This is a genomic window from Fulvimarina uroteuthidis, assembly GCF_034321785.1.
In the GTDB taxonomy this organism is placed as follows: domain Bacteria; phylum Pseudomonadota; class Alphaproteobacteria; order Rhizobiales; family Rhizobiaceae; genus Fulvimarina; species Fulvimarina uroteuthidis.
Genome location: NZ_JAXLPB010000003.1, coordinates 55,530 through 169,479, shown reverse-complemented (window position 1 = coordinate 169,479; position 113,950 = coordinate 55,530). Strand labels below are relative to the sequence as shown.

The following is a 113,950-nucleotide window of genomic DNA, read 5'->3' as shown; positions in this document are numbered from 1 at the left end:
TTGGCGAAGAAGCCGCGCGTATCGTTGACCACGATCGGCGTCTTGCGGATCGCACGCACATAGTCGAGGGCGACGGCGAGCGCCTTGTCGCCGGTCTCCTTGCCGAGGATCACCTCCGTCAGCATCATCTTGTCGACCGGCGAGAAGAAATGGATGCCGATGAAGCGGGCCTTGTCGGGCGCGTTTTCGGCCAGGATCGAGATCGGGATCGTCGAGGTGTTGGACGCGTAGATCGCATCCTGCCCGATGACCGCCGCCACCTTCTTCGAAACCTCGGCCTTCACGTCGCGATCCTCGAACACCGCCTCGATGACCAGTTCGGCCGACCGAAGCGCCTCGTAGTCGGACGTCGCGGTGATCCGTGCGAGCAGTGCCTCCGCCTTGTCCCCGGAGAGCCGCTTCTTCTCGACGAGGCCCTCCACGAGCGTGCGCGAATGCGCCTTGCCCTTGTCGGCGGTGGCCTGATCGCGGTCGACGAGGACGACATCCAGCCCCGCCTGCGCCGAAACGAAGGCGACCCCTGCCCCCATGAAGCCGGCGCCGACGATGCCGATCGTCTTCAGGTCGCTCGCCGGCACGTCCTTCGGACGGCGCGCGCCCTTGTTCAGCGCCTGCATGGAGACGAAGAGCGAACGGATCATCATCGCTGCTTCGGTGGTCCGGATCACCTCGGTGAAATAGCGTTGCTCGATGGTGAGCGCCGTATCGAAGGGGACCAGCAGCCCCTCATAGACGCATTTGACGATGGCGCGGGCGCCCGGATAATTGTCCTGGGTCTCCTTGCGGTAGAGCGAGGAGACCGCCGGCCAGACCTGCGCGCCCTGCGGCGAGTAGACCGGGCCGGACGGAAGCTTGAAGCCCTTCTGGTCCCACGGCTTGGTGGCCGACAGGCCGGCCTCGATCATCTGCCTTGCCGACGCGATCAGATCGCCGTCGCTGGCGACCGCATCGACGAGGCCCATGGCCTTGGCCTTTTCGGGGCTCAGGGTCGAGCCCTTCAGCAGCATCTGCAGCGCGGACTGGGTGTCGGTCATCCGGGCGACGCGCTGGGTGCCGCCCGCGCCGGGGAAGATGCCGACCTTGACCTCGGGCAGGCCCATCTTCGCCCGCGGCGAGACGACGCGGCCGTGGCAGGCGAGCGCCAGCTCGAACCCGCCGCCCATGCACACGCCGTTGATCGCGGCGACCACAGGCTTGCCGCAGGTCTCGATCTTGCGCCACAGCCACGTCATCCGGCCGGCCCGATCGAACAGCGCCTTCATGGCCGCCGCTTCGTCCTGCCTGCGCTCGTCCGCGTAGGCCTCGTTCATGGCCTGCAGCATGTTGAGGTCGGCACCGCCCGTGAACGAGCCCGCCTTGCCGGAGGTGAAGACGATTCCCTTGACGCCGGCATCGCCGGCAAGCGCGTCGAACGCCTGTTCGATCTCGTCCATCACCTCGCGCGTGAAGACGTTCATGGACCGGTCCGGCATATCCCAGGTGAGGATCGCAATGCCGTCGGAGCCGGTGTCGAGGGTGAAATTCTTCAGTTCCATCGGTTCAACTCCTCCTCAAACCCGTTCGATGATCGTCGCCGTGCCCATGCCGGCGCCGATGCACAGCGTGACCAGGGCCACCGTCTTGTCCTGGCGTTCCAGCTCGTCGAGCACGGTGCCGAGGATCATCGCGCCGGTCGCACCCAGCGGATGGCCCATGGCGATCGCACCGCCATTGACGTTGAGCCTGTCGCCATCGATGTCGAACGCCTGCTGAAACCGCAGCACGACGGCGGCGAAGGCTTCGTTGAGTTCGAACAGATCGATATCGCCGAGCGTCATGCCCGAGCGCTTCAGGAGCTTTTCGGTGACGTCCACCGGCCCGGTCAGCATCAGTGCCGGATCGGACCCGATATTGGCGAAGCTCCTGATGCGCGCGCGCGGCGTGACGCCGAGCATCGCCTCGGCCGCCTTCGAACCGATGAGGACGCCGGCCGCGCCATCGACGATGCCGGACGAATTGCCGGCATGATGGACGTGGTTCACGGCTTCGATCTCGGGGTGGGCCTGCAGCGCGACGGCGTCGAAGCCGCCCATCTCGCCAGGCGCGGCGAACGAGGCGTTCAGGCTGCCGAGGGACTGCATGTCCGTCGCGGGGCGCATGTGTTCGTCGCGATCGAGGATCGTCAGGCCGTTCTGGTCCCTGACGGGGATCACGGACCTGGCAAACCGCCCCTCCTCCCACGCCCTGCCGGCGCGGCTCTGGCTTTCCACCGCATAGGCATCGCAATCGTCGCGGGAAAATCCGTATTTGGTGGCGATCAGATCGGCCGATACGCCCTGGGGCATGAAATAGGCCGGGATTCCGACCGACGGGTCCATGAACCAGGCGCCGCCGGACATGCCCATGCCGACGCGCGACATGGATTCGACGCCGCCCGCGATCACCAGATCGTCCGCGCCCTGCGCGACCTTGGCGGCCGCGATGTTCACGGCATCGAGCCCGGACGCACAGAAGCGCGAGAGCTGCATGCCGGGCGCGGCGAAAGCGTAGCCGGCCTCGAAGGCGGACGCCTTGGGAATGACCGCGCCGGCTTCGCCGACCGGGTCGACGCAGCCGAAGATGATGTCGTCGACTTTCGCCGTGTCGATCCCGTTTCGCTCGCGCAACGCTTCCAGCACTTTGGCGCCGAGGCGAACGGCCGGGACCTCGTGCAGGGCACCATCCTTCTTGCCGCGCCCGCGCGGCGTTCGAACATGGTCGAAAATGTAGGCTTCGGTCATGGGTCCGTCCTCTTCATCGCGTTACATTGTCGGGCCGCAGAAACACCAAAGCGGCTTCGCGCAATGCGACGCCGCTTTCATGTTCAGCGATCTTTGACTTACGTTAACGTCAATGAGAGAGGCCGGCAAGGCCGAATGATCCGCAAGGCCGAATCCGGCGTGCGGTCAGGCCTCGCCGGAGCCGCCCATCGCTTTCAGCTGATCTCGTGCGACCTTCATGGTCAGGTCCATCGCCGCGATCGAATCGTCGATCTCCCGGCGCTGCTCCTGAAGGATGACCTGCTGCTCCTCGAAACGTTCGAGGGCGAGCTCGAGCTGTTTCCGCTTGCCGTCCGGCTGGTGGTAGAGGTCGATGAGCTGGCGGGCTTCGGTGAGCGAGAAGCCGAGCACCTTGGCCAGAAGAACCAGACGCAGCCGCGCGCGGTCCTGCTTGTCGTAGAAGCGGGTCGTGCCGCGGCGCTTCGGGCTCAGCAAGCCGCGATCCTCGTAGAAGCGCAGGGTCCGCAATGTCACGCCGAACTCGCGTGCGAGATCGCCGATGCGATAAGTCTCCTGTTCGGCCGAACCATTGTCTTTCAAGCCAAGGAGGAAATCGATGTCGACGACGCCCTCTTCGTCCTGGGGCTGCCGGGTGTGTTGAACTGGTGCCATCATTCTTGTTCCGTAAGACGCATTGCCATTCTCGAAGCGATAATATTCGCCCGTGAATCTCTTCGCCCATATCGTCGCGACATGTGTGAAAACAAGCCTTCGCTCAACAAGTTGTTCCATAACGTCAAGAGATTTTTCCGGGCGCGCCCGCGAGGCAAGGCTCGGACCAAGCTTCTGTCGTAGACCTTACCGAAGCGGCGGCGAGTTTACGTCTCATTAACCATGATGGTGGATGGTCGACCTTACGAATCGAACGCTGCATAGCGGGCACGTGCTTCCTGCGCCTGCACCGACGGACCGGGATATCGATATGGCCGAACTCATGGGATACAATTCGAGCTCAGCCCAGCGCGGCAAGGGACACGCGGCGCTTGCCGACCTCACCCGCACGCTGGAAGCGCTCGAAGATCGCCTCGATCGCGTATCCCGCACGAGAAGCGCGGCGTCGAGGCCCCCGTCCCAGCCAGCAGCCGACCTTCTCGGCCGGGGCCCTGCGCGTGGCGCGGCCCAGCCGCGCGGCGTCGGCCGCCGGCCCGAGCTGGCCGACGCGGTCTCCCAGATCGTGATGCGCCAGAAGGTGCTCGACCAGCGCCCCCTGCGCGGTGAGGCACCGCGCGAGCGCGCGCCGCAGCCGCGCGCCGGATCGTCCGCACGCGGATCGTCCGCGAGCTCCTCGAAGAGCGCGTCCCGTTTCGACCGCGGGACCACGACCGCCCGGGCAGCGTCCGTCACCGACCTGAAGGCCGAACTCGATCGCCTTCGCATCGAACTGACCCGCAACCTGTCGACCGACGTCAGCCAGCAGGTCGGCGACATGCGCGACGCGCTGATCGACCTCCAGAGCGCGGTTTCGCAGAACGCGCGCCCCTCCATCATTCGCAACGAGATCGTTCGGCTGCACGAGCGCCTCGACGAGATGACCCGCAGCGGCGTCGATGCCGCGCTCGTCGCCGACATGCGCGCCCAGCTCGACGATATCGACCTCTATCTCGATCGCCGCGGCGCGGCGTCGCCCGGCCACGAGCGCCATGCGGGCTTGCACGGCTCGGCCCGCGGCATCGACCGGACGGCGAGCGAGCGCTCGGAGCTGAAGGCGGAAATCGAACGAATGCGCGAATCGCTGTCCAGCCTGGCGAGCGAGGATCATCTGCGCGCCGTGGAACAGCGCTGGTCGGACTTCGAGGAGCGCTTCGTGAGCGAGGTCGGCGCCCGGGACCGGACCGCCGAACTCACCGACAAGTTGATGGCCGAGATGGCCAACCTGAAGGAGCAGATGCGCGAATTCGCGTCCGATCATTCGGTTCGCGTATCCGAGGCGCTCTGGAAGGGCGTCGAAGCCAGGTTCACCCCGCGCGAGGAATCGGATGAGACGTTCGGGCGGATCGCGGACCGCTTCGCCCATCTGGAGGAGACGCTCGCGGCGCTTCCCGAAGCGCTTCCCTTCGAGGGGATCGACCGGCGCATCGAAGCTTTGTCCGGCGCGATCGAGGCCATGTCGGTCCAGATGATGTCGGACGATCGGGGCGAGGCACGCTTCACCAACATCGACGCCCGCCTCGACGACATCACCCAGGCGATCAGCACGCTCGCCAACAATCCGCCCGAGTTCGATCTGGCGCCGGTCGAGCGCATCGAACAGCGGATGCAGTCGCTCGCCGAACGGGTGGACGAGATCGCCTCGGACGATTCGGTCTCGATGCTCTTCGAGAAGCTGTCGCAGCTCAACGAACGCTTCGACACGTTCGAGGCCTACGACCCGAACGAACAGCTGGCCGGTCACATCGCCACCCTCAACACGCGTCTCGACGAGCTTTCCGAAAGCAACGGGGTCTCGCGCGACGACATGACGGCGATCGAAACGCGCCTGACCTCGCTCGCCGAGCGGATCGAAACGCAGCTCGCAATGCCGTTCGAGGACGGCGAAGCCATCGTCAAGCTCGAGAGCCAGGTCGGACGGCTGACGGAATTTCTCAACTCGGACAATTTCACCATGTCCGCGGACATGGAGCGCCGACTGGGCGCTCTGGAAAAGCGGATCGACGAGAATGCCGAGCACATCTTCATCACCGCGAGGACGGCGGCGGACGAAGCGGTGCGCCGGATGCTCGAACAGGGCGACTTCAGCCAGGGCGAGCACGTCACCAAGCTGACCGAGGAACTCGAACGCCTGCAGAAGCTATCAACCGATTCGAGCGTGCGTTCGACCGATTTCTACGAGGCCGTCAACGCGGCCCTGAGCCGTCTGGTCGAGCGGATCGATGCGATCGAACGGGACTACCGCCCGAACGTTGCCGGCGCAAAGGACACCCAGGCCCCGGCGTTCGACGTCGCTTCGGTCGCGCCGGCAGGTCCGCTGGCGCAGACCACCGGGCAGGAGCCGTGGGTCGAGCCCCAGGCCCCGCAGGCCGAGACCACGAACCAGCCGGCAAGCCCGAGCGGCCTTCGCGCGCTGTTGTCACGCAATTTCGCAAGGCATGACGCGAAGCCGGCCAAGGCCGCAACGCTCGATTCGCGCTGGACCGAAGACCAGAAAGCCGCCGACGTCGACGAATCGAACGCCGATGGTGGGCACGGGGACGATGCGTCGCATTTCGAAGCGGCCGACGCGCTCGAGAGCGAAGAGGCCAACCGGCCGCTTGCGATCGGCTCGGGCGCACCCGACATCGCCAAACTCCTCGAGCGCGTCCGCAATCAGAAGGCCGAAGCCAAAGAGCCGGCGGACGACAATGCGAAGGCCGATTTCATCGCGGCTGCCCGCCGGGCCGCCATGGCGGCGGCGGAAGAGGCCGAAGGCTTCAACGAGGGCGATCAGGCCGAGCGTCGCGGCGGCAGCCTGTCCGAAGCGATCGCCCGTCGCCGCAAGCCGATCATGCTGGCCGCGAGCGCCGTGCTTCTCGCCCTTCTCGCCCTGCCCGTCGGCAAGATCATCGTCGAGGAGACCAATCTTTTCTCCAGCCCGCCGGTGCTGGCGGGCGCATCGGACACGGCGAAATCGGCCACCGCCGCCCCGCAGAGCCCGGCAGCGCCGGCAGCCGCGGGAAACCTGGCAGACAAGGCCGATGCGGCCAAGCCCGCCGCCGCCGAGCCCGCGATCGGCGTTTCGGAAAAGCCCAGACGGCAGGTCGCCGCCGCGAACCTGACGATGGCGACCCCGCAGGCCGGCGCCAGCGCCTCCACCCCGCCGCTGAACAATGCCGCATTCTCGCCGACGAGCGAGGCCCCGACGGCGGGGCCGGTCATCGCACCCGTCGCGGAGCGGTTCGACGAGGCGGTGGCGGCCCTTCCCGAAGGTCTCGGTTCGCAGGCGCTTCTGGACGCGGCCAAGGACGCCGATCCCAAGGCCCTCTTCGAGATCGGCCTGCGCCTGATGGAAGGCCGCACGGTCAGCTCGGATCCGGCCAAGGCCGCCGAATGGTTCGAGCGTTCGGCCAGACTTGATTTCGCCCCCGCCCAGTACAGCCTGGGAACGCTCTACGAGAAGGGCAACGGCGTCACCCGCGACACGATCGCAGCCCGCGACTGGTACCTCAAGGCGGCGGAAGCCGGGAACGTGCGCGCCATGCACAATCTCGCGGTCCTCTTTGCGACCGGCGTCGACGGCAAATCCGAGCCGGAACTGGCCGCGGACTGGTTCATCCAGGCGGCCGAGCACGGCATGACGGACAGCCAGTACAATCTCGGCATTCTTTACGCCCGAGGCGCCGGCGTCGACCAGGATCTCACCCAGTCCTACAAATGGTTCGCCATCGTCGGCCAGAGCGGCGACAAGGACGCCGAGAACAAGCGCGACGAGATCGCCCAGTCCCTGTCGCCCGAGCAGCTCGAGAAGGCCAAGGAGGAGGTTTCGAACTTCAAGGTCACCGAGCGTTCGGCGAGCGCCAACACCGTCGACATTCCGGAACAGTGGGCGAGCGCGCCTGCCGACGCGCCGACGACGACCGCCTCGGTCGACATGACGCGTGCGGTTCGCAACATACAGGCGATCCTCGGCAAGCTCGGCTATGATGCGGGTGTGCCCGACGGGCTCGTCGGCGCGCAGACCATCGGCGCCATCAAGGACTTCCAGCAGGATGCCGGTCTTGCGGCGACCGGCGAGATCGACGAAGCGCTGATCCGGGCTCTGCTGGACCGCAAGAACGGCTGAAGAACGGCCAATTCCAGCTTTCCCATTTGACAATTCCAAGGGCTTCGCGCGATGACGTACGAGGCCCTTTGGTTTGAGGGCCACCCCAAAAAGCCCTTGATTTGGGACCAGGACGCACCGTGTTCCTTCACCTGCCGATCGCGGAACTTTCCGTCAACGTGTTCATCATCGTTGGCATGGGCATGGCCGTCGGTTTTCTGTCCGGTCTCTTCGGCGTGGGTGGCGGCTTTCTCATCACGCCGCTTCTCATCTTCTACAACATTCCTCCGGCCATCGCTGTGGCCACCGGCGCCAATCAGGTGATCGCCTCGTCCTTCTCGGGTGCGCTGGCGCATTACAAGCGGCGGACGATCGACCTCAAACTGGGCACGATGCTGCTGATCGGAGGTGCGCTCGGATCCCTTGCTGGCGTCTGGATCTTCGGCCTCCTGCGCTCGCTCGGCCAGCTCGATCTTGCCGTGTCGCTGCTCTACGTCCTCTTGCTCAGCACGACCGGCGGGCTGATGCTGAACGAGAGCGTTCGATCGCTCCTGCGAAGCCGCAAGGGCGGAACCGGCACCAATCTCCGGCGCCCCGGGGCGCACAACTGGGTGCACGGGCTGCCGCTGAAGATGCGGTTTCCCGATTCGCGCCTTTATGTCTCCATCATTCCGGTTCTGCTTCTCGGCTTCCTGATCGGGGTTCTGGCCGCCATCATGGGTGTCGGCGGCGGCTTCATCATGGTGCCGGCGATGATCTATCTGTTGCGGGTGCCGACCAATGTCGTGATCGGGACATCGCTGTTCCAGATCATGTTCACCGCGGCGGTCACCACCGTCCTGCAGGCCTGGACGAACGAGACCATCGATATCGTGCTGGCGTTTCTCCTGATGATCGGCGGGGTCGTCGGAGCCCAGTTCGGGGTGGAAGCGGGACGGAAACTGCGCGGCGACCAGTTGCGCGCCCTGCTTGCGATCCTCGTTTTGTCCGTCGGCGTGCGTCTCGGCCTCGAGCTCGTCCGCACCCCCGCCTCGGTGTTCTCGCTCGCGTCGCCGACCGGAGAGGTGGAATGAACGGGCGGCTCCCGCGCTCCCGGCACACGATCTCAAAGGCGCTGTCGATCGCGCTGCTTGCGATGATCGGGTTCATGGGGTCTCGCGGCCATGCCCAACTATCCGAAGTGGGACAGCGGGAAAGCTTCGAGATCGGCCTGTCGCAGACGCAGATCGGCATCACCTCCGACTTCAACGGCGAGACGATCACCGTCTTCGGGGCGATCGGAGACGCGGACATGCGGATCCTGCGCGAACAACGCTACGACGTCGTCATCGCGCTGTTCGGGCCATTGCGCCCGGTCGTCGTGCGCGAAAAGCAGCGCTTCTTCGGGGTCTGGGTCAACCGGGTATCGAAGACCATCCCCGCCGCTCCCGTCACCTATTCGGTCGCGTCCACCCGCGAGCTGCGCGATATCGCGCCAGCCGAAACGCTGCGGCGCCTCTCTCTCGGCATCGACACGTTGCGGCTCGACGGCAGGACGCCGCGCCTCGGGCAGCCCCGCCCGGTCTCCAGCCAGCAGGCACGATTCGAGAACGCGCTGCGGGATCTGAAGAGCAGTCGCGGGCTCTACACCGTGGATATCAGCGGCGTCGACTACACCGCCGCCGAATCGACCCTGTTTCGCGCCGACCTGTTCCTGCCCGCCGATCTTTCGACGGGCGAGCATGTCGTGCGGGCCTATCTCTTCAAGCAGGGCAAGATCATCGGTCAGAAGCGTGCGGACCTCATCGTCAGGAAAGTCGGCTTCGAAGCGGAGATCGACCGGTTCGCCTCCGAACACGGTTTTCTCTACGGCCTGTTCGCCGTTGCCCTGGCGATCGTGACGGGCTGGCTCGGCCGCGTGATGTTCAAGCGGGATTGATCGCGGCATCGTCAAAAACGCGCCTTGAAAATCGGCCATCGCCGCCGAATTAGCGATCCATGAGCCAGACGCACGACACCTTGGACCATGAAGCCGACGGGGTGACAGCCGACGCCAGCCAACCTTCGCGGATGGGCTGGGTCCTCGGGCTCGGCGGTCTCGTCCCGTTCGTCCTGATCTCGGGACTGCTCGTCTATGGCGGCACGGAAACGATCGCCTATGGCACCGTCGTTCTCGCGCTGACCGCCTATTCCGCTTCCATCCTCGCCTTCCTCGGCGGCATTCGCTGGGGTCTCGGCCTTCGGCCTCGGCCTCATCAGGCGCACGAACTGCTGCTTTCGGTGCTGCCCTCGCTGGCCGGCTGGGTTCTGGTTCTCGTCCCCGCCCCTTACGTCTTCGCAGGCTTCGCAGCCTGCTTCGCCCTGCAAGGGGGATGGGATCTCAACTCTGCCCGCCGGGGCAAGCTGCCGCCGTGGTTCGCAAGGCTTCGCCTCGTCCTGACGATCGTCGTGGTCCTTTGCCATACTGCGGTTTTCGTCCGGACGTTCTAGCCGCCTTCCGACAGGGACGGTCGTTCGATGCGGCGGACGTCCTCCGCATCGGAATCGGTGCGAAGTTCGAAAAAATTCCCGCGATCTTCGTCAATTGGTAAGGGCCGGCGTCGCATCAGGGCGATCGACCTTGTGTGTTGCTTGCGGATCACGAATTCGCGGCGGGTCCGAGGAACGAGGCTCGATCTATATATATCAACGGGTTGCGGCTCATTGCGTTAACAGTTGGTTTCCAAATTCGTGTCCTGGACGCAACAGGGGTCCGGCCGCACGGCCTGTTTGGACCGTGTGTGGCATTTCTGTAATTGCGCCCCGCGTCTCAGCGGATATGTTCGTCATCAGAAAGACCGCGGGGACAAATCGCGCTGGCTTTCGTAAGGGACGGGCAATGAGGGGGAACCTCGGCAGACTGCCCCAACCCACAATAATTGACTGGAGGTCAGGACATGAACATTAAGAGCCTTCTTCTCGGCTCCGCTGCGGCACTCGTCGCAGTCACCGGTGCCCGCGCTGCGGACATGATCGTTCCAATGGAAGAGCCTGCTGAATACGTTCGCGTTTGCGACGTCTACGGCACCGGCTTCCATTACATCCCGGGCACCGAGACGTGCCTCAGCATCAACGGCTACGTTCGCTTCAAGTACGCAGTCGCAGGCCCGATCGAAGGCGATTTCGGCGACAACTTCCTGCGCAACGCCGAGGGTGACGACTACCAGGCCGGCTCGCAGGTCCGTGTTCGCCTGAACTTCGACGCTCGCGAAGAGACCGAGCTCGGCACACTCCGCGCTGCCGCTCGTATCCAGGCGAACAACACGTTCGGCGCATACTCGAACGACGCCGACTACCGCATGGACTACGGCTTCATCCAGCTGGGTGGCCTGACCATGGGTTACCTCGACTCGCTCTTCACTGAAGACGACGGCCTCCTCACCGACTCGGATCTTCCGATCGGCGACATCCAGACCAACCGCGTGTCCTACACGTTCGCAGCGGCCGGCCTGAATGCAACGATCGGCCTCGAAGACGACGGCAGCGGCGACTTCGCTCCGAACGTCGTTGCAAAGCTCGGCTACACGGGCGGATTCGGCGGCTTCAACCTCTACGGCGTGTACGAAGAGTCCGTTGGCCAGGGCGGCGGTGTTTTCGGTTCGCCGGCTTTCACACGCGGCACTGCAGCCTCCTCGAGCCGCACCGGCTTCATCGACGTGAACGGCAACGGCGTGTTCAACCCTGGCATCGATACGCCAGTGCTGACCTCGACCAGCGCAACCGCAGCATCGTCGACGTTCGGCGTCCTCACGGACAGCGACGCGGACGCGTTCGTTCTTAAGGGCAATGCTTCGCTCAAGGACATCATTGCGGCCGACTCCGAGCTGAAGTTCGAAGGTTCGTACGCTTTCGATCCGTCGAACTATTCGACAATCGGTCTCTTCAACAATGCCTCGACCGTCGGCAACAACACCGATCCGTTCTTCGGCGACGTTCCTGTCGAGTGGATGGTTGGTGCAGGCTACGCTCAGGCGTTCGGCAAGCTCGGCGTCGCCGTCGCAGGTGTCTACGGCGAGACCTTCGACAACTTCACGTTCAACACGGTCGCTCCGTTCAGCCTCGTGAACACCGGCAATGCCGACTTCTACAAGCTGGTCGGTAACGTCGGCTACGAGATCACGAGCAACTTCGACATGCTCGCCGAAGTCTCGTACACGAGCCTCGACAACGACGGCCAGAACGGCTTCCGTGACAACGAGTTCGATCAGACCGCTGGTTTCGTCCAGTTCGTCCGTTCTTTCTAATCATCGGATTAGCCAGACCTTCAGGAAAGGGCTCGACTTCGGTCGGGCCCTTTTTTCGTGCCGAACCATGCTTCCTCGTCCTGCGGACGATCGAGATCCCGTCTGGCCGGTCAGGTGCAGGCCGCCCGGGCGATCGACATTTGCCGGTGCCGCATGTCGGCGGTATAATCCGACAGACATGATTGCGGTCCACGCATTCAACACATGCGGATCAAAGCCCGTCCCCTGACGTTCGAGAGCGAAGGCATTTTATGACGAATTCACCGACCGAGACCGAGACCGAGACCGAGACCGCCAAAGCCAAGCCGAAATCGAAGCGGATCGGCGCGTCGCCCGCGTCCAACGATTGGGATCCGGGCCCGGTGGCCGATCAGAAGCTGATCAACGCTCTCAAGTCGAAAGTCGTCGCAAGCACGATCGTCGAGGACGATCCGCTGGAGGAGAAACACAAGGGCCAGGCCTATCGCCGCGACTTTAGAACGGTCGACTACAAGCGCCTTTCGAAAACCGAGGACGAAAAGGCGGCCGAGCGCCAGCGCATCAAGGCGATGCACTCGACCTGGGTTCCGCTGTCGAAATCCGGCAAGAGCGCCCGGCCCTCGACCCTCGCCAAATTCGCGAGCTTCGGCGGCAGCACGATCAGCGTCGACGTGATCCGGCTGAAGAAGGGAGAGCGCTCGCGCTCCGGCAGCACCGACCATTCGGCCGACGGACAACCGCGCTCGGCGCTTGCGATGCCGATACCGGACGCATCGGACGAGACGGCCCCCAAGGCGCAGACCGACGATGCCCGCTTCGGCGGCGGCATGGCGGTCGGCGAGGAGCCCATCCTGCTCGAACATCCGCGCGAAGGCAGCGCGATCGATCCGCTGACGGACATTGACGGCATCGGCCCGTCGATCGAACGGCTCCTGCACGAACTCGGCGTGTTTCATTTCGATCAGATCGCCGGCTGGACGGGCCCGCAGGTCGCATGGATCGAGAATGCCCTGGCCTGCGAGTCCGGACGCATCGAGAAAGAAGGCTGGGTCGGCTCCGCGATCAGGCTGCGGGCGAGGTAATCCGCCCATCCTCCATCGGAATCGAGACGGCTCGGGACCCGCTCCCGGGCCGTTTGGCGTTCGGGACCACCCGGAGCATCGGCGCGAACATCGGAATCGATTTTCGGAATGGTTGCTGCGTGACATCGAGACGATCGCCACAGCCTCGTGCGTCTGAACAGACGCGCGAGGCTGTGCGGAAGACGTCGTGGGCATCAGGGGAATCGAGCGAGCGCGACATGCCTTCTCGCGGCTGCGCAGCATCCCGCCCCGCAATCCATCCGGGCCAGCAATGGCTCGCATGGCACGGGCCGGTCGCGGACGCTCAAAGCTTCAGGGCGCAGGCGGCAGCGATCCGGGCCGCACATGCCGACGTGTCCACCCCGCCGGTCGATCGGGCCGACGGCGAAGCCATCTCCGCCACAGCCCTTGCCAGCCGTCAGACAAGCCGGGCGGTTGCAAAGGAATAAGGATCGTTCGGGAAACGCGTATCGCGGGGCTGCGAAATGGTGCTGCCGGAGAGATTTGAACTCTCGGCCTCTCCCTTACCAAGGGAGTGCTCTACCCCTGAGCTACGGCAGCACATGACGTTCGAGGATGTTGGGCCTCGCGTCCGGTCAGCCATGACCCGCCTGCGGGATCGATGTCTTGACCGTTCGAACCGGACCGCTTCAACAGCGGCCCGTCTCGTTGGCGCGTGTGTCCTCATTTTGAGCGTGTCAGTCAAGTCAAAAATTGCAGCCGTTCGGCTGACGGTGACGGTTCTGGCGTCCTGTGTCCCTTTATCCGAAAGAACGGCGGGACGTGCGCTGCCCGACGCGGGGCACGACGCCTGCACCGTTTCGCTCGAAACACCCGGCGAAATTCGACGCGACGCCGTCTTCGGCGCGCCGATGGGTGTTAAACTTCGCGTTTCATGCTACATTCGGATCAACGAGCCCTGGGCGCCGACAACCGCCCGGTGTTTTTTCTGTTTTGTCATTCAGGGAACGGTGCGGCAGGCCGCGCTTTGGTTTTCTGAACGACCCAATGTCATGAACGACCGGAGTTAACGACCATTCGCAGACCATTTCGCGCACCGCCGGCCCAGAAAGAGGGGCCACGCTCGAACCGAGACATTCGTGTTCCCATGGTTCAGCTCATCGATTCCGAAGGCGAGAACAAGGGACAGACCCCGACGTCCGAAGCCTTGGCCATGGCCGAGGAGGCGGGCCTTGATCTCGTGGAGATCGTGCCGACCGCCAATCCGCCCGTGTGCAAGATCCTCGATCTCGGCAAGCTGAAATACGAGAATCAGAAAAAGGCCGCCGAGGCGCGCAAGCGTCAGAAGACCATCGAGGTCAAAGAGGTCAAGATGCGGCCGAACATCGACGACCACGACTACGAGACGAAGATGAAAGCCGTGCGCCGGTTCTTCGAGGACGGCGACAAGGTCAAGGTGACCCTGCGTTTCCGCGGGCGCGAAATGGCCCATCAGGAGCTCGGCATGCGCCTGTTGAACCGGGTTCGCGAAGAGACCAACGAGATCTCGAAGGTGGAAGCCGAGCCGAAGCTCGAAGGCCGCCAGATGATGATGGTCCTCGCGCCCCGCGGATAGGCTGACATTCCCAAAGCGCGACCGAGGCCCGACATTCGGTTCCGGTCGCGCTTTCGCCGCCATGGTCCCGCCTGATGTCGGCTGCCGGACCGTGCGAGCGACTGCGGCATTGCCGGCCGGCAATGCTCGATCGGGCCCGCCACATGGTTCGGCGAAGCCCCCCGATTCGCGACATCCGCGACCGGCTCACCCGATTCGTCCCCGCGCTGCGTCCCACGCACTCTCTCGATCTCGCCGCCGATCCGGCGCGAACATCCGGGCGCAAGACGTAAGCCCGTATGCGGTCGGTTTCGCCACAGGGCTTCGCACTCGGGCAGATCGTACATCGTTTTCCCCGCCGTCCGGCAATTTCGCTTATGCGGAAGCACCGCTGCCGGAAGCTGTCCGTCCCGTGCAGGGGCTGCCGATTGCCGTTACAGGCGTCACGCCGGAATCCGCGCCGCGACAGCTTGGGCGACGGACCGTCCGTCGGTCGGTTCGGCCGTCGAAATCGGGCGGCAACCCCGCAAGACGATGCCGGTCGCTTCAGGCCCGCGCCTTACGCGAACGCCGCGCGGTCACGATCAAGGGCCGTCCGCTCGCACACCCTTCGGATCGGCTTGCGTCGGCGCGCCTCACGTCGAGAATCAGAGCGTCCGGTTTTCGACCGATCCGGACGGCTCTTGCCGGCACGGTCCCGTTGGCGACGTCCTCGACCGCTTCGGCCAGACGATGGCCGTCGCTTGCATCGCGAAGCCACAGGCGGCCGCCCGGCCCGCTCGGCCGGAACAGGCTGCGGGTGCTGAGGAGATGATCCATATCGGGATTGAGGGCGAGCACCCGCATGCTGCCCGAAATCAGGGCGATCGCGAACGGCAGATTGGTCCACAGGGATTCCAGACGCTCGATCGCAAAGAGGGAAAGCGTCGTCATATCGGCTTCGGCACGCAGCGCATCCTCGATATCGACGCGGATATGCTCGAACAGCACTTCCAGCGAACGCCGGTAGGCCGGTTCGTGCGCCTTGGCGAAGCTCAGGCGCAAGCGGTGGAGAAAACCGTGTGCGCAGTCGCATTCCAGTTCGAACGCGCAACGACCGGGACCCAGATCGGCCGCGTCGCCGTAAAATCTGAGATAGGAGACGCCGACGTCCTGCGAAACGGCACGCCGGGCGGACTGGTGGCGCCGGCTGGTGGCGAGAAGTTGCGGACGCGGCGGGAACTCGTTGGACAGCGGCCAGGTTTCGAGGGACACCTGCAAGCCGGCGAAGCGCGCCTCCAGATATTCGAAGACGGCCTCCCAGCCGTGCCTGTCGAGCGAGGCGGACGCCAATAAGGTTCGAATCGTGTCGGGGGAGCCCGGAAAAGGCACTTGCATGAACCATCACCCATTCACTGTCCCGTGATGAGTGAAACACAGGGGACAATAAACGGCAAGATAACCATATGGGTTACGTATTTTCATCGAACCGGGACCATGCCGATTCGATGTCATGGGATCGGCCGCTCTACCGTCCCGTCATCATGCGGGGGCGGCCACGTCCATCCGCCCGGCCGCCCAGGCGGCATGATCGCAGACCTTCTGGACGTAGGCCGAGCCGTCGACGCAGGCCAGAATCCTGGTCATGGATTGTCCTTTCTCAATGCGCCGACAGTCGATCGAGCGCGCCCGGCTTGTCGTGAACGGCGAGCTTGTCGACGATGGTCGCGCTGGCTTCGTTGAGACCGCGAACCTCGACCTCCGCGCCCTCGCGCCGGAACTTCAGGACGGCGCGATCGAGGGCCGCGACGCCGGACAGGTCCCAGATATGGGCCGAACCGACATCGATGACGACCTTGTCGAGGGATTCCTTGAAATCGAAGGCTGCCGCGAACCGCTCGGACGAGGCGAAGAACACCTGGCCCGCGACGCGGTAGGTCCGGATGCGCCCGTCCTCGGACAGATCGGACGTGACCCGGAAGATCCGCGAGACCTTCCAGGCGAAGAAGACGCCGGACAGCATGACGCCGATGATCACCCCGATCGCCAGATTGTGCGTCCAGACCACCGTCACCACGGTCGCCAGCATGACCACCGAGGATGGACGGGGATGCTCGCGCAGGTTCCGGATCGAGCCCCAGGAGAAGGTTCCGATCGAGACCATGATCATGATCGCGACGAGCGCCGCCATCGGGATCACCGCCACCCAGTCGCCGAGAACGACAATCAGGAACAGGAGGAAGAGCCCCGCGCTCGCGGTCGAGAGCCGGCCGCGCCCGCCCGATTTCACGTTGATGATCGACTGGCCGATCATTGCGCAACCGGCCATGCCGCCGAAAAAGCCCGTCACCGTGTTGGCAATGCCCTGGCCGACGCATTCGCGGTTCTTGTCGGAGCCGGTGTCGGTCAGGTCGTCGACGATCTGCGCCGTCATCAGGGATTCCAGCAGTCCGACGACGGCCACGGCTGCCGAATAGGGCAGGATGATCATCAGCGTCTCGAAAGTCACCGGAATGTCGGGGATGAGGAAGAAGGGCAGCGTGGACGGCAGTTCGCCCATGTCGCCAACGACGCGAAGGTCCATACCGAAAGACATGGAAACCGCCGTCAGCACCACGATGGCGACGAGCGGCGATGGAACGGCGGTCGTCAGGCGCGGCAGCAGGTAGATGATGGCAAGGGCCACGGCGACCATGACGTAGGTCATGGAAGGCACGCCGACGAGTTCGGGGATCTGCGCCATGAAGATCAGGATGGCCAGCGCGTTGACGAAGCCGGTCATCACCGACCGGGAGACGAAGCGCATGGCATTGCCGAGCTTCAGGAAGCCGGCACAGATCTGAAGCAGCCCGGCGAGCACGGTGGCGGCCAGCAGATAGTCAAGGCCGTGATCGCGCACCAGCGTGATCATCAGCACGGCGGTCGCTGCCGTCGCCGCGGAAATCATTCCGGGGCGCCCGCCGGTTATGGCGATCAGGACCGAGATGGAAAAGGAGGCGTAGAGGCCGACCTTCGGATCGACGCCTGCGATGATGGAGAAGGCGATGGCTTCGGGAATGAGGGCGAGGGCGACGACGAGCCCTGCGAGGAGATCGCTGCGCACATTCCCGAACCACTCTTGGCGGAGTGTTTCGAAGTTCATGTCTGTTTTTGCTGACGCGGGATAGATCGGGTCGTCGCTGAGGCGGGACGAGGCGATCTGGTGTTGGCCGAGGGGTAGGCGCCCGGCATAGCCACCCAACGGATTGGGTCCTTGCGTAGGGGCTTCTTGCCATTTCGCAGGTGCGAGATCAAGTCGGGCATGCGTTTGCGGCGACGAACCGGCACCGTCACGCCATGCCGCCCCGCCGATTCCCTGCGAATGCCTGTTCTTTGACGGCGAAACTCTTGCACATTACAAACATATTTGCATAATCGCATTTATGAACGATGATCACGCCGTCACCGCCCTCGCCGCCCTTGCCCATGCCGACCGCCTGGCCGCATTCCGAATGCTGGTCCGCGCCGGACCGAACGGCATGGCGTCCGGCGCCATCGCCGAGGCCCTGTCGATCCCGCCGACGCGCATGAGCTTCCATCTGGCGACGCTGGAGCGCGCCGATCTCCTGCGCTCCTGGCGCGACGGCCGGCGCATTCTCTACGCCGCGAGCTTCGACGACATGCGTCGGCTCATCGCTTTCCTCACCGAGGACTGCTGTTCGGGAAACCCCGAAATCTGCGGAGACCTCGCTTCGTTCGCGTCATCCTGCACCGTGGAGACATGCTCATGAGTTCCGACCGTCGTTTCAACGTCCTGTTTCTGTGCACCGGCAATTCGGCGCGCTCGATCCTGGCCGAAAGCGTTCTGCGCAAGCTCGGCGAAGACCGGTTCACGGCCTTTTCCGCAGGAAGCCACCCCAATGGCGCGGTCAATCCGGTCGCCATCGACGTCCTGACCGAGCTGGGTTTTCCGGTCGACGGACTGCGGTCGAAATCCTGGGACGAGTTCGCGGTGCCGGGCGCTCCGAAGATGGATTTCGTCTTCACGGTCTGCGATCAGGCCGCCGGCGAATCCTGTCCGGTCTGGCCCGGCCAACCCGTCACCGGGCACTGGGGCATCGAGGATCCGAGCCGGGAAGAGCGGCCGGGGCTGTGGAAGCGCGCCGCCTTCGTCAAGGCGCTGGGGTACATGAAGAACCGCATCGGCGCTTTCGTCGCCCTGCCGGTCGAGGGGCTGGAGCGTTCCAGCCTGTCTGCGAAGATCAGCGAAATCGGACAGATGGACGGGGCGTCGTCGCCGCGCTCCGGCGCCGCGTGAGGGACACGAGCATGACGATCACGATCTATCACAATCCCGCCTGCGGGACCTCGCGCAATACGCTGGAGATGATCCGCCAGTCCGGCGAGGAGCCGCGGGTCGTCGAATATCTGAAGACGCCGCCGAGCCGCGAGACGCTGCTCGGCCTCATCGACGCGATGGGGATCGCACCGCGCGATCTCCTGCGCGAAAAAGGCACGCCCTATGCCGAACTCGGCCTCGACGATCCGGCGCTTTCCGACGAGGCGCTGGTCGAGGCCATGATGGCCCATCCGATCCTCATAAACCGGCCGATCGTCGTGACCGACAGGGGCGCAGCGCTCTGCCGTCCGTCGGAAAAGGTGCTCGCGCTCCTGCCCGATCCCGTCGCCAGCTTCACCAAGGAAGACGGCGAGACGGTCACCGCCCGTGGTGCACCGGGCGCGGCTGAATGAGCGGTTCCATCCACGACCTTCCCAATATCGTATCCGGGCAGCTTCGGCCGATCGACCGGGAAGCACTGGTCGCCCCCGGCGATCCGCAGCACGCGCCGCGCATTCTGGTTCTCTACGGCTCGCTTCGCGAACGCTCCTATTCGCGGCTCCTGTCGCAGGAGGCCGGGCATCTTCTGCGCTGGTTCGGCTGCGAGGTCCGCAGCTTCGATCCGCGCGGTCTGCCGTTGCCCGATGGCGCCGAACCCGACCATCCGAAGGTGAAGGAGCTGCGCGACCTGGCCGAATGGTCGGAAGGCATGGTCTGGGTCAGCCCCGAGCGCCACGGTGCGATGACCGGGATCATGAAGGCGCAGATCGACTGGATTCCCCTGAGCCTCGGCGCCACGCGCCCGACCCAGGGCAAGACGCTCGCCGTCATGGAGGTCTCGGGCGGCTCGCAAAGCTTCAACGCCGTGAACCAGATGCGCATTCTGGGCCGCTGGATGCGCATGGTGACGATTCCGAACCAGTCGTCGGTTCCCAAGGCCTTCCTCGAGTTCGACGAGGCGGGCCGCATGAAGCCATCGGCCCTCTACGAACGTGTCGTCGACGTGTGCGAGGAATTGGCGAAGTTCACCCTTCTGGTGCGTGGCCGCTCCGCCTACCTCACCGATCGCTATTCCGAACGCGTCGAAAACGCCGAGGAACTCTCCAAACGCGTGAATCAGCGCTCCCTGTGATTGCCCGCATCAGGATCCACCCGTCATGCTCGCCTTCGCGATTTTCGTCGCCACCCTCGTTCTCGTCATCTGGCAGCCCAAAGGGCTGGGAATCGGATGGTCGGCCCTTGCCGGCGCGGCGGTCGCGCTCGCGGCAGGCGTCGTCGACTGGGGCGATGTGGAGATCGTCTGGGAGATCGTCTGGGACGCGACCTTCACCTTCGTCGCGCTCATCATCATCTCGCTCATTCTCGACGAGGCGGGCTTCTTTTCCTGGGCGGCCCTTTACGTGGCGCGCTGGGGCGGCGGCAGGGGGCGGCGCCTCTTCCCGCTGATCGTTCTTCTCGGCGCGCTGATCGCCGCCGTCTTCGCGAACGATGGCGCGGCGCTGCTCCTGACGCCGATCGTGCTCGCCATCCTGCTGCGGCTGGATTTCCCGCCCGCCAGCGCCCTCGCCTTCACCATCGCCTGCGGCTTCATCGCCGATACGGCAAGCCTTCCCCTGATCATCTCCAACCTCGTGAACATCGTCACGGCGAACTATTTCGGCATTTCGTTCGGACGCTACGCCGCCGTGATGGTGCCGGTGAACCTCGTCTCGATCGCCATGACGCTGCTCGTTCTCTGGCTGTGGTTTCGCCGCGACATTCCCGGAACCTACCGGCTGGACCGACTGGAAGCGCCACGCAAGGCCGTGCGCGACGACGCCGTCTTCCGCACGGCATTCCCGTTGCTCGGCCTCCTTCTCGTCGCCTATTTCGTCACCGGCCCGCTGGGCGTGCCGATCGCGTTCGTGACCGGCACGGCGGCGCTCGTGCTGATGGCGGTGGCGGGGCGCTGGTTCTCGGGCGGACGCGGCGCCGTCGTGCCGCTGGCCAAGGTGCTGCGCGAGGCGCCCTGGCAGATCGTCCTGTTCTCCATCGGCATGTATCTCGTGGTCTACGGCCTCGGAAATGCCGGACTGACCGATATCGCCGCCGGCGTCCTGCAATGGCTCGCGCTGCAGGGCACTTTCGCCGCCACCCTCGGGACGGGCGTTCTCGTCGCCGTGCTCGCCTCGATCATGAACAACATGCCCGCGACGCTGGTGGGCGCGCTCGCCATCGACAGGGCCGACGTGCCGGCGCTGACGCAGAACCTCATGGTCTACGCCAACATCGTCGGCAACGATCTGGGGCCGAAGTTCACGCCGATCGGCTCGCTGGCGACGCTCCTCTGGCTGCACGTCCTGGCCGGCAAGGGCCAGCGGATCAGCTGGGGCCAGTACATGAAGGTCGGCCTCGCCCTGACGCCGCCGGTTCTGATCGTCACGCTGATCGCCCTCTGGCTCTGGCTCCCGATCGTTTCCTAAAGCTGGCCGCGACGGTCCCCGCACGGCGGTCCGCGTCCGCCGCCACACGACGTGCAACCGGTCGATACGCGGGCGCATCCGAAGGGTTTTTCATGCGCAGGCTTGTTCAAGGGCGACAACAGTCCCTAGAACGTTCGCCAGCAGTCGTCGCGTCCTCACCGAATGAGAAGAACCCGCAGTGCAGCAATTCAGACGAATCGACGAGGTTCGGAACGCCCTCGAGCCCTTTCGGGCCGAGCGCCGTCCGATCGGTCTCGTTCCGACCATGGGCGCGCTCCACCGGGGCCACGGGACCCTGATCGAAACGGCGCGCGCGCAGAACGACACCGTCGTGGTTTCAATCTTCGTGAATCCGACCCAGTTCGGCGATACGGGCGATCTCGACAATTATCCGCGCACGCTCGAGGCCGATCTCGAACTCTGCCGCGCCATAGGGGTCGACATGGTGTTCCTGCCGATGGTCTCGGACATGTATGCCGAAGGCGAGCAGACATCCGTCTGCGTCGAGCCGCTGGGCAGCGACCTGATCGGCCGCCAGCGCACCGGCCATTTCAGGGGCGTCACCACGGTCGTCTCGAAACTGTTCAACATCGTCCAGCCGTCGCGCGCCTATTTCGGCGAGAAGGATTTCCAGCAGCTCGGCATCATTCGGCGCATGGTCTCGGACCTGTTCGTTCCGGTCGAGATCGTCGGCGTGCCGACCGTCCGCGACGCGGACGGTCTTGCCCTGTCGTCGCGCAATGCGCGTCTGGATCCGGCCGAGCGCGCCGCGTCCGTCGTCCTGTCAAAAGCCTTGATGCTCGGCGCGGCCCTGATCGAGGCGGGAGAAACGGAACCCGAGGCCGTTCTGTCCCCCATGCGCGCCATGATCGAGGCCGAACCCTTAGCCGACCTCAAATCCCTCGACATAAGGTCGGCGAGACATCTCGACCCGGTCGAACGCATCGGCGAAGAGCCGGTCGTCATCCTCGTGACGGCCCAATTCGGATCCGTTCTCCTGATCGACCAGCGCGAAGCGCGGGCTTCGGGGGCCGGAACGCAAGGAGAGAGCGGGCGATGAGCGCGCAGACCGGCACGAAACGCAAAAGCGCACCGGACATTCGGGCGCAAAAGGGCGGCCCCCCCATCGTCAGCCTGACGGCCTACAGCGCGGTGACCGCGCGGCTCGTCGACCCGCATGCCGATTTCATCCTCGTCGGCGACAGTCTCGGCATGGTCGAGCACGGGCTCGCCTCGACGCTCGGCGTGACGCTGGACATGATGATCCTGCACGGCGCGTCCGTCGTGCGCGGAACGACATCGGCGCTGGTCGTCGTCGACATGCCGTTCGGCTCCTACGAGGCGAGCGAACGGGAGGCGTTCGCGAGCGCGGCGCGGATCATGGCCGAGACGGGCTGCGGCGCGGTGAAGCTGGAAGGCGGCGCCGCCATGGCCTCGACCGTCAAGCATCTGAGCGAGCGTGGCATTCCCGTTTGCGCCCATGTCGGTCTGACGCCCCAGGCCGTGAACGCGCTGGGCGGATTCAGGAGCCAGGGCCATGATGCGGCCGCGCGCGACAGGATCCTGAACGATGCGAAAGCCGTCGAACAGGCCGGCGCCTTTGCCGTCGTCGTCGAGGGCGTCGTCGAGCCGCTGGCGGCCGAGATCACCCGTGCGCTGACCATCCCGACGATCGGAATCGGCGCATCCAGCGCCTGCGACGGCCAGATCCTCGTTCTGGAAGACATGCTGGGCCTGACGATGCGCGTGCCCCGCTTCGTCAAGCGATATGGCGCGCTCGGCGATTCGATCGAGGCGGCCGTCCGGGCCTACGCCGAAGATGTGCGGGCCCGCGCCTTTCCCGGGAGCGAGCATGTCTACAAACCGCGCGGTTGAAGGTCCGGGCGTCCGGTTCCAGGGCATCGGCCAAAACATCGGATCGATCGTTCGAAGGCCCGACGCGTGACATCACAGGGATAGCTGGAGCTCCAGCGGAAGCACGAAGGGGGTTCCGGAGAAGGCGTCGGCGCCCCTCCCGATCGACCGGATCGCCTCGACCATCCGGCCTTTCCGGCCCAGAATCTCGTCGGCGAAACCCACCAGCCGGGCATTGGGGGTTGCCGAAGGCGCCCGTGCCCGGAGTTCTCGGGCCAGCGCCATCTCCTCGAGGGCGGGATTGAGCGAAATCGCCAGGATGTAGGCCGCCGCCGTGGAGCGGCTGATGCCGGCGAAGCAGTGCACGACGAGGGGCCTGTCCCGGTCCCACCGCGACCCGAACGCGATCAGGTCCCGCACATGATTCTCCATCGGCGGCGACAGGCCCTCGATCGGCGTCACGATATCGTTGAAGCCGAGAAACAGGTGCCGCTCCTCCGCGATCGTCTCCGGCCTCGGCACGACCGAGTCCGCATTGATCAGGGTCAGGAGATCGCGGGCACCGTGCCGGGCGACCGTCACGGGCATGTCGGCAAGCGAGGAGACGACGAGATAGCTCATGGGTGGCTCGGGCTCATGTCAGCGGGCTTCGATATCGGTGCGCGGTTGCGCGATCCGGCGGTCCGGCTTCGGCTCGACCCTGGCGACGAGATCGTCGAAGCGGGCGACGAACGCCTCCTCCATGGCGCTGGCCGGGGCCGGTGCGAAATCGTCCGTCAGCGCTTGCGGGATGGTCGTTCGGCCGAAGAGAATATCCGCCTCGCTTTGCGTGAAGCCGGCGAGGCGCACCGCCTCTTCGCGGGCCGAGATGCGATCGGCGGCCTTGATCTGCCTCGCGATCGCGGCGGGAAGCACCGGCGGCAGGCCGAACCGGATGTGGATCGCCTCCTGCAGCCGCAGTTCGACCGCCTTGTAGTCGACGCCCAGCACCGCCTTGAAGGGCGAGATCATGTCGCCGATGACATATTCGGGCGCATCGTGCAGCAAGGCGGCGAGCCGCCAGCGCGGATCGGGCAGCCCATCCGCAACGAGGCGCTCGACGATCAAAGAGTGCTGCGCGACCGAGAAGGCATGGTCGCCGGCCGTCTGACCGTTCCAGCGTGCGACCCGGGCAAGACCATGGGCGATATCGACGATCTCGACGTCGAGCGGCGAGGGATCGAGCAGATCGAGCCGCCGGCCCGACAGCATGCGTTGCCAGACGCGCGCCGGCTTTTTCGCGGACGCTGCGCTCACGCGACCTCCCCGTCGCCGGGCGCGGGGACGCCGGCGGGCAGCGTGTAGCCGGCCCATGCGGGGATGGTCAGCGTCACGGGAACCCCGTCGACGGCGATGGGCAGCCCGTTCGCCAGACCCGACGCGAACTTGTCGGTGCGCACGACCACGAGCCCGGTGCCGCCCGTTGCCGCAAGAAGCGTGCCGATGGTCGCCTCCCCGCTCGTCACGTTCGCGCCTTCGGTGAGGTGGCGCTCGCCGGTGGCGAGCATCAGTCTTCGCCGCGCCGTGCCGCGATGCTGCATGCGCGAGACCACCTCCTGGCCGACATAACAGCCCTTCTTGAAGGAGACGCCGCCATTCTGGTCGAGCAGCACGTCGTGCGGAAACATCTCGCTCGCGGCGAAATCCGTGTCGACCTCGGCAACGCCCGAGCCGATCCGCACCGCACGGAAATCGTCCTGCGAGGCCTCCTCGCCGCAATCGCGCACCTCGCCATAGGCGCGGTAGACCGGCGCGCCGCCGAAGCGCGCATCCGCGAAAAGACCGCTCGGCGGCTCGTCCAGATCCCAGACCGCGAAGACCGGCTCGTCGCCCGGTTCGATCGTCAGCTTGGCCCGCAGCTTGTAGAGGGCGAGCCGCTTTGCGAGGGCATCGCGAAGGCTCCTCGCACATTCGATGCGGTAGCCGGCGGCGGCCTTCGACACCAGGAAATCGAACAGGATCTTGCCCTGGGGCGTCAGCAGCGCCGAGGGCCGCGCCAGATCGCCGGGGATCGAGACCATGTCGGCGGTGACGAGGTTCTGGAGAAAGCTGCCGACATCCTCGCCGTTGAGGAGGAGAACGGCGCGATCGGTGAGCCGTGCATATGGCATTGTTCGCCCCAGACATGTTGACTGCGACCGGCTCTGTCGTCCGGTCCTTGTTTGCGCGCTTCGCTCTAGGTATCCCCGTCAATGGCCGGAAACAAGCGAAGGGTGTTCCCATGACCGCAATCTACGACCTCGTTCTCAAGGACGGAACCGTCGTCAATCAGGATGGCGAGGGACTTCGCGATATCGGCATTCTCGACGGGTCCATCGCCGCCATCGGCCGGCTCGACGCCTCGTCGGCCGGCGAGGTGATCGATTGCACCGGCCTCACCATCCTGCCCGGCGTCATCGACAGCCAGGTGCATTTTCGCGAACCGGGCAACGAGCACAAGGAGGATCTGGAAAGCGGCTCGCGCGCGGCGGTCCTTGGCGGCGTGACCTGCGTCTTCGAAATGCCGAACACCAATCCGCTCACCACCAGCGAAGCCACCCTCACCGACAAGGTGAGGCGCGGCCACCACCGCATGCATTGCGATTTCGCGTTCTGGGTCGGCGGCACCCACGAGAATGCCGGCGACGTCGCCGAACTGGAACGGCTTCCGGGCGCGGCGGGCATCAAGGTGTTCATGGGCTCGTCGACCGGAAAGCTGCTCGTCGAAGACGATGAGGGCGTGCGCGCGATCCTCAAAAACACCCGGCGGCGGGCCGCCTTCCATTCGGAAGACGAATATCGCCTTCGCGAGCGCATGCAGATGCGCATCGAGAACGACCCTGCCTCCCATCCGGTGTGGCGCGACGTCCAGGCGGCCGTCAATTGCACCGAGCGCCTCGTCTCCATCGCCGAGGAGACCGGCGCGCGCATTCACATCCTGCACATCTCGACCGGCGAGGAGATCGCCTATCTCTCGACGCGCAAGCGCAATGTGACCTGCGAAGCGACGCCGCACCATCTGACGCTGACCTCGGCCGACTACGGAACGCTCGGCACGAAGATCCAGATGAATCCGCCGGTGCGCGAGATCCGGCACCGCGAGGCGATCTGGGGCGGCGTCGAGGCCGGCATCATCGACGTTCTGGGATCCGACCACGCCCCTCACACCCTCGAGGAAAAAGCGCACGCCTACCCCAATTCGCCGTCCGGAATGACCGGCGTGCAGACCCTGGTGCCGATCATGCTGGATCACGTCGCCAATGGCCGGCTCACTCTGCAACGCTTCGTCGACCTGACTTCCGCCGGCCCGCAGCGCATTTTCGGCCTGTCGCGAAAGGGCCGCATCGCACTCGGCTACGATGCCGATTTCACGATCGTCGACCTGAAGCGGGAGGTCGTGATCCGCGACGAATGGATCGGGTCGAAGTCGAACTGGACGCCCTATCACGGGCGGACCGTCACCGGCTGGCCCGTCGGCACCATCGTGCGCGGCAACCGGGTGATGTGGGAGGGCGATCTCTCGATGCCCTCGAAGGGCGAGGCGGCCGAGTTCGTGGAGACCCTCCGGCCCGTTCGGTAAGACCGTCCCGCAGGTTCGTCGCGGAACGCAGGGAGCTACGGCGATCGATCGGCCATTATGGAGAGCCGTCGGCCACGCCCTATCTGCCCTTCTCCGGCAGGCCGCCAAAGCCTGCGGTTCTCTCACCCACGAGGCCCTCGCATGTTCGAATTGCCCGAAATGATCGACGGCATCGTGCGGGGCGCGGTGCTTTCCGTCCTCGGCCTCGCCCTCATCATCGCCATCGTGCGGATCGTCGGGCTGCGCTCGTTCTCGAAGATGACGTCGTTCGACTTCGTCATCACCCTTGCCACGGGATCGTTGCTCGCCAGCATCGCGACCGTGTCGTCCTGGACGGACGCGTTCCAGACGGCGGTCGCGATCGCCGTCCTGATGGGCCTGCAGGTGCTCATCGCCCGCACGCGGGATCGCCGCAACAAGGTCAGCGACTATCTCCTCAACACGCCGTCGCTCCTTATGAAGGACGGCGAATTCATCGACGAAACGATGAACGACTGCCGGGTCTCGCGCGACGACGTCCTGGCCAAGCTGCGCCAGGCCAATGTGAAGACATTCGAGGATGTCAGGGCGGTCGTTCTGGAGACGACCGGCGATATCAGCGTCCTGCATGGCTCGGACGTCGATCCGCGCCTTCTCGACGATGTCGAGCAACGCCGACGGTTCGACGCCTTTGCGCACGATCGCCAGGCGCGCGCCACGCGCAGGTGACAGCGTCCGGCGCCGCAACCGGAAGCGTCGGACCACGCGGGTTTCATGGCGGCGGCGCGAACAAATCGGTCACCGCCTTGCCCGCCCCCTGGATGGTCGTTATAGCACCGACAACCTCACTCCCACGACCGATAGGAAATCACGATGTCGATCGAACGCACCTTTTCGATGATCAAGCCCGACGCGACCCGCCGCAATCTGACCGGCGCCATCATCAAGATCATGGAAGAAGCCGGCCTGACCGTCGTCGCGTCCAAGCGCGTCTGGATGAGCCGCCGCGAGGCCGAAGGCTTCTACGCGGTCCACAAGGAGCGTCCCTTCTTCGGCGAACTCGTCGAATCCATGACGTCCGGACCGACGGTCGTCCAGGTTCTGCAGGGCGAGAACGCGATCGCGCGCAACCGCGAGATCATGGGCGCGACCAACCCGGCCGATGCCGCCGAGGGCACCATCCGCAAGGAGTTCGCCCTGTCGATCGGCGAAAATTCGGTGCACGGCTCGGACGCGCCCGAGACGGCCGCCCAGGAGATCGCATACTGGTTCTCCGAGACAGAAGTCGTCGGCTGATCCCGGCATCGCCCAACGAAAACAAAACAGGGCGGCGCATCCACTGCGCCGCCCTGTTTCGTGCGATGTCGGGAATCGATCGATCGATCGGTCAGTCGAGATATTGGCCGCCATTGGCCGAGATCGTCGATCCGGTGATGAAACCCGCATCGTCGGAGGCGAGGAACGTCACGCAGCGCGCGATCTCGTCGGGCTCGCCGAGGCGGCCGACCGGAATCTGCGGCAGGATCGTCTCGTTCATGACCTTTTCGGGGATCGAGGACATCATCTGCGTGTTGATGTAGCCCGGCGCGACGACGTTGACCGTGATGCCCTTGCGGGCGCCTTCCTGGGCCAGCGCCTTGGTGAAACCGATATCGCCGGCCTTGGCCGCAGAATAGTTGGCCTGCGCGAACTGGCCCTTCTGGCCGTTGATCGACGAAATCGTGATGATGCGGCCAAAGCTGCGGTCCCGCATGCCCGGCCAGACCGGATGCGTCATGTTGAAGACGCCGGTGAGATTGGTGTCGATCACCTGCTTCCACTGCTCAGGCGTCATCTTGTGGAAGGGCGCATCGCGCGTGATGCCGGCATTGTTCACGAGGATCTCGACCGGACCAAGCTCCGCCTCGACCTTGCGGATACCCTCGGCGCAGGCCTCGTAGGAGCCGACGTCCCACTTGTAGACGCTGATGCCGGTCTCCTGCTTGAAGGCATTCGCCTTCTCGTCGTCGCCGCCATAGGTCGCGGCGACCGTGTGGCCCGCGGCCTTCAGGGACATGGCGATCGCCGCCCCGATGCCGCGCGTGCCTCCCGTTACAAGTGCAACTCGACCCATATTCTATCCTCCCGGTTTTTCTTCGTATCGACGGGGTCCCTGACTGTACGGCCCCGTATTGGCAAGGAAACTAGGCGAGAGAGTGCGCACTGGCTAGGGCCGCATCGCGGCGGGCGTGTGCACGCAGGACGGGGACGAGGCCGCAGCGAACGGTGGGGATTCGGCTAAGCAGTTCTTTCGACGGGACGATTTTCAAATCCGGGACGTCGCTCTTCGCGCCTGGCGTTCTAGATGGATACGAAGAGGATCGAGGCAGGAAACGGGGCAGCATCATGGGCGACAGGAACGAAGAGCGCAGGCGGCTGATCCTCAACGAGATCGAGCGGGTCGACGATCAGGCTCCGACCGCCGACGACCCCTCGCGCAAGCACGCCAAGATGTCGCTCAATCCGTTCCGGTTCATGCGCGGATCGGTCCAGATCTTCTACAACGATCTTTCGACCGGCGTCCTGACGCTGCCCTCCCCCTTGACCGAGACGGTGAAGAAGACGGGGATCATGGGCGATTGCCATACGTCCAATTTCGGCTTCGTCACGGAGAAAGGGTCCGGCGGCGGCCTGATCATCTTCGCGCCGGACGATTTCGACGATGCCTGCGTCGGCCATGCGGCATGGGACGTGTGCCGGTTCCTCGTCAGCCTCCATCTTTCGGTCGATCTTGCCCATGGCATCCTCGACAGCCGCTATTCGACCGACGCGTTCGACGATCTGGAAGGGCTGGTCGCACCGACCGAGGACGAGACCCGCGCGGCGGCGGCGGCGTTCCTGGCCGCCTATCGCGCGACGCTTCTGACGATCATCGACAATCCGCTGCATCGCCGGACGGTGCTGCACGAGTTCGAGAAGCACCACATCCTGTGGAAGGCGCTGAAGAAGGCGCGCAAGAGAGCGATCGGCGGGAAGAATTTCGAGACGAAATCAAAGCTCGGCAAGGCGGTCATCGCCAACGGGGCCGAACTTCGGTTCCGCGACAAGCCGGGCCGGCTGAAGCGGCTCGGCAAGAAGGAGGAGGCCGAAGTTCGCGGCAATTTCCGCAAATATGTCGGCGACACGATCGTCGACGTCGTCGAGCGTATCGGCCAGGGCACCGGCTCGCTCAACGTCAAGCGCTACTATCTGCTCGTCGGCCCGAAAGGCGCCTCGACCATGGCGGAACTGCCGCTGTGCCATCTCGTCGAGGTGAAGCAGCAGCGCCATGCCGCAGCGCTCCACTTCTTTCCCGATCTCGATCCGCGCAACGAACTGAACCCCGCCCATCTGACGGCCGCGATGCAGCGCCTGATGCAGCGCGAGCCCGACCTGCTTCTCGACGAGGCGGAATGGAAGTCCTCGCACTGGCTGATCCGCTCCCGCCACCACGCCTCGGTGAGTCTCGATCCGGAAGAGATCTGCCTGCACCCGAAGCAGTCCGGCAAGCGCCTCCTCGAATATGCCGAGGCCTGCGCGGTCGCCCTCGCCCACGCCCATTCGCGCACCGATCATCGTTCGACGCGGTTCGAGACGATGCTCGCCACGGCCCTCGCGGAGGCGGGCGACGCCCTTCTCGAAACGGCCGAGGCCTATTCGAGACAGGTCATCAGCGACTGGACGATGATGCGGGACATGACCGGCATCGACCCGACGCATATGCGCAAGGATCGCTGACGGCGAAGGTTTCGGCCTCCGGCCGTCTGCGACGGCAAACGGCGTGGCCCGTCTTGCGGATCGAGGCGCGCAGGCGGCCGCTCAACCGGCTTCGAGCGGCAGCAAGCCGGCCTCGATCTCGTCGCGCTTGCCTTCGAGGAAGGGCGGCAGGCTGAGGCTCTCGCCCACGGTCTCCGCCGGTTCGTCGACCGCGAAACCGGGCCCGTCCGTCGCGATCTCGAAGAGAATGCCGGCCGGAACCCGGAAATAGAGGGAGCGGAAATAGAACCGTTCGACCTCGCCGCTCGACGGCACCCGCAGCGCCCGAAGACGGTCGGTCCATGCGTCGAGGCCCTCTCTGTCCGGCGTGCGGAACGCGACGTGATGAACGGCGCCCGCGCCCTGCCCCGCCTGGCGCAGATGCGGCTCGACCGCGACGTGAAGCTCGGTCTCGCTGCCGCCCTCGTTCATCGTGAAGACATGGACCGCCGTCTCGCCATCGGTGTAGGTCCGGTTCTTCTCCATGTTCATGACATGCGTCAGAACCTGTTCGGTCGGCTCCATCTGCGCGATCGAAAGGGTGATCGGCCCGAGACCCTGGATCTGATTCTCGACGGGGACCGGGCTCTGCGTCCAGGGCGATGCGGCTGGCCCTTGGGGATCGACCACCAGCCGAAGCCGCTGGCCTTCCGGGTCCTCGAAGTCGAGAATCGTCCGGCCGTCGAGCTCGCGCGGCGCGTCGACGGGAACGCCGGCCGCCTTCAGCCGCGCTTCCCAGAAGGCGATCGCGGCAGTGCTCCGGATCCTCAGGCCCGTCCTCGAGACCGAGCCCGAGCCCCGCCGTTCGGGCGCTGCCGGCCAGTCGAAGAAGGTGATGTCCGTGCCCGGCGAGCCGTCGCCGTCCGCATAGAACAGGTGATAGGCCGACGTGTCGTCCTGGTTCACGGTCTTCTTCACCAGCCGCAGCCCCAGCACGTCGCGATAGAAGGCAAGGTTCTGCGGGGCGTTGGCGGTGATCGCCGTCAGATGGTGAAATCCGGTCAGCTTGAGAGCCATGAGACATCTTCCGTTGCGTTGGTCACGACGCCAGATGGGTCAGAAGGCGATGCGATACAACGCCAGGTCCGGCGACAGCCCGTCACCGGAAAGGATCGCGCCTGCCCTATCGGGCTTCTCGCCCGGACCCCGCGGCTAGAACTCGATCCCCTTCTGGGCCTTGACGCCCGAGCGGAACGGATGCTTGACCATCGTCATCTCCGTGACGAGATCGGCGAAATCGATCAGCTCGTCCTTGGCGTTCCGGCCGGTGACGACGACATGTTTCATCTCCGGTTTCTGTTTGAGGAACGTGACGATCTCGTTCACGTCGAGATAATCGTAGCGCAGCACGATGTTGAGTTCATCGAGCAGGACGAGGTCGTGTTCCGCGTCCATGATCATCGCCTTCGCCCGTTCCCAGGCCTGCCGCGCCGCCTCGATGTCGCGCTGGCGGTCCTGCGTCTCCCAGGTGAAGCCGTCGCCCATGGCGGTGATCGTCACCTGGTCCCGGAACCGGTCGAGGGCCGCCCGTTCGCCCGTTTCCCACTTGCCTTTCACGAACTGCACGACCCCGACCTTCATGCCGTTGCCGATGGCACGGAAGACGAGCCCGAAGGCGGCGGTGGACTTGCCCTTGCCCTTGCCGGTGTGGACGATGACGAGCCCCTTCTCCACCGTCTTGGTGGCGACGATCTTGTCGCGCGCGGCCTTCTTCTTCTTCATCTTTTCGGCGTGACGGGCGTTCAGCTCGTCCTCGCTCATCGTGTCGGTGATCCTGGTCTTCTCGCTCATCGGTCCTGCCCCTCGGTCTTCCTGCGCCTGCCGATCAGGATTACCTGAAAAGCTTCGACAGGAATAACCGTTCCTGATCGCCCGGATAACTGGGAAGCCGGCCGAACACTTCGAATCCGACATGCCTGTAGAACTCCGGCGCCTGTCTCGAATAGGTCGAGACCCAGGCGCCCTTGCAGCCCTTCTGGCGGGCGATGGCCTCGGCCTCCTCCATCAGCCGGCGCCCGAGCCCCCGGCCGCGCCAGCGCAGCGGGACGGCGATGTTCTCGACGACCATCCAGTCCCAGTAGATCTGCGCGAAGATCCCGCCATCGACCCCCGCCTCGTCGACGAGGCCGAGGCCGAGAAAGATCGGCGAATAGGCGAAATCCTTCGCCACGCTCGGCTCGGCCATCGGCCGCACCAGATCGGCCATCGCGTCCTGCCGCCGCGCATCGATCCGTTCGATCCTGATGGTCATTGCATCCCTCCGTAGGTAACTCGCGAACGACGACCATGCGCCGGCCTGTTCCGCCGCTTTGGAGCGGTCGGAGCCGTGCCTTCGTCTTCGGGCGGCTTCATGCAACGATTGGATGCAGGCAGCGTGCGAGATCGCGTTCCCCATCATGTAGTGCGCCGGGAGCGAAGATGTGCAGGTCGGACTCTCGAACGCGCGGTCAGGCGCTCGGCTTCAGCACGAGCGCGAGGCCGGCCGCGACGAACACGACCTCGCCGGCGACCGCGGCGATCCGCTGATTGAGCCGTCCGGCATGATCGCGAAAATCGCGCGCCATCTTGTTGTCGGGCACGATGCCGAGGCCGGTTTCGTTGGAAACGAAGATCACCGGCCCGCCGAGCCCGCCCTCGATCAGCCCGACCAGCCGATCGACGTCGGCCGACACGTCCCGTTCGGCCATCATCAGATTGGTGACCCAGAGGGTGAGGCAGTCGACAAGCACCACGCCGCCCGGCACCGCGACGCGGCTGAGCGTCTCGCCCAGCGCCAGCGGCTCCTCGATCGTCGTCCAGCCGTCGCCGGCCCGCTCGCTCCGGTGGCGGGAGACGCGCTCGGCCATTTCGGCGTCGAAGATCTGGGAGGTCGCGAGATAGGTCAGGGACAGTCCGGTATCGCGCGCGCGGCGCTCGGCATAGGCGCTCTTGCCCGACCGCGCGCCTCCGAGGACGAAGAGATGGGACAGCGCGGTCACGCCGCCGCTAGACCAGTGCCAGGGTCCAGGCGACGATGTCCGACGAGATCTTCGCGAAGGCCTGGTCGAGGGACGCCACGAACGCGGCGTTGCCGGTCCCCACGACGGGCGCCGACGCGGTGAAGATCTGCGTGCGCCGCACCGAGCCGTTGCGGTCGTTGAGCGCCTTCACGGAAATTTCGATGATCGCCTGACGCCCGTTCACGACATCGACCTCGAAGCGGCGGATTTCCAGAATGATCTGGTAATCGATCGCAAGCCCCTGCCCCGGAACGCCGACGGCGCCCACCCGGCCGGTATTCTCGAAGGCCTGGAGCAGGCGAAGCTGCACCATGCGCGGCAGACGGTCGCTCCACTGGCTTTCGGCGAGATATTCGACCGAATAGGGCGTCGGCTTGACGACGATCCGCTCCGAATCGAGCGTCTTGATCGCGGTCGGCTCGGGGATCAGCAACTGGGCACGTGTCGCGCCGACTTCCGCGCGCTCCAGGCGCGGAGCGGAAATCTCGAAGGTCTCAAGCGGCGTCTGGCAGGCACCGAGACCGATGAATGCGAGTGCCAACAGGATCGGACGCGAAACGCGCATCATGCCGCTTCCTTCGAAGAAAAGAGAAAGACGAGCAGACCCTGAAAGACCGTCGCCGCGTTCGTCACGCCTGCCGTGCCCACGACGGCGAGCCGGCCCGCGCCGCGACCTTAGCCGAAGCGAACAGCGCTTTCACGTCCCCTTAGAACAGCCGGGCCACACTGTTGCCGATCAGCGACGCGTGCGCCCGTCATAGGTCTTGACCGGCGAATCGCCGCCGAAGATCACCTGGCTCGGATCGCGAGAGAGGTCCTCCACCGCGCGGCCGACCTGGGTGGCGGTCTGGTTGAGGGACCGCGTCAGCGACTGGATCTCGCGGCGCGTCGAATCCGAAAGGCCCTGAATGTTCGCGGACAGAGGCTCGACTTGGCTGCGCACGGAATTGGCGGTATCGCGAATTGCCCGAAGCGCCTCGCTTACCTCGACGCCCAGCGGCCGCCCCGCATCGCTTCCGCTGAGGAGACCGTTGACCGACTGGATGACCGAATCGAGCTGGCCCGATGCCGACGCCAACTGGCGGCTGGTGAGATTGGCGTTGGTCAGGATCTCGTCGATCTCGTCCTGCCGCTCGTTGATGATGTCGCCGACGCGCCCGACGCTGTCGGCGGCCCGGGCGATATTGCCGGACGCGCTCGACACGTTGGCCACCGCGTTGTTGACCAGTTGCGGATCGACGGCGGTGAGGACGCGGTCGAGCTGTACCCGCGTCTGGTTGAAGCCCCGCAGCGCCGTCGTCAGCGTGCCGACCGCCGTATCGACCCCGTCGATGATCGAATCGATCGTCTCCGATTTCGAGCCGATGGTTTCGGCGAGATTGCCGATCTGGTCGATCGAATTGTTGAGCTGGTCGGTGTCGATGCGGTCGACGAAATTGCCCGCCTTGTCGACCGTCGCCGACAGGCGCCCGCTCGCATCGCGCAGGGAATCGGAAATTGGCTGGAGGTTGGCGAGCGCAGCGTCGATCTCGTCGCTGCGGTTGGCGACGGTCGAGGAGACGCGGTTCAGATTCTGGATGAGGTTGGACGCACCCGTGACCGCGGTGGTGATCGCCTCGCGCTGTTCGGCGATCGTCTCGGACACGGCGGACAGGTTCTGAGCCGTCGAGGACAGGCCCGTCACCGTGTCGGACACCTGCTGCGGATCGACGGAGGCGAGAATCTGGTTGGCCTTCTCGCCGGTCTGGCTGAGATTGTCGGCGGCCGCGACCACCGATGCCGTGATCGGATCGAGACGGTCGAGCGCCGTGCCGAGCGCATCGGATCGGGCCGCGATGGTCGAGGTCACGCGGTTGACGTCCTCCGCCGCGGCCGATGCGCCGGAAAGAAAGCTCGAGATCGCATCACGGGCGTTGGTCACCGTTTCGGTGATCGCGGCAAGGTTCGACGCCGTCGAGGCGACCCCCGACACGGCGTCGGACACTTCCTGCGCATCGACGGACGCCAGGAGCTCGTTCGCCGACTGGACGGTCGTGTCGAGCCGCGTGGCGACGCTCGTCGCCGTTTCCGACAGCGGGCCGAGATTGCCGATGAAGGCGTCGATGCCGTCGGCATTGCGCTGGATCGCCTCGCCGATCTGGCTGACGCCCGCCGCCGCTCCCTGGATCGACTGCGTCACGGCGTCGAGATTTTCGGCGCCGTTTCGCACCGACACCGTCGTCGCGTTCACATTGTCGACGATTTCGCGCACCTGCTGCGGATCGACCGCCTGCAGAATGGATTGCACGTCGTCGATCGCGGCCGGCAGCGCGTCGGCGACCGTACTGGCGCTGCGGGTCAAATCGGTCAGGCTGGCGATGAAATTGTCGATATCGTCGGAGTTCTCGGCGAGCGACGCGGTGAACCGCGAGACGTTCTCGGTGATGTCGGTGATGTTGCGCGCGCTGCTTTCGACCGTCGGCCCGACCGTGTTCACCACGCTCTCGAACTGGGTCATGATGTTGTTCGCCCGCTCGGCGATGTCGCGCGCGGTCTGCAGGATATCGGTCACTTCGGAGGGGCTGGCCGTGATGATGGCGACCGTGCCCTGCTCCTCGGCCTGCTGCAGCAGGCTCTCCTGCGCGAGCTGGCCACCGCGCATCTCGATGTAGCTGTAGCCGGTCAACGGATTGGCGACGAGGCTGGCATCCGTGGATTCGGAGATCGGCAGTCCGGGATCGACCATGGTCGAGGCGATGACGACGCGTGGATCGTTGGGGTCGAGCCGCAGGGACTGGACGGATCCGACCGGCAGGCCGTTGAACTGGACCTGGCTGCCCTGTTGAAGGCCGGTCACCGAGCCTTCGATGCGCACGAGCAGCGGAACCCGCGTCGTGCTGCTGGTGGCCAGCACCGACCAGTAGACGAAGCCGAAGGCCAGGCCCAGCACGACGAGCGTGAAGATTCCGACGCGGACGTAATTGGCTTTGGTTTCCATCAACCAGCTCCATTCGGCAGTTCGGCCGCGTGTCCGTCGCCATCGTGGACGATGGTGCGGGCGCGCTTGCCGTGAAAATAGGATTTCACCCAGGGGTGATCGTAATCGAGCATTTTCGACAGAGAGCCTTCGACGAGCACCTTGCGGTCGCCGAGGACCGCGATGCGGTCGCAGGCCTGGAACAGGCTGTCGAGATCGTGCGTGACCATGTAGACGCTGAGGCCGAGCGTGTCGCGAAGCGTCATGATCAGTTCGTCGAAATCCGCCGCGCCGATCGGATCGAGGCCGGAGGTCGGCTCGTCGAGGAACACGATGTCGGGATCGAGCGAGAGCGCCCGCGCGAGTGCGGCGCGCTTGATCATGCCGCCCGAGAGTTCGGACGGATATTTGTCGGCCGCGTCCGGCGCAAGGCCGACGAGATCGATCTTCAGGCGCGCCAGTTCGTCCATCAGCTTCGGCGAAAGGGTCAGATATTCGCGCATCGGCACCTGAATGTTCTCCAGCACCGTCAGCGACGAGAACAGCGCCCCCTGCTGGAACAGGACGCCCCAACGGCGCTCGACGGCGAGGCGTTCGCGATCGCTCGCCGTCTCGTAGTCGATGCCGAACACCTCGATCGTGCCGGCCTGCTTGTGGTTGAGGCCGAGAATGGTGCGCAGAAGCACCGATTTGCCCGCGCCCGACGGCCCGACGAAGCCCATGATCTCGCCGCGGCGCACGTCGAGATCGAGGTTTTCGAGGATCGTCTTTGTCCCGAAGCTGACGGTCACGCCGCGCGCCCGGATGATGATCTCGTTCTCGGCGCCGTCGCGCGGCCGTTCGGCGGGCAAGGCGGCCAGGTCCCCGGGAACGCTTCCTTCGACGAGCATGCTCAAAGTCCGATCGAGGCGTAGAAGATTGCGAAGATGCCATCCATCAGGATGACGAGAAAGATGGATTTGACGACGGCGGCCGTCACCCGGAGCCCGAGGCTTTCGGCGCTGCCGCCGACCTTCATGCCCTCGTTGGCTGCCACGAGCCCGATCAGGATCGCCATGAACGGCGCCTTGATCAGCCCCGAGAACACGGTGAACAGGTCGACCGAGCTCTGCAAGCCCTGAAGGAAGTTCAGGAACGAGATGTCGGAATAGATCCGCAGCGTGATGGCGCCGCCGGCAAGCGCGGAGAGGTTGGCGATCACCGTCAGGAGCGGCAGCGCGATCGACAGCGCGACGAGACGCGGGAACACCAGGACGCCGATCGGATTGAGGCCGATGACGTGCAGGGCATCGATCTCCTCGCGCATCTTCATCGAGCCGATCTCGGCGCAGATCGCGCTTCCCGACCGGCCGGCGATCATGATCGCGGCCAGGAGAACGCCGATCTCGCGCAGGACGAGGATGCTGATGAGGTTGACCGCGTAGACCTCGCCGCCATAGCGGCGAAGCTGGAAGGCGCCCTGCTGGGCGATGATGCCGCCGACGAGAAAGGTGATGAGGACGATGATCGGGATCGCCTTCACCCCCATCTGGTCGACCTGATTGAAGATCGCGGCCGGCCGGCTCTGGGTTCGCCCGGCGATCCGCCCGCCCGCGCCATACATCGCGCCGCCGATCAGGTTGAGGCCGCGCACGAGTTCGTCCCGGATGCCGAACATGAATTCGCCGACCGAGGCCACCATTGCGGTGAGCGGATTGGTCCGCTGCACCGTCCTGACCGGACGCTCGCGATCCATGGCGTTGCCGACGGCACTGAAGAGGGCGGCGTTCGCGGGCGCAAGGCCATCGATCGGGACGCTCTGCCGGTCTCGGGCGAGATCGCGCTTGAGACGCTCGATCACGAAGGCGCCCGCCGTATCGATCTGGCCGATGGCGGAGAGATCGATCGCGATGTCCGGTCCGAGCTTGGCCGAGGCGGTCTTCTCGAGATCGCTCTCGATCGAGCCGACCGTACGCGCCAGCCAGTCACCCGATGCCGTCAGCACCAGCGTTCCGTCCTGGCGCACGCCGCGCAGTCCCGGCGCCGTGACGTCCCCCCTCGGGCTTGCGCCCGTGCGTGTGCTCGATCCGTCCCCCATGCCTCGATGCAGCGGATCTGATATCCGCCCGCCCCTTTCTCGTCTGTCGACCGTCGATCCGGTTCGAACGCCGTGCCGCCCCGCGCCTATCACGACATCTTGTCGTCTTCATTTCCCGGACCTGCGGCTCGCGAAACGATGCGACGGGCCTAGATTGCCTGAACCGAAGTCCGTTCCCTGGTGAGCTTGTGTTAAGGCAAAATCGGGGACGGTGCGCGCATCGAGGAGACATTATCCATGACCAGTCGTCTTTCAGTCACAGTCGAGCGGTTTCCGCTGGCCGCCGAGTTCCGGATCGCGCGCGGCTCGAAGACCGAAGCGACGGTCATCGTCGCCACGCTCGAGCGGGACGGCTTCAGGGGCCGGGGCGAATGCGTCCCGTACGGGCGCTACGGGGAGAGCGTCGAAAGCGTGCACGAGACGATCCACGCGATTGCGGACGATCTGGCAAACGGGCTCGATCGCCAGCAATTGCAGGAACGGCTTCCCGCCGGCGCCGCCCGCAACGCGGTCGATTGCGCGTTCTGGGATCTCGAGGCCAAGATGACCGGCCGGCCGGTCTCGTCGCTGGTCTGCAGGCAGTTCCCGCGCCCGATCGAGACGGCCTACACGATCAGCCTTGATCAGCCCGGAAACATGGGCGCCGCGGCCCGCGCCGCCGATCGCAACATTCTGAAGATCAAGATGGGTACGCCGAACGATATCGAGCGGATTCGCGCGGTTCACGCCGCAGCGCGCGGCGCCCGGCTGATCCTCGACGCCAACGAGGGATGGGACGAGACCTGCCTGAGGCCGCACATGCTGGAGGCCGCGCGCGGTGGTGCCGTGCTCATCGAGCAGCCGCTGCCGGTCGGCGCCGACGACATCCTCGCCACGATGCCGCATCCGGTTCCCCTGTGCGCCGACGAATCGGCGCACACGACGGCGGATCTGGAAGGCCTCATGGGCCGATATGATTTCGTGAATATCAAGCTCGACAAGACGGGCGGGCTGACCGAAGCCTTGAAGATGATGGACAAAGCGCGCGAGCTCGGCTTCGGGGTCATGGTCGGATGCATGGTCAGCTCCTCGCTGGCCATGGCCCCGGCATCGCTTCTGGCGCAGGAGGCCGACATCGTCGATCTCGACGGACCGCTTCTGATCGCCAAGGACCGCGAGCACGCGATGCACTACACCCATTCCATGATGTCGCCTCCCGATCCCGCGCTCTGGGGCTGACCGGCGGGGCATCGCCGCCCCGGACGGCGGCCAAATCGCCGGACCTGCCGTCCGCATGACTTTCAAGATCGGCCGGAACCGCCTATGTGCGGCGCGAACGGCGCGCGAGCGCGCAAGCCAGACTGCCAGTCCGACGGGCGCACCCCTCGGATCGTTTTCAATCTTGGGACCCGTCTTGTACGAAATCCTCAACCTCATCAGCGAATTCGGCCCCCTGATCGTCCTGGCAGGCACGTTCTTCGAGGGCGAGGTCTTCGCCTTGATCGGGGGCTTTCTCGCCTATCGCGGGACCTATCCGTTCGAGCTGATGATCGGCCTTGCCTTCGTCGGCTCGTTCTTCGGCGATCTCGCCGTCTTCCTGTTCGCCCGCAATTCCTCGAATCATCGCTGGGTGAGGCCCTGGCGCGAACACCGGCGGTTCGCAAAGGCGCTGGAACTCGTCGAGAAGTATCAGGCCTATTTCGTGATCGTGAACCGTTACATCTACGGTCTGCGCATGCCAGGGCTCATCGCGCTTGGAATGTCCAAGATCACCCTGACGCGCTTCCTGATCCTCAATCTCATCGGGGCGGCCCTTTGGTCGGGCATCTTCACCACGCTGGGGTTCGTCTTCGGCTATTCGATCCAGTCGCTGTTTTCCCAGGTCGAGGTGGTCGAGAAGGGCGTGGCGATCTTCGTCGGCGTGCTGGCCGTCTCGCTGGCGGTCTATTTCGGCTATCGGCAGTGGGGACCGATCATCCGCGCGCGGCGCAAGCGGCGGAAACTGCGCGCGCGCCGCAAGGCACGGGACGAGGCGAACGACCGGCTGGAGGGCTGATCGGCCGAAAGACGCGTCGGCGCACAGATCGGCGCCGATGTTCGGTGCGACGCTTCAATCGGCCGCCCCGTCGCTCGTCTCCAGTCGGGTCTCTTTCGCCGCCTTGTCGCAGCTTCGCACGGGACCCTCGCGCGGAACCAGGAGCGAGAGAATGGCGGGCAGTTCCCGCGCCGAGGATGACCGGAAGAGCGCGTCCTGAAAATCGGCGTCCGTCGAGCCGGCCGACGTGCTCGCCGCGCTCGCGATCACTCCGATTGCCGATTCGACATCGGTCGCGACACGCTCGATCCGCTCGATCTGAGCGCGCAGGTCCTCCGCCAGACTGGCGAGCGTGGACATCTTGCGTTCCGCAATGTCGACCTTGTCCGGTGCATGGTCGCACAAGGCGGCAAGGGCGCGAATCGTTCGGAACGGAATGCCGAGATGCGAGAGTTCGTACGCCACGGAGAAGCGTCTGATATCCACCTCGCTGTACATGCGGGTGCCTTTTTCGGTCTTCTGAGGCGAGAGAATCCCCAGTTCCTCGTAATATAACAGCGTCCGCGGCGTGGTCTGGAACATCGCGGCGACCTCGCCGATCTTCCGCATTCCGATTTTTCGTGCGCGCTTTGCATCCATCTGAACGTTACATCGCTTATATGCCAAGTCATCATGGGTGATCGGCGGCCGCCGCGTTCCGAGCGTAGACATTCGTTTACACGGTCCGATCAATTCCTCGTCAGCCGAGAGCAACTAATGTCTTTCGGGAGTAAGATCGAATGTTTTCTTTGAACAGATTGTAATTCCGATCGCGCAGATGGGTGAGCGGCGTCCTGAAACCGGTTTTTTCTAAACTATCACGATTTTGTCATACTGTCCCCCGTCCGGTTGCCGGGCGGACGCTCCTCGCCTTATGCGCGAAGCCGGGAACAGGCCGGACCGTCCGGCAACGCCCATGCCGACATGGGTCGACGCCCCTTCGCCGCCCTCCGCGGCCCGGTACCGGCGACCCGCGCATCAGCCATCTTGAAACGGCCTGCCGAGCGACCGTTGCGCGCGGCGCATTCCTCGCTCTGGAGGATGGCCGCCATTCATGCGCCGGCGCCACCCATGCCCGCGCGCGGCACCGGCGTTCCGCACAAGACCGCCGTGCCGACATGGGCTCCGGTGGCGCAGGGTCGTTCATACATAGCGGTTGACGATCCCTTCGAGCATTTCCTGGCGGCCGGACCTTGGTTGCGGGTCAAGATCGAGGGCGCGGCGGGCGATCGATTCGAGATCGCGTTCGCCGGATAGGATCGCCCGGTTCTCGGCGCTCTCCCATCCTTCGTAGCGCGTGCGCAGGGGACCGGTCAGAGCTTCGTCGGCGAGCATCCGGTCGGCCGCGACCAGGCCGCGGGCGCACGTATCCATGGAGGCGACATGGGCGATCAGAAGATCGTCGGGCGCGATCGACTGGCGGCGGATCTTGGCATCGAAGTTCAGACCGCCGGTCGTAAAGCCGCCATGCTGCAGCATTTCGTGAAAGACCAGGGCCATCTCGCCCGCGCTCATGGCGAATTGATCGGTATCCCAGCCCAGGAGATCGTCGCCGCGATTGACGTCGAGCGAGCCGAACAGATCGTTCGCATAGGCATATCTGACTTCGTGCTCGAAGCTGTGCCCAGCCAGGATCGCGTGGTTCTGTTCCAGGTTGAGCTTCACGTCGCCGAGGAGATCGTATTTCTGCAGGAAGGCGAAGACGGCCGCCGCATCGAAATCATATTGATGCTTGGTCGGCTCCTTCGGTTTGGGCTCGATCAGGATCGGACCGCCGAACCCGATCTTGTGCTTGTATTCGACGAGCATCGCCAAAAAGCGCCCGAGCTGGTCGAGTTCGCGCTTCATGTCGGTGTTGAGCAGCGTCTCGTAGCCCTCGCGTCCGCCCCAGCAGACATAGTTCTCGCCGTTCAGGCGGTGGGTGGCGTCGAGCGCGGCCTTCACCTGACCGCACGCATAGGCGAAGACGTCCGGGTCGGGATTGGTCGCGGCGCCCGCCATGTAGCGCTTGTGGGAAAACAGGTTCGCCGTGCCCCACAGGAGGCGGACCCGGGCCGTCGCCATCTTCTCTTCGAAGAGATCGGTGACGGCCTTCAGATTGTCGATCGAGGCCTGGAGCGAGGCGCCCTCGGGCGCCACGTCGACATCGTGAAAGGTGAAGAACGGCACGTCGAGAAGCCGGAACATCTCGAACGCGACGTCCGCCTTCTGGCGGGCAAGCGCCAGCGGGTCGCCGCCCTGCATCCAGGGACGGTCGAACGTCTCGCCGCCGAACGGATCGCTGCCGGGCCAGGTGAACGAGTGCCAGTAGCAGACCGCGAAGCGCAAATGATCCTCCATCCGCCGGCCCGCGACCATTTTGTCCTTGTCGTAGAACCGGAATGCGAGGGGATCGCGGCTGTCCTCGCCGGCGAAGGCGACGGGGTCCGATCGTTCGAAGAAGCGTGACGACATGCAAGCACCTTTTGTTCAACGCAGGACCTTCGTCACGGCGCGCGTCGCGGGCCGTGCCGGGTCGTCGGCTCGGGGTCAGACCGGAGCGGCGACGGCCGCCGCTCCGAGGATCGGGCCGGTCTCGACTGTCGACCGGTCATCCGTCCGCAAACGCCTAGAACGGCGAATCCGGGTAGTAGTACTGGTCGGCGTTCTCCGGAGTGACGAGCACGGAGTCGATGATGAAGCGGCCTTCCATCGGCGCGTTCGACACGAACCTTGCGGCGGTCAGCCGGATCGCGGTCGCGATCATCGCCGGCGGATAGGTGACGTCGGCGGGCACCATGGCATCGCCGCTCTTCACCCGTTCGATCATCTGCTTCATGCCGGCACCGCCGAGCACCCACATGTCGGCCTCGCGACCCGACTGGTTGATCGCCTCGATCGCGCCGAGCGCCATGTCGTCGTCGGACGCCCAGACCGCGTCGATCTCGGCGTTCTTCGACAGGAAGTCCTGCATCACCTCGAAGGCCTTGTCGCGGTTCCAGTCGCCATGCTCCATGCCGACGATCTCGACGCCCGATCCCTCGATCGCCGCCTGGAAGGCTTCGACGCGCTCATTGTCGATCGTCGTCGGAATGCCGCGCAACACGACGATCTTGCCGCCGTCCGGCATTCTTTCCTTGAAATATTCGCCGGCAACGCGCCCGAAAGCGGTGTTGTCGCCGGCCACGTAGAGATCCTCGATCCCCTCCTGGGCAAGGCCCCGGTCGACGACGGTGACGAACTTGCCGGCGTCCGCGACCCGTTTGACCGGTCCCGTCAAGGGATCGGACTCGAACGGCAGGATGACGAGCGCGTCGATATCGCGGGTCGCCATCATGTCCTCGACGTCGGAGACCTGCTTGCCGGGATCGCCGGCCGTGGCGAGGACGAAGTCGAGGTTCGGATAGGTCTCCTCCAGGCTGTCGATCGCTTCCTGCGCGTGGAAGTTGACGCCGCCCGTCCAGCCATGGGTGGCGGCGGGGATCGAAACGCCGATCGTCGTCGTCTCGCCATCCTGCGCGCCGGCGACGCCGGGCAGTGCGAGACCGGCCGCAAGGCAGGCCCCGGCCGCATATGTCATCAGTCTCTTCATGTGGTTTCCTCCCATTGTGCCACCCGAGATCAGGCGGCGCCTTTCCGGCCGCGCTGCAAGACGACGGCCAGGATGATGATGACGCCCTGGATCGCCCCGTTGAGATAGGGGCTGACCAGGTCCGTCAGGTTCAGGATGTTGTCGATGAGGCTGAGGATCAGGACGCCGACGACGGTGCCCCAGACACGGCCGAACCCGCCCTTCAGCACCGTGCCGCCGATGATGACGGCGGCGATCGCCTCGAGCTCCCACAAAAGACCCGTCGTCGAGGATGCCGAGCCGAGACGCGGGACGTACATGATGGTGGCGATGCCGACGAGCATGCCCTGCAGCATGTAGGTGACGAGCCGCACCCGCTCGACGGGGATCGCCGAATAGCGCGCGACCTGATCGTTCGAGCCGATCGCCGCGGCATGCCGGCCATAGGCGGTCTTGCGCATGACGATCTCGCCCACGATCGCGACCAGCGCAAAGACGATGATCGGCCAGGCGATGCCGGCCATGCCGCCGTAATAGACCGGGCGGTAGACCTCGCGCAGCTCGAAGTTCAAAGAGAGCGTGCCGCCGTCGGCGAGCCAGATGACGAGCGAACGGAAGATGCCGAGCGTACCGAGGGTGACGATGAAGGCTTCGATCCGCCCGACGGTGATGAGAATGCCGTTCACGAACCCCGCGGCAAGGCCGAGGAGCAGGCAGGCGACCATTCCGACGAGGATGCTGCCCCAGCCGATGCCGAGCACCGGCACGAGCGCGTTGAGGACGATGATCGTGACGCCGGCAAGAAAGGCCGACATCGACCCGACCGACAGGTCCAGCCCGCCGATCGTGATGACGAAGGTCGCTCCGACCGCGATGATGCCGATGAAGGCGGATCGCGCGAGCACGTTCGTCACATTGCCCGAGGACAGGAACTGGTCGTTCAGCGACATGCCGAAGAGCACGAGGGCGACCAGCGCGATGACCGGTCCCCACACGTGAAAGTCGAGGCGTCGCCCATGCTTTTCGCGCGGCGTTGACGGTCTGGTCTCAGCGGACGACATCAGGCGACCTCCTCGAGCGGTTCGGAATGGAGGCCCATGGCGCGCCGCACGATCGCCTCTTCGGTGATTTCGGCGCCGGTGAGTTCACCGGCAAGGCGGCCGGAGCGCATGACGACGACGCGGTGGCAAAGCCCGATCACCTCCGACATCTCCGACGAAATCACGATGACCGCCCGGCCCTCTTCGGCCAGATCGTGGATGAAGCGGTAGATCTGCTGCTTGGTGCCGATGTCGATGCCGCGCGTCGGTTCGTCGAGGATGACGATGTCCGGGTCGACCAGCATCGTCTTGGCGAGAAGCAGCTTCTGCTGGTTGCCGCCCGAAAGATTGCCGACCCGGCCCTCGCGCGAGGCGCCCCGGATGTCGAAGCGCTCGACCGCCGTGTCCAGCGCCTTGCGCTCGGCCGCTTCGTCGACGAAGATCTTCGAGAAGCGGTCGAGCCCCAGCAGCGTCAGGTTCTCGCGCATGCCGTATTCGAGCAGCAGGCCCCGTCCCTTTCGATCCTCGGTGAGATAGGAAAGCCCGTGGCGTACGGCGTCGCGCGGGCTCGCCACGCGGATCGGATCGCCGTTCACCCGGATCGTGCCGGCGCTTTCGCGCAGGCCCATGATGCCTTCCATCAGTTCGGTCCGCCCGGCCCCGACCAGACCGGCAAAGCCCAGAACCTCGCCCTTCGCCAGCTTGAAGGAGATGTCCCTCGCATGGCCCGGCACGCTGAATCGCTCGACTTCGAGCGCGGGCGCGAGACGCCGGGGCTCGCCCTTCGGCGGAAACAGGTCGCTCAGCTCGCGACCCACCATGTCGCGGGCCATCGTGTCGGTGCTGGTCTTCGACGCCGGCCGGTTGGAGATGAACGAGCCGTCGCGCAGGACGGTCACCTCGTCGGCGATGCGCACGATCTCGTCGAGCTTGTGGGACGTGTAGAGAATGACGACGCCTTCGGCCTTCAGCCGGGAGATCTGCTCGAACAGCACCTCGGCTTCGCGGGAGGTCAGCACCGCAGTCGGCTCGTCCATCACGAGAACGCGCGCGTCGCGGGCCAGCGCCTTGGCGATCTCGACCATCTGTTTCTGCGAGACCGAGAGGCTGGAGACCGGGCGGCGGGTGTCGATCGGCGTCGCCAGTTCGTCGAGAAGTTCGCTCGCACGCCGGCGCATCGTCTTCCAGTCGAGAAAGACGCCCTTCTTCAGCTCCCGCCCGAGAAAGATATTGGCTTCGGCCGAAAGCTGTTCGGCCAGGTTAAATTCCTGGTGGATGAGGACGACGCCGGCGCGCTCGGCCTCGTCGCTCGAGGAGAACCGGACCGGCTCTCCGCGAAGCCATATCTCGCCGCCGGTGACCGGCTGATAGCCGGTGAGGCACTTCATCAATGTCGACTTGCCCGCGCCGTTCTCGCCGACCAGGGCATGAACCTCGCCGGGCCGAAGCGCGAAGTCGATGCCGTGCAGCACCTCGACCGGCCCGAAGCTCTTGCGGACGCCGCGGGCCTCGATGATCGGGGCCGTCCGTTCCCCGGTCGTCGCACGGGGACCGCCGGGAGCGGGCGCGGTGATCATAGCCGCGTCCACGCGCCGTCGTCCCTGGCGGACCTGACGCAGGCTTCGATGAAGGCCATGCCGGTGACACCGTCCTCGATGGTGACCGTCCCCAGCCCCTCCGGCGGCGCGCGCCCCTCGTCGGTCGCGGCGATGAGTTCGGCCGCCTCCGCATAGATCGTCGCGAAACCCTCGAGATAGCCTTCCGGATGGCCCGCGGGGATGCGAGTCACGCGCCCCGCCGCCGCGTTCGCGCCCGCGCCGCCGCGCGTCAGCAGCTGCTTGGGTTCCCCGAGCCGCGTGAACCAGAGCCTGTTCGGCTCTTCCTGCTGCCAGGTAAGGCCGGCCTTCGTGCCGATGACGGTAAGGGCGAGCGTGTTCTCGTGGCCGACGGCCACCTGACTCGCCCAGAGCGTGCCCTTGGCCGCAACGCCGTTCCGCTCCCTGAAACGCAGGAGCATCTGCGCATTGTCGTCGAGACTCCGGCCCTCGCCGAAGCTCGTCAGCTCGCAGGCGAGACTGTCGAGCTCCAGCCCGGTGACGAAAGAGGCGAGATTGAAGGCGTGGGTGCCGATATCGCCGATCGTGCCGCCGGCCCCCGACTTCGACGGATCGACCCGCCAGGCCGCCTGCTTGGAGCCGGCATCCTCTACCTTCGTCGCCAGAAAGTCCTGGATATAGTGCGCCTGGACGATGCGGATGTCGCCGAGGTCGCCAGCCGCGCACATCGCGCGCGCCTGACGGATCATCGGATAGCCGGTATAATTGTGGGTGAGGACGAACGCCTTACCCGACCGCCTCACGATCTCCGCCAGATCCTTCGCATCCGCGAGCGTCGTCGTGACCGGCTTGTCGCAGATGACGTGGTAGCCGGCTTCCAGGAAAGTCCGGGCGACCGGGTAATGCATGTGGTTGGGCGTGACGATCGCCACCGCCTCGATGCCGTCGGGGCGCTCCTTCTCGGCGCGCGCCATCTCCTCGTAGGAGCCGTAGCTGCGCGCGGGATCGAGACCGATCTCGGCGGCGGACGCCTTCGCCTTTTCCGGCGTCGACGAGAGCGCGCCCGCGACGAGATCGAACCGGTCGTCGATGCGGGCGGCCATGCGATGCACCGCGCCGATGAAGGCGCCCTGCCCGCCACCGACCATGCCGAGCCGGATACGCCGGCCGCGCGCGTCGTCGCGTCCTTCGATGGTCATGATGCGTCTCCCTCGGCAGAGATCCCCAGCATACGCCGGTTCGCCGCCTCGTCCGTGCCGCCGCTGGCAAAGTCGTCGAAGGCCTTGTCGGTCACTTCGATGATGTGATGGGCGATGAAGGGCGCGCCCTCGGCGGCGCCCTGTTCCGGGCTCTTCAGGCAGCATTCCCATTCGAGGACGGCCCAGGACGAATAGCCGTATTCGGCCATCTTCGAGAAGATCGCCGAGAAGTCGACCTGGCCGTCGCCAAGCGAGCGGAACCGGGCGGCGCGCTTGGCCCAGGGCTGGTAACCGGAATAGACCCCCTGGCGCGCCGTGGGATTGAACTCGGCATCCTTGACGTGGAACGCGCAGATCCGCTCGTGATAGACGTCGATGAAACCGACATAATCGAGCTGCTGCAGCACGAAGTGCGAGGGATCGTAATTGATCTTGAGGCGTGGATGATGGCCCGCCGCTTCCAGGAACATCTCGAACGTCGCCCCGTCGAAGACGTCCTCGCCCGGATGGATCTCGTAGCCGACATCGCAGCCGGCCTCGTCGAATGCATCGAGAATCGGGACCCAGCGCCGTGCCAGTTCGTCGAACGCGGTATCGACCAGCCCGGCCGGACGCTGGGGCCAGGGATAGAGGAACGGCCAGGCGAGCGCGCCGGGAAAGGTGACATGGCTGGAAAAGCCGAAATGCGCAGACGCTTTCGCGGCAAGCTTCAGCTGGTCGACGGCCCACGCCTGCCGGGCTTTAGGCTTGCCGCGCACCTCGGGCTCCGCAAAGCCGTCGAAGGCCTCGTCGAACGCCGGATGCACGGCGACGAGCTGTCCCTGCAGATGGGTCGACAGGTCGGTGATCTCGACCCCGGCATCGCGCGCAATGCCCGCAATCTCGTCGCAATAGGTTTTCGAATCGGCCGCCCTCGCCAGATCGAACAGGCGCGCGTCCCAGGTCGGAACCTGCACGCCCTTGTAGCCGTGGCCGGCGGCCCATCGGCAGATCGAGCCAAAATCGTTGAACGGCGCATCGTCGCCGGCGAACTGGGCGAGAAAGATCCCCGGCCCCTTCATCGTCTGCATGTCGGCTCCTCCCGAGACATTCGACCCGACGGGACGGGACGGCGGAGACCCACCCTCTCCGACGCACGTTCCGTTGACCGGCAAACTGGCACACCGGGAACGCCTTTTGAAGGGCGTACATCAAAAAATCATAAGTTATGCTGGCAGATTTTCACGAATGAAAATATCGATCCGGATCCGCTCCTGCTCCTCCACCACGCCGGTCTTGCTGGCGCATGCCAGAAGGACACGCGCGGCGGACCGGACCTCGTGGCCGGGGTTCTGGGCGAGAATCGCATCGAACTGTCCGGCGCGCAGCGCCTCGACCGAGCCCGGCGTCAGCTCGTGGCAGACGACGACGGGGCGAATCGCGGTCGCGCCGGCGCGCAGCGCGCTCGCGATCCCGACATTGCCCGCGCCGACATTGTAGATCCCGACAAGGTCCGGATGCTCACCCAGAACGTCCTTCGCCGCCCGTTCCGCCCGGTTCCGCTCGTCGCGTGTCTCGATCACGGGCAGGACCGTCAGATGCGGAAAGTTGCGCTCGACGATCTGCGAAAAGCCGAGGCAACGATCGACATGGTCGCGCAGCGACAGCGACCCGACGAGAAGGGCGACCGTTCCGGCACGGCCGGCGGTGAAACGCCCGAGCAGGGTCCCCGCGCTCCGGCCGGCCGCGGTGTTGTCGATGCCGATGAAGCGCAGCCTCTGCGATTTCGGCACGTCCGAAACCAGCGTGACCACGGCGACGCCGTCGCCGGACAGCCGATCGATCGCGGCCAGGATATCGGGGTGATCGAGGGCGACGATCGCCGCGCCGTCCGCCTCCCGGTCGATCCCGTCGATCGCTTCGACGAGACGTTTCGGATCGAACACGTCGGCGAACACCGTCTCGACCGATGCCCTGTTCGCGGTCAGCCAGCCGGTCAGGCTTTCGAGCCGCGCGGCAAGATCGGCCATGAAGGCGTTGGTGCCGCCGGGCAGGAGGAAGACGAATTTGTAGCGCTTGCGCCGGGCGAGCCCCGCCGCCAGCGGGTCCACCCGGTAGTCGAGCGCGGCCATCGCCGCCCTGACGCGCTCCACCGTATGCGCCCTGACGTTCGGCCGCCGGTTGATGACGCGGTCCACCGTCGCCAGCGACACGCCGGCCAGTTTCGCGACGTCGCTGAGGGTCGGAACGGGGCTCATATACGCGTTGAACCACGATGTCTTGACGTACGCAACTCAATCGGTGCGGAGGCGACTGTCTGCGACCGCCATCCGATCGTCGCAGAAGGAGCGCCGTCGATCGGACCAGATGGGCTCCGTCGAGGGTCGCTGCGATCTCGTATCGTCCTGAGAGCCCGGCGCATTTCGTTCCAGCCCGGCCGATGGACGATTTTTTTCCCCGACGTTCGCGGTTGCGACGAACCACCGCGCATGCCGCGATGCGGCCGGTGATATTTTCACCAAGATTTGCCTCGACAGTCACGCCCGTTGTGCGTGGTGGGACACCGCGATCAGCGGACGAGCCGTAAAGCGAGAGAGCCGATGACCCGAATTCGACACAGCCGCCGGACGTTTCTTTCCGCAGGCGTTCTGGGCGCGGCCGCCGCGCTCTCTTCCGGACTGCCCGGCCTCATGGCACCGGCGGCAAGAGCGCAGGGCCTCGCGCCGACGCCGTCGATGCGCGGCGGCTCCAACAACTACCGTCCCGGCGCCCCGATCGTCGAGCGGATCGGAAACGGTGGTTTCTGGATGTCGGGCACCGTTCGCCGCGCCGGAGACGGGGCGCCGCTCGAAGGGGTGAGAATTCAGATCTGGGCGCACACGACCGAGGGATATGAGAGCGATCCCGAAAGCCACGGCGCGACCCTGACCGGGCCGGATGGCGTGTTTCGGCTCGAAATGCCGCAGATCGTCCCGGCTTTCGGGCAGGCGCATGGCCATCTCGCCTATGACGATCCCGCGTTCGAGACCGTCTTCCTTCGGCCGGTCATGGACAGCGCGCGCGATACGTCGCTCACCGCGGACTTCGTGCTGCAGCCGGCCTGAGCACCCATGTCACGGCCCCGTGCCATTCTCGCCTGGGCATCGCTTGCCGCCGCCCTGATCATTCCGGTCGCCGTCGCGGCGACGAGCCCGTTTCTCAGCTATCGGAGCTGGGTCTATATCGCGGCCGGGTTCGCGGGGATCGTGGCGCTGGCCCTCATCCTGCTCCAGCCGCTTCTCGTCGGACATTATCTGCCGAAGCTTTCGGCGCGCGCGGGGCGCGTGCTTCATCGCCGGGTCGGGACGGGGCTGGTCTGTCTCGTCGTGCTTCACGTCGGCGGTCTCTGGCTGACCAGTCCGCCCGACGTCATCGATGCGCTGCTTTTCGTTTCCCCGACGCCCTTCTCGATCTGGGGCGTCCTTGCCATGTGGGCGCTGTTTGCCGCCGCGGCACTGGCCTTGCTGCGGAAACCCTTGCGCATCCGGCCGCCGGTCTGGCGCTTCGCGCACACGGCGCTCACGCTCTCGGTGGTCGTCGGCAGCGTGGTTCATACCATGCTGATCGAAGGGGCGATGGGCACGGTATCGAAGGCTGTTCTCTGCCTTCTGGTCCTTGCGGCCACCATCAAGGCGATGGTCGACCTTCGCAGCTGGGCGCTCCTGAAACGGATGAGGCCCGGGCCCTCCGGCCGCCCGTGACACACCGCCCGACGCAACCGGGCGCCCCGATCGCGAACCTGTTCGCGAACGCGGGATCGCGCGCCCTTGGATCCGGACAAGGCACGGAAGCCAAGGCGGATGCACGCGAGGCATATCGGAAAAATCTGGAAGGGTCAGTACGCCATAAGGAGAAATGGTACGCCCAAGGGGAATCGAACCCCTGTTTGCGCCGTGAGAGGGCGCCGTCCTAACCGCTAGACGATGGGCGCGTACTGTGGGAGCGACATAGAATGTCGGCGCTTCTGGCGCAAGGGATAAGTTGGGCCGTTCTCGAGAAATTTTCTCACGGCCCGCGCTCTATGCCCCCCTTTCCTATTGCGGAACGGGCGCCGAAGGGTCGATCACATATTCCGAGACGATCGCGCCGGTGGTCCGATCGACGAGAACGAGCCTCACGGCGTCGCCGCTGCGCACCGTCAGCAGCAGGCGGTTGGCGTCGAGGGCCGTATCGATGATCTCCCCGCCCCCCGGCAGAGGGATGGCGACCGGGGTGCCGTCATAGACCGGCTCGCTGGAACGCGTCGTCTTGTAGATGATCACGCCGAACACCGTCAGCACCGACAGGATCATGAAGCCCATCGAGAAGATCAGCAGGCGCATCAGCTTTCGGCGCAGATTCTCGGCCGCCGGGTCGAGCGGCTCGTCATCTTGGCGTTCGGGTTCGCTGGTCATATGAGTGTCTGCCTGAGTTTCGCACGCAAGCCGTCACGGCTTGTGATATTCGCACCTACAAGCGCGGCCCCCATGGATACAAGAGAATTCGCCGTCGCAGCCGAGGAAGCCGGAATGCGGATCGATGCGTTCCTGGCGGGGCGATGCGCGCCCGAACTCTCGCGCGCACGGCTGCAGGGGCTGATCGCCGCAGGTGACGCGACGATCGGCGGACAGCCGGTGACGGCCGCCAAACGCCGCGTCGCCGAACGGGACATCGTCGCCCTGCGCGTGCCGCCGCCTGAAGATCCCGAGCCGGACGCCGAGGACATTGCGCTCGCCATCGTCTTCGAAGACGCGGATCTGATCGTCGTCGACAAGCCGGCCGGGCTCGTCGTCCATCCAGGACCGGGCAACTGGACCGGAACGCTGGTGAACGCCCTCCTTCACCATTGCGGTCGAGACCTTTCCGGCATCAACGGCGTCAAGCGTCCCGGCATCGTGCACCGCCTCGACAAGGACACGAGCGGGCTTCTCGTCGTGGCCAAGTCCGATGCCGCCCATCGCTCCCTGGCCGAGCAGTTCGCGGCGCATGGACGGGACGGGCGCTTGACCCGCTCCTATCTGGCGCTCGTCTGGGGCACCCCGATCCCCCATCTCGGGCGGATCGAGACGCTTCTCGGACGTTCCTCGTCGGACCGGCTGAAACGAGCCGTCGTGACACAGACCCAACCGGACGCGCGCCAGGCGATCACCCACTACCGGGTGGTATCCGGCCTGCACGAGGCAAGCGGCGTCGAGGCGAGCCTGGTCGAATGCCGGCTGGAAACGGGGCGCACCCATCAGATCCGCGTCCATATGGCCCATATCGGCCATCCGCTGATCGGCGACGATGTCTACGGCTCGGGCTTCCGCTCGAAGGTCAACGCCCTCGACGACAGGGCCCACGGGGCTCTCGCAAGGTTCCAGCGGCAGGCATTGCACGCCGCCGAACTCGGCTTCGTCCACCCCATCAGCGGGGAAACGCAGTGTTTCACGAGCGACGTACCCGACGATTTCCGGGAACTGGGAGCCGCGCTCGGGATTGATCTTCCATGAAAACCAATGGCTTCACGTGGGTGGCCGGCGAACGATCGTCGCGTGGTTTCAGGCACGAAAAAGCGTGCAAACCCGGCTGCGAATGCCCATATTAGCCAAGTACGGGTGCCGAACGGACCCGTTTTCGTCCGGCTTCGAGGAAGCGGACGGCATGAGATGGAGGGACCCAGAATGGCCCAGATGAATTTGCCCAGCGTCGCATCCGGAGAGGGCGGCCTCAATCGGTATCTCGAAGAGATCCGCCGGTTTCCGATGCTGCAGCCAGACCAGGAATACATGCTCGCCAAGCGTTATGCCGAGCATGACGACAGGAACGCCGCACATCAGCTCGTCACGAGCCATCTGCGTCTCGTCGCCAAGATCGCCATGGGCTATCGCGGCTACGGGCTGCCGATCGGCGAAGTCGTCTCGGAGGGCAATGTCGGCCTAATGCAGGCGGTCAAGCGCTTCGACCCCGAACGCGGCTTTCGGCTCGCGACCTACGCCATGTGGTGGATCAAGGCGTCGATCCAGGAATATATCCTGCGCTCATGGAGCCTCGTGAAGATGGGCACGACGGCGAACCAGAAGCGGTTATTCTTCAATCTTCGCAAGATGAAGAGCCGCATCCAGGCGCTCGAGGATGGCGATCTGAAGCCCGAGCAGGTACAGCAGATCGCAACACAGCTCGGCGTTTCGACGGAAGAGGTCATTTCCATGAACCGGCGCCTCTCCGGCGACGCCTCGCTGAACTCGCCGCTGCGTGCCACCGAAGGCGAATCGGGCGAATGGCAGGACTGGCTCGTCGACGACAACGAGTCCCAGGAGGAATCGCTCGCCAAGCAGGACGAGCTCGACCAGCGCCGCGGCATGCTGCAGCGGGCCATGGGAATTCTGAACGAGCGCGAGCGCCGCATCTTCGAGGCGCGCCGTCTGTCGGAAGACCCGATCACGCTGGAGGCCCTGTCCGGCGAGTTCGACATCAGCCGCGAGCGCGTTCGCCAGATCGAGGTTCGCGCCTTCGAGAAGGTGCAGAAGGCGGTGCAGGAAAACGTGGTTGCCGACCAGCAATCCCTGCGCACGCTGCGCGATGGCGCATCCGCCTGAGGCAAGCAGGTCGTCGGGATCTCTTGACTTCGGACGAGGTGTGAGTAATGTCCCGTCAAAATCCGCCGGCGTCGAAAGCGTCGGCGGCTTCGCGTTTGTGCCAAGGCTTCATTTCGTTGCGCGGCTGATGCGAATTTCAACAGGATGAACCGCCCTCCCCGCGATCGGCCGCACCGGCCTTCGCAGAGGCGTACACGAACAAACGGATGAGACGATGGCCAAGGCGACCACGATCAAGATCAAGCTTCTTTCGACGGCCGACACCGGCTTCTTCTACGTGACGCGCAAGAACAGCCGCACGATGACCGACAAGATGGTCAAGCGGAAGTACGATCCCGTGGCCCGCAAGCATGTCGATTTCCGCGAAGCCAAGATCAAGTAACCAGCCGCCGGTGATTCATCGGCAAGGTTCGACGGACCAATCGAGAACGCCGCCCATTCGGAGCGGCGTTTTTTGTTTGCGTGCCGTCGCTGGTTGCGCTCCGCCGTCTCCTGCAAGCGCGGCCAGGGCGCCGATGGCGGGCAGTCGGTCCCGGTCACGCAGGTTCATCGCATAGTGCGCGCACGATCCGGCATCGGCCCCGTCGGAATGTCGTGGCGCTGAGGTCTTGGGGCTGTTGCGTTTGCGGCCCGGAAGGCGCGCTGTGCGCCGTGGCAAGGCACAGGGCGTGGGAAACGCCTCGCCTGACGCGGACCATCAAGAACGCGTATCGGCGCCGCCGGAAACGCGCGCAACCCGGTGCGGACGCATGATGCAGCCTGTTCCTGTCGGAAAAACGAGGATCGAATTTGGGGGAACCCGAACGGCCCGGCACTCTGCGCTTGAGGCAAGTGGCCGGTCGGCACTTGTTCGACGGCACGAGGACACCGTCATGTGAACAAGGCCGACCGACCGCCCCACGGGACCCAGGAGATGCGGCGGACCTGAGCATTCCATGGGGTATCCGGAACGCCGTTTCACGCGGAACGGACGTTGGTAACCCGATGCCAAACTGGCTGAAACGTGAATCGTTTGCAACGATATTCGGTGCAATTGAACCGGTTTTGTCCCAAGACGGTTAACACCGGGTTCGCAGCCGGCGCCCTGACGACAAGGCGTTCAGGCGGCGATCGCCGTGCGGTTCCGCCCCTCGTTCTTGGCCTTGTAGAGGGCGGTGTCGGCGGCGCGCATCAGGGATGTCGCATCTTCCCCGCTCGCCGGGTAGACCGCGACCCCGATGCTGACCGTCACCGTGATCTCCGCACCGCCCGGCACGCCGAACGCGGTCGCTTCCACAAATTTGCGGAAGCGTTCCGCGGTGATCTCGGCCGTGCGCTGGTCCGCATTGGGCAGGAGAACCGCAAACTCCTCGCCGCCGAGCCGGCAGGCGAGATCGCTTGCGCGAACGCTGATTTCCAGGCGGCGGGCAAATTCTTGCAGCACGGCATCGCCGACATCATGGCCATGCGTGTCGTTGATCCGCTTGAAGTGATCGATATCGGCGATCATCAGCGAGAACGCGCCCTGGCGCTTGGCCGCCTCGCTCACGGCCCGGCCCATGTGCGCGTCGAGAAAGCGCCGGTTGTGGAGCCCGGTGAGGCCGTCGATGACGGCCAGCTCCAGCGTCCGCTCCACCGTCATGCGCAGCGTCTCGCCATAGCGATAGCGCGCGAGCTGGGTGCGGGCCCGGGCATTCAGTTCGTTCAGATCGATCGGCCGCTGGACATAGTCGTGCGCGCCGAGTTCAAGCGCCTTGGCCGCCGTCTGATCGTCGTCGCTCGCCGTGATTCCGATCAGCGGAAGCGCGCGCGACGCCTCGCTCGAGCGGCAGCGTGCGAGAAAGCGCATCGGGTCCTTGCCGGGTGGGCCGGCCAGATCGACGATGCACAGGACGACGTCCCGGTTCTGGATCGCCTGCAGCGCTTCGTCATGGTCCTCGTAGGACGTGACCCGGCCGATCTCGCTCATCATCCTGCCGACGGCTGCGTTCGCCCGCTTGTCGCTTCCCACGACGACGATCTGCGGCAGCCGAAGCACGGGCGCGTCCACCTGCTCGTCCGCCGTCATGATGTCGCTTGCGGTCTCCGCGCGCCGACGCAGCTCGTCCATCATCTGCTTCAGGCGGGTGAGGCTCCTGACGCGCGAAAACAGCGGCAGGTCGCGCACCGGCTTGGAGAGGAAATCGTCTGCGCCCGCTTCCAGACCCTTCACCCGGTCGGACGGCTGGTCGAGCGCGGTGATCAGAACGACCGGAAGATGGGTCGTCTGCGGATCGGCCTTCAGCCTCCGGCACAGTTCGAACCCGTCCATCTCCGGCATCATCACGTCGCTCAGCACGAGATCCAGAGATTGGGACTTGCAGATCGCGATCGCCTCCGCGGCGCTGGCCGCGGAGATGACATCGAAATATTCGGCAGAAAGCCGCGCCTCCAGCAATCTGATGTTGATGGGATTGTCATCGACAATCAGGATGCGTCCACTCATCGTCTATTCCTGACCTTCACCAAGGAAGGATCGTATGGTTTCGATGAACTTCGGAACCGAAATCGGCTTCGAAATGTAGGCCTCGCACCCGCCTTCGCGGATCCGCTCCTCGTCCCCCTTCATGGCGAACGCCGTCACGGCGATCACCGGGATCTTCTGCAGTTCCGGATCGGCCTTCAGCTGCCGCGTCACGTCGAGCCCGGAGATTTCGGGAAGCTGGATATCCATCAAAATCAGATCGGGCCTGTGCTCACGGGCGAGTTCGACGGCGTTCAACCCACTCTGGGTGCGCACCGTCTCATATCCGTAAGCTTCGATCAGATCGCGAAAAAGCTTCATGTTCAGTTCGTTGTCTTCAACGATCATCACGGTTTTCGCCATCCGGGTCTCTCCTGCCTCGACCTAGGGCCGAATGTTGGGTATCGAGTTAAAACAGTAGGCGCATTTCGTTGAAGAATTGGGAATCAAATCCCGTCTTTTCGTTAAGGGTAACAGGACCTTAAGAATGGTTGTAAGCGACCGGTCTCCCGCCTTCGACCCCGCGGCCATCGCGATCGAGGCGCTCACATACATCGCGTCTGACGAACGCCTGTTCGAACGGTTCTGCGCGATCACCGGCCTGTCGGCCGAAGACGTGCGCAAGGCCGCGTCCGAGCCGGGTTTCCTGGCCGGCGTCCTCGAATTCGTGACCGCCCATGAGCCGACCCTGATGGCGTTCTCGCAGGCGTGCGGACACGCGCCCGAAACGATCGCCGCTGCCCAGCGCGCCCTGCCGGGCGGCCAGCCGCAGGAATGGTACGGCGCATGACGGCCAGAACACGCGGCGTTCCGGTCGCCGACATCGAGCGCAGGCGCGACGCCCTTCTCGTGCTTGATATAGACGAGGTGGTGCTGCAATTCATCGGCCCGTTCCAGACGCTTCTGCGCGAGAACGGCATCGAGCTTCATTTCGACAGCTACAAGCTGACCGGCAATGCGCGCTCGCAGGCGACCGGCGCGGCCCTCGCCTCCGCCGAACTCGATGGTCTCATGCAGCGCCTCTACGCCGAGCAGGCAAGCCGCCAGCCTCCAGCGGAGGGCGTGCAGGCCGCGCTCAGCGCCCTCGATCCGGACGTCGATATCGTCTTCCTCACGGCGATGGACCCGGATTATCACGACGAGCGGCGCGCGACGCTCGATCGCGCCGGTCTTGCCTATCCGATGATCGCCACCGAGCGCTCCAAAGGCGGGGTGGTCGCGGAACTTGCCCGGCGATGGGACGGACCAATCGTCTTCATCGACGATCTGCCGCCCAATCTCGAAACGGTAAGGCGCAGCGTCCCGCATGCCCATCTCGTTCACCTAATGGCCCATCACGGCTTCCGCCCTCACCTGCCGGCGCTGCCGAAAGGCGCGCATGCGGCGCGGGACTGGACCGATGCGGAGCAAATCGTGCGCGCGATCCTCGCCGACGCCCCAAAGCGCCGGGATGCGGCGGCGACGACGACGGGGCGTCCCGGATAATGGTCGCCGGTGCCCCGGCATTCAGCGTGTGCCGCGACTGCCACCATGTCGGGAGCCCGGGCCAAAGGCGGTGTTCGGCCTGCGGCAGTCCGCGTCTTGCGGCCCATCCCGAACTGGGCGGGCTGCAACTTGCCCATCTCGACTGCGACGCCTTCTATGCCAGCATCGAAAAGCGCGACGCGCCGCATCTTGCCGACAAGCCGGTCATCGTCGGCGGCGGGACGCGCGGTGTCGTCACGACCTGCTGCTACATTGCCCGCATTCGCGGCGTCCGCTCCGCCATGCCGATGTTCAAGGCATTGAAGCTGTGCCCGGACGCCGTCGTCGTGCGGCCCGCCATGGAGAAATATGCCGCCGTCGGCCGGCAGGTCCGCCAGATGATGCGGGACCTGACGCCCCTCGTCGAGCCGCTTTCGATCGACGAGGCCTTCATGGATCTGGCGGGCACCGAACGGCTGCATGGCGAACCCTCTGCCGTGACACTCGTCAAGCTGGCCTCGCGGGTGGAGCGCGAGATCGGCGTCAGCGTTTCGATCGGACTGTCCCACAACAAGTTTCTCGCCAAGATGGCCTCCGACCTCGAAAAGCCGCGAGGGTTTTCCGTGATCGGGCGGCGGGACACCCACGACTTCCTGAAAATACGCCCGATCACCGCGATCTGGGGCGTCGGCGATGCGATGGCCGGCAAGCTGAGAGCCGACGGCCTGACCAGGATCGGCCAGTTGCAGGAGATGGAAGAGGCCGAGCTGATGCGCCGCTACGGCGTGACCGGCGCGCGGCTGTCGCGCCTGTCGCGCGGAATCGACATGCGCAGCGTCGAGCCGCGGGGCGAGGCCAAGAGCATCTCCGCCGAGACGACGTTCAGCGTCGATCTATACCGCATGGACGAGCTCGTTCCGATCCTGAGGCGCCTCAGCGAAAAGGTGTCCGCCCGTCTGAAAGCGACCGACCTCGCAGCGACGGGCATCACGCTGAAGCTGAAGAGCGCGGACTTCAAGTTGCGCACGCGCCAGCGCAAGCTCGCCGATCCGACACGGCTCGCCGACCGGATCTTCGCGTGCGGACGCGCCCTTCTCGAAAACGAACTGGACGGCACCCGGTTCAGGCTGATCGGTATCGGCTGCGCCGGCTTTGCTCCTGCGGCGACGGCCGATCCCGACGATCTCGTCGATGCCGGTTTTGCCAAGCGCGCCAAGGCGGAAGCCGCGCTCGACCTGTTGCGAAACCGGTTCGGCGAAGGCGCCATCGAAACCGGCTTCACCTACCGCGCGACGCCGCCCAAGTCCGACCCGCACCGATCCTGACGAGCCTTGCCGGCCAAAGCATCCCGTGCCTGTTCGGACGCGGAATGCTCTGGCCGTCTCTTTGATTTCACGCATCGGGCTTTCCGAATACCGGTTCCGAACTTCGGGCCGACGCTCCAGGCGAAAGCGCGATATCCGTTCGCCTCCCTCCCCCGGCGTGAACATCGCACGCGCACCGCACCAGGCGAGCCGTACGCGTCACCCGAAGTCCGCGACGATCTGCGCTCAGACCAGTTCCACGTCGACGACACCCTGAGCCGCCTTGATCGCGCTCGCGACCTGCGGCGACACCCGGTACTTGTCCTGAAGCATGATCTCCACCTCCCGGCCGCCATCGTCCCGCAGAAGAACGATCGACACCTCGCTGTCGCCGCGCGTTTCGAGATAGGATCGGAAGGCCTGGATGGGGCTCTCGTCGCGCACGAAAATGCGCAGCGCCTTCTGGGTCCGCACCGCTTCGTCTTCCAGGGACTGGACGTTGCTCGCCCGGAAGGAGACGCCCTCGGGCCGCTCCTCGGCCTGCGCCGTCACGATCACCGAGACGCCCGGCTCGAGCGCATCGCGAAACGCGTAGAGCGCCTCGGAAAACAGCACGATCTCGTACTGGGCGCTCGCATCCGACATCTGGATGATGCCGATCTTGCCGCCCGACCGGGTCTTTCGCTCCTGCCGACTGGTGACCGTTCCGGCCAGGCGCACCGCGCTCGCGCCGCGCTTGACCGCCGCGACCGCGTCGGCATGCGACTGCACGCGCAGCCGCTTGAGCGTCGCCTTGTACTCGTCGAGCGGGTGGGCCGACAGGTGGAACCCGATCGCCTGGAATTCGCGCATCAGTTTCTGGGACGAGGTCCACAGCGCCGAAGGCGCAAGGCGCAGCGGTTCGGGCTCGGAGGAGAGCGAGCCGAAGATATCGGCCTGTCCGGAGGTCCGGCTTTCGGCGATCCGCGCCGCATAGCCCATCATCCGCTCGACATTGCCCATCAGCACCGCACGCTCGTGGCCGAAGCAGTCGCAGGCGCCGGCCGCGATCAGGAACTCGAACGTGCGCTTGTTGACGATCTTCGGATCGATGCGGCCGCAGAAATCCTCGAGCGACCTGAACGGCGCATCGCCCCGCCTCTCGACGATATGATCGACGGCGTGCTCCCCGACGCCCTTGATGGCGGCGAGCGCGTAGAAGATGCGCTTGTCGCCGACCTCGAACTTCTTGAACGAGGTCTGGACCGAAGGCGGAACCACCTCGATCCCGAGGCGCTTGGCATCGAGGCGGAAATCATTGAGCTTTTCGGTGTTGCCGGCATCGAGCGTCATCGACGCGGCCAGGAACTCCGTCGGGTGGTTCGCCTTCAGATAGGCCGTCTGGTAGGCGACGAGGGCGTAGGCTGCGGCGTGCGACTTGTTGAAGCCGTAATTGGCGAACTTGGCGAGCAGATCGAAGATCATGTCCGCCTTCTTCTTGGTGACGCCGCGCTCCACCGCGCCGTCGACGAAGCGAACCCGCTGCTTGTCCATCTCGGCGCGGATCTTCTTGCCCATCGCACGGCGCAGCATGTCGGCCTCGCCGAGCGAGTATCCCGAAAGAACCTGTGCGATCTGCATCACCTGTTCCTGATAGATGATGACGCCTTGCGTCTCCTTCAGGATCGGCGCGATCTTGTCGTCGATGAAGTCGGCTTCTTCCTCGCCGTGCTTGCGCGCATTGTAGGTGGGGATGTTCTCCATTGGGCCGGGCCGATAGAGCGCGACCAGCGCGATGATGTCCTCGAACACGTCCGGGCGCATGCCGATCAGCGCCTTGCGCATGCCGACCGATTCCAGCTGGAAGACGCCGACCGTCTCGCCGCGCGTCAGCATGTCGTAGCTCGGCTTGTCGTCGAGCGGGATCGCCGACAGGTCGATCTCGACCCCCTTGCGGGCGATGAAGGACACCGCCGTCTGCAGGGTCGTCAGGGTCTTCAGGCCGAGAAAGTCGAATTTGACGAGGCCGGCCGGCTCGACCCATTTCATGTTGAACTGGGTGACGGGCATGTCCGAGCGCGGATCGCGATACATCGGGACGAGCTTCTGCAAGGGCCGGTCGCCGATCACGATGCCCGCCGCATGGGTCGAGGCGTGACGATAGAGCCCCTCGAGCTTCAGCGCGATCGAGATCAACCGATCGACGATCTCCTCCTCTTCCCGCGCTTCCTTCAACCGCGGCTCTTCCTCAAGCGCCTGCGCCAGCGTGACCGGATTGGCGGGATTGGCAGGCACCAGCTTGCAGAGCTTGTCGACATGGCCGTACGACATTTCGAGAACGCGGCCGACATCGCGCAGCACGGCGCGCGCCTGCAGCGTTCCGAACGTGATGATCTGGCCGACCTGCTCGCGCCCGTACTTTTCCTGCACGTAGCGGATCACCTCCTCGCGGCGATCCTGGCAGAAGTCGATGTCGAAATCCGGCATCGATACGCGCTCGGGATTGAGGAAGCGCTCGAACAGCAGGGAGAAGCGGAGCGGGTCGAGGTCGGTAATGGTCAGCGAATAGGCGACCAGCGAGCCGGCGCCCGAACCTCGCCCTGGACCGACCGGAATGCCCTGGTTCTTCGCCCATTTGATGAAGTCCGCAACGATCAGGAAGTAGCCGGGAAACTCCATCCGCTCGATGATGGTCAGCTCGAAATCGAGCCGCTCGCGATATTCCTCGACCGTATGGCCCGGCGCAATGCCGAGCTTGTCGATGCGCAGTTCCAGCCCCTCGAACGCCTGGCGGCGAAGCTCGGCCGCCTCCACCTTCATGGCTTCGGCCGGATCGGCGTCGGCGCCGGCAAAGCGAGGCAGGATTGGATGTCGGAGCTTCGGGCGGAAATTGCAGCGCCTGGCGATCTCCAGCGTATTGTCGAGCGCCTCGGGCAGATCGGCGAAGAGTTCCGCCATCTCGTCCTGGGATTTCAGGCAGTGATCGCGCGTGAGGCGGCGACGGTCCTCGTGGCTGACGAGCCGGTTCGATGCAACCGCCAGAAGCGCGTCGTGCGCGTCGTAATCCTCCGGACAATAGAAATAGGGCTCGTTCGTCGCGACGATCGGCAGTTCGTGCGCATAGGCGAGCTGCAGCGTCTCGGCCTCGATCCGCCGATTGTAGCCGGACTGGCGCTGCAGCTCGACATATAGTCGGTCGCCGAAGATCGCCTTCAACCGAACCAGACGCGCCTCCGCGATCGCGTGGCGGTCGGCACCGAGCGCCACGCCGAGAGGACCCAAGGGTCCGCCTGTCAGAACGATGACGCCCTCGCAGAACGCGTCCAGCCATGCAGCCTTCACATGCGGCCGCGCATTGTCGTCGTGACCGAGATAGGCCTTGGAGACGATCTCGACGAGATTGGCATAGCCGACCTCAGACGCGGCGATCAGCACCAGGGAGGCCGGCGGCAGCGACGCACGCTCGCGGTCGTTCTCGCCATCCTCGAAATCGACGTCGAGCTGGCAACCGATGATCGGCTGCAATCCGCTCTTCGACGCTTTTTCCGAAAATTCGAGCGCGCCGAACAGATTGTTCGTGTCGGCGATGCCGACGGCCGGCGCATTGTCCGAAACTGCGAACTTGATGATCTGATCGATTTTCAGCGCGCCCTCGAGAAGCGAAAACGCGCTGTGGCTGCGCAGATGAATGAACGTCAGTCGGTCAGTCGTGTCCGTCATCGTGCCTCATCCTCGCGGTTCCCGGTCCCCGATCACGGGACAATCGGCTGGGCGCCATCGGCTGGCACCGGACTTGCGGCTTTGCCCGCAGCGTTCGAATAGGCTTCGAGACCTCAACAAAGCCTTGCCGCCGGATCCGTATCGAACCCGGCACGCATCGTCCGGCCGAAGGGTACGCCGCGCGTGGGGCGGGGTAAACGCGCCGCGTGCGCGCGTCCACAATCTTTCGGCCGCGCTGTCGTCCCTGCCTAGAATCCCTGGACGATCATCATCAGCGACACCACGAAACCGCTCACCGCCACCAGGGACGCCACGTCCTTCGCCAAACCGTCCATTCGCTCGCTCCTTTGCGTCGTTGCATCCTGACATATCCAATATGTTCTTGTTTTGTTCCGCCTGTCAACGGCATGACGCGACGTCCGTTTTCAGAACGCGCGAAGGCATGCGGCGATTGCCGGCCGGCGGCACGGTAAGAAGGAGGTGGAACCGGACGCACATGCGCATGCGCCGTCCTGCGACGCCGGCGCTGGATGTTGCGAACGAAGATCGGAAATGCGGTATCGCGCGGAAAGTGAAGACGGTGCTCAGACCGACTTTGGAACGATCCGTCCGCCATGAAGCGTCACGATCCGGTCCATGCGGGACGCAAGCTCGTGATTGTGGGTGGCGATCAGCGCCGCCAGCCCCTGTTCGCGCACGAGCGTCGTCAGGGATTGGAAGACGTGATCCGACGTCGTCGGATCGAGATTGCCGGTCGGCTCGTCGGCCAGAAGCACCTGCGGCTCGTTCGCGACGGCCCTTGCGATCGCAACGCGTTGCTGCTCGCCGCCGGAAAGTTCGGCCGGGCGGTGCTCGGCTCGGGCCGAGATTCGCATGTAGCCGAGCAGGGTTTTCGCCCGTGCCTGCGCATCCTTGCGCGAACGCCCGAGGATGAGCTGGGGAATCATGACGTTCTCGAGCGCGGACAGTTCGGGCAGCAGATGGTGGAACTGGTAGACGAAGCCGATCGCGCGCCGACGCATGGCCGTGCGCGCCTTGTCGTCCAGCCTGGAACAGTCACGATCGCCCACCACCACGTCGCCGCTCGTCGGTTTTTCGAGAAGGCCGGCGATCTGCAGAAGCGTCGATTTTCCCGAGCCGGACGGGGCGACCAGCGCAACCATTTCACCGGCCGAAATCGCCATGTCGGCACCGTCGAGCACGGTGAGTTCGTTCTCGCCCTGCAGAAACCTGCGGCCGACGCCCTTGAGTTCGAGTGCTATGCTCATTCGTAACGCAATGCCTCGACAGGATCCAACCGGGACGCCTGCCAGGACGGAAGAATCGTTGCAAGAAAGGACAGGCCGATGGCCATGAGAACGACGAGAACGACCTCCGAGGCCTGAACCTCCGCCGGAAGCTCGCTGAGGAAGTAGATCTCGGAGCTGAACAGGTCGACGCCCGAAAGCCAGGAGAAGAACCAGCGGATTCCCTCGATGTTCAGACAGAACAGGAGCCCGATCACGAAGCCCGCGATCGTGCCCGACACTCCGATCGAGGCGCCGGTGATGAAGAAGATGCGCATGATCGAGCCGCGCGTCGCGCCCATCGTGCGCAGGATCGCGATGTCGCGCCCCTTGCCCTTCACCAGCATGAACAGGCCGGAAATGATGTTGAGCGCGGCGACGATGACGATCAGCGTCAGGATGATGAACATCACGTTGCGCTCCACCTGGAGGGCGGAGAAGAAGGATTGGTTCTGGCTTTGCCAGGTCACCGAATAGACCGGGCGTTCGGCCGCGGCTTCGATCGCAGGCTGAAGCTCTGCCACCGCGTCGGGATCGTCGACGAAAACCTCGATGGACTGGGTCTGCCCTTCGGAATTGAAGAAGAGCTGCGCTTCGCCGAGCGGCATGTAGATGAATCCGGCGTCATATTCCGACAGTCCGATCTCGAAGATCGCGTCGATCGGATAGGACTTCACCCGCGGCGTCGTGCCGAGCGGCGTCACGTCGCCTTCCGGCGAGATCAGCGTGATGCGGTCGCCGAGAAGAAGGCCGAGCCGTTCGGCAAGCCGGCTTCCCACCGCAACGCCCTCGCCCGTGTCGAAATTGTCCAGCGTCCCGTGCTTGATATTGCCGGCGACCGGTGTGAGCTTTTCCAGGGCCGATTGCGGCACGCCCTTGACGAGCGCACCGGTGGACGCGGTGCCGGACCCTTGCGACAGGATCTGGCCCTGAACCAGGGGCATGGAATAGGCGACGCCCGGAACCTCGTCGATCCGCCCGGCGATCGCGTCGTAGTCGGTCAATGGCTGGTCGATCGGCAGGACGATGACATGGCCGTTGACGCCGAGAATACGGCTCATGAGCTCGGTGCGGAAGCCGTTCATCACCGACATGACGATGATGAGGGCCGCGACCCCCAGCATAATGCCGACGAACGAGAAGCCGGCGATCACCGATACGCCAGCCTCGCGCTTGCGGGAACGAAGATAGCGCCCGGCGAGCAGCCATTCGAAACGGGAGAAAGGCGCAGCGCCCTTCGTATCGCGCGCATCGGGGTTCACGGCCGTGTCGGACGGTCCGGCGATCACGAAGACACTCGGGCGATGATCTGATCCATCGCTATGGTTTCGCGCACTCCGCTTGCGCGATCCTTGATTTCCGCTTCGCCGGTCTTTGCGGAGCGCGGCCCGACGATCACCTGGGTCGGTAGTCCGATCAGATCCATGGTGGCGAACTTCGCGCCGGCCCTCTGGTCGCGGTCGTCGTAGAGAACGTCGATGCCGGCCTGTTTCATCTGTGCGTAGAGCGTCTCGCACGCTGCATCGCAATCCGCGTCGCCCGGCTTCATGTTGATCAGCCCGACGTCGAACGGCGCGATCGCCCGCGGCCAGACGATCCCGCTCTCGTCGTGGAAGGCCTCGATCGCGGCGGCGACCAGCCGGCTCGGGCCGATGCCGTAGGAGCCCATGTGAACCGGAACGTCCTTGCCGTCGGGTCCGGTGACGAAAGCCTTCATGGCCTCGGAATATTTCGTCCCGAAATAGAAGATGTGGCCGACCTCGATGCCGCGCGCGCTCAACTGGCTCGCGGGATCCACTCTGCTCCAGGCCGCCTCCTCGTGCATCTCGTCCGTCGCCGCATAGGGCGTGGTCCACGCCTCGACGATCGAGGCGAGTTGGCCGGCATCGTCGAAATCCACGTCGGCGGGCGGCACGGCCATGTCGAGATAATCGCGATGGCAGAACACCTCGCTTTCGCCGGTGGAGGCGAGAATGATGAATTCATGGCTGAGATTGCCGCCGATCGGACCGGTGTCGGCCCGCATCGGAATGGCCTTCAGTCCGCAGCGGTGGAACGTCCTGAGATAGGCGACGAACATGCGGTGATAGGCGTTCGTCGCGCTGTCCACATCGAGATCGAACGAATAGGCGTCCTTCATCAGGAATTCGCGACTGCGCATGACGCCGAATCGCGGACGCACCTCGTCGCGGAACTTCCACTGGATCTGGTAGAGATTGAGCGGCAGGTCCTTGTAGGACCGGACCGAGGACCGGAAGATGTCGGTCACCATCTCCTCATTGGTCGGCCCGAACAGAAGTTCGCGCTCCTGGCGGTCCGCAATCCGCAGCATTTCCTTGCCATAGGCGTCGTAGCGGCCCGATTCGCGCCACAGGTCCGCGGACTGGATCGTCGGCATCAGGATCTCGACCGCGCCGGAACGGTTCTGCTCCTCGCGGATGATGTTGCAGACCTTGTTGAGAACCTTCAGACCAAGCGGCAGAAACGAGTAGATGCCTGCCGCCTGCTGGCGAATCATGCCGGCCCGCAGCATCAGCTGATGCGAGACGATTTCCGCCTCTCTCGGCGTTTCCTTCAAGATGGGCAGGAAATATCGAGACAGGCGCATCATAAACTCTTACATTCACGTGGAAACCCGCCGGACCCGGGGTCCGGCTTTCGCCTGCCGGTTTAACGGTTCGTTTCCGCTATGGGAAGCGCCATTTCGGCGTCACGCCCAAGCCTGATATCGCACCCGTCCGAAGCATATCGGAAGACCACACGCACCGCGTGAACATCCCGAAACATGCACAAATAAGATGCAATTGCCACGCCTGCCTAAATGATCGGGCTCAATCAAATTCTGCGTGACAACGATAGGCGATTTGCATATCTTACGTTCCGTAGTCACGGCTTCGACAGAAAAGCCGGAACATGCGGTCTAGTCTTGGGAGGACGTGATTTCCCGGCGCGGCAAACCGCAGCCCCGCCCGCAAGGGTGGTCGGAAATCCAGACACGCGATTTCATGATGCAAGGCTTCGGCCTTGCATTTTTTTTGCCCGTCACCCGATGAAAGATTCGGCAGCCCGCTCCGGCGTCCCACCCATTCCCTCTTGTGTCGCCGTGCGGCGATCAGGCCGACGGCGCCGGGATGAAGACGGGGAAATCCGAGAAGCCGAAACCGATCACTTCGGTGACGGTATAGAACGCGGCGAAGACGATCACCGCGAAGATCGTCGTGATCATCGCCTTGCGCAAGATACGCGGATTGCTCGGCGTTCCCTCCTGGGTACCGAGAAGCTGGTCCTCGCCCTCGGGAATTCGGTTGCCGAACGGCAGGACGGCGAACAACACCGTCCACCAGATGATGAAGAAGATCGCAAGACCGGAGACCCAGCCCATAAGTCACCTCGTTTCGAACGCCGATCGCGTGGCGCGCTGGTTTTGCATCGACCCTTGCCCTCAGCTTTACGGTGTTTGCCGCAAAATGATGAGACAAGGGGATGCGGCGATTGCGCCCGGCGCTCCGGCGTCAAACCTCTTCCAATTCGGTCAGCGTCCCGAAAAGGTCCGACGGGTGCAGGAACAGGACCGGCTTGCCGTGCGCGCCGATCGTCGGCTCGCCGTCTCCCAGGACGCGCGCTCCCTGCGCGACCAGCCGGTCGCGGGCGGCACGAATGTCGCTGACTTCGTAGCAGACATGATGCATGCCGCCCCTGGGCGTCCTGGCGAGAAACGCCGCGATCGGCGAATTCTCTCCCAGGGGCTCGAGCAGCTCGATCCTTGTGTTCTCGAGCTCGACGAACACGACGGTCACGCCATGCTCCGGCAGGGCCAGGGGGTCGGAGACGCGCGCACCCAGAGTATCGCGGTAGCGCGCTACCGCCCGGCCAAGGTCCGGGACGGCGAGTGCCACATGGTTCAGGCGTCCGAGCATTCCCGTTTCCTTCAGTCCATCGTGATGAAGACGGTGGTCAGGGGCTTCTTGCCCCAGATGTCCTGCGCCGCATTGCGGACCGCCTTGCGGACGGCTTCGCGCACGAGCTTCGGGTCCTTGCGACGCCCGACCGGAATGCTCTCGACGGCACCGGCCGCCGCGTCGACCAGAAGATCCTCGAGGTCCTCGCCGGTCTCGTCCTCGATCGGAAGACCGATGGAGACGAGGTCCGGATCGTCCTTCAGGTTGCGCTTGGCATCGAGCTCGATCAACACCGACACCTGACCCACGAAGGACAACCGGCGACGCTCGATGATGCCCATGTCCTCGGCGGTGCCGAGAAGGCGACCATCCTTGTAGAGGCGCCCGAACGGCACTTCGTCGATGATCGCGCCCTTGCCCGGGAAGAGCTGGACCATCTTGCCGTTGCGCGCCTCCACGACATGGGGCACGCCGAGTTCGCGCGCGAGATCGGCATGGGCTGCGAGGTGCGCCGGCTCGCCATGCGCGGGTATCGCTGTCTGCGGACGGGTCCACTCGTACATCTTGCGAAGCTCGTTGCGGCGGGGATGGCCGGACACGTGGACGAGACCGTCGCCATCCTCCAGGATCTTGACGCCGCGCTCGAGGAACGAATTCTTGATCTCGATGATCGGCTTCTCGTTGCCCGGAATGGCGCGCGAGGAGAAGATCACCAGATCGTCGCGGGTGAGCGCGACGGTCGGATGCTCGTCGCGCGACAGCCGAGCGAGTGCGGCGCGCGCCTCGCCCTGGCTGCCGGTCAGGATGATCACGACCTTGTCGCGCGGCACGTAGCCGAAATCCTGCTCGGACAGGAATTCGGGGACATCGTCCATATAGCCGAGCTCGCGCGCGACATCGACGGTGCGGCGCATGGAGCGCCCCATGAGCAGAACCTGGCGGCCCGAATCGGTCGCGGCCTTCGCCACCGAGCGGATGCGGCCGACGTTCGAGGAGAAGGTCGTCACCGCGACCCGCGCCTTGGCGGCGGTGATGATCTTGGTCAGCGATGCCGCCACCTCCGCCTCGCTCGGGCTGTCGCCCTCGCGCATGGCGTTGGTCGAATCGCAGATCAGCGTCATCACGCCTTCGTCGCCGATTTCCCGCAGACGCTTCTCGTCGGTCGGCGCACCCAGCACCGGGGTCGGGTCGATCTTCCAGTCGCCGGTGTGGATGACGGTGCCGGCACCGGTGCGGATGGCGAGCGCCACGGGGTCGGGGATCGAATGCGTGACGTTGATCGCCTCGATCTCGAAGGGTCCGACCTTGAACCGGTCGCCGGCACGGAACACCGTCACCGGGATCTTCGGAGCGCCCGGCTCGCCCTCGCGCTTGGCGGCCAGCAGCCCGGCGGAAAACTCCGTGGCGTAGACCGGAGCCTTCAGCCGCGGCCACAGGTCGAGCAAGGCGCCGTAATGGTCCTCATGGGCGTGGGTGATGATGATGGCCTTGAGCCGGTCGACATGCTCCTCGATGAAGCGGATGTCGGGGAAGACCAGATCGACGCCGGGCATGTCCGGCCCTGCGAAGGAGATTCCGCAATCGACCACGATCCACTCGCGCTCAGCCTCCGGACCATAGCCGTAGAGGGCGAGGTTCATACCGATCTCGCCGATGCCGCCCAGCGGCACGAATACCAATTGTGTCAAGCTTTCAATCTTTCATGCGTTTAGCGCGGCGCATCCCGCGCGCCGGGCTGTTTCGTTCATCTCAGTTTCGTTCGTTGGCCGCGCCACGGCTCCGGCCGCGTCGCGCGAGCGCGTCATCCGCAGAGAGCGCTCAGGAAAAGAATATGTCACCCGCTGATATAGGCATCGTCGAGCCATCCGCGAGAGCCAGTCGCAGGCGACCGTCACGCTCCAGCCGTTCGAACGTCCCTTCGAGCGTCCGGTCGCTCAGTCTGACGGTGCAAGGCAGCCCCACCCCGACGGCGTCCTTCAGCCAGTCGCGGCGAATATCGTCAAAATTGCTGCCGCGCGCAAACCGTTCCAGCTGCCGCGACCATTCGTCGGCAAGTGTTTCGAACACCGGTTCGCTGCCGCCGCGATAGCCTTCGTCGCGCAACGACGTCACGGCGTAGGGCGCATCCTCCGGCTTGTGCTCGATATTGATGCCGCACCCCATGACCATTGCGGTGCGTCCGTCCACGAGTCGACTGGATTCCAGCAGGATACCGACAAGCTTGCGCCCACCGGCCAGGACGTCGTTCGGCCATTTCGTCTGCGCGTGCGATCCGACGAAGCGGGCGACGGTGTTACGGATGGCGAGCGAGGCGACAAAGGGAAGTTGCGCCAGTGCCGCCTGCGGGGCGACCTCGATGCCGAGCCAGCTGGCATAGAGGTTGCCGCGCTCCGAGATCCAGGCGCGGCCCCTGCGGCCGCGGCCCTCGACCTGCCGTTCGGCGGTGATCCAGAGATTTCCCGGATCGCCCGAACGGGCCGCCTCCATCGCCAGCGTGTTGGTCGAGGAAACATCCCCGAACGAGAGCCGGCGATATTGGCGCGATACCGCCTGCGCCGTCATCAGAAGAACGAACTTGCGGCCGCTCCCGCCGCGGAGAACACCGGTCCTCCGACAAAGAGATAGATCGGGAAGACGAAGAGGCCGGCGACCCACAACACCACCTTCAACTCGATGGGCGCGGGAAGGAAGGGCTTGGCCTCCTCGTCGAACCACATCACCTTGACGATGCGAAGATAATAGTAGAGCGCGACGACGCTGGTCAGGACGCCGATGATGGCGAGCGCGAAGAGCCCCGCCTCGACGGCCGCCATGAACACGAAATATTTGGCGAAGAAGCCGGCCAGCGGCGGAAGCCCGGCGAGCGACAGCATCATCATGGTAAGGAACGTCGCCATCACCGGATTGGTGCGCGACAGGCCCGCCAGATCCTCGATCTGGTCGACGGGCCCGTCGTCGCGGCGCATCGCCAGGATGACGGCGAAGGTTCCGAGCGTCGTGGCCAGATAGATCGCCATGTAGAGCGCGACGCCGCGCACGCCTTCCATGTTCGCCGCCGCGAGGCCCACCAGCGCGTAGCCCATGTGGGCGATCGAGGAATAGGCCATCAGACGCTTGATGTTGGTCTGGCCGATGGCCGCGAAGGCGCCGAAGCCCATGGAGGCGATCGAGATGAAGATGATGATCTGCTGCCAGTCGATCGCGATCGGAAGGAACCCTTCCATCGCGAAGCGGACCGTCAGCGCCATGGCGGCGACCTTGGGTGCGCCGGCGAGCAGCGCGGTGATCGGCGTCGGCGCGCCCTCGTAAACGTCCGGCGTCCACATGTGGAACGGCACGGCCGAGATCTTGAAGGCGAGGCCCGCCAGGACGAAGACGAGACCGACGAGAAGGCCGAGCGAACGTTCGCCCTCGGCCAGCGTCAGCGCGATCGCCGTCAGTTCGATCTGGCCGGTGAAACCGTAGATCATCGAGGCGCCGTAGAGCAGCATGCCGGACGACAGCGCGCCGAGAACGAAATATTTCAGGCCCGCTTCCGTGGAACGGACGCTGTCCCGGTTGATCGCGGCCAGAACATAGATCGCCAGCGACTGGAGTTCGAGGCCGAGATAGAGCGTGATCAGATCGCCCGCCGAGACCATGACCAGCATGCCGAGGGTCGACAGGACGATCAGGACCGGGAACTCGAACCGGTTGAAGCGTTCGCTTTCCGCATAGGCCGCCGACATCACGATGGCCGAGGCCGAACCGATCAGGACAAGGACCTTCATGAAGGACGCGAAGCCGTCGCTGACCATCGAGCCGTTGAACGCGATGCCCTGGGGCGCGATGAAGACCAGCCACAAGGCGGCGATGATCAGAAGCGCAACCGACAGCGACGTCACCAGCTGCGGGTTCTTGCTTCTCGAAAAGACGCCGACCATCAAAAGCACCATCGCACCGATGGCGAGGATGAATTCGGGCCCGACGATCGACAGGCTGCTCGTGAGCGTGTCCGAAACCATATTCCAGCGGTCCCCGCTTCAGTTGGCCTCAGCGACGGACGAGGCAGCTTCCAGTCCGGCACTGTAGGTATTCAGGAGATGATCGACGGACGCTGCGGTCACGTCGAAGACCGGCATCGGATAGACACCGAAGAAGATGACGAGAACGATCAGGGGATAGAGCAGGATCTTCTCGCGGCGCGACAGGTCGAGGATCGAGCGAAGGCTCTCCTTTTCCAGCGCGCCGAACACGACGCGGCGATAGAGCCACAGGGCGTAGGCCGCCGAGAGGATGACGCCCGTCGCCGCGAAGATCGCCACCCAGCTGTTCACCTGAAACACGCCCATCAGGACGAGGAATTCGCCGACGAAACCGCTCGTGCCCGGCAGGCCGACATTCGCCATGGTGAAGATCAGCATGGCCGCCGCATATTTCGGCATGCGGTTCACGAGCCCGCCATAGGCGGCGATCTCGCGGGTGTGCATCCGGTCGTAGACGACGCCGACGCACAGGAAGAGCGCGCCGGAAATGAGGCCATGGGAGAGCATCTGGAAGATCGCGCCCTGGACGCCCTGGGCGTTCGCGGCGAAAATTCCCATCGTCACGAAGCCCATATGGGCGACGGAGGAATAGGCGATCAGCTTCTTGATGTCCTCCTGCATCAGGGCGACGAGCGAGGTGTAGATGATCGCGATCACCGAGAGGGTGTAGACGAGCGGCGCGAAATCCAGCGAAGCGATGGGGAACATCGGCAACGAGAAACGCAGGAAACCATAGCCGCCGAGCTTCAGGAGAATGCCGGCCAGGATGACGGAGCCGGCCGTCGGCGCTTCCACATGGGCGTCGGGCAACCAGGTATGCACCGGCCACATCGGCATCTTGACCGCGAAGCTCGCGAAGAAGGCAAGCCAGAGCCAGGTCTGCATCGAAGCGGGAAAATCGTAGGCGAGAAGCTCGGGAATGGAGGTCGTTCCCGCCTCCCAATACATCGCCATCATGGCGACCAGCATCAGCACCGAGCCGATGAAGGTGTAGAGGAAGAACTTGTAGCTCGCATAGATCCGGCGCTTGCCGCCCCACACGCCGATGATCAGGAACATCGGAATGAGGCCACCTTCGAAGAAGATGTAGAAGAGGATGAGGTCCAGCGCGCAGAACACGCCGATGACCAGCGTCTCCAGCACGAGGAACGCGATCATGTATTCCTTCACCCGGCTCTGAACGCTTTCGAAGCTCGCCAGAACGCAGATCGGCAGCAGGAAGGTCGTCAGGATCACGAACAGCATCGAAACGCCGTCGATGCCCATCCGGTATGAGATACCGGTGCCGAGCCATTCGGCTTCCTCGACGAACTGGAAGTTCGTCGTCTCGTAGTCGAACTCGCCCCAGATCCAGAGCGAGACGACGAACGTGAAGATGGTGGTCAGCAGCGCGACATTGCGGATGTTCCGGCGTGCCAGTTCGTTGTCGTCCTGAATGAACAGGATGAGCAACGCGCCGACGAGCGGCAGGAACGTGACGGTCGAGAGGATCGGCCAATCGGTCATCAAAGGGCTCCCCCGATCATCATCCAGGTGACGAGCGCTGCGACACCGATCAGCATCGCGAATGCGTAGTGATAAAGGTAACCGGTCTGGAGCTTCACGACCCGGTTGGTGACGTCGAGCACGCGCCCGGACACGCCGTCGGGCCCGTACCGGTCGATGATCCCCATGTCGCCCCGCTTCCACAGGGTCCGGCCGAGCCACTTGGCGCTGCGCACGAACAGGACATTGTAGAGCTCGTCGAAGTACCACTTGTTCAGGAAGAACTTGTAGAGGCCGCGATGGGTCTCCGCCTGCCGTTTCGGCATTGCCGGATTGGCGATGTAGAACCAGTACGCGAGCGCGAAGCCGAGCGCCATCATCACCGTGGGAATGATCGCCACGCCGAAGGCGACTTCATGCATGTCGTGCAGAATGTGGTTTTCCGCGCCGGTGAAAAGCGCCGTGCCCCAGAAATGCTCATAGGCCTCGCCGATGAACTCGTGCTCGAACAGCATGCCGGCAAACAGCGCGCCGAATGCGAGAATGAAGAGCGGGATGGTCATCACCCAGGGCGATTCATGCACATGATGCATGACGTCGGCCGACGCCCGCGGCTTGCCGTGGAACGTCATGAAGATCAGGCGCCAGGAATAGAAGCTCGTCAGGAGCGCGGCGATCACGGTCATGCCCCAGCCATACATGGCGAAGGCGTTGTGCCCGACAAATGCCGCCTCGATCACACCGTCCTTGGAGAAGTAACCGGCGGTGAATGGGAAGCCGGTGAGCGCCAGCGTTCCGATGACCATCGTCCAGTAGGTGATCGGAATATGCTTTCGCAGCCCGCCCATCCTGCGCATGTCCTGCTCGTCCGAGACCGCGTGAATGACGGAACCGGCACCGAGGAACAGCAGCGCCTTGAAGAAGGCATGGGTGAAGAGATGGAAGATCGCCACCGAATAGGCGCCGACGCCGAGGGCGACGAACATGTATCCGAGCTGCGAGCAGGTCGAATAGGCGATGACGCGCTTGATGTCGGTCTGCACGAGACCGATCGTCGCCGCGAACAGAGCGGTCGTCGCACCGACGACGGTCACCACGGTCAACGCGGTATGGCTGAGCTCGAACACCGGCGACATGCGCGCCAGCATGAACACGCCGGCCGTCACCATGGTCGCGGCGTGGATCAGCGCGGAGACCGGCGTCGGCCCTTCCATCGCGTCGGGGAGCCAGGTGTGCAGGCCGATCTGCGCCGACTTGCCCATGGCACCGAGGAACAAGAGGAGACAGACGCAGGTGATCGCGCCGCCCATGGTGAGCGAATAGCCGGCGAAATCAAGCACGACGGCGCCCATGTCGACGGCGCCTTCGGCGGCCGCGCCGGCTTCCGCGCCCTCGCCCATGGTGGCGGCGACAGCGGCCGCGCCTGCGAAGATCGTGTCGAGATTGACCGACTGGAAGATGGCGAAGACGCCGAAGATGCCGAGCAGGAAGCCGAAATCGCCGACCCGGTTGACGACGAACGCCTTCATGGCCGCCGCGTTGGCCGAGGGCTTCTTGTACCAGAATCCGATCAGCAGATAGGAAGCGAGACCGACGCCTTCCCAGCCGAAGAACATCTGCACGAGGTTGTCGGCCGTCACCAGCATCAGCATGGCGAAGGTGAAGAGGGAGAGATAGGCGAAGAACCGCGGACGATGCGGATCATGGTGCATGTAGCCGATGGAATAGATGTGGACGAGCGCCGAGACGGTGTTCACCACCACCAGCATGACGAGCGTCAGCCGATCGATCTTCAGGGCCCAGGACACGTCGAGACCGCCCGACTGCATCCAGTGCAGGAGGGAGATCGAAGCGATGGGTTCGGCGGCGTCGAACGTGAAGAAGCCGACCCAGGACAGGAAGGCCGCGATCACCAGGAAGCTCGACGTTATGTATTCCGATGCCTTGGCGCCGATCGCGTGACCACCGAGCCCGGCGATCAGGAAGCCGACGAGCGGCAGGAGGACGATGATCTGATACACGGGTCGATCAGCCTTTCATCGTGTTGACGTCGTCGACGGCGATGGAGCCGCGATTTCTGAAGAAGACCACCAGGATCGCGAGGCCGATCGCGGCCTCCGCGGCGGCCACCGTCAGGACGAACAGCGCGAACACCTGGCCCGCAAGATCGTTCAGGAACGCCGAGAACGCCACGAAATTGATGTTCACGGCGAGCAGAATGAGCTCGACCGACATCAGGATCGTGATGATGTTCTTCCGGTTCATGAAAATGCCGAAGACGCCGATCACAAACAGGATCGCCGCGACGGTCAGGTACTGGCCGAGACCGACTTCCATACTATTCAAGCCCCTCGTCCTTTCATATTCAAATGCCGCGTCCGCTCTCGACCTTCTTGATCTCGATCGCCGTCGCCGGATTGCGCGCCACCTGATCGGGGATCGACTGTCTGCGGACCTTTTCCTTGTGGCGAAGCGTCAGGACGATCGCCCCGATCATCGCGACGAACAAGATCAGACCCGCCAGCTGAAAATAGAGGATGTAACGGGTGTAGAGCACGTTGCCGAGCTGTTCGATGTTCGACCCGCCGCCGACTTCCGACATCGGCAGGGCGGTCGCGATTGCGAGCGTGGGATCGGCCAGCGTTCCCGAACCCGCGATGATCAGCTGCGCCAGCAGCAGCACCGCGATGATCGCGCCGAACGGCGCGTACTGCACCGCGCGCCGCTTCAGCTGGCCGATGTCGAGATCGAGCATCATGACGACGAAGAGGAACAGGATGGCGACCGCGCCCACATAGACGACGATCAGGATCATCGCGAGGAACTCGGCGCCGGCCAGGAGGAACAGGCCCGCCGAGGCGACGAAGGTCAGGATCAGAAAGAGCACCGAGTGAACCGGGTTCTTCGAGAAAACCACCATCATCGCGGCACCGACCGCAATGAACGCGAAGATGTAGAAGAAGAATGCCTGGAGACCGAGCATCGAAGCTCCCTGTTGTCACTCTCGCGGCCCCCTCGCCCGTTCGGGACGATGATGCGAGCCGCCGATTCCGACGCCGAGTATGTGGTTCGGCTTCGCTTACCTGTATGGCGCGTCGAGTGCAATGTTGCGTGCGATTTCTCGCTCCCAACGATCGCCGTTCGCCAGCAATTTGTTCTTGTCGTAATAGAGCTCTTCGCGCGTCTCCGTCGCGAACTCGAAGTTCGGGCCCTCGACGATCGCGTCCACCGGGCAGGCTTCCTGGCAGAAGCCGCAATAGATGCACTTCACCATGTCGATGTCGTAGCGCACCGTGCGGCGGGTGCCGTCGTTCTGGCGCGGTCCGGCCTCGATGGTGATCGCCTGCGCCGGGCAGACCGCCTCGCACAGCTTGCACGCGATGCAGCGCTCCTGGCCGTTCGGGTAGCGACGCAAGGCATGCTCGCCGCGGAACCGCGGAGAAACGGGACCCTTCTCGAACGGATAGTTGAGCGTCGCCTTCGGCGCGAAGAAATAGCGCATGGCAAGGCCGAACGCCTTGACGAACTCGATCAGGAAGAGAGATCGGACAGTCTGTGCGATTGCTGACATCGTATGGATTCCCGAATTCGTTTCTTTCGGCCCCGGAGCTTGATGCGCGCCGCGTCGTATGGCGGCGCAGCCAAGCTCCCGCGAGCTTCGACGATGATGTGTCGTTTCGCCATCGACCGGTCGCCGACGGATAGTCAGATGTGCCGGGGTCACCGGCCGCGTCCTGGTGTCCCGCACCGCTAGAGCAGATAGGTCCCCGCGTACCAGCCGGCGACGGGAAAGAAGATCAGCTGCGAGATCTGGACGATCCCGATCACCAAGCCACCTCCGCCGCCCTCGGTCGGCCTCTGCTGCTCGATCCTGGCCTTCACGAGACCGAGGATGAAGACGTCGGCGATCCCGATGGCCAGTCCGATCAGCGCACCGAGGACCCCCATCGACATCATGCGGCCGCCGCGCCCCAGCCGAAGATCTGGACCACGAACGCCGTGATCACGACCATGGCGAGCGAGATCGGCAGGAACACTTTCCAGCCGAGGCGCATGAGCTGATCATAGCGGTAACGCGGCACGAACGCCTTGACCATGGCGAACATGAAGAAGACGAGGCCGGCCTTGAGCGTGAACCAGATGAAGCCGGGAACCCAGGTGAAGGGCGCGAAGTCGAACGGTGCGAGCCAGCCGCCGAGGAACAGGATCGTCGTCAGGCAGCACATCAGGGTGATGGCCGCATATTCGCCGAGCATGAACATCATGTACGGCGTGGCCGAATATTCGACCATGTAACCGGCGACGAGCTCCGATTCCGCCTCGGGCAGATCGAAGGGCGGGCGGTTCGTCTCGGCGAGCGCCGAGATGAAGAACACGATGAACATCGGGAAGAGGCCGAGCCAATGCCAGTCGAGGAAGGTCGACGGCAGCCCCACCATGGTCCCGAACCCGGTCGTTTGCGCGATCACAATGTCGGTCAGGTTCAGCGATCCGACGCACAGGAGGACCGTGACGATGACGAAGCCGATCGAGACCTCGTAGGACACCATCTGCGCCGCCGAGCGAAGTGCGCCGAGAAAGGCGTATTTGGAGTTGGAGGCCCAGCCGCCCATGATCACGCCGTAGACCTCCAGCGAGGAGATCGCAAAGACATAGAGAATGCCGACATTGATGTCGGCGATCACCCAGCCGCTCGCCACCGGGATGACGGCGAAGGTCGCGAGCGCCAGCGTCACCGCGACGAGCGGCGCGAGGAGGAACACCGGCTTGTCCGACGAGGCCGGAATGATCGGTTCCTTCAGCGCGAACTTGAGGAGGTCGGCGAACGACTGGAAGAGGCCGAAAGGCCCGACGACGTTGGGGCCGCGGCGCATCTGCACCGCCGCCCAGATCTTGCGGTCGGCCAGGAGGATGTAGGCGATCAGCACCAGCAGCACGACGATGAACAGCACGCTCTGCGCCGTGATGACGAGGGCCGGCCAGAGGTAGAGCGAGAAGATGTCAGTCAAGACGCGTCGTCCTTATTCCGCCGCTTCGAGATGGGCTTGGCTCGCAAGCTTCGAACATTCGGCCATCACCTTGGAGGCCCGCGCGATCGGGTTCGTCAAGTAGAAATCGGATACATTCGAGCGAAGCTGCATGGATGCCAATCGTTCGGCCCTGTCCGCAAGGGTCGTGATCGCGTTCGCATCGGCCGCTTCGATCGCATCCGATCGCATGAAGGGGTGCTCGGCGTAAAGCTCCCGGCGCAACTGCAGGAGCGAATCGAACGGCAACTGCCGGCCGATCACGGCGGACAGGGCACGAACCACCGCCCAGTCCTCGCGCGCATCGCCCGGAGGGAAAGCCGCGCGGCTGGCGACCTGTGCCCGGCCCTCGAGATTGACATAGGTGCCGGACTTTTCCGTATAGGCCGCCGTCGGCAGGATGACGTCGGCGCGCGACGCGCCCCGGTCCCCGTGGCTGCCCATGTAGACGACGAACGGCGCATCGGAGATCTCGATTTCGTCGGCGCCCAGATTGAACAGGACGTCGACCGCGCCGCCGGCCATTTCGGCCGCCGTCGCGCCGCCTTCACCGGGCACGAAGCCGATATCGAGTCCGCCGACGCGCGAGGCGGCCGTCTGGAGCACGTTGAAGCCGTTCCAGCCCTCGCTGACCGCGCCGATCTCGCGGGCGAGCGCTGCGGCGGACGCCAGAACGGACGCGCCGTTCTCGCCGCCAAGCGCCCCCTGCCCGACGATCACCATCGGACGCGCGGCATTCCGGAGGGCCGCGAAGAACCCCTCGCTCGCGCCTTCGATGTCGGACAAGGTGTCCGTGCCGGCGCCGAGATAGGTGTAATCGTAGCGAAGATCGACATTTTCGCCGATCACGCCGATGGGGAATCCTTCCATCCGCCAGCGCTTGCGGATCCGCGTATTGAGGATCGAGGCCTCGAAGCGCGGATTGGCGCCGATGATCAGCAGGGCGTCGGCCTCCTCGATCCCGGCGATCGTCGTGTTGAAGATGTAGGATGCCCGGCCGTCGGCGGGATGATTGATCGATCCGTCCTGGCGGCAGTCGAGATTGGACGAACCGATCTCGCCCATCAGGCGCTTCAGCGCCCACATGTCCTCGACCGCGGCCAGATCACCCGCGATCGCACCGATCCGGGACGCGTGCGTGCCGTCGAGCTTCGCCTTGATCGCGGCGAACGCTTCCGCCCAGCTGGCCGGCTGCAGGCGGCCGTCCTTGCGGACATAGGGCTTGTCGAGACGCTGGACGCGCAATCCGTCCCAGACGAAGCGCGTCTTGTCCGAGATCCACTCCTCGTTCACCTCTTCGTTCGTGCGCGGCAGGATGCGCATGACCTCGCGGCCCCGCGTATCGACACGAATGCCCGACCCGACGGCGTCCATGACGTCGATCGTCTCGGTCTTGGTCAGCTCCCACGGGCGCGCCTGGAAGGCGTAGGGGCGCGAGGTCAGCGCGCCGACCGGGCAAAGGTCGATGACGTTGCCCTGGAGCTCGGAGGTCATCGCCTGCTCGAGATAGGTGGTGATCTCCGCATCCTCGCCGCGGCCGACGAGGCCGAGTTCGGAGATGCCGGCGATCTCCGTCGTGAAGCGGACGCAGCGCGTGCAATGGATGCAGCGGGTCATGATCGTCTTCACGAGCGGGCCGATATATTTGTCCTCGACGGCGCGCTTGTTCTCGACATAGCGGGACGAGTCGACGCCATAGGCCATCGCCTGGTCCTGAAGATCGCACTCGCCGCCCTGGTCGCAGATCGGGCAATCCAGCGGATGGTTGATCAGGAGGAACTCCATCACCCCTTCGCGCGCCTTCTTGACCATCGGCGTGGTGGTGAAGACTTCCGGCAGTTCGCCGTTCGGGCCGGGGCGCAGATCCTTCACGCCCATGGCGCAGGAGGCTGCGGGCTTGGGCGGCCCGCCCTTCACCTCGACGAGGCACATGCGGCAGTTGCCGGCGATCGAAAGCCGCTCGTGGAAACAGAAGCGCGGAATTTCCGCGCCGGCTTCCTCGCACGCCTGAAGCAGCGTGTAGTGATCGGGAACATCGACCTCGCGGCCATCGACCTTGAGCTGTGTCATCGTCTCAAACCTTCTCTTCCAACCGGCCGACGCGCTCTTCAAGCGCTTTCAGCTTCTGGGTCACCGTGTCGTGGCGAACATTGGCATGCACGGCGACCCCCGCGACCGTGTAGAGGGTTTCGTGAATCTCTTCGAGCCTTTGATTGACGTCATCGAAATGCCGATCGACCCCATCAAAGCGCCTGTCATGATCGTCGAGCTTCGAACGGATATCACGGAGCATCTGCAGGATCAGATTATCGGGTTCATCGGCCATTCCAGATCCTCCTCATCCGCAGCGCTGACTTTGCCAAAGCTTCACATGTGGCAGGTGCGCCCATGTGAATGCCTCATCCGAATCACCCTCTGCCTGAAGCAGATCAAGCTTCGCTTTCGCTTCCAGCAAAGATGGCCGATGGCCTTCCGGCACCCACCACATGACGAAATGATGCGCCGTCATCGTCTCGAACCATTCGTTCTTGCGATTGTAGAATCGCTTGTGAACCGTGTTCCAAACGAAATGCTCGAGCTGCTCGACGCTTTCCCAGACGGTGAGATTGGCTGCAGCGCCCGGCCAAGGCGTCTGCTGCGCGAAGGCATGTCCGCTCTCATCCTTGTTGATCCAGACGAAACCCGGCATCTTCGACGCCATCGTGTTGATCCGAACCAGATTGTCGACAAAATCCGCCATCCGCGCGTCGTCGAGCGGATATTTCGGATAAGCGATATTCAGTTCGGCCAGATGCATCAACCCTACTCCGCCGCGACCAGATGCGGCCGGTCGAGATCGGCATTGCGCGAGAAATCGTCGATCCGGCGCTCGATCTCGGGACGGAAGTGGCGCATCAGGCCCTGGATCGGCCAGGCCGCCGCGTCGCCGAGCGCACAGATCGTGTGACCTTCCACCTGCTTCGTCACCTGAAGCAGCATGTCGATCTCGCTCTTCTTCGCGTTGCCGACGGCCATGCGCTCCATCACCCGCCACATCCATCCGGTGCCCTCGCGGCACGGCGTGCACTGGCCGCAGCTCTCATGCTTGTAGAAGTAGGAGATGCGCGCGATCGCCTTCACGATGTCGGTCGACTTGTCCATCACGATGACCGCGGCAGTGCCGAGGGACGTCTTGATCTCCTTCAGCCCGTCGAAATCCATCGGCGTATCGATGATGTCGCGTCCGGGCACCAGAGGCACGGAGGAGCCGCCGGGGATGACGGCGAGGAGATTGTCCCAGCCGCCGCGAATGCCGCCGCAATGCTTCTCGATCAGCTCGCGGAACGTGACGCCCATCGCCTCCTCGACGGTGCAGGGCTGCTCCACATGGCCGGAGATGCAGAACAGCTTGGTGCCGGTGTTGCCCTGGCGGCCGATGCCGGAGAACCAGCCGCCGCCGCGCCGCAGGATCGTCGGGGCGACCGCGATCGATTCGACATTGTTGACCGTCGTCGGGCAACCGTAGAGGCCGACATTGGCCGGGAACGGCGGCTTCAGGCGCGGCTGGCCCTTCTTGCCCTCGAGGCTTTCCAGGAGCGCGGTCTCTTCGCCGCAGATATAGGCGCCGGCCCCGTGATGGACGACGATGTCGAAGTCCCAGCCGCATTTGTTGTCGGTGCCCAGAAGGCCGGCCTCGTAGCACTCGTCCACCGCCCGCTGCAGCGCTTCGCGCTCGCGGATATATTCGCCGCGAATATAGATGTAGGCGGTGTGCGCGCCCATGGCGAAGCCGGCGATCACGCAGCCTTCCAGGAGCGTGAACGGGTCGTTGCGCATGATCTCGCGATCCTTGCACGTGCCGGGTTCGGACTCGTCGGCATTGATGACGAGATAATGCGGACGCCCGGTGCTCTCCTTCGGCATGAAGGACCATTTCAGACCGGTGGGAAAGCCCGCGCCGCCGCGCCCGCGAAGGCCGGAGGCCTTCATTTCGTTGATGATCCAGTCGCGGCCCTTGCCGATGATCTCGTCGGTGCCGTCGAAATGGCCGCGCTTCATGGCACCCTTGAGGCTCTTGTCGCGCAAACCATAGATATTGGTGAAGATGCGGTCCTTGTCCTGCAGCATGCGTCCGCTCCTTCTTTATGAATCCGACGATGGGCCGATGTCGCTTCCGACATCGGCGCGCGCCTTGGCCTGATCGACCCACTGGTCGCGAACCGCGCGCCCCCGGAAGTTAAGGTAGTTGTCGACCCAGATCATCTCTTCGCGGCGCCATGCCGCGATCTGCGAGTAATGGAAGACGCCCAGCTCGTTGAGCTTCTTCTCGGTGACCGGGCCGATGCCCTTGATCGTCTTCAGATCGTCCGGGCCGCCATCCTTCGGCGCATCGAGCAGACCGTCCGGCTTCGCGCCCTCGCCGAGCGGCTCGCCGGACGCCTGGGCTTCGGACTGGGCCGAGGCCTCGTCCGACGTCTCGAACGTATCGTCGCGCACGGGGCCGGCGCTTTCGTCGGACGTTCCGGTCCGCTCGCCCTCGAAGGACCGGCCGTCGGCATTCAGAAGATCGGCGGATTCGCCGCCTGCCGCCGCACCTTGATCGCCGACGCCATTCTCGTCCTTGACCATCCGCGAGTCCGGCACGACGGCATCGAGAGCCGCCGCTTCCTCGATATGGGTTCTGCCCGAGACATTCGGCGCCGCATTCGGATCGTCCGCCGAGACCTGACCGGATTCGACCGCGTCGCGCTCGCCCTGATCGGTTCCGCCTTCGCGCGCGCCGCCCTCTTCTCCCGAACCCGGCCGGTGGGCTTTCGAAACGAGATCGTCGCTGACGTCGGATTCGTCCGACTGCGCGGACGCGGCCTCATCCGGTTTTCCGGGCGCTGAGATCGTCGGATCGGTATAGCTCGATTCGGTATCGGGACGCCCCGCCTCGGAGGGCGGCGTCGAGATCTGCGATCCGGCGCCCGATCCCTGGTCGGCGGCGCCGTTGGCCGGCCCGTGGGAGCCTTCGCGCTGCTTGTCCGCGATGAGGTCGTCATAGTCGCCGGTCAGCGTCGTCAGGCCGCCGATCGGCACCGATTCATGGCGTCCGTTCTGGGGCCCGGTCTTCACCGAGGCGCCGTTGCCGGCCTCGAATTCGTCGATGATCTCTTCCAGCCGTTCAGGCGTCAGATCCTCGTAGGCGTCCTTGAAGATCATGACCATGGGTGCATTGACGCACGCACCTTGGCACTCGACCTCTTCCCACGACAAGGTGCCGGCCTCGTTCCGGTGGAACGGCTCGGCATGGATCTTCTTCTTGCAGACCGCCTTCAGATCCTCGGCCCCGCGCAGCATGCAGGGCGTCGTGCCGCAGACCTGCACATGGGCGCGCGTGCCGATCGGCTGCAGCATGAACTGGGTGTAGAAGGTCGCGACCTCGAGGACGCGGATCAGCGGCATGGACAACCGGTCGGCCACATGCTCGATCGCGGCCTTGGTCACCCAGCCCTCCTGGTCCTGCGCCCGCATCAGGAGCGGGATCACCGCCGACTGCTGGCGACCTTCGGGATATTTGCGGATGGTCGCTTCCGCCCAGGCGGCGTTCTCGGTCGTGAACGCGAAACTCTGGGGCTGCAGGCCATCATCGGCAAGACGTCGAACGGACATCGGACCTCGATCTCAAGAACCATTACAATACGTGCGGTTTGGCCGGGTTCTATCACAGGAACACCAAAAGGCCAGCGCCTCAATGGCCACTTATTGCTCTGCGGCAAACCGCGCGACGGCTGCGACCTAGCCCTCGTCCGGAAGGTCGTTGAAAAACTCCGCGATGGCGAGGGAAATCCCGGGTGGGTCGAGAGCGATCGTCGTCTCCTCGCCGAGAATCCGAGTGCGAATCTCGCCCTCCACGCTCGATCTGGAATGAAGAAGAACCCGTCGGTCCGAGGCCATTACAATCAGGTAATGCTGAATCGAGGGAACCTGAAAATAATCGATCAGCTTGCGATGCAGATCAATGCGTCGCGTCGACGGTGACAGCACCTCGACGACGACGACCGGGCACGATGCATAAAGATCGTCCCGAGCCATCGGGGCACAATTGATCATCGCGTCCGGCTCGCGCACCTGATCGTCCGAAACGCGAATGGAAAACCCATCGGCGATCGAACGACATCCGGTTCGCCCTGCCCGGCGCAACGCGTCGCGAAAACTCAGCGCGACATTGGTTTTCGTGATCGCATGCCCGGCGTTTTCCGCCTGCATGCGCAGCAAGGTTCCATCCAGGAGCTCATACCGCTCCCCGTCGGCAAGTCCCCGCGACCAGACAAGAAATTCGTCCGCCGTCATCTTGTCCGTAGGGGTCGGAGACTGTCGCATGCGTCGATCTTAGCACCGGTTTCGAGATGGAAAAGGGTGTCGGACCTTACCGGTCCACCTCGCCGAACACGATGTCGAGCGTGCCGAGAATGGCCGAGACGTCGGCCAGGAGATGCCCCTTGCACATCACGTCCATCGCCTGGAGATGCGCAAAGCCGGGTGCCTTGATCTTGCAGCGATGGGGCTTGTTGGTGCCGTCGGCGACGAGATAGACGCCGAACTCGCCCTTCGGCGCCTCGACCGCCGCGTAGACCTCGCCCTCGGGCAGGTGGAAGCCCTCGGTATAGAGCTTGAAATGATGGATCAGCGCTTCCATCGAGCGCTTCATCTGCGGGCGCTTGGGCGGCACGACCTTGCCCATCGGGGCGGAGATCGGGCCTGCACCCTCAATGCCCGAAAGCCGCTCGATGCACTGCTTCATGATGCGGACGGATTCGCGCATCTCGACCATGCGGATGAGATAGCGATCGTAGCAGTCGCCGTTCTTTCCGATGGGAATGTCGAATTCCATCTCGTCATAGCATTCGTAGGGCTGCGCCTTGCGCAGGTCCCAGGCGGCGCCCGAGCCGCGCACCATCACGCCGGAAAAGCCCATCGCCCACGCATCGTCGAGATCGACGACGCCGATATCGACATTGCGCTGCTTGAAGATGCGGTTGTCGGTCAGAAGCTCTTCCAGATCGTCGCAGACCTTGAGGAACGGATCGCACCATGCGGCGATATCGTCGATCAGTTTCGCGTCGAGATCCTGATGGACGCCACCGGGCCGGAAATAGCTGGCATGGAGACGGGCGCCCGACGCACGCTCATAGAACACCATGAGCTTCTCGCGCTCCTCAAAGCCCCAGAGCGGCGGGGTCAGCGCGCCGACGTCCATGGCCTGGGTCGTGACGTTGAGGAGATGGGAGAGAATACGGCCGATCTCGCAGAACAGGACGCGAATCAACTGGCCGCGCCGGGGCACCGTCACGTCCGCCAGGCGTTCGATCGCGAGGCAGAAGGCATGCTCCTGATTCATCGGCGCGACATAGTCGAGGCGATCGAAATAGGGGATCGCCTGCAGATAGGTCTTGTGCTCGATCAGCTTCTCGGTGCCGCGGTGCAGAAGGCCGATATGCGGATCGACCCGCTCGACGATTTCGCCGTCGAGCTCCAGCACGAGGCGCAGCACGCCATGGGCGGCAGGATGCTGCGGGCCGAAATTGATGTTGAAATTGCGAACGTCGATTTCAGCCATGGGGCCTCTCCTCGTCGGACGCGAACTGCGCAAGGAACTGCGCGCCCGTCAGCGTCTTCGTGTCATTGGCGAGTTCATACCAGCCGGGCTTGGAATCGATGAAGATCTGCTCGGCGAGGTGCGCGTCGGTAATATCGCTGCAGGCCATCGCGGAAATGCCGTACATCGAGGCGTCCTTCAGACGGAAGAAGAGCGAGGATCCGCAATTCCTGCAGAACCCGCGCTCGCCCCAACCGGACGATTCGTAGAGGCCGAGATAGTCGGTGCCGGCGATCGTCACGTCCCGCGCGCCCTCGAGCGCCATGAAGGGCCCGCCGCACCAGCGCCGGCAGACGTCGCAATGGCAGACGGCGATCGTCAGGCTCTCCACGTCAGCGTCGATCCTGACCCCGCCGCAGAGGCATTTCGCATGGATCCGTCTGGCTGCCATCACATCACCTCGGTCAGTTCCGGGCCTTCTCGTCGCCCGGCAGGGCGTATTCCGTTCCCTCCCAGGGCGACAGGAAGTCGAAATTGCGGAACTCCTGCCGCAGGTCCACCGGCTCGTAGATGACCTGCTTGCGCTCTTCGTCGTAGCGGACCTCGACGAAGCCCGTCAGCGGAAAGTCCTTGCGCAGCGGATAGCCCTCGAAACCGTAATCGGTCAGGATCCGCCGAAGGTCCGGGTGGCCGGTGAAGAGAATGCCGTAGAGATCGTAGGCCTCGCGCTCGAACCAGTCGGCCGCGGGAAAGACATCGCACACCGACGGGATCGGATCGTCCTCGGCGGTCGCCGTCTTCACGCGCACGCGGCAGTTCTGGCGCGGCGACAGAAGGTGGTAGACGACCTCGAAGCGCTTCTCGCGCTGCGGAAAGTCGACGCCGCACAGGTCGACGAAGCTGATGAACTGCATCTTCGGATCGTCGCGCAACGCGGTCAGGACCTTGACGACATTGTTCGGCGCAACGACGAGGGTCAGTTCGCCATATCGGAAGAAATGCGACTCGATCCGGTCTTCGAGCGTCTCGACGATCGCGTCACGCACGTCGGAGCTGATCTGCTCATGGGTCACTGGCAGGCCTCCTATCGCTCGATCGTGCCGGTGCGGCGGATCTTCTTTTGAAGAAGCAGCACGCCGTAAAGCAGCGCCTCTGCGCTCGGCGGGCAGCCCGGCACGTAGATATCGACCGGCACCACCCGGTCGCAGCCGCGGACCACGCTGTAGGAATAGTGATAATAGCCGCCGCCATTCGCGCAGGAGCCCATGGAGATCACGTAGCGTGGCTCCGGCATCTGGTCGTAGACCTTGCGCAGCGCGGGCGCCATCTTGTTGGTCAGTGTGCCGGCGACGATCATCACGTCCGACTGGCGCGGCGAGGCCCGGGGCGCGAACCCGAAACGCTCGGCGTCGTAGCGGGGCATCGACATCTGCATCATCTCGACGGCGCAGCAGGCCAGGCCGAACGTCATCCACATCAAGGAGCCGTTGCGGGCCCACTGGATGAGATCGTCGGTTGAGGTGACGAGGAAACCCTTGTCGGCCAGCTCGTCATTGATCGACGTGACGAAGGGGTCGGGCGCAGCTTTCACCGAGCCGGGTCCGCCTGCACTCGCCACATCCGTCGATGGCGCATGAAGCCGGTTGCCGTCGGGTCCGAGGATCACTCCCATTCGAGAGCTCCTTTCTTCCATTCATAGATAAAGCCGATGGTCAGCACGCCGAGAAAGAACATCATCGACCAGAGGCCGAACCAACCGATTTCGCCGAAGCTCGCCGCCCAGGGGAACAGGAACGCGACTTCCAGATCGAAGATAATGAACAGGATCGCGACAAGGTAGAAGCGGACGTCGAATTTCATGCGCGAATCGTCGAAGGCGTCGAACCCGCATTCGTAGGCCGAAAGCTTTTCGTCGTCCGGAGCCCTGAAGGCGAGGAGAAAGGGGGCGACCAGCAGCGCCAATCCCAGCGCGAGGCAGATACCGACGAAGATGACGATCGGCAGATAGGAGGTCAGAAGGTCTTCCATCGAAATGACAGGTCCTCGATCGTAGACTTGAAAGAGCCGGGACCGGCTGGCCCGCGTCTTCGTGATGTGCCCGGACATGAGTCCGCGGCACGAGGGATCGGGCCAGGACAGATGAAGCCGCAATCCGCCGCGCCGAGGTCAAACCGGGCTGCGTTCAAAAACACCTAGCCCCTCCCCTGACATGGTGCAAGCGGGGGAGCGCAGTCAGAAGGACGCGCGGCAGCATTCGCGTGAAATGGGGATCGCCGAGCACCGATGACAAGACGCGGCGATGCCGCACCCGTCGCATACTTCGGTCCAAAAAAAGGGGAAAAGCGCCATTTCGCAAACCGTCGGAACCGGTTTGAAACGAAATGGCGCGAGTGACGGGGCTCGAACCCGCGACCTCCGGCGTGACAGGCCGGCACTCTAACCAACTGAGCTACACCCGCGTTTTTCTCGCTGCCGTGGCGGCGATGGGCGTCATCTACGGGGTCGCCCGATTCAAGTCAACCGGGTTTTTCTCGGAATAACCGGAACGGTGGAAATTTCTCCGAGCGTCCCCCAAACCGCTGTTTGGCGGCCCTTTGCGCGAGGCGGCCCGCGGGACGGCCAGGGCCGAGATGACAAATGGACGACGAACGGGGCGAATGCCCGTTGCGAGCCAATGCCTGTCGCCACGGGACGCATCGACGGCAAGGCGATGCGCGACGGCTCGACATGACGGGAGACGCGGTCACGCCCCTCGACCGGCTCCGGCCCTGCCTGTCAATGGCCGGGCCGTCCGTCGCGCCGCAGCGTGCGGCGACCGGTTCGACGGCGCAAGCCGGCTTGTACCGCGACGGCACATAAGGTATGGCGTGCCCGTCCGCGCGGACACCCTTGGAGGCAGCGCGGAGATCAGCGGTCTGCTTTGCGGCACGCCGCTTTTCGTCGTTTCCGGATGCCACTGCACCGGCCTCGACCACCTCATCAGTTAAAGGACGATACCATGCATACAACCTTCGAGGTTAAGGCCGAGAAGCGCGAAAAGGTCGGCAAGGGGGCCGCCAGAGCTTTGCGCCGCAACGCCATGATTCCCGCCGTGATCTACGGCGACAAGAAAGACCCCCTGCCGATCGCGCTCCCCTACAAGGAAACGTTCCTTGCGCTCCATGCCGGCGGGTTCATGACCAATATCGCGACGATCACCGTCGACGGCGAGAAGATCAGCGTTCTGCCGCGCGACTTCCAGCTCGATCCGGTTCGCGATTTTCTCGAGCATGTCGACTTCCTGCGCGTTTCGAAGAACACGCGCGTTACGGTCGAAATTCCGGTCCACTTCGAAAACGAAGAGGCGTCCCCGGGGCTCAAGCGCGGCGGTGTCCTGAACATCGTGCGCCATGCGGTCGAGGTTCACTGCCCGGCCAGCAGCATCCCCGAGGCGTTCACGATCGATCTGACCGGCACCGAGATCGGCGATACGCTCGCCGCCTCGAAGGTCTCGCTGCCGAGCGGCGTCGAGTTCACGATCACCGACCGCGACTTCGCGATCGCGACGATCGCGACCCCGGCAGCCCTGCGCTCGGAAGAGGACGAACAGTCCGAAGGCGAGGCTCCGGAGGATGGCGAGGTCACCGAGACCAAGGTCATCAACCAGAAGGACGACAATGTCGAAGGCGAGACCAAAGCCGGCGAGGAATAATCCAGCCTGCTTCGCATGACATTCGCATGATCTTCCAGCGGCCGGGTCTCGATCCGGCCGCTTTCGTATCCGACGTGTTGAAAGAGGAACCCGTCCGATGATCCTCATCGCAGGCCTCGGCAATCCCGGTCAGAAATATGCGGGGAACCGGCACAATATCGGTTTCATGGCGGTGGACGAGATCGCGCGCGATCCCGCCTTCGGCCCCTGGTCGAAGAAGTTTTCCGGCGAGGTCTGCGAAGGCACGATCGCGGGCGAGAAGGTTTTGCTCCTGAAGCCCCTCACCTTCATGAACGATTCGGGACGCTCGATCGGCGAAGCGGCCCGCTTCTTCAAGATCGACCCGAAGGATGTCGTCGTGATCCACGACGAGCTGGACCTTGATCCCGGCCGCGTGAAGGTGAAGACCGGCGGCGGCAATGGCGGACACAACGGCCTTCGTTCGACCGATGCCCATCTCGGCACGCGCGACTACAGGCGCATGCGCTTGGGGATCGGCCATCCCGGCCGCAAGGAGGCGGTGACGGCGCACGTTCTCGGCGACTTCGCCAAGGTCGATCGCGAATGGCTGGACCCGCTGATCGAGGCGGTCGCCGGAAATATCGCGCTTCTGGCCAAGGGTGACGATGCGGGCTTCATGAACAGGCTTTCGGGAACGGCGGGCGCCGGCGCGAAGCCGCAGAAGCCGCAGGCCGCCGGACCGGACAAGCCCGCCAAACCCCGGAGCCACATTCGCCAGGCCCGCGGCGGCACCGGCGGCCCGAGCGTCGAGATTCCCGAAAAAGGTCCGATGGCCGACATGCTGAGACGCCTGTTCGGCAAGGGCGACTGAGGATCGGATCGCGGGCTGTTCCTGTCATGGACACGCCCGATCGTCGAAACCTTTCTACCCGAAAGAGCGCGCGAAACCGGCGCGCTTTCCGCGACCGTGCTCTATAGTTCCCCTCATTCCAGCGCGTGTGGACGTCACCGCGAGTGAATTCGGGAGGAAGTATCATCATGAGCGACGCAACGGTCATGGACGGCAAGGCGCGGTCCAGATCCATCATCGATCAGGTCACCGAAGCGACCAGGACATTGAAGAGCGAGACCGGCATCCAGCCTGGCCTTGCGGTGGTCATCGTCGGCAGCGACCCGGCGAGCCAGGTCTATGTCGGCTCCAAGGCCAAGCGCGCCGAGGAGTGCGGGTTCAAGTCGGTGAAGCACGAACTGCCCGAAGACACGAGCGAGGCCGACCTTCTGAAGATCGTCGACGATCTCAACCGGGACGATTCGATCCACGGCATCCTCGTCCAGCTTCCCCTGCCCAAGCAGATCGACGAAGGGAAAGTCATCCAGGCGATCGATGCCGACAAGGATGTCGACGGCTTTCATCTCATCAATGTCGGACGGCTTGCCACAGGCGCATCCGAGGACGCATTCGTGCCCTGCACGCCGGCCGGTTGCATGGTGATGATTCGCGACGTTCTGGGCGACGACCTGTCCGGCCTCAACGCCGTGATCGTCGGCCGCTCGAACATTGTCGGCAAGCCGATGGCGCAGCTTCTACTCGCCGCGAACGCGACGGTGACCATCGCCCATTCGCGCACGAAGAACATCGCGGCGGTCTGCGCCAATGCCGATATCCTCGTCGCCGCCGTCGGCAGGCCCGAGATGATCACCGCCGAATATGTCAAGGACGGCGCCGTCGTCGTCGATGTCGGGATCAACCGCATCGACGCGCCGGAAAAGGGCACGAATGCGGACGGTTCGGTCAAATCCCGTCTCGTCGGCGACGTCGCCTACGAAGACGCGGCCGAAAAGGCCAGGGCGATCACGCCGGTGCCCGGTGGTGTCGGCCCGATGACGATCGGCATGCTGATGGCGAACACGCTCCGCTCCGCCTATCGCGCCGCCGGAAGGGATGCGCCGAAGTTCTGATCGCGCAGGGGCCGCCCGGCCGTTCTCCTGTCGTCGCCGACGCAAAAAAGGCAGGCGTTCCGCAAAACCGGGACGCCTGCCTTTTTCAGTCCTGCAGCCGGATGTTCCGGCGATGCGTTCAGATCAGGCCGATCAGGCTGATCACCATCACCGCGACGAGCAGCACGCCAACGATCATCGCCGGTCCGATCGTGAAGCGTTTCGAGAAGGGCCAGATCGGCAATACGGCGATCAGGGCAATCAGGAGAAGGACAAAGAGAATTCCGCCGGTCGTCATGCGTCAAAGGCTCCGAACTGTTGCGTGGGCCCTGCCCGCAACCGATCCGAGGTGGCGCGAAGCGATAAGGCCGTCTTTCGGAACGCTTCGTAGCGTCCCCGGCGAAGAACCGCAATCGATCCTTGCCGCGAACATGGCAGGAACGGACACGGTCCGACCGTTCGTGCGCCAGCGGCCGTCAGATCGGCTCGCCCTGCAGCAGCCGCGGCGAAGGTCCCTTCGTCAGGCCGGCTGCCTGCGAGATGAAGAAGGCCTTCATCGCCGGGGCGCGATCGACCAGGGAGAGCCCGAAGGACCGGACCGCGCGCAGGACGTTGTTGTCGTTCGAGAACAGCCGGTTCAAGACATCGGTGGTGATGCCCATCTGGACCGTGTCGAAGCGCCGCCAGCGCTGATATTCCTCCAGAACGTCGATCGATCCGATGTCGAGACCGTTGCGTTCCGCCTCGACGATCGTCTGCGCGAGCGCCGCCGCATCCTTGAAGCCGAGATTGAGCCCCTGCCCCGCGATCGGATGAATGCCGTGGGCGGCATCCCCGGCCAGAGCCAGATGCGGCTTCACGAAGCTGCGGGCCAGGGTAAGGCTGAGCGGGAACGCCCTTCGTCCGCCCTCGAGGCGCAGCGCGCCAAGCTTGTGGCCGAATCGCTGTTCGAGTTCGAGTTCGAACAACATCTCGTCGCCTTCGACGAGGGCCTTGGCCTCGCGCGCGCGCTCCGTCCAGACGAGGGAGGATCGATTGCCCTTCAGCGGCAGGATCGCGAACGGGCCCGAGGGCAGGAAATGTTCCTCGGCGCGGCCATCGTGCGGGCGCTCGTGGCTGACCGTCGCGACGATTCCGGCCTGATCATAGTCCTTCCGAATGGTCTGAATGCCGGCCATCGTCCGGATCTTCGAGTTGACGCCGTCGCAGGCGACGAGCAGCCTGGCCGCGATCTCGCGCCCGTCGCTCAGCTCGACATCGATCCGCGCCGATTTCTGGCGAATCGCCGTGACGCCGACGCCCTGCCCGATCGAGACGCCGAGTTCCGCAGCCTTCTCGCGCAGGGCACCGTTCAGCACCTGGTTGCTCAGCATGTGGGCGAAAGGCTCGCCCGGCTCGGCCTCGCCGCCGAATGTCAGGAACACCGGCCGCACGACGTCGCTGGTCCGGGAGTCCGTGACGATCATCTCGGTGATCGGCTGGGCCTCGTCCCGCACCTTCTCCCAGATATCGAGCTGTTCGAGCATGCGGATGGCGGCGGCCGCGATCGCCGAGGCGCGCCCGTCCTTCTTCCACACGCCCTCCGGCGCAATATCGACGATGCGCACGTCGAGGGACGGCGCGGACGTCTTGATGGCGACGGCGAGCGTCAAGCCGACATAACCCGCACCGGCGATGACGATATCCGCTCGCTCTGCGGTTTCCCTGGACGTCTCGGCGCTTCCCGTGGATGCGGCCATGCCGGCTCTCCTTGCCTTCTGATCTTGGGTTCGTCATGGACGAACGTCTCTCCGACCATATGGTTTGCCAGACGCACATCGCCAGAGCACCGACGCCGCAGCTTCTGCAGCGTCGATGCAGGACGTCAGAAAGGTCGCCCGTTTTCATGGAAGCCGTCACGAAACTTCTCGAGATTCTCGATCTCGAAACCCTGGAGACCAACCTGTTTCGCGGGGCAAGCCCGCACGAGGCCCGGCAGCGGGTCTTCGGCGGCCAGGTCGTGGCGCAGGCGCTCGTGGCGGCCCAGCGCACCGTGCCCGCCGATCGTTTCTGCCATTCCCTTCACAGCTATTTCCTGCGCGGCGGCGATCCGGCCGCCCCGATCATCTACGATGTCGACCGCATCCGCGACGGCGGATCGTTCACGACCCGGCGCGTGGTGGCGATCCAGCATGGCCAGCCGATCTTTCTCCTGTCGGCCTCGTTTCAGATCGTGGAAGAGGGTTTCGACCATCAGATCGACATGCCGGACGTTCCCGGCCCCGACGACGTCCCCCACGGCGAGGCGTTGAACGAGCGGATTCTCCGGCATGCGCCGGCCGCGGTGAAGGCCTACTGGCAGCGTCCGCGCCCGATCGAGTTCCGCCCGGTGCTGCTCGATCATTACCTGACCGAGGACAGGCTCGAGCCCATCCAGCGGATCTGGGTCCGCTGCGGCCGGGAGATCGGCGACGACCCCAACCTCAACGCGGCGGTTCTCGCCTACCTGTCGGACATGACCCTCCTCGACACCTCGCTGTTCGCGCACGGCCTGTCGGTGTTCGATGCCCGCGTCCAGGCTGCGAGCCTCGACCATTCGATGTGGTTTCATCGCCGCGTGCGCGTCTCTGACTGGCTCCTCTACGCCCAGGACAGCCCGTCATCGTCCGGCGGACGGGGTCTGACGCGCGGCAGCTTCCATACACGCGAGGGCGCCCTCGTCGCCTCCGTCGCCCAAGAAGGATTGATCCGGCCGCGCAGCCGTTGATCCCGCCCGCTTCGATCGATCCCCGCGGGCCGGGCCGGAACCCGCTTCGGGCCCGCGCGTCCCCGCAGCCCAATGGCTGCCCGGCAGCCGGATCGCTTCTGCCTTTATTTTCATCACCTGATGCGATCCAAAATTGCATATTTCCTAGGCAGCCGTTTCCTACGCCCGATCTTGCGACCTCTTCCGGCGAAACACCCCCGAATTCGCACTGAAATCCGGTGCGTTCGCAGTCTGGCACAAAGCTTGAATCCCTTGAGGGCAGCCGCCGTCATAAGCGCGGCGCACACACGGCTCATAATCTGCGGCTTGAGCAGCTGCGCCAGGTTCGAGGTGAACATGAAAATCGTGATGGCGATCATCAAGCCATTTAAGCTCGACGAGGTCCGCGAAGCGTTGACCGGCATCGGGATTCAGGGGCTGACCGTAACCGAGGTCAAGGGCTATGGCCGGCAGAAGGGCCATACCGAGATCTATCGCGGCACCGAATATGCCGTGAGCTTCCTTCCCAAGCTGAAGGTCGAAGTCGTCGTCGGGTCCGAATCCGTCGACAAGACGGTCGAGGCGATCCAGGTCGCGGCCAAGACCGGACAGATTGGAGACGGCAAGATCTTTGTCTACGGCATCGATCAGGCGGTCCGCATCCGCACCGGCGAAACCGACTCGAACGCGCTTTGATGCCCAAGGGGGACGACCGAATGAATTTCAGGACACTCATCTATCTCTCCGCGATCGGCGTCGGCCTGACGGCCACCGCCGCCTTCGCGCAGGACGCAGCGGCACCAGCCGCCGATGCGGCGGCGCAGGCCGCGAGCCCGGCGGCCGATGCGGCTGCCCCGGCGGCAGATGCCGCGGCGGCCGGCGCCCCGAGCGATCAGGTCGCCTACATCTTCAACACGCTCCTCTTCCTCGTCGGCGGGTTCCTCGTCATGTGGATGGCGGCGGGCTTCGCCATGCTGGAGGCCGGCCTCGTCCGCTCCAAGAACGTGTCGATGCAGTGCCTCAAGAACATCGCGCTCTATTCGACGGCCGGCATCATGTTCTGGGCCTGCGGCTACAGCCTGATGTATAGCGGCGTCGATGGCGGCTATTTCGGCACCATCGCGCCCTATGCCTTCGATCCGGTCGGCGGCAACGCGCTCGACACCGGCTATTCGACGGCTTCCGACTGGTTCTTCCAGATGGTGTTCGTGGCCACGGCCGCCTCGATCGTGTCGGGCACGCTCGCCGAGCGCATCAAGCTCGGCTCCTTCATGGTCTTCACCATCGTCCTGACCGGCTTCATCTACCCCATCGCCGGTTCCTGGCAGTGGGGCGGCGGCTGGTTGTCGGAAATGGGCTTCTCCGATTTCGCAGGTTCCACCCTCGTCCACTCGGTCGGCGGCTGGGCGGCGCTCGCGGGCGTCCTGCTCCTCGGCTCGCGCACGGGCCGCTTCGCCGCGGACGGTCGCGGCGTTCCGATGCCGGGTTCGTCGATCCCGCTCGCAACCCTCGGCACGTTCATCCTCTGGCTCGGCTGGTTCGGCTTCAACGGTGCCTCGCAGCTCGCCATGGGCACGATCAGCGATGCCAGCGACGTTTCGCGCATCTTCGCCAACACGAACCTTGCGGCCGCCGGCGGCGTGGTCGTGACGATGATCCTGCTTCAGGTCATCTACAAGCGCGTCGACGTCACGATGGTGCTGAACGGCGCCCTCGCCGGCCTCGTCTCGATCACGGCCGAGCCGCTCCAGCCGGAAGCATGGCAAGCCATCCTGATCGGCGGCGTGGGCGGCGTCATCGTGGTCGTCGCGGTTCCGCTGCTCGACAAGCTCCAGATCGACGACGTCGTGGGTGCGATTCCGGTCCACCTTCTCGCCGGCATCTGGGGCACGATCATCGTTCCGGCCACGAACAGCGAAACGAGCTACCTCACCCAGCTCATCGGCATCGCGGCCTACGGCGTCTTCACCTTCGTCGTCAGTCTCGTCGTCTGGGGCATTATCAAGGCGATCATGGGCATGCGGGTGTCCGCGGAAGAGGAATCGCTCGGCCTCGACCGGACGGAAGTCGGCGTCGAAGCCTATCCGGAATTTGCGACCGGGCAGCGGTGACCGCACGCCGTCCGGAGCGACGAAACGATCGCTCGATCTTCGGGGAGGCTCGCCGTCAGGCGGGCCTCTTTTCGTTCGCCCCCGGCACCCCCTCCCGTGGGCCCACACGGTCTTTCCTGCAAGACGCCCAAAATAGCGGCAATCGCCTCATTCCTGCTCAGCGATGCCCGAGGCGCGCGGCCGATCGTCGTCGTGCGACGGGTTTTCGATCTGGCACGGAACTTGTCTGCCGTCCAATTCGAATGCGCCGTCGATCCTCGCGGACGGCTGCATGTCAACGGGTCAAAAGGCGTCCAACGTGATCAGACACTCATTCCTGCAGCCCCTTGCGGCGGCATCCGCGGCGCTCGCCGCAACGTTCCAGGCATCGGCCTCGTTCGCACAGGACGCGGCAGCCGCCGGCGGCGCCGCAGCGGCCGAAGCCGCAGCGCCCATCGTCGAAAAGGGCGACGTCGCCTGGATGATGACGGCGACACTCCTCGTTCTCTTCATGACCATGCCGGGTCTCGCCCTGTTCTACGGCGGGCTGGTGCGCGCCAAGAACATGCTGTCGGTCCTGATGCAGTGCACGATGATCTGCGGCATCATGATCATCGCCTGGGTGCTGTACGGCTACTCCTTCGCGTTCGGCGGCGGCACCAGCCCCTATTGGGGCGGCCTCGGCAAGCTGTTCCTCGCCGGCGTCACCGTCGACACGACCTCCGCCACCTTCACCGACGGCGTCGTGATCCCGGAATATCTCTTCGTCGCCTTCCAGATGACGTTCGCCATCATCACGCCGGCCCTCATCGTCGGCGCGTTCGCCGAGCGGATCAAGTTCTCGGCGGTGATCGCCTTCGTGCTGATCTGGACGACCTTCTCCTACTATCCGGTCGCCCACATGGTGTGGGACGGTGCGGGCCTCATCTTCAACGGCACGCTGTCGGGCGGCGTCGCGGCGATCGATTTCGCCGGTGGCACGGTCGTGCACATCAATGCCGGCATCGCCGCCCTCGTCGGCTCGTTCATGGTCGGCAAGCGCATCGGCCTCGGACGCGACAACATGGCGCCGCATTCGATGACGCTGACGATGGTCGGCGCGGCGTTCCTCTGGGTCGGCTGGTTCGGCTTCAATGCGGGCTCCAACCTCGAATCGACCTCGGCGGCCGTCCTCGCCATGATCAACACGTTCACGGCGACCGCGGGCGCACTGGTGGCCTGGTGCGTGATCGAGACCTTCACCCGCGGCAAGGCCTCGATGCTGGGCGGCGCGTCCGGCATCGTCGCCGGTCTCGTGGCCGTCACCCCGGCCTGCGGCACGATCGGCCCGGTCGGCGCCATCCTGCTCGGCGCGCTGGCGAGCGGCGTCTGCTATTTCTTCGTCGCGGTCGTGAAGAACAAGCTCGCCTATGACGACAGCCTCGACGTCTTCGGCATCCATGGCATCGGCGGCATCATCGGCGCGATCGGAACCGGCGTCTTCACCTCCGATGCGCTCGGCGGAATCGGCTATGGCGAGGGCGTGACGATGGCCTCGCAGGTCTGGGCGCAGATCGTCGGCGTCCTCATCACCATCGTCTGGAGCGGCGTCGTCTCGGTCGTCGCCTACAAGATCGTCGACCTCACCATCGGCCTTCGCCCGAGCCAGGAAGACGAGCGGCAGGGCCTCGACCTCAGCTATCACGGCGAGGTCGCCTACCATTCCTGACCCCTCGCGCGCCGCGCGGCGGTGAGCGTTTCCCAAACACAAGGGCGTCCCTCCGGGCGCCCTTGTTTCGTTTGCCGCGCGACCCGTCGGGACCCGTTCGGGAACGGGCGGCCCTTCAGGCGCGGCAACGGCTTCGCGCCGGTTCCGGTTACCCGTCAGCCGGCCACGACATCGGCGTATCGTTGCGGGTTCCGCTTGAACAGGACGTCCACATACGGGCATTGGGGCACGATCTTCACGCGTTCCGCCCTTGCCCAGGCAACGCCCGCGTCGACGAGTTTGGCGGCAATGCCGTTGCCCCGCTCGGCCGGCGGCACGAAGGTATGGTCGAAGACCACGGTCTCCTCGTCCCGCCGGCGATAGGTCAGTTCCGATGCTCCGCCGGACGTGACGAAGCGCCCGCCGCCCGTGCCCGGTTCGTGCTCGATATCCATGTCGTTCTCCTTGTTCGTGCGCCTTGCCGAAGACATAGGTCCGAACGCCCGGCCTGCCCCGAAATATCCGCCATGCGTCCGCTCCCCGGAGAGAAATCGCTAACGCGCTCTTAAGCTTAAAGGGGGCTTAACCAGCGCCGCCCTAAACTGGGCCGAACAGGTCGGCTGCGCCGTTTCAGACGATGGAGCCGACAAGACAATCCACCTTTTTCGACAGGCGGCGACGATGACATTGACGGCAGATGGCGTGAACGGCAAACGGACGAACCTTCGGCGGCAGGCCGAACTGGGCGCGGGACTGGGGATGGTCGGGCTGGCGGCCTTCTTCGCCGCCTCGATCGCCACGTGGAACGTTGCGGACCCATCCTGGAGCCAGGCGAACCGGCAGGTCGTCGAGAACATCGCGGGAACCTCCGGCGCCATCACCGCCGACCTCCTGATGCAGGTGCTGGGGCTGGGCGCGGCCCTGCTCGTCGTCTGGCCGCTCGTCTGGGGCGGGTTCTTCATCCTCGGCAAGCCGCTCGACCGTCTCGCCCGCAAGGGCTGGTTGTCGGTCGCCGGCATCGCGCTCGTCTGCGCCGCCCTCGGCTGTCTGCCGGAAAGCGAAAGCTGGCCGCTGCCGATCGGCCTCGGCGGCGTCCTCGGCGACATCGTGCTGAAGGTTCCCGCCCTCTTCATCGGCGGCTATCCGTCCGGCGTCATGGCCGTCATCGTCGGTCTTGCCGTCCTCGTTCCCGGCGCCCGCCTGATTCTCGGCGGCCTGGGTCTTTGGGACATGAAGCAGGGCGGCGGCCGCCAGGCGGCGCCGGCCGGCCGCGCCGCGCCGGCGATCGTCGATCCGCTCGAAGGCCAGGAGGGCCGGTTCTCGCTGTTCATGGGCGCGCTCGCCCATACGGTGTTTTCCGCCCGCTCGGCCATCGACCGGGTCCGCGCATCGCGGGCCGAGCGACGCCGCGAGTTCGGCGACCGCTTCGACGAATGGAACGAGCCGGCGGCCCCCGCGCCGCTGGTGCGCGACAGCGCGCTGCTCGAGCGCCCCGAGCCGCAGTTCGCGCCGATGCCGCAGCATGCGCCGGCCGTTCAGCCCGCCCGTTCGCCGGCCGCTGCCGCAGCCCCCTTTGCCGCTCCCGCGCCCGCCGTCGCGGAGCGTTCCGTCCGCGTCCACATGCCGGCGCATGCGCCGCAGGGCGCCTATGTCGACCCCTTCGCCGACCAGATCGACGAGGACGAGTGGGCGCCCCGGGCAGCGCCGGGCGCACGCGGGGCACCGCTCCAGGCCCCGATCGCCGATCCTTACGGACAGCCGCGCGTCACCGGCCGGTTCGACGCGCCTTTCGAGGCTCCGGTTCAGGATCCGGCCGGCGCCGACGGCTTCAGCCACGACGCCTGGTTCCGGACCGGCGACGCGCACGCGGACGATGGACCGTACGACGCGGCGGATGCTGCGGACTTCGACGGATATGACGATGGCTACCGCGAGGCCGACCCGACCGGCTCGCACGCAACTCATGCGGAACCCGCGCCCGCGGCATCCGAAGGTGGCTGGCGCGGCCTCCTGCCCGCCAACATCGTCGCATTCCCCGGCCGCAGGCCGAAGCCGGAGCAGCCGGCCGACATGCGCCGCGAGCCGCAGATCGCCGAACGCCCGATCGAGCGCCAGCCGATCGAACCGCGCCATGCCGTGCCGCAGGTGCCCGACGACAACCGCCAGCACCGGCAGATGCCACGGGCGCACGGCCCCTCGCCTTCGCCGCAGGATCAGCCGGCCGTTCGCGCCGCGCAGCATACGCGTTCCATCACCGGCGAACAGAACCAGTTGCGCAATGGCTCCGGCCGCGCGCTCGCGATGAAACCGAAGCTCGAGCTTCCCGATCCCGAGACGTTCGAACTGCCGTCGATCGAATATCTCACCCCACCGCCGGCCCGTGCCCACGACGAAACCCTGTCGGAAGCCGCGCTCGCCGACAATGCGCGCCTCTTGGAAAGCGTCCTGCAGGATTTCGGCATTCGCGGCGAGATCATGGAAGTGCGGCCCGGCCCGGTCGTGACGCTTTACGAGCTGGAGCCGGCCCCCGGCATCAAATCCTCGCGCGTCATCGGCCTTGCCGACGACATCGCCCGCTCGATGAGCGCGATCGCCGCGCGCGTCGCCGTCATCCCCGGCAAGAACGCGATCGGCATCGAACTGCCGAACGAGAAGCGCGAAACGGTCTATTTCCGCGAAATGATCGGGTCCGAGGCATTCGCCGGCCACAAGGGCAAGCTGCCGCTCGCGCTCGGTAAGACGATCGGCGGCGAGCCGGTCATCGCCGACCTGTCCAAAATGCCGCATCTCCTCGTCGCCGGCACCACCGGTTCGGGCAAGTCCGTCGCCATCAACACGATGATCACCTCGCTGCTCTACCGGCATTCGCCGGCCGAATGCCGCCTGATCATGATCGATCCGAAAATGCTCGAACTCTCGATCTATGACGGCATTCCGCACCTCCTGTCGCCGGTCGTGACCGATCCGAAGAAAGCCGTCGTCGCGCTGAAATGGACGGTCCGCGAGATGGAGGACCGCTACAAGAAGATGTCGAAGGTGGGCGTGCGCAACATCGACGGCTTCAACCAGCGGGTAAAGGCCGCCCAGGCGAAGGGCGAGGTGCTGTCGCGCACCGTCCAGACGGGCTTCGACCGCAATTCCGGGGAGCCGGTGTTCGAGACCGAGGAGTTCGATCTCCAGCCGCTGCCCTACATCGTCGTCATCATCGACGAGATGGCCGACCTGATGATGGTCGCCGGCAAGGAAATCGAAGGCGCCGTCCAGCGTCTCGCCCAGATGGCCCGTGCCGCCGGCATCCACGTCATCATGGCGACCCAGCGTCCCTCGACGGACGTCATCACCGGAACGATCAAGGCGAACTTCCCGACCCGCATCTCGTTCCAGGTCACGTCGAAGATCGACAGCCGCGTCATGCTCGGCGAGAGCGGCGCCGAGCAGCTTCTGGGCATGGGCGACATGCTGTTCATGACCGGCGGCGGCCGCATCCAGCGCGTGCACGGCCCGTTCATCGACGACGCCGAGGTCGAGGGCATCGTCAGCCATCTGAAGGCGCAGGGCGTGCCGGACTATCTCGACGCGGTTCTAGAGGACGACGAGGACGAGGACGAGGCCCCGGCCAAGGGCGGCAAGGGCGGCGGGTCCGCCAAGAACGCGGTTCCCGAGGAGGATCTCGACGAAAACGCCGATCTCTACGATCAGGCCGTCGCGGTGGTTCTTCGGGACGGCAAGGCCTCGACCTCCTACATCCAGCGCCGCCTGTCGATCGGCTACAACCGCGCCGCCTCGATCATCGAGAAAATGGAGAACGAAGGCGTGGTGGGTCCGGCCAACCATGCCGGCAAGCGCGAGATCCTCGTGCCGACCGAAGAAGACCAGTTCTGAACAAACAGGGTTCGCCGGCCAGCGCCCGCCCCACCATGTCGGATCGTGGGGCGGGCTTTTCATTGTCCGCCGTTTTGCGACGCGATCGTCGTTCGGCCGTGACCGCCCTTCCCCACCCGTGCGGCTGCCTCACGAGATGAAGCCGGCCGAAACACAGCGTTCATTGCAACGTCGAAGCGTTCGCGCCGTTGACGTTCGAACGACCGGAACGGCCGGCGCGCACAGCGGCCGGCCGTTCCGGCGCACGACGTCAAACGGAAAACAGGGAATATCCATGCAGGTCTACGGCTACGGCATCACGGAAAAGGGCTCGAACTTCGTCCCGGTCACCTTCGATCGAACCGACGTTCGCCCTGGCGAAGTCGCCATCGACATCACCCATTGCGGCATCTGCCACTCCGACCTCCATCAGGTCGACAATGACTGGGGCAACACGATCTATCCATGCGTTCCCGGCCACGAGATCGCCGGGATCGTCACCTCGGTCGGAGACGGCGTGACGAAGTTCAAGGCGGGCGATCGGGTCGGCGTCGGCTGCATGGTCAATTCGTGCCAGGAATGCGAAGCCTGCCGGAACCACGACGAGCAGTACTGCTCGGGGCCGAAGAGTTGCACCCTCACCTACAACGGCACGAAGGCCGGGGACGGCTCGAACACCTATGGCGGCTACACGAATGCGATGATCGTCCGGGAGGAGTTCGTGCTCAAGGTTCCCGACACGATCTCCAATGAGGTCGTCGGGCCGATCCTGTGCGCCGGCATCACCACCTATCAGCCGATGAAGCATTTCGGCCTGAAGAAGGGCGACACGCTGGGCGTTGCCGGCATCGGTGGCCTCGGCCACATGGCGATCCAGATCGGCAAGGCGATGGGCGCGCGGGTCGTCGCCCTGACCACGAGCCCGAACAAACGGGACGAGATCCTGAAGCTCGGCGCCGACGAGGTGCTGATCACCACGGATGCGGATGCGATGGCGAAGGCCGCCCAGAGCCTCGACATGATGATCAACACCATACCGGTGAAGCACGACATCAACCCTTATGTGTCGCTGATGAAGCCGAACACGATGCTGCTTCTCGTCGGCAACATGAACGGCTTCGACAGTGTCGAGAGTGGCCCGCTCGTCTTCAACCGCATCGGCATTGCCGGCTCGTTGATCGGCGGCATCAAGGACACGCAAGAGATCCTCGACCTGTGCGCCGAGCATGGTATCGAGCCGATCACCAAGCTCGTCTCGATCCGGGAAGTCGACGGCGTCTTCGAGGAATTGCGCAACGGCAATCCGGGTTATCGCCACGTCATCGACATGCAGACATTGAAGGACGATGCGGACGGCCAGAAGAACGCCCGGACGATCGCCGACCCGACCCGGGGTGCGGTCGTCGGCCGCGCGGCCTGACCGCCCGGATATAAATCTGCCGTACCTCGAGCACGGCCGCACGATCAGCCCGTCGCCGCACCTTGCGGCGGCGGGCTGATGTTTTGGTATCGATCTTTCGACCCGGCCGATCATCAAGCCGAGCCAAGCTCAATCCAGCATCGCCTGCAGGGTTTCGAGGCGGTCGGCCTCCGCGGCGGGCTTGTCCCAGCGAAGCCGGGAGACGCGGGGAAAGCGCATCGCGACACCCGATTTGTGGCGTAAGGAGCGTTGCAGCCCCTCGAACGCCACCTCGATGACGAGGCCGTGGTCGGGCTCGGCGCGCACCGAGCGGACCGGACCGAAGCGTTCGATCGTGTTGTCGCGCACATATTTGTCGATCTGTTTCAGCTCCTCGTCCGTGAAGCCGAAATAGGCCTTGCCGACCGGCACGAGCTCGGGCGCGTCGGCCTCGCCCGTCCATACGCCGAACGTGTAGTCGGAATAGAAGCTCGAGCGCTTTCCATGGCCGCGCTGGGCGTACATCAGCACCGCATCCACCAGATAGGGGTCCTGCTTCCACTTGAACCAGGGGCCTTTGGGACGGCCGGGGACGTAGGTGCTGTCGTGCCGCTTCAGCATCAGCCCTTCGATGACCGCGTGCGGCGGATTCTTGCGGTAGGCCGCCAGATCCTCGAACGTTTCGAACGGCACGAAGGGCGAGACGTCGAATCGGGTCGGCTCGAGCGTATCGGCGAACCGGTCGAGCCGCTTGCGCCGTTCGGCGAAGGACAGCGCGCGCAGGTCCTCGCCGTCCTCGAACAGGAGATCGTAGGCGCGCAGGAACACCGGAAACCGCTTCAGCATCGCCGCCGACACGGTCTTGCGGTTCAGCCGCTGCTGGAGATCGGAAAACGTGCCGACGACGATGTCGTCGCGCCGCGTGCCCGCATGCCCTTCGACCTTCGGCTTTCCCGACCTCTCCGTCGTCGGCGTGGCGACCAGAAGCTCGCCGTCGAGCGTGCCCTCGAACGTCATGAAGTCCATGAGATCGGGAAACGCGCCGGAAATATCGTCGCCCGTGCGCGAGTACAGCCGCGCGACGCCCCGGTCGCAGGATGCCTGGACGCGGATGCCGTCCCATTTCCATTCGGCGGCATATTCGGCCGGCCGGATGATGCCGTAATCGGACTCTTCCAGCGGCGTCGAGAGCATGACCGGCCGGAACGGCGCCTTGGCCGCCGAAACCGGCTTGTCACCCCTGCCCTCCAGCCAGGCGAAAAGGTCCTCGTAGGGAACCGTCAGCCCGTGCCACAGCTCCTCGATCTCGGCGACGTCCTGGCCGCCGAAATCGGCCAGCGCCTGCTTTGCGAGGCGCGAGGACACGCCGATCCGCATGGCGCCGGTGACGAGTTTCAAGAGCGCATACCGTCCCGAGGAATCGAGCTGGTCGAGCCAGGCCTCGACGAGCTTCGGCCCCGCCTGGCGCGTCGCCCCGTTCAGGCGGCCGACGACCTCGGACAGGGTCGGCTCGAGCGCACCGTCACCGGTCCCGCCGTCGTTCGGTCCGGGCCAGACGAGCGAGATCGTTTCGGCGAGATCGCCGACATAATCATAGGAAAACCGGAACAGCTCCGGGTCGATCCGGTCCTTCATCAGGTCGCGCAACATGGCCGGCTTCACCGATCGGATGTCGAGGTCGCGGGTGATGGCGGCAAGCGCCAGCCCGCGTTCGGGATCGGGCTGGGTCTCGAAGTGCTCCACCATCAGGCGCAGCTTGCCGTTTCGCGACGGCGTCAGGGTCAGGGCGTCGATGAGATCGGCAAAGGCTTTCATCGACGGCAAGATAGATTGCCGGGCCGCCCCGGCCAGCCGTGCGATCGGCCGCGCAAGGAGACGGCCTCATCCGGGCCGGACCACGCGCACCGAGGGCTTGTCATCGAGTTGTAACAGAGCAGCGGCATTCATGGCCATCTTTTGACCTGACCCAAGGACGGATTGCCGATGTCGCGCCACCTTCTCGCAGCGCTCTGCGCCACCACGATCCTTTCGACCGCGGGCGAGGCGCTCGCCGAACCGATGTTCAACCGCATCGCCTCCTTCCCGGTCGCCCAGAACCTGCCCGAGGGCACGGATCCGATGACCGAGACCTCCGCGGAGATCATCACCGCGAGCCAGGACGGCCAGACCCTCGTCTATTCCAACAGCCCGGCCGGCGGCATCGGCTTCGTCGACATCTCGGACGCCGAGGCGCCCGCCGCGCTCGGCTTCCTGTCGCTCGAAGGCGAGCCGACCTCGGTGTCCGCGATCGCCGGCAATGTCCTCGTCGGCGTGAACACGTCGGAAAGCTTCACCGATCCGTCCGGCCGCCTTGCGGTCGTATCCCTCGCGGACCGGACGGAAAGCGCGTCCTGTCCCCTTCCCGGACAACCCGATTCGGTGGCGGTCTCGCCCGACGGCGCGTTCGCGGCCGTCGCCATCGAAAACGAGCGCGACGAGGATCTGAACGACGGGGCCATCCCGCAGCTTCCCGCCGGCTCTCTCGTCATCGTCTCCCTTGCGGATGGCACGCCCGATTGCGCGACGATGAAGACCGTCGACCTGACCGGTCTGTCCGAGATCGCCCCCACCGATCCCGAGCCCGAATTCGTCGATTTCAATACGGCCAACGAAATCGTCGTCTCGCTCCAGGAAAACAATCATCTGGCGATCGTGGATGCGGCATCGGGCGAGGTGACGAACCATTTCTCCGCCGGTGCGGTGGATCTCGCCGGGATCGACACGCAGGACGATGGGGCGCTCGCCTTCACCGACGACCAGCCGGCGCGCAAGCGCGAACCGGACGCGGTCAAGTGGCTCGACGAGACCCGCTTCGCGTCGGCCAACGAAGGCGATTACGAGGGCGGCTCGCGCAGCTTCACGGTCTGGAACAAGGACGGAAGCATCGCCTACGAGGCCGGCAACAGCTTCGAACACGCGCTGGTCCGCGCCGGCCACTATCCCGACAAGCGCTCGGACGCCAAGGGCGTCGAGCCCGAGGGCATGGAGACCGCGACGTTCGGCGAGGAGGATCTCGTCTTCGTCCTGTCCGAGCGTGGCTCCGCCGTCGGCGTCTACCGTGTCGGCGAAGGCGACCCGGAACTCCTGCAGCTGCTGCCGTCGGGCATTGCTCCGGAGGGCGCGGTCGCGATTCCGGGGCGCAATCTCCTGGTCACCTCCAACGAAGCCGATCTTGCGGAAGACGGCGGCGCCCGCTCGCACGTCATGATCTACGAGCGCGCGGACCAGGCGCCGGCCTATCCGCAGATCGTTTCCGAGGACCAGGACGGCATGCCGCTCGGCTGGGGCGCGCTGTCGGGCCTTGCCGCCGACCCGGGCAACGCGAACACGCTCTACGCCGTGTCGGACTCCTTCTACGAGACCCAGCCGCGTATCTTCACGATCGACGCCTCGCGGACGCCGGCGGTGATCACCGGAGCCATGACGGTCACGAAGGACGGCGTGCCGGCCGAAAAACTCGATCTCGAAGGCATCGCGGCCGACGGGCAAGGCGGCTTCTGGCTCGCCAGCGAGGGCGATGCGGAGGATGAGATTCCGCATCAGCTGCTCCATGTGAACCCGGATGGTTCGCTTGCCGAGGCTGTCGCGTTTCCGGACGAACTGCTCGAGGGCGCGACCCGCTTCGGCGCCGAAGGCATCGCGATGGACGGCGACACGCTGTGGATCGCGATTCAACGCCCGTGGGAAAACGATCCGGACGGCAAGACGAAGATCGTCTCCTACAAGCCGGAATCCAAGGAATGGGCAGCCGTCTACTACACGCTGGAGACGCCGGAGACCGGCTGGGTCGGGCTGTCGGAGATTACGGTTCACGGGGACGATCTCTACCTGATCGAGCGCGACAACCAGATCGGCGCGAACGCGAGGATCAAGCAGCTGACGCGCGTTTCGAAGGCCGATCTTGCGCCAGCGGCGCTCGGCGGCGACCTGCCGACGGTGACGAAGCAGATCGTCCACGATTTTCTGCCGGACCTGAAAGCCGGCAACGGGTTCGTGGTGGACAAGATCGAGGGCTTCACCATCGCCGCGGACGGCACCGGCTACGCCGTGACCGACAATGACGGCGTCGACGATTCGTCCGGCGAGACGATGTTCTTCAAGGTCGCGCTCGACCAGCCGACCCAGTAGCCGGCTCCTGCGACGAGAGCGATCCTCGCGGATGCGGGCGGGCCATCAAGGCTCGCCCGTTTTCCGTTCCGCACCGGGAAGCACGCGCTCGCCACGCATCTGGCGCGTCGCGAGCGCGCGCTTGGCCGTGAACACCGCATCGGCGCTCATCTGGGGCTCGGCGACCAGCCATTCGAGATAATCGGACGGCACCTGGCGAATGGGAATGCCCCTGTGGCGGCCGAACCGCAGCCTGGCGAGCAGCGCCGGCTCGTTCGACACCGTCTCGGCGCGCTCCAGGAAATCGTCGAGATCCTGGCAGCGCGGCATCAGGGTTTCGGCGATCCGGCGCATCAACACCGCCGTGCAGACCGCGTCGAACAGCGCCCGGTGGGGATGAAGCCCGGACAGGAGCGCCGAGACGCCGGACAGGTCGAGCGGCACATATTTGACGAGGCTCTGGAGCCCGTGCGCCTTCACATCCGGAAAGGCGCGCAGCGCCAGCTTGTAGGTGCACAGCCACCGACCGGTGAGGCGCAGGCGCGAGCGGTCGAAGTCGGCGCGCTGGGCGGCGAACGTGCCCGTGCTGAACGGGACGACCGCCTCCGCGAAGGTCGGCGCGCCGACCAGCATCTCGTTGGAGATCTGATGCACCTTGCGGGCCCCCGCGCTGATCTCGACGCCGGCGGGATCGCAGAAGGTCTGCATCGGGTTGAAGATCGCGCCGGTCTTCAGGTCGAGATCGACAGACCCGATCTCGATCACCGCATCCTCTTCCAGCTTCTGGCCGGCGGTCTCGGTATCGATGATGCGGACGAGTGTGGAGCCGGGTTCGTCGAACAGGCTGCGGGCTTTCGGTGCAGGAGGAAAAAGTTCGGTCATCGCTCCCATAGATCACGCGCTTGGGACGCAAGTGCAAGCGGCCCGTTTGCGGCGTACGGGCGCGGCCGGCTCGCACGCTCGCGGTAAGGACAGTCTCGCCTTAACGGGACGAACAGCCGTGCGGCGCATCAAGGCAGGCATCAGGGAAAGAACCTGCGCCCGCTCCCGGCCTTCCGGCCCTCCGGCACGGGCGGACCGTCCTCGCCGCGTCCGGACGCTTCGCGCATTCGCGCGGGAGCCGCGTCCGGCAATGTCCCGGCGCCGGCCGCCCGTCCCCCCTCGAGCCGCCGCCTGCGCCTCACCATGCGCGCGGCGCCGTGCCCGGACGCGCCGCCGGCCCAGCCGAGCAGGAAGCCGATCGCCGTCAGCATGAAACCGTCGATCGTCACCGGAAGCGCCGGCCGGTAATCATCGAACGCACGGCGTGCGATCGACCAGTCGGGATCGGACAGGAGGATGAACGGGCGCATGATGGGCGCGGTCTCCAGCAGCCGCTCGTAGCGAGCCGCGATCGCTTCGGCGCGCGCCGCCATCGCGCCGATCCGCTCGCCCTGCGCGGCGACGAAGGGATCGTCATTGCCGCTGAGCCGGCCGATCGCGGCGCGGCGTCCGAGCCCCAGCTCCGCAGCGCTTTCGTCGAACTTGGCGATCTCGGCCGAGAGTGCGTCGGCCGCCCCGCCGAGACGCTGCAGATATTGCTGGGCGAACTCGGCCGACTGGCTCGCAAGGCCGGTCATCAGGAGCGCTGCCAAAAGGCGCGCCGACAGGGCTGTGATCATGGGGAGGCGGTCCTCGGCATCGAGACGGTGTCGAGAAGAAGTCTAACCCACGGGGCCTTCAAATGCTGCAGAGCAAGCCGCCCGACAGGCCGATCTTTCGCCTTCACAGGGGTAATCGATGAGGATAAACCCGCACCATCACCGTGAAACTTCGATCGAGAGCTTGGCCCATGTCCCGTACCGTCTACGTCAACGGCTCCTATGTCGCGCAGGAAGAGGCGAAGATCTCGGTCTTCGACAGAGGCTTTCTGTTTGCCGACGGCGTCTACGAGGTCACCGCGGTGCTGGGCGGCAAGCTTGTGGATTTCGCCCCCCACATGCAGCGTCTGCGGCGCTCGCTGTCCGAACTCGCCCTGCCCTCGCCCGCCGGCGACGAAGAGATCCTCTCGATCCACCGCGAGCTGACCGAGCGCAATCGGCTGGTCGAGGGACTGATCTATCTGCAGGTGACGCGCGGGGCGGCGGAACGCGATTTCGCCTATCCGCCCGAGGACACGAAGCCGAGCCTCGTCCTGTTCACGCAGGCCAAGACCCTGCGGGAGACGCCGGCCTCGAAGACCGGCATCGCGGTCGCGACCGTGCCCGATCTTCGCTGGAAGCGCTGCGACATTAAGACGGTGCAGCTGCTTTATCCCTCGATGGCCAAGATGGCCGCCAAGGCCAAAGGCGCGGACGATGCCTGGATGGTCGACGAGGACGGGTTCGTGACCGAAGGCACCTCGAACAACGCCTATATCGTGACCGGCCAGGGCAAGCTCGTCACGCGGCACCTGTCGCACGACATCCTGCACGGGATCACCCGCGCGGCGGTCATCCAGCTCGCCGAAGCCGAAGGCATCGACGTCGAGATACGCCCGTTTTCGGTCGAGGAAGCCAGACAGGCCCGCGAAGCCTTCGTCACCTCCGCATCCGGCTTCGTCATGCCGGTCGTGTCGATCGACGGCGAGACGATCGGCACGGGAACACCCGGCACCTTCAGCCGGCGCCTGCGCGCCGTCTATATCGCGGAAGCGGAAAAATCGGCGATCTGACCGGTCGGGGCCTTCGCAGGAATGTGCCAGATGCCAGGTTCTGCTGCGTTGCGAAAGAAGCTTCACTCCGGTAGGAAAACCTCATCCTGTTCTCGCGAAAGTCCCGCACGGCATGACCACACGTGACATCGTCTTCATCGCGCTCTTCGCGGCGTTCATGGCTGTTCTTGGCGTGTTTCCGCCTCTGTTGATTCCGGGCCTCGGAATTCCGATCACGGCGCAATCGCTCGGGCCGATGATCCTGGGCGGGGTGCTCGGCGCGAAGCGCGGCACGTTGGCGATGCTTCTGTTTCTGGCGCTCGTCGCCGTTGGGCTACCGCTTCTGTCCGGCGGTCGCGGTGGTCTTGCGCCGTTCGTCGGGCCGTGGTCGGGCTTCATCTATGGCTGGATCGCAGCGACTTTCCTCATCGGCCTCCTGACGGAGCGCTTCTGGCGGAAGATCAACCTCGTCTCCGCCTTCCTGATCTCGGTGGCCGGCGGCATCGGTGTCGTCTACCTGATCGGCGTTCCATGGTTCTCCTTCGTCTCGGGCACCGGCCTTGCCGAGGCGTTCATGGGCTCGATGATCGCCTTCATCCCAGGCGATCTCGTCAAGGCCGGGATTGCCGCCGCCGCCGTCACGCTGGTCAAGACATCCTATCCGCTGATCTCGCCGCGCCTTGACAATCGCGCCCGATAAGCGCGAGGCCCTGTTCGAGGGCGTTCGCGTCGAGCGCGGCGAGACCCTCGTCCTTCCCGCCCTGGACCTTGCGCTGACCGAACGGCGGATCGGAGTGATCGGCGCGAACGGCTCGGGAAAAAGCACGTTCGCGCGGCTTCTCAACGGGCTGATCCTGCCGTCGGCCGGCCGTGTCGCCGTGGACGGTTTCGATACGAAGGCCGAGACGCGGCAGGTGCGGCGCCGTGTCGGCTTTCTCTTCCAGAACCCCGACAACCAGATCGTCTATCCGACCGTCGGGGAGGACATCGCGTTCGGTCTCAGGCGGCACAAGCTGCCGAAAGTGGAGGTTCGCGCCCGGGTCGAGGCCGCGCTTCATCGCTTCGGGCTCGCCGGCTTCGAGGAGCGGCTCGTGCACGAACTGTCCGGCGGCGAACGGCAGATGGTCGCGTTCGCCGGCGTCATGGTGCTCGAACCCTCCTGGCTCGTTCTCGACGAGCCGACGACACTGCTCGACCTCAAGAACACCGCGCGCGTGATGCGCACCATCGCCGAGATCGAACAGTCGGTTCTTCTGGTAACGCACGATCTGGATTGTCTCGCCGGTTTCGATCGGGTGATCGTCTTCGAGAAGGGCCGGATCCTCCACGACGGCACGCCGCGCGACGCCATCGCGGTCTACAAGGCGTTTCACGCGTGATCTCCGGACTTTATCTGGCGGGGACGAGCCCGCTTCACCGGGCCGGGGCGGGGCAAAAGCTTCTCGCGCTCATCGGTTTCGGGACCGTGCTTCTGTCGCTCCCATCCGTTGTGCTTGCCGCTGTCGGTCTCGCCGTGGCGCTCATCGGCTATAAGGTCGCCGGGTTCCCGTGGCGCATCGCCTATCGACAGATCAGAGCGATGCTTCTCTTTCTCGCGTTTCTGTTCGCCGCGCAGGTCTGGCTCGTCAGCCTCGAGGCCGCAGCGCTTCTTGCCTTGCGGTTTTCGGCACTGATCCTGTCGGCCGGTCTCGTGACGCTGACGACGCGCACCAGCGATCTCGTCGCCGCCCTCGAGACCGCGCTGCGCCCGTTCGAGCGATTCGGCGTCCATGTCGAGAAGGTGAGCCTTGCCATCTCGCTGACCCTTCGGTTCATCCCGCTCGTCGCACAGGTCGTCGAGGACGTGAAGGAAGCCCGGGCGGCACGGGGCCGCGAGCGCTCGATGATCGCGCTGGCCGTTCCCGTGATCATACGGCTCCTGAAGACCGCCGATGCCATTGCCGAGGCGATCGAGGCACGAAGCTGATCCGGGCTCTGAGGGCCCGATCCGCGAAGCCGGGAAAAAGTCCCGTTTTCGATGCGCGGCGAAGCGCGCCCATGACGGCACTGGCGACAATCCTGTAGGGTTTTGAGCATATTGGGAGTTTCGACGATTTCGGGAGGATCGGCGATATGAAGCACCTCGTCATGGGTCTGGCCTTCGCCGGCGCGCTGCTTTGCGCGGCACCAGGCCATGCGCAGGATGCGGACGGCGCACTGGAACCCGTGCGGGTCGGCGTCCTCAAATACGGCACCGTCAACTGGGAACTCGATGCGATGGTCCGCGAGGGTCTCGACGCGGCGAACGGCGTCGACGTCCAGATCGTGCCCTTTGCCGGGGAAGCTGCGTCCAATGTCGCACTGCAGTCCGGCGCGGTCGACATGATCGTCTCCGACTGGCTCTGGGTGTCGCGCCAGCGCGCGACCCGCGCCGATTATACCTTCGTCCCCTATTCGACCTCCGTCGGCTCGCTGATGGTCCCCGACGACAGCGAGATCGAGACGCTCGGCGATCTGGAAGGCAAGACGATCGGCGTCGCCGGCGGTCCGCTCGACAAGAACTGGCTCGTGATCCAGGCGCTGGCGCAGAAGGATCACGGCATCGATCTGGCGAGCCGGAACGAGATCGCCTACGGTGCGCCGCCGCTGCTGGCCGAAAAGGCAAGGTCCGGCGAACTCGATGGCGTCCTCAACTTCTGGCACTACGCCGCCCGGCTCGAGGCGGACGGGTTCAGGACGCTGATCTCCGGCACGGATGCGGCCATCGCCATGGGGACGGACCGCCCCGTCGCGTCCATCGGATGGGTGTTTCGCGACAGTTTCGCCGAAGCGCATCCGGACGCCGTCGAGGGATTTCTGGCGGCCGATCTTGCGACCAAGGACCTTCTCGCCACCTCGGACGACATATGGGTTTCGCTGAGACCCATGATGCAGGCCGAGACCGACGCCGCCTACGCCACGCTGATCGCCCGCTACCGCGAAGGCATTCCGGCGCGAAGCATAGCGGACGAAGTGAAGGATACGGAAAAGCTCTACGCGCTGCTCCACGAGATCGGCGGCGAGACACTCGTCGGGCCGAGCGATCGCCTGGTCGACGGCACCTATTACAGCGGCCTCGGCGATGGCCGTTGACGGGGGCGCTGCGAGCGACGAGGGCCGCCCTATCCAGGTCTCGAACCGCCGCCTGACG

The 113,950-nt window shown here is 64.9% G+C and carries 104 protein-coding genes, 3 tRNA genes and 1 other annotated feature (1 of these 108 running past the window's edge); of the genes, 43 read left to right on the top strand and 64 right to left on the bottom strand.

Features of this window, described 5'->3' with window-relative positions; genetic code table 11:
* The 3 genes from U0C82_RS10485 to U0C82_RS10475 form a co-directional block, all read right to left on the bottom strand.
* Positions 1-1,535 carry the 5' portion of a 3-hydroxyacyl-CoA dehydrogenase NAD-binding domain-containing protein gene (locus tag U0C82_RS10485; RefSeq protein WP_322187056.1) on the bottom strand. The gene continues 664 nt to the left of window position 1, outside the view, so 1,535 of the gene's 2,199 nt are visible here — the first part of the coding sequence; its start codon is at positions 1,533-1,535; the stop codon falls past the left edge of the window.
* 15 nt (positions 1,536-1,550) lie between these two features.
* Positions 1,551-2,759, bottom strand: coding sequence for an acetyl-CoA C-acetyltransferase (locus tag U0C82_RS10480; RefSeq protein WP_322187055.1), 1,209 nt, complete (start codon positions 2,757-2,759; stop codon positions 1,551-1,553).
* 165 nt (positions 2,760-2,924) lie between these two features.
* Positions 2,925-3,410 carry a MerR family transcriptional regulator gene (locus U0C82_RS10475; protein WP_322187054.1) on the bottom strand — a complete coding sequence of 162 codons (486 nt, stop codon included), beginning with the start codon at positions 3,408-3,410 and terminating at the stop codon, positions 2,925-2,927.
* A 310-nt stretch (positions 3,411-3,720) separates the two neighbouring features.
* Here U0C82_RS10475 and U0C82_RS10470 point away from each other — a divergent pair, with 310 nt between their 5' ends.
* From U0C82_RS10470 to U0C82_RS10445, 6 genes are all read left to right on the top strand, one after another.
* Positions 3,721-7,554 carry a peptidoglycan-binding protein gene (locus U0C82_RS10470; RefSeq protein ID WP_322187053.1) on the top strand — a complete coding sequence of 1,278 codons (3,834 nt, stop codon included), beginning with the start codon at positions 3,721-3,723 and terminating at the stop codon, positions 7,552-7,554.
* Between the two features lie 119 nt (positions 7,555-7,673).
* On the top strand, positions 7,674-8,606 hold the full coding sequence (locus tag U0C82_RS10465) for a sulfite exporter TauE/SafE family protein (RefSeq protein ID WP_322187052.1): 933 nt from the start codon (positions 7,674-7,676) through the stop codon (positions 8,604-8,606).
* The gene (locus tag U0C82_RS10460; RefSeq protein WP_322187051.1) at positions 8,603-9,451 is read left to right on the top strand and encodes a TIGR02186 family protein; all 849 of its coding nucleotides are present in this window, start codon (positions 8,603-8,605) and stop codon (positions 9,449-9,451) included. The genes U0C82_RS10465 and U0C82_RS10460 overlap by 4 nt, the downstream gene beginning before the upstream one ends.
* A 59-nt stretch (positions 9,452-9,510) precedes the next feature.
* A complete protein-coding gene (locus U0C82_RS10455; RefSeq protein ID WP_322187050.1) occupies positions 9,511-10,002 on the top strand; it encodes a DUF3429 domain-containing protein in 492 nt (163 codons plus the stop codon).
* A gap of 446 nt (positions 10,003-10,448) precedes the next feature.
* Positions 10,449-11,795, top strand: coding sequence for a porin (locus U0C82_RS10450; RefSeq protein ID WP_322187049.1), 1,347 nt, complete (start codon positions 10,449-10,451; stop codon positions 11,793-11,795).
* 251 nt (positions 11,796-12,046) lie between these two features.
* A complete protein-coding gene (locus U0C82_RS10445) occupies positions 12,047-12,856 on the top strand; it encodes a hypothetical protein (protein WP_322187048.1) in 810 nt (269 codons plus the stop codon).
* 486 nt (positions 12,857-13,342) lie between these two features.
* Here the strand turns inward: U0C82_RS10445 and U0C82_RS10440 are convergent.
* A tRNA-Thr gene (locus tag U0C82_RS10440) sits at positions 13,343-13,417 on the bottom strand.
* A gap of 475 nt (positions 13,418-13,892) precedes the next feature.
* Here U0C82_RS10440 and infC point away from each other — a divergent pair.
* Positions 13,893-14,432 carry a translation initiation factor IF-3 gene (gene infC / locus U0C82_RS10435; protein WP_322187422.1) on the top strand — a complete coding sequence of 180 codons (540 nt, stop codon included), beginning with the start codon at positions 13,893-13,895 and terminating at the stop codon, positions 14,430-14,432.
* A 525-nt stretch (positions 14,433-14,957) separates the two neighbouring features.
* On the opposite strand, the gene U0C82_RS10430 is transcribed toward infC, so the two are convergent.
* Together U0C82_RS10430 and U0C82_RS10425 are read right to left on the bottom strand one after the other, a co-directional pair.
* Positions 14,958-15,743, bottom strand: coding sequence for a hypothetical protein (locus tag U0C82_RS10430; protein WP_322187047.1), 786 nt, complete (start codon positions 15,741-15,743; stop codon positions 14,958-14,960).
* A gap of 307 nt (positions 15,744-16,050) precedes the next feature.
* Positions 16,051-17,532, bottom strand: a complete 1,482-nt coding sequence (locus U0C82_RS10425) for a SulP family inorganic anion transporter (RefSeq protein ID WP_322187046.1) — start codon at positions 17,530-17,532, stop codon at positions 16,051-16,053.
* Between the two features lie 61 nt (positions 17,533-17,593).
* Positions 17,594-17,646 (bottom strand) — a sequence feature (sul1 is cis-regulatory element that is thought to sense ions involved in sulfur or methionine metabolism; They are found in Alphaproteobacteria).
* Between the two features lie 166 nt (positions 17,647-17,812).
* Here U0C82_RS10425 and U0C82_RS10420 point away from each other — a divergent pair.
* The 7 genes from U0C82_RS10420 to panB all read left to right on the top strand — a co-directional run bounded on the left by U0C82_RS10420 (position 17,813) and on the right by panB (position 23,045).
* Complete coding sequence (locus U0C82_RS10420; RefSeq protein ID WP_322187045.1) at positions 17,813-18,160, top strand: ArsR/SmtB family transcription factor; 348 nt, start codon at positions 17,813-17,815, stop codon at positions 18,158-18,160.
* A complete protein-coding gene (locus U0C82_RS10415) occupies positions 18,157-18,687 on the top strand; it encodes an arsenate reductase ArsC (protein ID WP_322187044.1) in 531 nt (176 codons plus the stop codon). The genes U0C82_RS10420 and U0C82_RS10415 overlap by 4 nt, the downstream gene beginning before the upstream one ends.
* Before the next feature lie 11 nt (positions 18,688-18,698).
* A complete protein-coding gene (gene arsC / locus U0C82_RS10410; protein WP_322187043.1) occupies positions 18,699-19,121 on the top strand; it encodes an arsenate reductase (glutaredoxin) in 423 nt (140 codons plus the stop codon).
* Positions 19,118-19,840, top strand: a complete 723-nt coding sequence (gene arsH, locus U0C82_RS10405) for an arsenical resistance protein ArsH (RefSeq protein ID WP_322187042.1) — start codon at positions 19,118-19,120, stop codon at positions 19,838-19,840. The genes arsC and arsH overlap by 4 nt, the downstream gene beginning before the upstream one ends.
* Positions 19,841-19,865: 25 nt before the next feature.
* Positions 19,866-21,170 carry an arsenic transporter gene (locus U0C82_RS10400; protein WP_322187041.1) on the top strand — a complete coding sequence of 435 codons (1,305 nt, stop codon included), beginning with the start codon at positions 19,866-19,868 and terminating at the stop codon, positions 21,168-21,170.
* Between the two features lie 178 nt (positions 21,171-21,348).
* Complete coding sequence (gene panC, locus U0C82_RS10395) at positions 21,349-22,230, top strand: pantoate--beta-alanine ligase (RefSeq protein ID WP_322187040.1); 882 nt, start codon at positions 21,349-21,351, stop codon at positions 22,228-22,230.
* Positions 22,227-23,045: a 3-methyl-2-oxobutanoate hydroxymethyltransferase gene (gene panB, locus U0C82_RS10390; RefSeq protein ID WP_322187039.1), complete on the top strand. Its 819-nt coding sequence runs from the start codon at positions 22,227-22,229 to the stop codon at positions 23,043-23,045. The genes panC and panB overlap by 4 nt, the downstream gene beginning before the upstream one ends.
* Positions 23,046-23,117: 72 nt before the next feature.
* On the opposite strand, the gene U0C82_RS10385 is transcribed toward panB, so the two are convergent.
* The 3 genes from U0C82_RS10385 to ygfZ are packed head-to-tail and all read right to left on the bottom strand — an operon-like array spanning position 23,118 to position 25,174.
* Positions 23,118-23,645, bottom strand: coding sequence for a tyrosine phosphatase family protein (locus tag U0C82_RS10385; protein ID WP_322187038.1), 528 nt, complete (start codon positions 23,643-23,645; stop codon positions 23,118-23,120).
* Between the two features lie 18 nt (positions 23,646-23,663).
* Positions 23,664-24,275, bottom strand: a complete 612-nt coding sequence (locus U0C82_RS10380; protein WP_322187420.1) for an HD family hydrolase — start codon at positions 24,273-24,275, stop codon at positions 23,664-23,666.
* A 41-nt stretch (positions 24,276-24,316) separates the two neighbouring features.
* Positions 24,317-25,174: a CAF17-like 4Fe-4S cluster assembly/insertion protein YgfZ gene (gene ygfZ, locus U0C82_RS10375; protein WP_322187037.1), complete on the bottom strand. Its 858-nt coding sequence runs from the start codon at positions 25,172-25,174 to the stop codon at positions 24,317-24,319.
* A gap of 110 nt (positions 25,175-25,284) precedes the next feature.
* Here ygfZ and U0C82_RS10370 point away from each other — a divergent pair, with 110 nt between their 5' ends.
* The 3 genes from U0C82_RS10370 (at position 25,285) to ndk (ending at position 27,897) form a co-directional block, all read left to right on the top strand.
* Positions 25,285-26,622, top strand: a complete 1,338-nt coding sequence (locus U0C82_RS10370) for a dihydroorotase (RefSeq protein WP_322187036.1) — start codon at positions 25,285-25,287, stop codon at positions 26,620-26,622.
* 141 nt (positions 26,623-26,763) lie between these two features.
* Complete coding sequence (locus U0C82_RS10365) at positions 26,764-27,330, top strand: DUF421 domain-containing protein (RefSeq protein WP_322187035.1); 567 nt, start codon at positions 26,764-26,766, stop codon at positions 27,328-27,330.
* A 144-nt stretch (positions 27,331-27,474) separates the two neighbouring features.
* Entirely contained in the window at positions 27,475-27,897 is a 423-nt protein-coding gene (ndk, locus tag U0C82_RS10360; RefSeq protein ID WP_322187034.1) for a nucleoside-diphosphate kinase, read from the top strand.
* Positions 27,898-27,988: 91 nt separating this feature from the next.
* Here ndk and phbB read toward each other — a convergent pair whose 3' ends face one another.
* Positions 27,989-28,714 carry a beta-ketoacyl-ACP reductase gene (gene phbB, locus U0C82_RS10355; RefSeq protein ID WP_322187033.1) on the bottom strand — a complete coding sequence of 242 codons (726 nt, stop codon included), beginning with the start codon at positions 28,712-28,714 and terminating at the stop codon, positions 27,989-27,991.
* A 272-nt stretch (positions 28,715-28,986) separates the two neighbouring features.
* Between phbB and U0C82_RS10350 the strand changes: the two genes are divergently transcribed.
* Positions 28,987-30,357, top strand: a complete 1,371-nt coding sequence (locus U0C82_RS10350; RefSeq protein ID WP_322187032.1) for a DUF2252 family protein — start codon at positions 28,987-28,989, stop codon at positions 30,355-30,357.
* Positions 30,358-30,438: 81 nt separating this feature from the next.
* Here the strand turns inward: U0C82_RS10350 and U0C82_RS10345 are convergent, their stop codons facing one another.
* The 8 genes from U0C82_RS10345 to U0C82_RS10310 form a co-directional block, all read right to left on the bottom strand.
* On the bottom strand, positions 30,439-31,392 hold the full coding sequence (locus U0C82_RS10345) for a ring-cleaving dioxygenase (RefSeq protein ID WP_322187031.1): 954 nt from the start codon (positions 31,390-31,392) through the stop codon (positions 30,439-30,441).
* 135 nt (positions 31,393-31,527) lie between these two features.
* The gene (gene cobO, locus U0C82_RS10340; protein WP_322187030.1) at positions 31,528-32,166 is read right to left on the bottom strand and encodes a cob(I)yrinic acid a,c-diamide adenosyltransferase; all 639 of its coding nucleotides are present in this window, start codon (positions 32,164-32,166) and stop codon (positions 31,528-31,530) included.
* A gap of 40 nt (positions 32,167-32,206) precedes the next feature.
* On the bottom strand, positions 32,207-32,626 hold the full coding sequence (locus tag U0C82_RS10335) for a GNAT family N-acetyltransferase (RefSeq protein ID WP_322187029.1): 420 nt from the start codon (positions 32,624-32,626) through the stop codon (positions 32,207-32,209).
* A gap of 196 nt (positions 32,627-32,822) precedes the next feature.
* Positions 32,823-33,353, bottom strand: a complete 531-nt coding sequence (gene cobU / locus U0C82_RS10330) for a bifunctional adenosylcobinamide kinase/adenosylcobinamide-phosphate guanylyltransferase (protein WP_322187028.1) — start codon at positions 33,351-33,353, stop codon at positions 32,823-32,825.
* A gap of 7 nt (positions 33,354-33,360) precedes the next feature.
* Entirely contained in the window at positions 33,361-33,942 is a 582-nt protein-coding gene (locus U0C82_RS10325; protein WP_322187027.1) for an ABC-type transport auxiliary lipoprotein family protein, read from the bottom strand.
* 168 nt (positions 33,943-34,110) lie between these two features.
* Positions 34,111-36,351, bottom strand: a complete 2,241-nt coding sequence (locus U0C82_RS10320; protein WP_322187026.1) for an MlaD family protein — start codon at positions 36,349-36,351, stop codon at positions 34,111-34,113.
* Positions 36,351-37,220, bottom strand: coding sequence for an ABC transporter ATP-binding protein (locus U0C82_RS10315; protein ID WP_322187025.1), 870 nt, complete (start codon positions 37,218-37,220; stop codon positions 36,351-36,353). The genes U0C82_RS10320 and U0C82_RS10315 overlap by 1 nt, the downstream gene beginning before the upstream one ends.
* Before the next feature lie 2 nt (positions 37,221-37,222).
* Entirely contained in the window at positions 37,223-38,335 is a 1,113-nt protein-coding gene (locus tag U0C82_RS10310) for an ABC transporter permease (protein ID WP_322187024.1), read from the bottom strand.
* A 309-nt stretch (positions 38,336-38,644) separates the two neighbouring features.
* Between U0C82_RS10310 and dgcA the strand changes: the two genes are divergently transcribed.
* Positions 38,645-39,625 (top strand): N-acetyl-D-Glu racemase DgcA, encoded by a 981-nt coding sequence (gene dgcA, locus U0C82_RS10305; RefSeq protein ID WP_322187023.1) that lies wholly within the window; start codon positions 38,645-38,647, stop codon positions 39,623-39,625.
* Positions 39,626-39,800: 175 nt separating this feature from the next.
* A complete protein-coding gene (locus U0C82_RS10300; protein WP_322187022.1) occupies positions 39,801-40,442 on the top strand; it encodes a DedA family protein in 642 nt (213 codons plus the stop codon).
* A 54-nt stretch (positions 40,443-40,496) separates the two neighbouring features.
* Here the strand turns inward: U0C82_RS10300 and U0C82_RS10295 are convergent, their stop codons facing one another.
* From U0C82_RS10295 to U0C82_RS10260, 8 genes are all read right to left on the bottom strand, one after another.
* The gene (locus U0C82_RS10295) at positions 40,497-41,030 is read right to left on the bottom strand and encodes a MerR family transcriptional regulator (protein ID WP_322187021.1); all 534 of its coding nucleotides are present in this window, start codon (positions 41,028-41,030) and stop codon (positions 40,497-40,499) included.
* Between the two features lie 573 nt (positions 41,031-41,603).
* Positions 41,604-42,914 (bottom strand): xylose isomerase, encoded by a 1,311-nt coding sequence (xylA, locus tag U0C82_RS10290; protein ID WP_322187020.1) that lies wholly within the window; start codon positions 42,912-42,914, stop codon positions 41,604-41,606.
* A gap of 154 nt (positions 42,915-43,068) precedes the next feature.
* Entirely contained in the window at positions 43,069-44,031 is a 963-nt protein-coding gene (locus U0C82_RS10285) for an ABC transporter substrate-binding protein (RefSeq protein ID WP_322187019.1), read from the bottom strand.
* A gap of 29 nt (positions 44,032-44,060) precedes the next feature.
* Positions 44,061-45,071, bottom strand: a complete 1,011-nt coding sequence (locus U0C82_RS10280) for an ABC transporter permease (RefSeq protein ID WP_322187018.1) — start codon at positions 45,069-45,071, stop codon at positions 44,061-44,063.
* Complete coding sequence (locus tag U0C82_RS10275; RefSeq protein ID WP_322187017.1) at positions 45,071-46,627, bottom strand: sugar ABC transporter ATP-binding protein; 1,557 nt, start codon at positions 46,625-46,627, stop codon at positions 45,071-45,073. The genes U0C82_RS10280 and U0C82_RS10275 overlap by 1 nt, the downstream gene beginning before the upstream one ends.
* The gene (locus tag U0C82_RS10270) at positions 46,624-47,805 is read right to left on the bottom strand and encodes a Gfo/Idh/MocA family protein (RefSeq protein WP_322187016.1); all 1,182 of its coding nucleotides are present in this window, start codon (positions 47,803-47,805) and stop codon (positions 46,624-46,626) included. The genes U0C82_RS10275 and U0C82_RS10270 overlap by 4 nt, the downstream gene beginning before the upstream one ends.
* On the bottom strand, positions 47,802-48,875 hold the full coding sequence (locus U0C82_RS10265) for a sugar phosphate isomerase/epimerase family protein (protein WP_322187015.1): 1,074 nt from the start codon (positions 48,873-48,875) through the stop codon (positions 47,802-47,804). The genes U0C82_RS10270 and U0C82_RS10265 overlap by 4 nt, the downstream gene beginning before the upstream one ends.
* Positions 48,876-49,010: 135 nt before the next feature.
* Positions 49,011-50,042 carry a LacI family DNA-binding transcriptional regulator gene (locus U0C82_RS10260; RefSeq protein WP_322187014.1) on the bottom strand — a complete coding sequence of 344 codons (1,032 nt, stop codon included), beginning with the start codon at positions 50,040-50,042 and terminating at the stop codon, positions 49,011-49,013.
* 342 nt (positions 50,043-50,384) lie between these two features.
* On the opposite strand from U0C82_RS10260, the gene U0C82_RS10255 reads away from it, so the two are divergent.
* Together U0C82_RS10255 and U0C82_RS10250 are read left to right on the top strand one after the other, a co-directional pair.
* On the top strand, positions 50,385-50,888 hold the full coding sequence (locus tag U0C82_RS10255) for a peptidase associated/transthyretin-like domain-containing protein (RefSeq protein ID WP_322187013.1): 504 nt from the start codon (positions 50,385-50,387) through the stop codon (positions 50,886-50,888).
* 6 nt (positions 50,889-50,894) lie between these two features.
* Positions 50,895-51,524, top strand: a complete 630-nt coding sequence (locus U0C82_RS10250) for a ferric reductase-like transmembrane domain-containing protein (protein WP_322187012.1) — start codon at positions 50,895-50,897, stop codon at positions 51,522-51,524.
* 155 nt (positions 51,525-51,679) lie between these two features.
* Here the strand turns inward: U0C82_RS10250 and U0C82_RS10245 are convergent.
* Positions 51,680-51,754, bottom strand: a tRNA-Glu gene (locus U0C82_RS10245).
* 103 nt (positions 51,755-51,857) lie between these two features.
* The gene (locus U0C82_RS10240) at positions 51,858-52,217 is read right to left on the bottom strand and encodes a hypothetical protein (protein ID WP_322187011.1); all 360 of its coding nucleotides are present in this window, start codon (positions 52,215-52,217) and stop codon (positions 51,858-51,860) included.
* Between the two features lie 72 nt (positions 52,218-52,289).
* On the opposite strand from U0C82_RS10240, the gene U0C82_RS10235 reads away from it, so the two are divergent.
* From U0C82_RS10235 to rpmG, 3 genes are all read left to right on the top strand, one after another.
* Complete coding sequence (locus tag U0C82_RS10235; RefSeq protein ID WP_322187010.1) at positions 52,290-53,294, top strand: RluA family pseudouridine synthase; 1,005 nt, start codon at positions 52,290-52,292, stop codon at positions 53,292-53,294.
* A gap of 171 nt (positions 53,295-53,465) precedes the next feature.
* Positions 53,466-54,380, top strand: a complete 915-nt coding sequence (rpoH, locus tag U0C82_RS10225) for an RNA polymerase sigma factor RpoH (protein WP_416186657.1) — start codon at positions 53,466-53,468, stop codon at positions 54,378-54,380.
* 214 nt (positions 54,381-54,594) lie between these two features.
* Positions 54,595-54,762: a 50S ribosomal protein L33 gene (gene rpmG / locus U0C82_RS10220; RefSeq protein ID WP_322187009.1), complete on the top strand. Its 168-nt coding sequence runs from the start codon at positions 54,595-54,597 to the stop codon at positions 54,760-54,762.
* A gap of 717 nt (positions 54,763-55,479) precedes the next feature.
* Here the strand turns inward: rpmG and U0C82_RS10215 are convergent.
* On the bottom strand, positions 55,480-56,844 hold the full coding sequence (locus tag U0C82_RS10215) for a PleD family two-component system response regulator (RefSeq protein ID WP_322187008.1): 1,365 nt from the start codon (positions 56,842-56,844) through the stop codon (positions 55,480-55,482).
* 3 nt (positions 56,845-56,847) lie between these two features.
* Positions 56,848-57,225, bottom strand: a complete 378-nt coding sequence (locus U0C82_RS10210) for a response regulator (RefSeq protein ID WP_322187006.1) — start codon at positions 57,223-57,225, stop codon at positions 56,848-56,850.
* A 124-nt stretch (positions 57,226-57,349) separates the two neighbouring features.
* Here U0C82_RS10210 and U0C82_RS10205 point away from each other — a divergent pair, with 124 nt between their 5' ends.
* From U0C82_RS10205 to U0C82_RS10195, 3 genes are read left to right on the top strand one after another with little or no spacing between them, the layout of a single operon-like run.
* On the top strand, positions 57,350-57,652 hold the full coding sequence (locus U0C82_RS10205) for a DUF3572 domain-containing protein (RefSeq protein ID WP_322187005.1): 303 nt from the start codon (positions 57,350-57,352) through the stop codon (positions 57,650-57,652).
* Positions 57,649-58,347 (top strand): hypothetical protein, encoded by a 699-nt coding sequence (locus tag U0C82_RS10200; protein WP_322187004.1) that lies wholly within the window; start codon positions 57,649-57,651, stop codon positions 58,345-58,347. The genes U0C82_RS10205 and U0C82_RS10200 overlap by 4 nt, the downstream gene beginning before the upstream one ends.
* Entirely contained in the window at positions 58,347-59,651 is a 1,305-nt protein-coding gene (locus U0C82_RS10195; protein WP_322187003.1) for a DNA polymerase IV, read from the top strand. Before U0C82_RS10200 ends, U0C82_RS10195 begins: the two co-directional genes overlap by 1 nt.
* Before the next feature lie 225 nt (positions 59,652-59,876).
* On the opposite strand, the gene dnaE is transcribed toward U0C82_RS10195, so the two are convergent.
* From dnaE to U0C82_RS10055, 28 genes are all read right to left on the bottom strand, one after another.
* A complete protein-coding gene (gene dnaE, locus U0C82_RS10190; protein ID WP_322187002.1) occupies positions 59,877-63,329 on the bottom strand; it encodes a DNA polymerase III subunit alpha in 3,453 nt (1,150 codons plus the stop codon).
* Between the two features lie 584 nt (positions 63,330-63,913).
* Positions 63,914-64,597 (bottom strand): ABC transporter ATP-binding protein, encoded by a 684-nt coding sequence (locus tag U0C82_RS10185; RefSeq protein WP_322187001.1) that lies wholly within the window; start codon positions 64,595-64,597, stop codon positions 63,914-63,916.
* The gene (locus U0C82_RS10180) at positions 64,594-65,901 is read right to left on the bottom strand and encodes a lipoprotein-releasing ABC transporter permease subunit (protein ID WP_416186670.1); all 1,308 of its coding nucleotides are present in this window, start codon (positions 65,899-65,901) and stop codon (positions 64,594-64,596) included. The genes U0C82_RS10185 and U0C82_RS10180 overlap by 4 nt, the downstream gene beginning before the upstream one ends.
* Positions 65,901-67,223, bottom strand: coding sequence for a proline--tRNA ligase (gene proS, locus U0C82_RS10175; protein ID WP_322187000.1), 1,323 nt, complete (start codon positions 67,221-67,223; stop codon positions 65,901-65,903). The genes U0C82_RS10180 and proS overlap by 1 nt, the downstream gene beginning before the upstream one ends.
* Before the next feature lie 504 nt (positions 67,224-67,727).
* A complete protein-coding gene (locus U0C82_RS10170; RefSeq protein ID WP_322186999.1) occupies positions 67,728-67,997 on the bottom strand; it encodes a DUF1467 family protein in 270 nt (89 codons plus the stop codon).
* 130 nt (positions 67,998-68,127) lie between these two features.
* Positions 68,128-68,532, bottom strand: a complete 405-nt coding sequence (gene mce, locus U0C82_RS10165) for a methylmalonyl-CoA epimerase (protein WP_322186998.1) — start codon at positions 68,530-68,532, stop codon at positions 68,128-68,130.
* An 11-nt stretch (positions 68,533-68,543) separates the two neighbouring features.
* Entirely contained in the window at positions 68,544-70,154 is a 1,611-nt protein-coding gene (locus U0C82_RS10160; RefSeq protein ID WP_322187416.1) for a ribonuclease J, read from the bottom strand.
* Between the two features lie 178 nt (positions 70,155-70,332).
* Positions 70,333-71,076: a biotin--[acetyl-CoA-carboxylase] ligase gene (locus U0C82_RS10155; protein ID WP_322186997.1), complete on the bottom strand. Its 744-nt coding sequence runs from the start codon at positions 71,074-71,076 to the stop codon at positions 70,333-70,335.
* Positions 71,076-72,518: an NADH-quinone oxidoreductase subunit NuoN gene (nuoN, locus tag U0C82_RS10150; RefSeq protein ID WP_322186996.1), complete on the bottom strand. Its 1,443-nt coding sequence runs from the start codon at positions 72,516-72,518 to the stop codon at positions 71,076-71,078. Before nuoN ends, U0C82_RS10155 begins: the two co-directional genes overlap by 1 nt.
* An 18-nt stretch (positions 72,519-72,536) precedes the next feature.
* Positions 72,537-74,045: an NADH-quinone oxidoreductase subunit M gene (locus tag U0C82_RS10145; RefSeq protein ID WP_322186995.1), complete on the bottom strand. Its 1,509-nt coding sequence runs from the start codon at positions 74,043-74,045 to the stop codon at positions 72,537-72,539.
* Positions 74,045-76,045, bottom strand: a complete 2,001-nt coding sequence (nuoL, locus tag U0C82_RS10140; RefSeq protein WP_322186994.1) for an NADH-quinone oxidoreductase subunit L — start codon at positions 76,043-76,045, stop codon at positions 74,045-74,047. Before nuoL ends, U0C82_RS10145 begins: the two co-directional genes overlap by 1 nt.
* A 7-nt stretch (positions 76,046-76,052) precedes the next feature.
* Entirely contained in the window at positions 76,053-76,361 is a 309-nt protein-coding gene (gene nuoK, locus U0C82_RS10135) for an NADH-quinone oxidoreductase subunit NuoK (protein ID WP_322187415.1), read from the bottom strand.
* 28 nt (positions 76,362-76,389) lie between these two features.
* Entirely contained in the window at positions 76,390-77,007 is a 618-nt protein-coding gene (locus tag U0C82_RS10130; RefSeq protein ID WP_322186993.1) for an NADH-quinone oxidoreductase subunit J, read from the bottom strand.
* Between the two features lie 96 nt (positions 77,008-77,103).
* Positions 77,104-77,595 carry an NADH-quinone oxidoreductase subunit NuoI gene (gene nuoI / locus U0C82_RS10125; RefSeq protein WP_322186992.1) on the bottom strand — a complete coding sequence of 164 codons (492 nt, stop codon included), beginning with the start codon at positions 77,593-77,595 and terminating at the stop codon, positions 77,104-77,106.
* 179 nt (positions 77,596-77,774) lie between these two features.
* Positions 77,775-77,981, bottom strand: a complete 207-nt coding sequence (locus U0C82_RS10120) for a hypothetical protein (protein WP_322186991.1) — start codon at positions 77,979-77,981, stop codon at positions 77,775-77,777.
* Entirely contained in the window at positions 77,978-79,033 is a 1,056-nt protein-coding gene (gene nuoH / locus U0C82_RS10115; protein ID WP_322186990.1) for an NADH-quinone oxidoreductase subunit NuoH, read from the bottom strand. The genes U0C82_RS10120 and nuoH overlap by 4 nt, the downstream gene beginning before the upstream one ends.
* Positions 79,034-79,045: 12 nt before the next feature.
* Positions 79,046-81,121 carry an NADH-quinone oxidoreductase subunit NuoG gene (gene nuoG / locus U0C82_RS10110; RefSeq protein ID WP_322186989.1) on the bottom strand — a complete coding sequence of 692 codons (2,076 nt, stop codon included), beginning with the start codon at positions 81,119-81,121 and terminating at the stop codon, positions 79,046-79,048.
* Between the two features lie 4 nt (positions 81,122-81,125).
* Entirely contained in the window at positions 81,126-81,377 is a 252-nt protein-coding gene (locus U0C82_RS10105) for a hypothetical protein (RefSeq protein WP_322186988.1), read from the bottom strand.
* Between the two features lie 12 nt (positions 81,378-81,389).
* On the bottom strand, positions 81,390-81,848 hold the full coding sequence (locus tag U0C82_RS10100) for a DUF3291 domain-containing protein (protein ID WP_322186987.1): 459 nt from the start codon (positions 81,846-81,848) through the stop codon (positions 81,390-81,392).
* A gap of 5 nt (positions 81,849-81,853) precedes the next feature.
* Entirely contained in the window at positions 81,854-83,158 is a 1,305-nt protein-coding gene (gene nuoF / locus U0C82_RS10095; protein ID WP_322186986.1) for an NADH-quinone oxidoreductase subunit NuoF, read from the bottom strand.
* A 15-nt stretch (positions 83,159-83,173) separates the two neighbouring features.
* Positions 83,174-84,685 carry an NADH-quinone oxidoreductase subunit NuoE gene (gene nuoE, locus U0C82_RS10090; RefSeq protein ID WP_322186985.1) on the bottom strand — a complete coding sequence of 504 codons (1,512 nt, stop codon included), beginning with the start codon at positions 84,683-84,685 and terminating at the stop codon, positions 83,174-83,176.
* A gap of 126 nt (positions 84,686-84,811) precedes the next feature.
* Positions 84,812-85,396, bottom strand: coding sequence for a Uma2 family endonuclease (locus U0C82_RS10085; RefSeq protein ID WP_322186984.1), 585 nt, complete (start codon positions 85,394-85,396; stop codon positions 84,812-84,814).
* A gap of 46 nt (positions 85,397-85,442) precedes the next feature.
* Positions 85,443-86,633, bottom strand: coding sequence for an NADH-quinone oxidoreductase subunit D (locus U0C82_RS10080; RefSeq protein ID WP_322186982.1), 1,191 nt, complete (start codon positions 86,631-86,633; stop codon positions 85,443-85,445).
* On the bottom strand, positions 86,626-87,063 hold the full coding sequence (locus U0C82_RS10075) for a GFA family protein (protein ID WP_322186981.1): 438 nt from the start codon (positions 87,061-87,063) through the stop codon (positions 86,626-86,628). Before U0C82_RS10075 ends, U0C82_RS10080 begins: the two co-directional genes overlap by 8 nt.
* A gap of 13 nt (positions 87,064-87,076) precedes the next feature.
* Positions 87,077-87,658, bottom strand: a complete 582-nt coding sequence (locus U0C82_RS10070) for an NADH-quinone oxidoreductase subunit C (RefSeq protein ID WP_322187414.1) — start codon at positions 87,656-87,658, stop codon at positions 87,077-87,079.
* Between the two features lie 38 nt (positions 87,659-87,696).
* Positions 87,697-88,284 carry a NuoB/complex I 20 kDa subunit family protein gene (locus U0C82_RS10065; protein ID WP_322186980.1) on the bottom strand — a complete coding sequence of 196 codons (588 nt, stop codon included), beginning with the start codon at positions 88,282-88,284 and terminating at the stop codon, positions 87,697-87,699.
* A complete protein-coding gene (locus U0C82_RS10060) occupies positions 88,275-88,640 on the bottom strand; it encodes an NADH-quinone oxidoreductase subunit A (RefSeq protein WP_322186979.1) in 366 nt (121 codons plus the stop codon). The genes U0C82_RS10065 and U0C82_RS10060 overlap by 10 nt, the downstream gene beginning before the upstream one ends.
* A gap of 354 nt (positions 88,641-88,994) precedes the next feature.
* Positions 88,995-89,071 (bottom strand) — tRNA-Asp (locus U0C82_RS10055).
* A gap of 539 nt (positions 89,072-89,610) precedes the next feature.
* Here U0C82_RS10055 and U0C82_RS10050 point away from each other — a divergent pair.
* From U0C82_RS10050 to folD, 3 genes are all read left to right on the top strand, one after another.
* Entirely contained in the window at positions 89,611-90,303 is a 693-nt protein-coding gene (locus U0C82_RS10050) for a 50S ribosomal protein L25/general stress protein Ctc (protein ID WP_322186978.1), read from the top strand.
* A 97-nt stretch (positions 90,304-90,400) separates the two neighbouring features.
* Complete coding sequence (gene pth / locus U0C82_RS10045; RefSeq protein ID WP_322186977.1) at positions 90,401-91,135, top strand: aminoacyl-tRNA hydrolase; 735 nt, start codon at positions 90,401-90,403, stop codon at positions 91,133-91,135.
* A 167-nt stretch (positions 91,136-91,302) separates the two neighbouring features.
* Complete coding sequence (folD, locus tag U0C82_RS10040; RefSeq protein ID WP_322186976.1) at positions 91,303-92,223, top strand: bifunctional methylenetetrahydrofolate dehydrogenase/methenyltetrahydrofolate cyclohydrolase FolD; 921 nt, start codon at positions 91,303-91,305, stop codon at positions 92,221-92,223.
* A gap of 118 nt (positions 92,224-92,341) precedes the next feature.
* On the opposite strand, the gene U0C82_RS10035 is transcribed toward folD, so the two are convergent.
* Together U0C82_RS10035 and U0C82_RS10030 are read right to left on the bottom strand one after the other, a co-directional pair.
* The gene (locus U0C82_RS10035) at positions 92,342-92,500 is read right to left on the bottom strand and encodes a DUF3309 family protein (protein ID WP_322186975.1); all 159 of its coding nucleotides are present in this window, start codon (positions 92,498-92,500) and stop codon (positions 92,342-92,344) included.
* A gap of 178 nt (positions 92,501-92,678) precedes the next feature.
* Positions 92,679-93,941 carry a ubiquinone biosynthesis hydroxylase gene (locus U0C82_RS10030; RefSeq protein ID WP_322186974.1) on the bottom strand — a complete coding sequence of 421 codons (1,263 nt, stop codon included), beginning with the start codon at positions 93,939-93,941 and terminating at the stop codon, positions 92,679-92,681.
* A 146-nt stretch (positions 93,942-94,087) separates the two neighbouring features.
* Between U0C82_RS10030 and tesB the strand changes: the two genes are divergently transcribed.
* The 4 genes from tesB (at position 94,088) to U0C82_RS10010 (ending at position 98,725) form a co-directional block, all read left to right on the top strand.
* Positions 94,088-94,948: an acyl-CoA thioesterase II gene (tesB, locus tag U0C82_RS10025; protein ID WP_322186973.1), complete on the top strand. Its 861-nt coding sequence runs from the start codon at positions 94,088-94,090 to the stop codon at positions 94,946-94,948.
* Between the two features lie 336 nt (positions 94,949-95,284).
* A complete protein-coding gene (locus tag U0C82_RS10020; RefSeq protein ID WP_322186972.1) occupies positions 95,285-95,623 on the top strand; it encodes a P-II family nitrogen regulator in 339 nt (112 codons plus the stop codon).
* A gap of 20 nt (positions 95,624-95,643) precedes the next feature.
* Positions 95,644-97,038: an ammonium transporter family protein gene (locus U0C82_RS10015; RefSeq protein WP_322186971.1), complete on the top strand. Its 1,395-nt coding sequence runs from the start codon at positions 95,644-95,646 to the stop codon at positions 97,036-97,038.
* A 271-nt stretch (positions 97,039-97,309) separates the two neighbouring features.
* Positions 97,310-98,725, top strand: coding sequence for an ammonium transporter (locus U0C82_RS10010; RefSeq protein ID WP_322186969.1), 1,416 nt, complete (start codon positions 97,310-97,312; stop codon positions 98,723-98,725).
* Between the two features lie 155 nt (positions 98,726-98,880).
* Here the strand turns inward: U0C82_RS10010 and U0C82_RS10005 are convergent, their stop codons facing one another.
* On the bottom strand, positions 98,881-99,159 hold the full coding sequence (locus tag U0C82_RS10005; protein ID WP_322186968.1) for a GNAT family N-acetyltransferase: 279 nt from the start codon (positions 99,157-99,159) through the stop codon (positions 98,881-98,883).
* Between the two features lie 226 nt (positions 99,160-99,385).
* On the opposite strand from U0C82_RS10005, the gene U0C82_RS10000 reads away from it, so the two are divergent.
* Together U0C82_RS10000 and U0C82_RS09995 are read left to right on the top strand one after the other, a co-directional pair.
* Complete coding sequence (locus tag U0C82_RS10000) at positions 99,386-102,586, top strand: DNA translocase FtsK (RefSeq protein ID WP_322186967.1); 3,201 nt, start codon at positions 99,386-99,388, stop codon at positions 102,584-102,586.
* Between the two features lie 274 nt (positions 102,587-102,860).
* Positions 102,861-103,985 carry an NAD(P)-dependent alcohol dehydrogenase gene (locus U0C82_RS09995; protein ID WP_322186966.1) on the top strand — a complete coding sequence of 375 codons (1,125 nt, stop codon included), beginning with the start codon at positions 102,861-102,863 and terminating at the stop codon, positions 103,983-103,985.
* Positions 103,986-104,114: 129 nt separating this feature from the next.
* On the opposite strand, the gene U0C82_RS09990 is transcribed toward U0C82_RS09995, so the two are convergent.
* A complete protein-coding gene (locus U0C82_RS09990) occupies positions 104,115-105,779 on the bottom strand; it encodes a cisplatin damage response ATP-dependent DNA ligase (RefSeq protein ID WP_322187413.1) in 1,665 nt (554 codons plus the stop codon).
* Between the two features lie 168 nt (positions 105,780-105,947).
* Between U0C82_RS09990 and U0C82_RS09985 the strand changes: the two genes are divergently transcribed.
* A complete protein-coding gene (locus U0C82_RS09985) occupies positions 105,948-108,131 on the top strand; it encodes an esterase-like activity of phytase family protein (RefSeq protein ID WP_416186656.1) in 2,184 nt (727 codons plus the stop codon).
* Between the two features lie 45 nt (positions 108,132-108,176).
* On the opposite strand, the gene U0C82_RS09980 is transcribed toward U0C82_RS09985, so the two are convergent.
* Together U0C82_RS09980 and U0C82_RS09975 are read right to left on the bottom strand one after the other, a co-directional pair.
* Positions 108,177-108,992, bottom strand: a complete 816-nt coding sequence (locus tag U0C82_RS09980; RefSeq protein ID WP_322186965.1) for an exonuclease domain-containing protein — start codon at positions 108,990-108,992, stop codon at positions 108,177-108,179.
* A 140-nt stretch (positions 108,993-109,132) separates the two neighbouring features.
* A complete protein-coding gene (locus U0C82_RS09975) occupies positions 109,133-109,771 on the bottom strand; it encodes a DUF2937 family protein (protein WP_322186964.1) in 639 nt (212 codons plus the stop codon).
* Between the two features lie 170 nt (positions 109,772-109,941).
* On the opposite strand from U0C82_RS09975, the gene U0C82_RS09970 reads away from it, so the two are divergent.
* The 5 genes from U0C82_RS09970 (at position 109,942) to U0C82_RS09950 (ending at position 113,892) form a co-directional block, all read left to right on the top strand.
* Positions 109,942-110,802, top strand: a complete 861-nt coding sequence (locus U0C82_RS09970; protein WP_322186963.1) for a D-amino-acid transaminase — start codon at positions 109,942-109,944, stop codon at positions 110,800-110,802.
* Between the two features lie 112 nt (positions 110,803-110,914).
* Positions 110,915-111,481 (top strand): biotin transporter BioY, encoded by a 567-nt coding sequence (locus U0C82_RS09965; RefSeq protein WP_322186962.1) that lies wholly within the window; start codon positions 110,915-110,917, stop codon positions 111,479-111,481.
* The gene (locus tag U0C82_RS09960; protein ID WP_322186961.1) at positions 111,462-112,160 is read left to right on the top strand and encodes an energy-coupling factor ABC transporter ATP-binding protein; all 699 of its coding nucleotides are present in this window, start codon (positions 111,462-111,464) and stop codon (positions 112,158-112,160) included. Before U0C82_RS09965 ends, U0C82_RS09960 begins: the two co-directional genes overlap by 20 nt.
* Entirely contained in the window at positions 112,157-112,747 is a 591-nt protein-coding gene (locus tag U0C82_RS09955) for an energy-coupling factor transporter transmembrane component T family protein (RefSeq protein WP_322186960.1), read from the top strand. Before U0C82_RS09960 ends, U0C82_RS09955 begins: the two co-directional genes overlap by 4 nt.
* A gap of 146 nt (positions 112,748-112,893) precedes the next feature.
* Entirely contained in the window at positions 112,894-113,892 is a 999-nt protein-coding gene (locus U0C82_RS09950) for an ABC transporter substrate-binding protein (protein WP_322186959.1), read from the top strand.
* Positions 113,893-113,950: the final 58 nt, after the last annotated feature.

What these genes read in the sequence shown, in the direction of transcription:
- U0C82_RS10480 (WP_322187055.1), bottom strand. Translation starts at nt 2,759, where the DNA reads ATGACCGAAGCCTACATTTTCGACCATGTTCGAACGCCGCGCGGGCGC.
- U0C82_RS10475 (WP_322187054.1), bottom strand. Translation starts at nt 3,410, where the DNA reads ATGGCACCAGTTCAACACACCCGGCAGCCCCAGGACGAAGAGGGCGTC.
- U0C82_RS10470 (WP_322187053.1), top strand. Translation starts at nt 3,721, where the DNA reads ATGGCCGAACTCATGGGATACAATTCGAGCTCAGCCCAGCGCGGCAAG.
- U0C82_RS10460 (WP_322187051.1), top strand. Translation starts at nt 8,603, where the DNA reads ATGAACGGGCGGCTCCCGCGCTCCCGGCACACGATCTCAAAGGCGCTG.
- U0C82_RS10455 (WP_322187050.1), top strand. Translation starts at nt 9,511, where the DNA reads ATGAGCCAGACGCACGACACCTTGGACCATGAAGCCGACGGGGTGACA.
- U0C82_RS10450 (WP_322187049.1), top strand. Translation starts at nt 10,449, where the DNA reads ATGAACATTAAGAGCCTTCTTCTCGGCTCCGCTGCGGCACTCGTCGCA.
- U0C82_RS10445 (WP_322187048.1), top strand. Translation starts at nt 12,047, where the DNA reads ATGACGAATTCACCGACCGAGACCGAGACCGAGACCGAGACCGCCAAA.
- U0C82_RS10425 (WP_322187046.1), bottom strand. Translation starts at nt 17,532, where the DNA reads ATGAACTTCGAAACACTCCGCCAAGAGTGGTTCGGGAATGTGCGCAGC.
- U0C82_RS10420 (WP_322187045.1), top strand. Translation starts at nt 17,813, where the DNA reads ATGAACGATGATCACGCCGTCACCGCCCTCGCCGCCCTTGCCCATGCC.
- U0C82_RS10415 (WP_322187044.1), top strand. Translation starts at nt 18,157, where the DNA reads ATGAGTTCCGACCGTCGTTTCAACGTCCTGTTTCTGTGCACCGGCAAT.
- arsC (WP_322187043.1), top strand. Translation starts at nt 18,699, where the DNA reads ATGACGATCACGATCTATCACAATCCCGCCTGCGGGACCTCGCGCAAT.
- arsH (WP_322187042.1), top strand. Translation starts at nt 19,118, where the DNA reads ATGAGCGGTTCCATCCACGACCTTCCCAATATCGTATCCGGGCAGCTT.
- U0C82_RS10400 (WP_322187041.1), top strand. Translation starts at nt 19,866, where the DNA reads ATGCTCGCCTTCGCGATTTTCGTCGCCACCCTCGTTCTCGTCATCTGG.
- panB (WP_322187039.1), top strand. Translation starts at nt 22,227, where the DNA reads ATGAGCGCGCAGACCGGCACGAAACGCAAAAGCGCACCGGACATTCGG.
- U0C82_RS10385 (WP_322187038.1), bottom strand. Translation starts at nt 23,645, where the DNA reads ATGAGCTATCTCGTCGTCTCCTCGCTTGCCGACATGCCCGTGACGGTC.
- U0C82_RS10380 (WP_322187420.1), bottom strand. Translation starts at nt 24,275, where the DNA reads ATGCTGTCGGGCCGGCGGCTCGATCTGCTCGATCCCTCGCCGCTCGAC.
- ygfZ (WP_322187037.1), bottom strand. Translation starts at nt 25,174, where the DNA reads ATGCCATATGCACGGCTCACCGATCGCGCCGTTCTCCTCCTCAACGGC.
- U0C82_RS10370 (WP_322187036.1), top strand. Translation starts at nt 25,285, where the DNA reads ATGACCGCAATCTACGACCTCGTTCTCAAGGACGGAACCGTCGTCAAT.
- U0C82_RS10365 (WP_322187035.1), top strand. Translation starts at nt 26,764, where the DNA reads ATGTTCGAATTGCCCGAAATGATCGACGGCATCGTGCGGGGCGCGGTG.
- ndk (WP_322187034.1), top strand. Translation starts at nt 27,475, where the DNA reads ATGTCGATCGAACGCACCTTTTCGATGATCAAGCCCGACGCGACCCGC.
- phbB (WP_322187033.1), bottom strand. Translation starts at nt 28,714, where the DNA reads ATGGGTCGAGTTGCACTTGTAACGGGAGGCACGCGCGGCATCGGGGCG.
- U0C82_RS10350 (WP_322187032.1), top strand. Translation starts at nt 28,987, where the DNA reads ATGGGCGACAGGAACGAAGAGCGCAGGCGGCTGATCCTCAACGAGATC.
- U0C82_RS10345 (WP_322187031.1), bottom strand. Translation starts at nt 31,392, where the DNA reads ATGGCTCTCAAGCTGACCGGATTTCACCATCTGACGGCGATCACCGCC.
- cobO (WP_322187030.1), bottom strand. Translation starts at nt 32,166, where the DNA reads ATGAGCGAGAAGACCAGGATCACCGACACGATGAGCGAGGACGAGCTG.
- U0C82_RS10335 (WP_322187029.1), bottom strand. Translation starts at nt 32,626, where the DNA reads ATGACCATCAGGATCGAACGGATCGATGCGCGGCGGCAGGACGCGATG.
- U0C82_RS10325 (WP_322187027.1), bottom strand. Translation starts at nt 33,942, where the DNA reads ATGATGCGCGTTTCGCGTCCGATCCTGTTGGCACTCGCATTCATCGGT.
- U0C82_RS10320 (WP_322187026.1), bottom strand. Translation starts at nt 36,351, where the DNA reads ATGGAAACCAAAGCCAATTACGTCCGCGTCGGAATCTTCACGCTCGTC.
- U0C82_RS10315 (WP_322187025.1), bottom strand. Translation starts at nt 37,220, where the DNA reads ATGCTCGTCGAAGGAAGCGTTCCCGGGGACCTGGCCGCCTTGCCCGCC.
- dgcA (WP_322187023.1), top strand. Translation starts at nt 38,645, where the DNA reads ATGACCAGTCGTCTTTCAGTCACAGTCGAGCGGTTTCCGCTGGCCGCC.
- U0C82_RS10295 (WP_322187021.1), bottom strand. Translation starts at nt 41,030, where the DNA reads ATGCGGAAGATCGGCGAGGTCGCCGCGATGTTCCAGACCACGCCGCGG.
- xylA (WP_322187020.1), bottom strand. Translation starts at nt 42,914, where the DNA reads ATGTCGTCACGCTTCTTCGAACGATCGGACCCCGTCGCCTTCGCCGGC.
- U0C82_RS10285 (WP_322187019.1), bottom strand. Translation starts at nt 44,031, where the DNA reads ATGAAGAGACTGATGACATATGCGGCCGGGGCCTGCCTTGCGGCCGGT.
- U0C82_RS10280 (WP_322187018.1), bottom strand. Translation starts at nt 45,071, where the DNA reads ATGTCGTCCGCTGAGACCAGACCGTCAACGCCGCGCGAAAAGCATGGG.
- U0C82_RS10275 (WP_322187017.1), bottom strand. Translation starts at nt 46,627, where the DNA reads ATGATCACCGCGCCCGCTCCCGGCGGTCCCCGTGCGACGACCGGGGAA.
- U0C82_RS10270 (WP_322187016.1), bottom strand. Translation starts at nt 47,805, where the DNA reads ATGACCATCGAAGGACGCGACGACGCGCGCGGCCGGCGTATCCGGCTC.
- U0C82_RS10265 (WP_322187015.1), bottom strand. Translation starts at nt 48,875, where the DNA reads ATGCAGACGATGAAGGGGCCGGGGATCTTTCTCGCCCAGTTCGCCGGC.
- U0C82_RS10260 (WP_322187014.1), bottom strand. Translation starts at nt 50,042, where the DNA reads ATGAGCCCCGTTCCGACCCTCAGCGACGTCGCGAAACTGGCCGGCGTG.
- U0C82_RS10255 (WP_322187013.1), top strand. Translation starts at nt 50,385, where the DNA reads ATGACCCGAATTCGACACAGCCGCCGGACGTTTCTTTCCGCAGGCGTT.
- U0C82_RS10250 (WP_322187012.1), top strand. Translation starts at nt 50,895, where the DNA reads ATGTCACGGCCCCGTGCCATTCTCGCCTGGGCATCGCTTGCCGCCGCC.
- U0C82_RS10240 (WP_322187011.1), bottom strand. Translation starts at nt 52,217, where the DNA reads ATGACCAGCGAACCCGAACGCCAAGATGACGAGCCGCTCGACCCGGCG.
- U0C82_RS10235 (WP_322187010.1), top strand. Translation starts at nt 52,290, where the DNA reads ATGGATACAAGAGAATTCGCCGTCGCAGCCGAGGAAGCCGGAATGCGG.
- rpoH (WP_416186657.1), top strand. Translation starts at nt 53,466, where the DNA reads ATGGCCCAGATGAATTTGCCCAGCGTCGCATCCGGAGAGGGCGGCCTC.
- rpmG (WP_322187009.1), top strand. Translation starts at nt 54,595, where the DNA reads ATGGCCAAGGCGACCACGATCAAGATCAAGCTTCTTTCGACGGCCGAC.
- U0C82_RS10215 (WP_322187008.1), bottom strand. Translation starts at nt 56,844, where the DNA reads ATGAGTGGACGCATCCTGATTGTCGATGACAATCCCATCAACATCAGA.
- U0C82_RS10210 (WP_322187006.1), bottom strand. Translation starts at nt 57,225, where the DNA reads ATGGCGAAAACCGTGATGATCGTTGAAGACAACGAACTGAACATGAAG.
- U0C82_RS10205 (WP_322187005.1), top strand. Translation starts at nt 57,350, where the DNA reads ATGGTTGTAAGCGACCGGTCTCCCGCCTTCGACCCCGCGGCCATCGCG.
- U0C82_RS10200 (WP_322187004.1), top strand. Translation starts at nt 57,649, where the DNA reads ATGACGGCCAGAACACGCGGCGTTCCGGTCGCCGACATCGAGCGCAGG.
- U0C82_RS10195 (WP_322187003.1), top strand. Translation starts at nt 58,347, where the DNA reads ATGGTCGCCGGTGCCCCGGCATTCAGCGTGTGCCGCGACTGCCACCAT.
- dnaE (WP_322187002.1), bottom strand. Translation starts at nt 63,329, where the DNA reads ATGACGGACACGACTGACCGACTGACGTTCATTCATCTGCGCAGCCAC.
- U0C82_RS10185 (WP_322187001.1), bottom strand. Translation starts at nt 64,597, where the DNA reads ATGAGCATAGCACTCGAACTCAAGGGCGTCGGCCGCAGGTTTCTGCAG.
- proS (WP_322187000.1), bottom strand. Translation starts at nt 67,223, where the DNA reads ATGCGCCTGTCTCGATATTTCCTGCCCATCTTGAAGGAAACGCCGAGA.
- U0C82_RS10170 (WP_322186999.1), bottom strand. Translation starts at nt 67,997, where the DNA reads ATGGGCTGGGTCTCCGGTCTTGCGATCTTCTTCATCATCTGGTGGACG.
- mce (WP_322186998.1), bottom strand. Translation starts at nt 68,532, where the DNA reads ATGCTCGGACGCCTGAACCATGTGGCACTCGCCGTCCCGGACCTTGGC.
- U0C82_RS10160 (WP_322187416.1), bottom strand. Translation starts at nt 70,154, where the DNA reads ATGAACCTCGCCCTCTACGGCTATGGTCCGGAGGCTGAGCGCGAGTGG.
- U0C82_RS10155 (WP_322186997.1), bottom strand. Translation starts at nt 71,076, where the DNA reads ATGACGGCGCAGGCGGTATCGCGCCAATATCGCCGGCTCTCGTTCGGG.
- nuoN (WP_322186996.1), bottom strand. Translation starts at nt 72,518, where the DNA reads ATGGTTTCGGACACGCTCACGAGCAGCCTGTCGATCGTCGGGCCCGAA.
- U0C82_RS10145 (WP_322186995.1), bottom strand. Translation starts at nt 74,045, where the DNA reads ATGACCGATTGGCCGATCCTCTCGACCGTCACGTTCCTGCCGCTCGTC.
- nuoK (WP_322187415.1), bottom strand. Translation starts at nt 76,361, where the DNA reads ATGGAAGTCGGTCTCGGCCAGTACCTGACCGTCGCGGCGATCCTGTTT.
- U0C82_RS10130 (WP_322186993.1), bottom strand. Translation starts at nt 77,007, where the DNA reads ATGCTCGGTCTCCAGGCATTCTTCTTCTACATCTTCGCGTTCATTGCG.
- nuoI (WP_322186992.1), bottom strand. Translation starts at nt 77,595, where the DNA reads ATGTCAGCAATCGCACAGACTGTCCGATCTCTCTTCCTGATCGAGTTC.
- U0C82_RS10120 (WP_322186991.1), bottom strand. Translation starts at nt 77,981, where the DNA reads ATGATGTCGATGGGGGTCCTCGGTGCGCTGATCGGACTGGCCATCGGG.
- nuoG (WP_322186989.1), bottom strand. Translation starts at nt 81,121, where the DNA reads ATGACACAGCTCAAGGTCGATGGCCGCGAGGTCGATGTTCCCGATCAC.
- U0C82_RS10105 (WP_322186988.1), bottom strand. Translation starts at nt 81,377, where the DNA reads ATGGCCGATGAACCCGATAATCTGATCCTGCAGATGCTCCGTGATATC.
- U0C82_RS10100 (WP_322186987.1), bottom strand. Translation starts at nt 81,848, where the DNA reads ATGCATCTGGCCGAACTGAATATCGCTTATCCGAAATATCCGCTCGAC.
- nuoF (WP_322186986.1), bottom strand. Translation starts at nt 83,158, where the DNA reads ATGCTGCAGGACAAGGACCGCATCTTCACCAATATCTATGGTTTGCGC.
- nuoE (WP_322186985.1), bottom strand. Translation starts at nt 84,685, where the DNA reads ATGTCCGTTCGACGTCTTGCCGATGATGGCCTGCAGCCCCAGAGTTTC.
- U0C82_RS10085 (WP_322186984.1), bottom strand. Translation starts at nt 85,396, where the DNA reads ATGCGACAGTCTCCGACCCCTACGGACAAGATGACGGCGGACGAATTT.
- U0C82_RS10080 (WP_322186982.1), bottom strand. Translation starts at nt 86,633, where the DNA reads ATGGCTGAAATCGACGTTCGCAATTTCAACATCAATTTCGGCCCGCAG.
- U0C82_RS10075 (WP_322186981.1), bottom strand. Translation starts at nt 87,063, where the DNA reads ATGGCAGCCAGACGGATCCATGCGAAATGCCTCTGCGGCGGGGTCAGG.
- U0C82_RS10065 (WP_322186980.1), bottom strand. Translation starts at nt 88,284, where the DNA reads ATGGGAGTGATCCTCGGACCCGACGGCAACCGGCTTCATGCGCCATCG.
- U0C82_RS10060 (WP_322186979.1), bottom strand. Translation starts at nt 88,640, where the DNA reads ATGGAAGACCTTCTGACCTCCTATCTGCCGATCGTCATCTTCGTCGGT.
- U0C82_RS10050 (WP_322186978.1), top strand. Translation starts at nt 89,611, where the DNA reads ATGCATACAACCTTCGAGGTTAAGGCCGAGAAGCGCGAAAAGGTCGGC.
- pth (WP_322186977.1), top strand. Translation starts at nt 90,401, where the DNA reads ATGATCCTCATCGCAGGCCTCGGCAATCCCGGTCAGAAATATGCGGGG.
- folD (WP_322186976.1), top strand. Translation starts at nt 91,303, where the DNA reads ATGAGCGACGCAACGGTCATGGACGGCAAGGCGCGGTCCAGATCCATC.
- U0C82_RS10035 (WP_322186975.1), bottom strand. Translation starts at nt 92,500, where the DNA reads ATGACGACCGGCGGAATTCTCTTTGTCCTTCTCCTGATTGCCCTGATC.
- U0C82_RS10030 (WP_322186974.1), bottom strand. Translation starts at nt 93,941, where the DNA reads ATGGCCGCATCCACGGGAAGCGCCGAGACGTCCAGGGAAACCGCAGAG.
- tesB (WP_322186973.1), top strand. Translation starts at nt 94,088, where the DNA reads ATGGAAGCCGTCACGAAACTTCTCGAGATTCTCGATCTCGAAACCCTG.
- U0C82_RS10020 (WP_322186972.1), top strand. Translation starts at nt 95,285, where the DNA reads ATGAAAATCGTGATGGCGATCATCAAGCCATTTAAGCTCGACGAGGTC.
- U0C82_RS10015 (WP_322186971.1), top strand. Translation starts at nt 95,644, where the DNA reads ATGAATTTCAGGACACTCATCTATCTCTCCGCGATCGGCGTCGGCCTG.
- U0C82_RS10010 (WP_322186969.1), top strand. Translation starts at nt 97,310, where the DNA reads ATGTCAACGGGTCAAAAGGCGTCCAACGTGATCAGACACTCATTCCTG.
- U0C82_RS10005 (WP_322186968.1), bottom strand. Translation starts at nt 99,159, where the DNA reads ATGGATATCGAGCACGAACCGGGCACGGGCGGCGGGCGCTTCGTCACG.
- U0C82_RS10000 (WP_322186967.1), top strand. Translation starts at nt 99,386, where the DNA reads ATGACATTGACGGCAGATGGCGTGAACGGCAAACGGACGAACCTTCGG.
- U0C82_RS09995 (WP_322186966.1), top strand. Translation starts at nt 102,861, where the DNA reads ATGCAGGTCTACGGCTACGGCATCACGGAAAAGGGCTCGAACTTCGTC.
- U0C82_RS09990 (WP_322187413.1), bottom strand. Translation starts at nt 105,779, where the DNA reads ATGAAAGCCTTTGCCGATCTCATCGACGCCCTGACCCTGACGCCGTCG.
- U0C82_RS09985 (WP_416186656.1), top strand. Translation starts at nt 105,948, where the DNA reads ATGTCGCGCCACCTTCTCGCAGCGCTCTGCGCCACCACGATCCTTTCG.
- U0C82_RS09980 (WP_322186965.1), bottom strand. Translation starts at nt 108,992, where the DNA reads ATGACCGAACTTTTTCCTCCTGCACCGAAAGCCCGCAGCCTGTTCGAC.
- U0C82_RS09975 (WP_322186964.1), bottom strand. Translation starts at nt 109,771, where the DNA reads ATGATCACAGCCCTGTCGGCGCGCCTTTTGGCAGCGCTCCTGATGACC.
- U0C82_RS09970 (WP_322186963.1), top strand. Translation starts at nt 109,942, where the DNA reads ATGTCCCGTACCGTCTACGTCAACGGCTCCTATGTCGCGCAGGAAGAG.
- U0C82_RS09965 (WP_322186962.1), top strand. Translation starts at nt 110,915, where the DNA reads ATGACCACACGTGACATCGTCTTCATCGCGCTCTTCGCGGCGTTCATG.
- U0C82_RS09950 (WP_322186959.1), top strand. Translation starts at nt 112,894, where the DNA reads ATGAAGCACCTCGTCATGGGTCTGGCCTTCGCCGGCGCGCTGCTTTGC.